85 protein-coding genes (1 of these 85 running past the window's edge) are annotated in these 95,487 nt (G+C 55.8%); 28 read left to right on the top strand and 57 right to left on the bottom strand.

Annotated elements, in window-relative coordinates; all coding sequences use genetic code 11:
- Both BUA39_RS15070 and BUA39_RS15065 read left to right on the top strand, forming a co-directional pair.
- Positions 1–363, top strand: a 363-nt coding sequence (locus tag BUA39_RS15070) for a GFA family protein (RefSeq protein WP_072789143.1), incomplete at its 5' end; no start/stop codon positions are given.
- Between the two features lie 281 nt (positions 364–644).
- Complete coding sequence (locus BUA39_RS15065) at positions 645–845, top strand: hypothetical protein (RefSeq protein WP_072794042.1); 201 nt, start codon at positions 645–647, stop codon at positions 843–845.
- A gap of 36 nt (positions 846–881) precedes the next feature.
- On the opposite strand, the gene fba is transcribed toward BUA39_RS15065, so the two are convergent.
- The 11 genes from fba to BUA39_RS15010 form a co-directional block, all read right to left on the bottom strand.
- Complete coding sequence (gene fba, locus BUA39_RS15060) at positions 882–1,946, bottom strand: class II fructose-bisphosphate aldolase (RefSeq protein WP_072794041.1); 1,065 nt, start codon at positions 1,944–1,946, stop codon at positions 882–884.
- A 65-nt stretch (positions 1,947–2,011) separates the two neighbouring features.
- Entirely contained in the window at positions 2,012–3,019 is a 1,008-nt protein-coding gene (locus BUA39_RS15055; protein WP_072794040.1) for a class 1 fructose-bisphosphatase, read from the bottom strand.
- Between the two features lie 292 nt (positions 3,020–3,311).
- Complete coding sequence (locus BUA39_RS15050) at positions 3,312–4,802, bottom strand: FGGY-family carbohydrate kinase (protein ID WP_165610536.1); 1,491 nt, start codon at positions 4,800–4,802, stop codon at positions 3,312–3,314.
- Between the two features lie 58 nt (positions 4,803–4,860).
- Positions 4,861–6,582, bottom strand: a complete 1,722-nt coding sequence (locus BUA39_RS15045) for an ABC transporter substrate-binding protein (protein WP_072794038.1) — start codon at positions 6,580–6,582, stop codon at positions 4,861–4,863.
- Between the two features lie 42 nt (positions 6,583–6,624).
- Entirely contained in the window at positions 6,625–6,900 is a 276-nt protein-coding gene (locus BUA39_RS15040) for a DUF2160 domain-containing protein (RefSeq protein WP_072794037.1), read from the bottom strand.
- Positions 6,901–6,911: 11 nt separating this feature from the next.
- A complete protein-coding gene (locus BUA39_RS15035) occupies positions 6,912–7,733 on the bottom strand; it encodes a carbohydrate ABC transporter permease (RefSeq protein WP_072794036.1) in 822 nt (273 codons plus the stop codon).
- Complete coding sequence (locus BUA39_RS15030) at positions 7,733–8,596, bottom strand: carbohydrate ABC transporter permease (protein ID WP_072794035.1); 864 nt, start codon at positions 8,594–8,596, stop codon at positions 7,733–7,735. The genes BUA39_RS15035 and BUA39_RS15030 overlap by 1 nt, the downstream gene beginning before the upstream one ends.
- Entirely contained in the window at positions 8,593–9,711 is a 1,119-nt protein-coding gene (locus BUA39_RS15025) for an ABC transporter ATP-binding protein (RefSeq protein WP_072794034.1), read from the bottom strand. The genes BUA39_RS15030 and BUA39_RS15025 overlap by 4 nt, the downstream gene beginning before the upstream one ends.
- Positions 9,704–10,798 (bottom strand): ABC transporter ATP-binding protein, encoded by a 1,095-nt coding sequence (locus BUA39_RS15020; RefSeq protein WP_072794033.1) that lies wholly within the window; start codon positions 10,796–10,798, stop codon positions 9,704–9,706. Before BUA39_RS15020 ends, BUA39_RS15025 begins: the two co-directional genes overlap by 8 nt.
- Positions 10,795–12,357, bottom strand: coding sequence for a glycerol-3-phosphate dehydrogenase (gene glpD / locus BUA39_RS15015; RefSeq protein WP_165610535.1), 1,563 nt, complete (start codon positions 12,355–12,357; stop codon positions 10,795–10,797). Before glpD ends, BUA39_RS15020 begins: the two co-directional genes overlap by 4 nt.
- A 58-nt stretch (positions 12,358–12,415) precedes the next feature.
- The gene (locus tag BUA39_RS15010) at positions 12,416–13,828 is read right to left on the bottom strand and encodes an FAD-binding oxidoreductase (RefSeq protein ID WP_072794054.1); all 1,413 of its coding nucleotides are present in this window, start codon (positions 13,826–13,828) and stop codon (positions 12,416–12,418) included.
- 120 nt (positions 13,829–13,948) lie between these two features.
- Here BUA39_RS15010 and BUA39_RS15005 point away from each other — a divergent pair, with 120 nt between their 5' ends.
- A complete protein-coding gene (locus BUA39_RS15005; RefSeq protein WP_072794032.1) occupies positions 13,949–14,815 on the top strand; it encodes a LysR substrate-binding domain-containing protein in 867 nt (288 codons plus the stop codon).
- Between the two features lie 450 nt (positions 14,816–15,265).
- On the opposite strand, the gene BUA39_RS15000 is transcribed toward BUA39_RS15005, so the two are convergent.
- The 5 genes from BUA39_RS15000 to BUA39_RS14980 form a co-directional block, all read right to left on the bottom strand.
- Positions 15,266–16,435, bottom strand: a complete 1,170-nt coding sequence (locus BUA39_RS15000; RefSeq protein ID WP_072794031.1) for a M20 aminoacylase family protein — start codon at positions 16,433–16,435, stop codon at positions 15,266–15,268.
- Positions 16,436–16,453: 18 nt separating this feature from the next.
- Complete coding sequence (gene argE, locus BUA39_RS14995) at positions 16,454–17,617, bottom strand: acetylornithine deacetylase (protein WP_072794030.1); 1,164 nt, start codon at positions 17,615–17,617, stop codon at positions 16,454–16,456.
- Between the two features lie 43 nt (positions 17,618–17,660).
- Positions 17,661–18,935, bottom strand: coding sequence for a DUF3422 family protein (locus BUA39_RS14990; RefSeq protein ID WP_072794029.1), 1,275 nt, complete (start codon positions 18,933–18,935; stop codon positions 17,661–17,663).
- 172 nt (positions 18,936–19,107) lie between these two features.
- A complete protein-coding gene (locus BUA39_RS14985; RefSeq protein WP_072794028.1) occupies positions 19,108–19,467 on the bottom strand; it encodes a VOC family protein in 360 nt (119 codons plus the stop codon).
- Between the two features lie 86 nt (positions 19,468–19,553).
- Positions 19,554–20,126, bottom strand: a complete 573-nt coding sequence (locus BUA39_RS14980; protein ID WP_072794027.1) for a flavodoxin family protein — start codon at positions 20,124–20,126, stop codon at positions 19,554–19,556.
- A gap of 100 nt (positions 20,127–20,226) precedes the next feature.
- Between BUA39_RS14980 and BUA39_RS14975 the strand changes: the two genes are divergently transcribed.
- The gene (locus BUA39_RS14975; RefSeq protein ID WP_072794026.1) at positions 20,227–20,595 is read left to right on the top strand and encodes a winged helix-turn-helix transcriptional regulator; all 369 of its coding nucleotides are present in this window, start codon (positions 20,227–20,229) and stop codon (positions 20,593–20,595) included.
- 50 nt (positions 20,596–20,645) lie between these two features.
- Here the strand turns inward: BUA39_RS14975 and BUA39_RS14970 are convergent, their stop codons facing one another.
- Positions 20,646–22,079 (bottom strand): NAD(P)(+) transhydrogenase (Re/Si-specific) subunit beta, encoded by a 1,434-nt coding sequence (locus tag BUA39_RS14970; RefSeq protein ID WP_072794025.1) that lies wholly within the window; start codon positions 22,077–22,079, stop codon positions 20,646–20,648.
- 15 nt (positions 22,080–22,094) lie between these two features.
- Positions 22,095–23,672: a Re/Si-specific NAD(P)(+) transhydrogenase subunit alpha gene (locus tag BUA39_RS14965; RefSeq protein ID WP_072794024.1), complete on the bottom strand. Its 1,578-nt coding sequence runs from the start codon at positions 23,670–23,672 to the stop codon at positions 22,095–22,097.
- A gap of 523 nt (positions 23,673–24,195) precedes the next feature.
- Here BUA39_RS14965 and BUA39_RS14960 point away from each other — a divergent pair.
- Positions 24,196–24,567, top strand: coding sequence for an MmcQ/YjbR family DNA-binding protein (locus BUA39_RS14960; RefSeq protein WP_072794023.1), 372 nt, complete (start codon positions 24,196–24,198; stop codon positions 24,565–24,567).
- A gap of 68 nt (positions 24,568–24,635) precedes the next feature.
- Here the strand turns inward: BUA39_RS14960 and BUA39_RS14955 are convergent, their stop codons facing one another.
- Positions 24,636–25,229, bottom strand: coding sequence for a TetR/AcrR family transcriptional regulator (locus BUA39_RS14955; RefSeq protein WP_072794022.1), 594 nt, complete (start codon positions 25,227–25,229; stop codon positions 24,636–24,638).
- A gap of 119 nt (positions 25,230–25,348) precedes the next feature.
- On the opposite strand from BUA39_RS14955, the gene BUA39_RS14950 reads away from it, so the two are divergent.
- Positions 25,349–26,131 carry an SDR family NAD(P)-dependent oxidoreductase gene (locus tag BUA39_RS14950; RefSeq protein WP_072794021.1) on the top strand — a complete coding sequence of 261 codons (783 nt, stop codon included), beginning with the start codon at positions 25,349–25,351 and terminating at the stop codon, positions 26,129–26,131.
- 1 nt (position 26,132) lies between these two features.
- Here the strand turns inward: BUA39_RS14950 and BUA39_RS14945 are convergent, their stop codons facing one another.
- Together BUA39_RS14945 and BUA39_RS14940 are read right to left on the bottom strand one after the other, a co-directional pair.
- Complete coding sequence (locus tag BUA39_RS14945) at positions 26,133–26,915, bottom strand: gamma-glutamyl-gamma-aminobutyrate hydrolase family protein (protein WP_072794020.1); 783 nt, start codon at positions 26,913–26,915, stop codon at positions 26,133–26,135.
- A 156-nt stretch (positions 26,916–27,071) separates the two neighbouring features.
- Positions 27,072–27,980, bottom strand: coding sequence for an aldo/keto reductase (locus BUA39_RS14940; RefSeq protein ID WP_072794019.1), 909 nt, complete (start codon positions 27,978–27,980; stop codon positions 27,072–27,074).
- Between the two features lie 158 nt (positions 27,981–28,138).
- On the opposite strand from BUA39_RS14940, the gene BUA39_RS14935 reads away from it, so the two are divergent.
- Positions 28,139–29,011 carry an AraC family transcriptional regulator gene (locus BUA39_RS14935; RefSeq protein WP_072794018.1) on the top strand — a complete coding sequence of 291 codons (873 nt, stop codon included), beginning with the start codon at positions 28,139–28,141 and terminating at the stop codon, positions 29,009–29,011.
- Here BUA39_RS14935 and BUA39_RS14930 read toward each other — a convergent pair.
- A complete protein-coding gene (locus BUA39_RS14930) occupies positions 29,008–31,167 on the bottom strand; it encodes a malate synthase G (RefSeq protein ID WP_072794017.1) in 2,160 nt (719 codons plus the stop codon). The genes BUA39_RS14935 and BUA39_RS14930 overlap by 4 nt on opposite strands.
- 293 nt (positions 31,168–31,460) lie before the next feature.
- On the opposite strand from BUA39_RS14930, the gene BUA39_RS16855 reads away from it, so the two are divergent.
- Complete coding sequence (locus BUA39_RS16855) at positions 31,461–31,616, top strand: hypothetical protein (protein ID WP_165610534.1); 156 nt, start codon at positions 31,461–31,463, stop codon at positions 31,614–31,616.
- Between the two features lie 39 nt (positions 31,617–31,655).
- On the opposite strand, the gene BUA39_RS14925 is transcribed toward BUA39_RS16855, so the two are convergent.
- Positions 31,656–32,426: a class I SAM-dependent methyltransferase gene (locus BUA39_RS14925; protein WP_072794016.1), complete on the bottom strand. Its 771-nt coding sequence runs from the start codon at positions 32,424–32,426 to the stop codon at positions 31,656–31,658.
- 134 nt (positions 32,427–32,560) lie between these two features.
- On the opposite strand from BUA39_RS14925, the gene pepN reads away from it, so the two are divergent.
- From pepN to gatB, 3 genes are all read left to right on the top strand, one after another.
- A complete protein-coding gene (pepN, locus tag BUA39_RS14920; protein WP_072794015.1) occupies positions 32,561–35,116 on the top strand; it encodes an aminopeptidase N in 2,556 nt (851 codons plus the stop codon).
- 365 nt (positions 35,117–35,481) lie between these two features.
- Complete coding sequence (locus BUA39_RS14915; protein WP_084605019.1) at positions 35,482–36,786, top strand: hypothetical protein; 1,305 nt, start codon at positions 35,482–35,484, stop codon at positions 36,784–36,786.
- A 149-nt stretch (positions 36,787–36,935) separates the two neighbouring features.
- Complete coding sequence (gene gatB / locus BUA39_RS14910; protein WP_072794014.1) at positions 36,936–38,447, top strand: Asp-tRNA(Asn)/Glu-tRNA(Gln) amidotransferase subunit GatB; 1,512 nt, start codon at positions 36,936–36,938, stop codon at positions 38,445–38,447.
- Positions 38,448–38,531: 84 nt separating this feature from the next.
- On the opposite strand, the gene BUA39_RS14905 is transcribed toward gatB, so the two are convergent.
- Complete coding sequence (locus BUA39_RS14905) at positions 38,532–38,798, bottom strand: BolA family protein (protein ID WP_072794013.1); 267 nt, start codon at positions 38,796–38,798, stop codon at positions 38,532–38,534.
- 73 nt (positions 38,799–38,871) lie between these two features.
- On the opposite strand from BUA39_RS14905, the gene BUA39_RS14900 reads away from it, so the two are divergent.
- A complete protein-coding gene (locus BUA39_RS14900; RefSeq protein ID WP_072794012.1) occupies positions 38,872–39,489 on the top strand; it encodes a J domain-containing protein in 618 nt (205 codons plus the stop codon).
- Positions 39,490–39,551: 62 nt separating this feature from the next.
- Here BUA39_RS14900 and BUA39_RS14895 read toward each other — a convergent pair whose 3' ends face one another.
- Together BUA39_RS14895 and msrB are read right to left on the bottom strand one after the other, a co-directional pair.
- Complete coding sequence (locus BUA39_RS14895; protein WP_072794011.1) at positions 39,552–40,115, bottom strand: fasciclin domain-containing protein; 564 nt, start codon at positions 40,113–40,115, stop codon at positions 39,552–39,554.
- A 238-nt stretch (positions 40,116–40,353) separates the two neighbouring features.
- Positions 40,354–40,836 (bottom strand): peptide-methionine (R)-S-oxide reductase MsrB, encoded by a 483-nt coding sequence (gene msrB / locus BUA39_RS14890; protein ID WP_072794052.1) that lies wholly within the window; start codon positions 40,834–40,836, stop codon positions 40,354–40,356.
- A 309-nt stretch (positions 40,837–41,145) separates the two neighbouring features.
- Between msrB and cobS the strand changes: the two genes are divergently transcribed.
- From cobS to BUA39_RS14850, 7 genes are all read left to right on the top strand, one after another.
- Positions 41,146–42,132, top strand: a complete 987-nt coding sequence (cobS, locus tag BUA39_RS14880) for a cobaltochelatase subunit CobS (RefSeq protein ID WP_072794009.1) — start codon at positions 41,146–41,148, stop codon at positions 42,130–42,132.
- Between the two features lie 20 nt (positions 42,133–42,152).
- Positions 42,153–42,587, top strand: coding sequence for a DUF4240 domain-containing protein (locus BUA39_RS14875; protein ID WP_072794008.1), 435 nt, complete (start codon positions 42,153–42,155; stop codon positions 42,585–42,587).
- Entirely contained in the window at positions 42,584–44,461 is a 1,878-nt protein-coding gene (gene cobT / locus BUA39_RS14870; protein WP_072794007.1) for a cobaltochelatase subunit CobT, read from the top strand. Before BUA39_RS14875 ends, cobT begins: the two co-directional genes overlap by 4 nt.
- Positions 44,462–44,531: 70 nt before the next feature.
- Positions 44,532–45,044, top strand: a complete 513-nt coding sequence (locus tag BUA39_RS14865; protein WP_072794006.1) for a class I SAM-dependent methyltransferase — start codon at positions 44,532–44,534, stop codon at positions 45,042–45,044.
- Positions 45,045–45,148: 104 nt separating this feature from the next.
- A complete protein-coding gene (locus BUA39_RS14860; protein WP_072794005.1) occupies positions 45,149–46,945 on the top strand; it encodes an aminopeptidase P family protein in 1,797 nt (598 codons plus the stop codon).
- Positions 46,946–47,009: 64 nt separating this feature from the next.
- On the top strand, positions 47,010–47,354 hold the full coding sequence (locus tag BUA39_RS14855; RefSeq protein ID WP_072794004.1) for a DUF427 domain-containing protein: 345 nt from the start codon (positions 47,010–47,012) through the stop codon (positions 47,352–47,354).
- 77 nt (positions 47,355–47,431) lie between these two features.
- Entirely contained in the window at positions 47,432–48,616 is a 1,185-nt protein-coding gene (locus BUA39_RS14850) for an MFS transporter (RefSeq protein WP_072794003.1), read from the top strand.
- Positions 48,617–48,621: 5 nt separating this feature from the next.
- On the opposite strand, the gene BUA39_RS14845 is transcribed toward BUA39_RS14850, so the two are convergent.
- The 14 genes from BUA39_RS14845 to ftsW form a co-directional block, all read right to left on the bottom strand.
- Positions 48,622–50,310, bottom strand: a complete 1,689-nt coding sequence (locus BUA39_RS14845; protein WP_072794002.1) for a chloride channel protein — start codon at positions 50,308–50,310, stop codon at positions 48,622–48,624.
- Positions 50,311–50,481: 171 nt separating this feature from the next.
- A complete protein-coding gene (recN, locus tag BUA39_RS14840) occupies positions 50,482–52,131 on the bottom strand; it encodes a DNA repair protein RecN (RefSeq protein ID WP_072794001.1) in 1,650 nt (549 codons plus the stop codon).
- 37 nt (positions 52,132–52,168) lie between these two features.
- Positions 52,169–53,023 (bottom strand): outer membrane protein assembly factor BamD, encoded by an 855-nt coding sequence (locus BUA39_RS14835; RefSeq protein WP_072794000.1) that lies wholly within the window; start codon positions 53,021–53,023, stop codon positions 52,169–52,171.
- 151 nt (positions 53,024–53,174) lie between these two features.
- Complete coding sequence (gene lpxC, locus BUA39_RS14830) at positions 53,175–54,098, bottom strand: UDP-3-O-acyl-N-acetylglucosamine deacetylase (RefSeq protein ID WP_072793999.1); 924 nt, start codon at positions 54,096–54,098, stop codon at positions 53,175–53,177.
- Between the two features lie 202 nt (positions 54,099–54,300).
- The gene (ftsZ, locus tag BUA39_RS14825) at positions 54,301–55,899 is read right to left on the bottom strand and encodes a cell division protein FtsZ (RefSeq protein ID WP_072793998.1); all 1,599 of its coding nucleotides are present in this window, start codon (positions 55,897–55,899) and stop codon (positions 54,301–54,303) included.
- A 375-nt stretch (positions 55,900–56,274) separates the two neighbouring features.
- A complete protein-coding gene (ftsA, locus tag BUA39_RS14820; RefSeq protein WP_207546239.1) occupies positions 56,275–57,609 on the bottom strand; it encodes a cell division protein FtsA in 1,335 nt (444 codons plus the stop codon).
- Entirely contained in the window at positions 57,609–58,478 is an 870-nt protein-coding gene (locus BUA39_RS14815) for a cell division protein FtsQ/DivIB (protein WP_072793997.1), read from the bottom strand. The genes ftsA and BUA39_RS14815 overlap by 1 nt, the downstream gene beginning before the upstream one ends.
- A complete protein-coding gene (locus BUA39_RS14810; RefSeq protein WP_242648611.1) occupies positions 58,466–59,344 on the bottom strand; it encodes a D-alanine--D-alanine ligase in 879 nt (292 codons plus the stop codon). Before BUA39_RS14810 ends, BUA39_RS14815 begins: the two co-directional genes overlap by 13 nt.
- A gap of 200 nt (positions 59,345–59,544) precedes the next feature.
- Complete coding sequence (gene murB / locus BUA39_RS14805; RefSeq protein WP_072793995.1) at positions 59,545–60,462, bottom strand: UDP-N-acetylmuramate dehydrogenase; 918 nt, start codon at positions 60,460–60,462, stop codon at positions 59,545–59,547.
- The gene (locus tag BUA39_RS14800; protein WP_072793994.1) at positions 60,462–60,839 is read right to left on the bottom strand and encodes a hypothetical protein; all 378 of its coding nucleotides are present in this window, start codon (positions 60,837–60,839) and stop codon (positions 60,462–60,464) included. The genes murB and BUA39_RS14800 overlap by 1 nt, the downstream gene beginning before the upstream one ends.
- On the bottom strand, positions 60,836–61,084 hold the full coding sequence (locus tag BUA39_RS14795; RefSeq protein WP_072793993.1) for a DUF2484 family protein: 249 nt from the start codon (positions 61,082–61,084) through the stop codon (positions 60,836–60,838). The genes BUA39_RS14800 and BUA39_RS14795 overlap by 4 nt, the downstream gene beginning before the upstream one ends.
- 42 nt (positions 61,085–61,126) lie before the next feature.
- Positions 61,127–62,524, bottom strand: coding sequence for a UDP-N-acetylmuramate--L-alanine ligase (gene murC / locus BUA39_RS14790; RefSeq protein WP_072793992.1), 1,398 nt, complete (start codon positions 62,522–62,524; stop codon positions 61,127–61,129).
- On the bottom strand, positions 62,521–63,621 hold the full coding sequence (locus BUA39_RS14785) for a UDP-N-acetylglucosamine--N-acetylmuramyl-(pentapeptide) pyrophosphoryl-undecaprenol N-acetylglucosamine transferase (protein WP_072793991.1): 1,101 nt from the start codon (positions 63,619–63,621) through the stop codon (positions 62,521–62,523). The genes murC and BUA39_RS14785 overlap by 4 nt, the downstream gene beginning before the upstream one ends.
- Positions 63,618–64,784, bottom strand: coding sequence for a putative lipid II flippase FtsW (gene ftsW, locus BUA39_RS14780; RefSeq protein ID WP_072793990.1), 1,167 nt, complete (start codon positions 64,782–64,784; stop codon positions 63,618–63,620). Before ftsW ends, BUA39_RS14785 begins: the two co-directional genes overlap by 4 nt.
- 153 nt (positions 64,785–64,937) lie before the next feature.
- On the opposite strand from ftsW, the gene BUA39_RS14775 reads away from it, so the two are divergent.
- Positions 64,938–66,119, top strand: a complete 1,182-nt coding sequence (locus BUA39_RS14775) for a BaiN/RdsA family NAD(P)/FAD-dependent oxidoreductase (protein ID WP_072793989.1) — start codon at positions 64,938–64,940, stop codon at positions 66,117–66,119.
- A 333-nt stretch (positions 66,120–66,452) separates the two neighbouring features.
- On the opposite strand, the gene fsa is transcribed toward BUA39_RS14775, so the two are convergent.
- The 6 genes from fsa to BUA39_RS14745 form a co-directional block, all read right to left on the bottom strand.
- Positions 66,453–67,118, bottom strand: coding sequence for a fructose-6-phosphate aldolase (gene fsa, locus BUA39_RS14770; protein WP_072793988.1), 666 nt, complete (start codon positions 67,116–67,118; stop codon positions 66,453–66,455).
- A 1-nt stretch (position 67,119) separates the two neighbouring features.
- Positions 67,120–68,745, bottom strand: a complete 1,626-nt coding sequence (locus BUA39_RS14765; RefSeq protein WP_072793987.1) for a fucose isomerase — start codon at positions 68,743–68,745, stop codon at positions 67,120–67,122.
- Between the two features lie 4 nt (positions 68,746–68,749).
- The gene (locus BUA39_RS14760) at positions 68,750–70,351 is read right to left on the bottom strand and encodes an FGGY-family carbohydrate kinase (RefSeq protein ID WP_084605025.1); all 1,602 of its coding nucleotides are present in this window, start codon (positions 70,349–70,351) and stop codon (positions 68,750–68,752) included.
- Between the two features lie 3 nt (positions 70,352–70,354).
- Positions 70,355–71,134, bottom strand: coding sequence for an ATP-binding cassette domain-containing protein (locus tag BUA39_RS14755; protein ID WP_072793985.1), 780 nt, complete (start codon positions 71,132–71,134; stop codon positions 70,355–70,357).
- 11 nt (positions 71,135–71,145) lie between these two features.
- Entirely contained in the window at positions 71,146–71,940 is a 795-nt protein-coding gene (locus BUA39_RS14750) for an ABC transporter permease (protein WP_242648613.1), read from the bottom strand.
- A 210-nt stretch (positions 71,941–72,150) separates the two neighbouring features.
- A complete protein-coding gene (locus BUA39_RS14745) occupies positions 72,151–73,131 on the bottom strand; it encodes a sugar ABC transporter substrate-binding protein (protein WP_072793983.1) in 981 nt (326 codons plus the stop codon).
- A 220-nt stretch (positions 73,132–73,351) separates the two neighbouring features.
- Here BUA39_RS14745 and BUA39_RS14740 point away from each other — a divergent pair, with 220 nt between their 5' ends.
- Positions 73,352–73,996: an SGNH/GDSL hydrolase family protein gene (locus BUA39_RS14740; RefSeq protein ID WP_072793982.1), complete on the top strand. Its 645-nt coding sequence runs from the start codon at positions 73,352–73,354 to the stop codon at positions 73,994–73,996.
- Positions 73,997–74,029: 33 nt separating this feature from the next.
- A complete protein-coding gene (locus BUA39_RS14735; RefSeq protein WP_131814605.1) occupies positions 74,030–75,064 on the top strand; it encodes an ROK family transcriptional regulator in 1,035 nt (344 codons plus the stop codon).
- A gap of 514 nt (positions 75,065–75,578) precedes the next feature.
- Here BUA39_RS14735 and murD read toward each other — a convergent pair.
- Positions 75,579–76,982, bottom strand: a complete 1,404-nt coding sequence (gene murD / locus BUA39_RS14730) for a UDP-N-acetylmuramoyl-L-alanine--D-glutamate ligase (RefSeq protein WP_072793980.1) — start codon at positions 76,980–76,982, stop codon at positions 75,579–75,581.
- A 147-nt stretch (positions 76,983–77,129) separates the two neighbouring features.
- On the opposite strand from murD, the gene BUA39_RS14725 reads away from it, so the two are divergent.
- A complete protein-coding gene (locus BUA39_RS14725) occupies positions 77,130–78,038 on the top strand; it encodes a glutaminase (protein ID WP_423219946.1) in 909 nt (302 codons plus the stop codon).
- Here the strand turns inward: BUA39_RS14725 and mraY are convergent.
- The 7 genes from mraY to mraZ form a co-directional block, all read right to left on the bottom strand.
- Complete coding sequence (mraY, locus tag BUA39_RS14720; RefSeq protein ID WP_072793978.1) at positions 78,035–79,117, bottom strand: phospho-N-acetylmuramoyl-pentapeptide-transferase; 1,083 nt, start codon at positions 79,115–79,117, stop codon at positions 78,035–78,037. The genes BUA39_RS14725 and mraY overlap by 4 nt on opposite strands.
- Positions 79,118–80,572, bottom strand: coding sequence for a UDP-N-acetylmuramoyl-tripeptide--D-alanyl-D-alanine ligase (locus BUA39_RS14715; protein WP_072793977.1), 1,455 nt, complete (start codon positions 80,570–80,572; stop codon positions 79,118–79,120).
- The gene (locus BUA39_RS14710; protein ID WP_072793976.1) at positions 80,572–82,053 is read right to left on the bottom strand and encodes a UDP-N-acetylmuramoyl-L-alanyl-D-glutamate--2,6-diaminopimelate ligase; all 1,482 of its coding nucleotides are present in this window, start codon (positions 82,051–82,053) and stop codon (positions 80,572–80,574) included. The genes BUA39_RS14715 and BUA39_RS14710 overlap by 1 nt, the downstream gene beginning before the upstream one ends.
- A gap of 122 nt (positions 82,054–82,175) precedes the next feature.
- Entirely contained in the window at positions 82,176–83,960 is a 1,785-nt protein-coding gene (locus tag BUA39_RS14705) for a peptidoglycan D,D-transpeptidase FtsI family protein (protein ID WP_072793975.1), read from the bottom strand.
- A complete protein-coding gene (gene ftsL, locus BUA39_RS14700) occupies positions 83,960–84,301 on the bottom strand; it encodes a cell division protein FtsL (protein WP_072793974.1) in 342 nt (113 codons plus the stop codon). Before ftsL ends, BUA39_RS14705 begins: the two co-directional genes overlap by 1 nt.
- Positions 84,301–85,308 carry a 16S rRNA (cytosine(1402)-N(4))-methyltransferase RsmH gene (rsmH, locus tag BUA39_RS14695; RefSeq protein ID WP_072793973.1) on the bottom strand — a complete coding sequence of 336 codons (1,008 nt, stop codon included), beginning with the start codon at positions 85,306–85,308 and terminating at the stop codon, positions 84,301–84,303. The genes ftsL and rsmH overlap by 1 nt, the downstream gene beginning before the upstream one ends.
- 3 nt (positions 85,309–85,311) lie before the next feature.
- Positions 85,312–85,815: a division/cell wall cluster transcriptional repressor MraZ gene (gene mraZ, locus BUA39_RS14690; protein WP_072793972.1), complete on the bottom strand. Its 504-nt coding sequence runs from the start codon at positions 85,813–85,815 to the stop codon at positions 85,312–85,314.
- A 784-nt stretch (positions 85,816–86,599) separates the two neighbouring features.
- Here mraZ and BUA39_RS14685 point away from each other — a divergent pair.
- From BUA39_RS14685 to ptsP, 5 genes are all read left to right on the top strand, one after another.
- Positions 86,600–87,061 carry an NUDIX hydrolase gene (locus BUA39_RS14685; RefSeq protein WP_072793971.1) on the top strand — a complete coding sequence of 154 codons (462 nt, stop codon included), beginning with the start codon at positions 86,600–86,602 and terminating at the stop codon, positions 87,059–87,061.
- Between the two features lie 113 nt (positions 87,062–87,174).
- Positions 87,175–87,636: a DUF1178 family protein gene (locus BUA39_RS14680; protein WP_072793970.1), complete on the top strand. Its 462-nt coding sequence runs from the start codon at positions 87,175–87,177 to the stop codon at positions 87,634–87,636.
- Between the two features lie 219 nt (positions 87,637–87,855).
- Complete coding sequence (locus tag BUA39_RS14675; protein ID WP_072793969.1) at positions 87,856–89,091, top strand: aspartate kinase; 1,236 nt, start codon at positions 87,856–87,858, stop codon at positions 89,089–89,091.
- Between the two features lie 145 nt (positions 89,092–89,236).
- Positions 89,237–90,328: an acyltransferase family protein gene (locus tag BUA39_RS14670; RefSeq protein ID WP_072793968.1), complete on the top strand. Its 1,092-nt coding sequence runs from the start codon at positions 89,237–89,239 to the stop codon at positions 90,326–90,328.
- 113 nt (positions 90,329–90,441) lie between these two features.
- Positions 90,442–92,694, top strand: a complete 2,253-nt coding sequence (gene ptsP, locus BUA39_RS14665; RefSeq protein WP_072793967.1) for a phosphoenolpyruvate--protein phosphotransferase — start codon at positions 90,442–90,444, stop codon at positions 92,692–92,694.
- Here ptsP and BUA39_RS14660 read toward each other — a convergent pair whose 3' ends face one another.
- The 3 genes from BUA39_RS14660 to BUA39_RS14650 form a co-directional block, all read right to left on the bottom strand.
- Positions 92,695–93,468: an EcsC family protein gene (locus tag BUA39_RS14660; RefSeq protein ID WP_242648612.1), complete on the bottom strand. Its 774-nt coding sequence runs from the start codon at positions 93,466–93,468 to the stop codon at positions 92,695–92,697.
- A gap of 31 nt (positions 93,469–93,499) precedes the next feature.
- A complete protein-coding gene (locus tag BUA39_RS14655) occupies positions 93,500–94,006 on the bottom strand; it encodes a GNAT family N-acetyltransferase (protein WP_072793966.1) in 507 nt (168 codons plus the stop codon).
- A gap of 225 nt (positions 94,007–94,231) precedes the next feature.
- Positions 94,232–95,487: the 3' portion of a SulP family inorganic anion transporter gene (locus BUA39_RS14650; protein WP_072793965.1), read on the bottom strand. 385 nt of this gene lie beyond the right edge of the window; only the last 1,256 of its 1,641 coding nucleotides appear in the window; its start codon lies off the right edge, out of view — the gene reads right to left on this strand; the stop codon is at positions 94,232–94,234.

Below are 95,487 nucleotides of genomic sequence, written 5' to 3'. Positions count from 1 at the left end.
GAAGGAATGGGATATTGCCACTGTGAAAGCTGCCGCTCCTGGTCGGCGTCTCCTGTGAACGGCTTTACGCTCTGGGATCCTCAAAACCTAGAGATCACGGAAGGCGAAGGCCATGTTGGCGAGTACCACAAGACTGAAAACAGCCATCGTAAATTCTGCACGAAATGTGGCGGGCACCTCATGACTGATCATCCGGGAATGGGTTTGGTGGACGTCTTTTCGGCAATGCTCCCAGAACTTGAATTCAAGCCCGGATTGCATGTCCACTATGGCGAAAAAGCCCTGTCCGTTCCCGATGGTCTGCCGAAATTTGCCGACCTGCCAAAGGAGCTTGGTGGCTCGGGTGCGCAGCTTGCAGAATGAAACCAATCTGTCTTCAGGGCCGAAGGTTACTGGCAGCGCTTAAACCGAACTGCTTACCGCCAAGATCGACCGCTCGTTGTGCTTGCAGCGGGCGGCTGTTTTCCGCGTTCCCCTTCAGAGCAGCGTGAAGTGATGCACATATTGCCGACATCGGAGCGCATGCAACGAATGCTCACTTCGTCCCGCGTTATGTATGTTCAAGCGCGATGCAGCGAACAGAACTTTTTCCTGAACCAGCCATTCATACTCAACGCGGCGAATGCGACCGGAGAGCCCAACCTGTGAATTTGATTTTCGCGCTGCGCGCGCTCGCAGAAACAGAAATGCCGCGTGAGCAAGAAATTCGGTGCCGCTTAACAGCGGATGGAACGGACATCCATACAAACCGCAGCGAGACTTTCCTTGGTTTTGGTCGGTTCATGATCCTTGAAACCGTTCCGATGAACGCCGCAGCTCAGGACTATGGCGAATTGTTCCGCTGAGCAGTAGCGGTCCGGCGTCAGTCACGAAAATGCCGATTAGGAAAACACTGGTCTCAGGCTTCCTGATTTGTACCGTTCTGCCATGTCCGAGAGCGGTATGGCCGAAATATTTGATGCCATCCCCCCGCAGCCGAAGCGTTCGAACCGATCGAGACAAACCTTCGACATGGCCTCAACGCCCGGCGCAAGATATTTTCGGGGATCGAACTGCCCTCTATCCTTTGCGAGGATTTTTCGGATCGCGCCGGTCAAGGCCATACGCAGGTCGGTGTCGATGTTCACCTTGCGCACCCCATACTTGATGCCCAGTTCTATCTCTTCCAAGGGCACGCCCCAGGTTGGGGCGATTTCACCGCCATGTTCGTTGATGATGTCCTGCAGTTCTTGCGGAATAGAGGAGGAGCCGTGCATTACAAGGTGCGTGTCCGGCAGTTTGGCGTGGATCGTCTTGAGCGCGTCCATGGCGAGGATATCGCCATCCGGTTTGCGAGTGAACTTGTAGGCTCCGTGGCTGGTTCCGATGGCGACGGCGAGGGCGTCGACCTCGGTGCGCCGAACAAATTCCGCAGCTTCATCTGCATCCGTCACGAGCTCGTCCCGACTCAATTCCCCATCAAATCCATGACTGTCTTCCGCCTCACCCTTGCCGGTTTCCAGGGAGCCGAGATGCCCGATCTCGCCCTCTACCGAAGCACCGACAAGGTGGGCCATTTCGCTGACCTTTGCTGTAACATTCGCGTTGTATTCGAAGTCCGAAGGCGTGGTGCCATCCTGAGTCAAAGACCCGTCCATCATGACCGAGGAAAAGCCGTTCACAAGTGCCGAAAGGCAAGTTTGCGGAGAATTTCCATGGTCCTGGTGCATGCAGATCGGCAAATGCGGATACATCTCAATCGCTGCACGAATAAGGTGTGCGAGAACGATGTCGTTGGCGAATGCCCGCGCCCCACGGCTGGCCTGCATGATGACCGGGCTGTTCGCTTTGTCGGCCGCTTTCATGATGGCTAGCATCTGTTCCATATTATTGACGTTAAACGCCGGGAGGCCGTAGTCATGCTCGGCGGCGTGATCAAGAAGTTGGCGAAGGGAAATCAGTGGCATTTCAAGCGCTCCATTGTGGCGCAACGCACCAGAAAAATTGAAGAAAGCGGCTCAGGGGACTGTGTTTAGCTCTCGCGGTGATATCGATCAAGAACGGTAACTTCCTCTTTCGAGCCGAGGATGACGGGAACACGCTGATGATGCGAAGTGGGTTGTACATCCAGAATGCGGTTGGTTCCGGTGGAGGCAGCACCACCCGCTTGCTCGATAACGAACGCCATCGGATTTGCCTCATACATCAGACGCAATTTGCCGCCGGACGAAATGTTTCCGGCATCACTCGGATAAAGGAACACGCCTCCGCGGATCAGGATCCGATGCACTTCGGCCACCATTGAAGCGGTCCAACGCATGTTGAAAGCTTTGTTCCGGGGGCCGTCTTTACCACGAATACACTCGTCGAAATATCGCCTCACCGGCGGATGCCAGAGCGAATAGCGAGAAGCGTTGATGGCGAATTCGGCGGTGGTCTCAGGGATCAGCATATCGGGGAAGGTCAGCCGGAACTCGCCGGTACCCTGTTGATGGGTGAAACCATTCACACCATTTCCAGTTGTGACAACAAGCGAGGTCGAGGGGCCGTAGACCGAGTATCCGGCGCTGATCTGTTCGGACCCGGCGCGCAGTATGGACCGGTCGTCGGTGGCGTCGATCGCAGTGGGCAGTTGCGATATCGAGAAGATAGATCCGACAGAAAGGTTCACATCGAGATTTGAGGATCCATCAAGCGGATCGAAATAGACTAGGTAATCACCGGCTTCAGGCTTATCCTTCAGCCAGTAAATTTCGTCGACCTCTTCCAAGACCAGCGCCGCGACACGCCCGCAGTTCGAACAGTGCCGCACAAAGACTTCGTTGGCGATCACGTCGAGTTGCTTTTGCGTCTCTCCTTGAACATTGGTCGATTTGGTGGCCCCCAACTTGCCAGCGAAAGCCCCGCCACGGATCTGGTGAGAGATGATACGACAGGAGGTTGCAATGTCTTCCAATAGGAAGATCAGATCCTTGTCCAGTTTGTGCTGACTTCTCTCGGACAACAGGAATTCGCTAAAGGTGATCTGAGTGACGTTCATGGCAGGTGCCTTTTCTTAGAGTTGACCGTTACAGGGTTTTCAAAACCAAGAGTTTTATAAGATAGGAGGGAGGTCCGCTTAACTGGTCGCGGTGATTGCATCCCCATGAGGCTAATCTGATCTGAGTTTTCGCCATCTCGACAAGAAATGCACCACTTTTGAATGTCATGTTCCAAGTAGAATGCTCCATCGCGATGCCCAGACAGGAATTTTTCTGCGCTATGTTTGCCCGCCCCCGGGGCTCTGCACTTGGTATTGTAAAAACGACCTACCCCCTCGGCGAGTGGTCCACTCAACGATAGAGCATATCGTATAGGTCGGAAAAGCGCGTCAGGCGCTCAGCGTATAGCGTCTTTCTATCTGGGTCCGGTGTGTAGCTTTCCTGCGTCCTGACCATTTGTCCAACGCCGTCGTCGATAGACGTAAAAATTCCTGCACCAAATGCGGCGAGGATTGCTGCGCCAAGAAGCCCGGCTTCATCTTCCTTCAATCGGTGCACGGGACGGCCGTAGATGTCAGCTTGAATCTGCGACCACAGCTTGGATTTTGCACCACCTCCGGTTAGGCGAATTTCCGACAGGCTGCGCCCGCTTTTTTCAAACTCTGAAAGAATCAGTGCGTTTTGAAAGGCGACACCCTCCATCACTGCGCGCGCCATTTCGCCCAGACCGTGGCCTTGCGTCAGGCCATGAAAGGTTCCGGTTGCATACCCATTCCATTGCGGCGCGCCCGCTCCGGCCAGGTACGGCAAGAACAACAAGCCATCTGATCCTGGAGTTGCCTGTACAGCCATCTCATTGAACATTTCGTATTCGACTTCAGCGCCCCGAGATGCGTCCTTAGCTACATTTCGAAGCCATTTCAGCGCGGCGCCTGCTGTCGTTTGCAACCCTTCACAAATGAACTTGCCCGGATAAGCGTGAATTTCGGCAGGGATTGCACCATTGGGGTCAAAGGGGGGCTCGTCAAATGAACAGATGACCACGCCAGCCGTGCCCAACGTCACCGATCCGATGCCGGATTTAATCACACCTGCACCAATTCCAGCGCTTTGTTGATCGCCACCACCTGCAACAAGCAATGTATCTGCTGTTAAACCGGTTCGTTCGGCGATCTCAGATGCCAGCGTTCCGACAACGGTGCCCGAAGTCACAAGATCAGGCAGCTTGGCTTTTTCAACGTTGGTGGTCGCAATGAAGTCATCATCCCAATCCCCCCGGGCAACTGAAACCAGACCATGCAGGGATGCATTTGACAGATCTTCAACGTAATTGTCGGCACCCATGCGCTTAAGAAGGAATCCGTGCGGGTTCAGAAATTTATGGGTTTTGGCATAGATCTCCGGCTCTTCATCTCGAATCCACATGATTGATGGCAGGGTCCAGACGTTTGCAATGGGCAAGCCGGTCGTTGCGTAAAAGGCTTTGTCTCCGATGGATTCGCGGATCACATCACATTGTTTTTCAGACCGATTGTCCTGCCATGATATTGCTGGACGCAATGGCGAACAGTTTTCATCCACCGCGATCAGTGTGCAGCGTTGGGTCGAAAACGACAGGGCCTTGATAGCGCTCACTTCAACGCCGCTTTTCCCTACGGCCTTTGCCAAGACATCAACGCAGGCCTCAAACAGGGCCTCGGCGTCCTGCTCAACACGATTGGGTGCAGGGAAATCACAGGGGTATTCCTGATAGGCAGTGCCGTGCCAGGTGCCGGTTGTGTCAAAGATGATCGCCTTTGCCCCGGTTGTTCCGCAATCGATTGCAGCGATAAAGTCAGCCATCATATTCTCCCCAATACGGACGAAGGGGGCGCGCAAGACGCCCCCTTCTGGTGTTACATTACTTCACGCGGCCTTCTGACCAAGCGGTCAAAAGTTGTGCGTAAGGGACGGTCATGCCTTGCGGCTTTTCGTTCTCGAGCGGTGCCTTGGGCGAACCGGGCTGCGCGAACCAGTATTCGGCATCACGCTCTTCGTTCAGCTTGGGCGCACAACGATCCATTCCAGCGCGTTCAAGGCGTTGCAGGATCCGGTCCATTTGGCTGGCCAGACGGTCCATCGCCTGCTGGCTGGTCATCTCGCCGGTAACGGCGGCGGCAACATTTTCCCACCACAGCTGCGCCAGTTTCGGATAGTCAGGCACATTGGTACCGGTCGGCGTCCAGGCAACCCGGGCGGGCGAACGATAGAATTCGATCAAACCACCCAGTTTCGGCGCCCATTCGGTCATCACATCACTGTTGATATCGCTTTCACGGATCGGCGTGAAGCCGTGCAAAGTGCGTTCAAGTGAAACCGTTTTCGATGTGACAAACTGCGAATACAACCATGCCGCAGCCTTACCTGCATCAGAGGAAGAGTTCATGATAGTGAAGGCAGCAACGTCTTGATAGCCTAGTTTCATGCCTTCTTCCCAATACGCGCCCGCAGGGGAAGGAGCCATACGCCACTTTGGCAGGCCTTCTTCGTCTGCAACAGGAACGCCAGGTTGGGCCGCGCTTTCAGCAAAAACAGTGTACCAGAAAATTTGCTGAGCAATCTGGCCTTGGTTCGGCACAGTGCCTGCTTCATAGAAGTTCACAGCCATAGCTTCTGGCGGGGCATAGTCCGCCATCCAGTCAATATATTTCTGCAAAGCATAAACCGCCGCCGGACCATTGGTAGCCCCGCCACGAGAGACGCTTGCACCAACTGGTGAACAGCCCTCAACCCGAATGCCCCATTCATCAACCGGCACACCGTTCGGAATACCTACGTCGCCCGCGCCAGCCATTGACAGCCACGCATCGGTGAAACGCCACCCCAAGCTTGGGTCTTTCTTGCCATAATCCATGTGGCCATAGACCTTGACGCCGTCAATCTCACCCACGTCATTGGTGAAAAAATTGGCAATATCTTCGTAGGCTGACCAGTTCACTGGAACGCCAAGCTCGTAGCCGTATTTCTCTTTGAATTGCGCTTTTAAGTCTTCGCGTTCGAACCAATCGGCCCGGAACCAGTAGAGGTTGGCGAATTGTTGCGCGGGCAGCTGGTAGATATCGCCATCCACATCCTTGACGAAGTCGATGCCGATGAAGTCGTCCAGATCGAGCATCGGGTTGGTGTAGCCAGCCCCGGCTCCGGCCATGTAATCGGACAGGTTCAGCACGGCGGAGTTGCGGAAATGGGTGCCGATCAGGTCACTGTCGTTGATATAGGCGTCATAGATGTTTTCGCCCGACTGCATCTGGGTCTGGATACGCTCGACCACCCCGGCCTCATCCACCACTTCGTGGGTGACTTCGATGCCGGTAATCTCGGAAAAGGCCTTGGCCAGAACTTCCGCATCATATTTGTGCACGGGAATACCGTCAGACAGCACGTTGATCGACACGCCCTGCAGATCAGACGCGGCGTTCACGAACCACTCCATCTCGGTCATTCGGTCCTCTTGGCTAAGGGTCGAGTCATCAAACTCGTCCATTACCCAGCGTTTGGCGGCATCCATGTCGGCGGCAGCCGTTGTGGCCCACATCGTGGCCGCAAAGGCCCCGGTTGCAAGCAGTTTTGTCTTCAATCCCATCAGTTTTCCTCCCTTTTGGGTTTCAGTTTTGAGCGGTTTTGCTCACCCCCGCGCCATGATCAGCGCGGAGACAGTCAGCCCGAGGGCAAGTGCGCCCCACTGGTTGAAATCGGTGAAGGCAATCCACAGGATGTTGATCCACCCGGTCGCCAGTAGTGCGATGAACAGACGTTCACCTCGAGTTGTTGAAATTTGCATGACACCCTGTCGCGGCACCGTCGGCTTGATCCGCTCAAGCACGGTCATGAACGCCAGAATTGAAGCGATGACGATAAAGAAAACGGCGGTGATCGGGGTCCAGGCCATCCATTCAAGCATTGATATTCTCCTTAGACGCGGCCCATGGCAAAGCCACGTGCAATATGATTGCGGACAAACCAGATGACCAAGATGCCGGGGATGAGCGTCAGAACACCAGCGGCGGCGATCAGCCCCCATTCGATGCCTGCTCCCGAATAAACCCGAGTCATAACGGCGACGATCGGTTTAGCGTCGGATGTGGTCAGAGTGCGGGCCAGGATCAATTCGACCCATGAGAACATGAAGCAGAAGAAGGCCGTGACACCGATGCCTGAACGGATAAGGGGCACCAAAATGGTCGCAAAGAATTTCGGGAAGGAATATCCGTCGATATAGGCGGTTTCATCGATGCTTTTGGGCACGCCTTTCAGGAAGCCTTCGAGGATCCAGACCGCCAGCGGCACGTTAAAGACACAGTGCGCGATGGCGACGGCGATATGTGTGTCGATCAGGTTGAAGGCGGAATAGAACTGAAAATACGGCAGCACGAACACAGCCGGGGGCGTCATCCGGTTGGTCAACAACCAAAAGAACAGGTGCTTGTCGCCAAGGAACCGATAGCGGCTAAAGGCATAGGCTGCCGGAAGTGCCACCGCGAGTGAGATGATTGTGTTCAGCGACACGTAAATCGCTGAGTTGATATAGCTGGACCACCAGCTTTTTGTGGTGAAAATGGTGGTATAGTTGGCGAAGGTGAAATCCTGCGGCCAAAGCGTCAGTCCGGTCACAATCTCTGTGTCGGTCTTAAAGCTCATTACGGTCAGCCAATAGATCGGTGCCAGTAGGAAGATGAAAAACAGCGTCAGAACAATCTTTTTCACAAGCGGTTTGTGGGATGTTTGCTGGGACATTATTCGCCCTCCTGTACGCGGGTGATTGAGCGGTAGAAGACAAAGCTGAGTGTCACGATGATCATAAAGTAGATGATCGAAAACGATGCCGCAGGGCCGAGATCGAATTGGCCAATAGCCTTCTTCACAAGGGTTTGGCTAAGGAAACTGGTCGAGCTTCCGGGGCCGCCACCGGTGATCACAAACAGTTCGGAATAAATCATCAGGCTGTCCATCAGACGCAGCATGATGCCGATGGTGAGAACGCCGGTCAGCTTGGGCAATTCGACATAGCGGAACACTTGCAGGCGGCTTGCCCCGTCAATTTGCGCAGCGCGGTAATAGGCCGGGTCGATGGCACGCAAGCCCGAGTAGCTGAGCAGAACGATCAGCGAGGTCCAGTGCCACACATCCATGGTCACAATCGTGAACCATGCATCTAAGACATCTCGGGAATAGTTGAAGTCAAAGCCAAGCGCGGTAATCGCGGCCCCCCCCAAACCGATGTCGGCGCGGGCAAAGATTTGCCACATCACACCCACAACGTTCCATGGCATTAACAATGGCAGACCCAAAATAATCAGGCAGAAGGGCACCCATCTTCCGGTCTTGGGTAGGGTCAGCGCGATCATGATGCCAAGTGGCACTTCGATCAGCAGCACCAATGTAGAAAAGGTGATCTGGCGGCGAAGGGCGTTACGCAATTCGTTATCGCCCAAAAGCTCCTGAAACCATTCACGCCCAACAAAATAGCGGTTTCCGGGGCCGAAAATATCCTGCACCGAATAGTTGACCATTGTCATCATCGGGATGATGGCGTTAAACGCCACGATCACCAGGACAGGCAGAACGAATAGCCAAGCGCGGTTGTTAAACTCGGTCATGATGAGCCTCCAAAGGTGGTTTGTGGCAAGGGAACGACATGCTGTCCGGCAAAGATTCGAATAGCTTCGCCGCTTGGAATGAGGTGGACGGCGTCGCCGACGTCGGCGCAAACAGAATCCTCAACCCGAGCCAGCATTTGAGACCCGCCGATATCAACGGCGATGATGTGCTCGTCGCCATGGTTTTCCATACGCACGACAGTTCCGGGGATCGAAAACCCCGGCTGTTCTGCACCCAGTGTCAGGAAATCAGGACGGATCCCGAAGGACAGACCACCGCTTTGCATCGCCAACTTCTTGGCGGTCACCGCGTCCAGCTTGTAGCGGGTTTGACCGACGATCAGCATGTCCTCTGCTAGTTGGCAATCGATAAAATTCATCCCCGGTGTACCGATGAAGTAGCCAACAAATTTGTGGGCTGGATTGGCGAACAATTCTTCGGGTGATCCAACCTGCACCACTTCGCCGTCGTCCATGACAACAACTCGGTCCGCCAATGTCATGGCTTCATGTTGGTCGTGGGTTACATAGATTAGCTTGACGCCCAAATGCAGCTGCACCGCCTTCAAAGTCCTGCGCAAGGCCATCTTCTCGGCCGGATCGATCACCGTCAGTGGCTCGTCCAACAGGATCGCGGCAACGTCTTCGCGCACCAAACCCCGACCCAGAGAAATCCGTTGCTTTTGCTCGGCTGACAAGCCACGCGCCTTACGTTTGAGCAACGACGTCAAACCAAGCTCGGCGGCAATGAAATGCACCCGTTCTTTGATCTGTGCGGTGGGAATTTTGCGAGTCTTTAGTGGGAAGGCGAGGTTTTCTTCTACTGTCATCGTTTCGTAGATCACCGGGAACTGAAATACCTGTGCGATATTGCGATCGCGCGCCTCAAGGGTGGTCACATCGCGCCCGTCAAACAAAACTTGCCCCTCGCTGGCCGACAACAGGCCCGACAGGATATTGAGCATTGTGGTTTTGCCAGATCCCGACGGTCCGAGAAGCGCGTAGGCGAGGCCTTCTTCCCAGACCAAATCGACCTCTTTGAGCGCGTAATCCGCATCGGTCTTGGGGTTGGGATAGTAAGAATGGCGAAGGTTTTTGAGTTGAATTTCAGCCATTGGCTTTGCCCCCTGCTGGGCCGGCAACCAGCCCGCCTTTTGTGTCAAAGACCAACGCATGCGCCAGATCGAAATTGATTTGCACCGTGTCGCCAATTGCGTGGTCGTGAATGCCTTTTTCCTTAACCGCCAGCATGTGGTCGCCAAGGCGCGTGTAGATGAATGAGTTCGAGCCCGAGACTTCAACAAAATCCACGACTGTATCCAGACCGGGACGCGTTTGATCTGTCGAAAGCTGATGCGGATAGACGCCCAATTGATAATCCCCATCAGGCAGCGATTCTGTCTGGGCCAGCTCAGCGCCAATCTCGGTCCCCGCCGCTGTCCAGAGCCGGGCCGCGCCGGATTTGACCAAACGTGCCGGGATAATCGACATCGGCGGATCGCTGATCTGGCGAGCCACGCTGACGCTTTCGGGCAGCGTATAGACATCGGCAGCGCGCCCTTGCTGGGTTACGCGGCCTTCGGTCAGAACCAGCACATCGCCGTTCAGGATCAACGCCTCATGCGGCTCGGAACTGGCGTAAACAGCGATTGTTTCGCTTTCTGAGAAAATACGACTGAATTCGCCGCGCAGGTGTTCGCGCAGTTTGTAATCAAGGTTCACCAACGGCTCATCCAGCAGAACCAAGCGACGCTTGCGGGCAATAGTACGGGCAATTGCGACGCGCTGTTGCTGCCCGCCCGACAATTCCAGCGGAAACCGATCCAGCAGTGGCGTTATGCCAACGATTTCGGCAACTTCGCCAACACGTTTCTTAATCGTGTCGGCGGGTTCTTTGGCGTTGCGTAGTGGGGCGGCGATGTTTTCAAACACCGTCTTGCCAGGGTAGTTTACGAATTCCTGATAAACCATGCCAACGCTGCGCTTGCGCACGTTGACTCCGGTCACATCCACGCCGTCGACAATCAATGCGCCTGTGGTAGGGCGCGCCAGCCCAGCCAAAACCCGCAAAAGCGATGTTTTGCCCGCACGAGTGGCTCCGATCAGAGTGGTGAAACTGCCGGTTTCCAGGGTTAGGTCGAAAGGATAAAGCCAATCTTCACCTTCGACCTGCAGGGATATGTTTTGGGCGACGACGCTCATGATGCGGCCTCCTTGGGCGCGGTGAGTGCACGCGCCTTTTCGATGTAATCAGACAGGGCTTTGGTCTCGTCCTCGGAAAACCGCAGCCCACATTTGGTGCGCCGCCAAAGAACGTCTTCGACACTGGCAGCCCATTCATTTTCGATCAGATAGTCGACCTCACGGCGTGTCATGTTGCCGCCAAAAACCGTTCCTAGGTCTTCTAGCTTTTCCACGCCCGCCAACATTTTTTCGACCCGCGATCCATAAGTTCGGGCCAAACGGATGCGTAGGGTATCGGGAAGCCAGGGGAACACTAGTTTCAGGGTTTCGGCATAGGCAAATGGCCCCTCCGATCCGATATCGGCCCCAGGCAAAATGGACGTGCCAGTGTGCGCGGGTCCGATATCGGGGGGGAGAAATGGTTTTAGTTTTTCGATCACGTGATCGGCCAAACGCCGATAAGTGGTCAGCTTGCCGCCCAGAACAGTCAGAAACGGTGCGCCCTTGCCGTCAGCGCCCTGGTCGATTTTGAAAGAATAGTCCCGCGTCACAGTGGTTGGGTTGTCATCGCGAGATTTCCCCTCTTCAAAAAGCGGCCGCACTCCGGAATAAGTCCAGTGAATGTCATCAGCGGTGATTTGGCGCGTAAAGAACTTGTTGGCGGCAGCCAGCAAATAGTCCTGTTCCTGATCCGTGATTTCTACTCGCCGCGGATCACCCGGATGGTTTTCATCTGTCGTGCCAACCAACGTGTAGTCGTTCTCGTACGGCATGGTGACAACGATGCGTCCATCACCAATTTGTAGCATTGTGGCGTTGTCGCCATCATAAAGGCTCGGTACGATGATATGGCTGCCACGCACCAGTTTGGCAGAATAATCTGTCGTCACCCCAGGGACCGATTGAGCAATTGGAACAGCCCATGGCCCTGCGGCGTTAACAATAACATTTGCTCTGAGTTTAAGAGTGCGACCGCTATCCTGATCGAGGGCCGTAACAAGCCAGTTGTCGCCATCACGCTCGGCGTTCTTGAAAGGCGTCCGGGCCAGAATATCGGCACCTTCAGCTTCCGCACCCTGCAGGTTCGCTACCACTAGGCGAGCGTCATCAACCCAGCAATCGGAATAAATGAACGCCTTGTCATAATGTTCTCGAAACCCCATTCGGTTTGTTTTTTTCGACAAGCGAACCGTTTCCGTACCCTGCAATGTCACACGAGGGGCGAGGTGATCATAAAAGAAAAGGCCTATGCGAACGATCCACGCCGGGCGGCTTTGTTTTACCACTGGCATTACAAAGCGCAGTGGCCAAACGATGTGGCGAGCCTTTTTCATCACCCGTTCGCGTTCTGAAAGCGATTCCCGAACCAGGCGGAAATCATAGTATTCAAGGTAGCGTAGTCCGCCGTGGACCAGCTTGGATGACCGCGAAGAGGTGCCGGAGGCAAAGTCCACGCTCTCTAGAAGCGCCACTTTCAGCCCACGGCCCGCCGCATCAACGGCAATACCTGCGCCGTTGATCCCGCCTCCGATGACGATCAGGTCATAGACCTTGCTTATGTCTTCGTGCTGAGACACAGCACCCCTCCCATTCTGGATTTCAATGCACACCTCCTCCAAGGTGCGTGACCCACACTTAGGGTCGTCGCAGGCCCAGCTTTCCGGGGTTCAACGTGTTGTTGGGATCCAGCGCGTCCTTGATCCGCTGCATGACGTCCAGACCGGAGCCAAGCGCACGTCCGACATAGGGGTTTCGGGCAAGCCCGGACCCGTGGTGGTGTGAGATAGAAGCACCGGTTTCCAGCGAGGCTTCCATCGCCACTTCCCACATCTTCTTGATCCGCGCTTCGGATTCTTCGCCGTTTTCGGCCTCACCAAGAAGGATCACGTAGAGCGACACACCGGTGGAGTAGACATGGCTGAAATGACCAAGAACTTCGTCCGCATAAGGGGCAAGTCGCTCGGTCATTAAATCATAAGTGTCCATGATCCGTTCCCAATTGTTGGAAATCTCGATGGTTTCGGCCACGCCTTCGGGGCGCATCACAAATCCTTCGATGGTCGAGAAATCATAGCGCCGTGTGATCCAGCCTTCGGTGCCTTTGGGTCCAATCGGCTTGCCGCCAAGTTTGGCGCAAACGTTACGCACGGCTTCCATTTCAGCCTTGGCAACGGCATCCATGCCTTCGGTGCCCACAAACATCACCGGTGAGGCGAAATCCTTGTCCTGCATGGCGTGTCTTGCTTCGGCGACATCGTAAAACCGCAAAAGCGCCGGGCGCAGATTTGCCGCCATGATGGCTCGCATCGCGTCCTTGCCGACCTCAACCGTTGGAAAGGTGATGGTTTCGTTGAGGCGGGTTTCGGGCAACGGGAAAATCTTCAGCGCAACTTCGGTGATAACCCCCATCGCTCCTTCGCAACCGATCATCAGGTGGCGAAGATCGGGGCCTACCGCCATGCGTGGCAAATCGACGGTTTCCAAAATCGTCCCATCCGCCAGGACAGCCGTAAACGAATAGGCCAGATCCTCGATCCCACCATACCGGCTGGATAATTGACCGGTGGCTCTAGTGGCGAACCAACCGCCGACAGTAGAGCGGTAAAGCGACTGTGGTGAATGGTTCAGCGTGTAGCCCAGAGTCTGCAGGTGATCTTCGAGATCGCCACCCATCACGCCAGCTTCGGCCCGCACGATTAGGTTTTCGACATCTACTTTAATGATCTTGTCCATGCGGGACAGATCCAGCGTGACACCGCCATATTCCGTGAGTGGCTGACCAGTAACAGATGAGCCAAGCCCCCAAGGCGTTACAGGGACGCTATTGTCGTTTGCCCAGGCAAGAACGCGCGAGACTTCATCCACATTTCCCGGATAAACCACCGCATCAGGCTTGCAGGGCATTTTGCCGTTCTGACGCCATTTTGCGGCAACGGGCCACCAATCGTAACTGTGATCGGCAATTCCTTGCGCAGTGACATCGACCTGGTCGGCACTGCCCACAAGGGCCTTTAGTTCCGCCAACAGATCAAGTGCTTCGTTCTTCATGATGTTCACCCCAAGTATCCTTTTAGAATCTGTGTTGTCGTTAACGGTGCGCTGAAAAATGTAATTGTAAAAATTCATTATCTACCCCATACATATAGAAAAAATCTATTGGAGTTGGTAATGAGCTTTACGGAACTAAAGGCATTCGACGCCGTTGCCCGGCATGGAAGTTTTGTGAAAGCCGCCCAAGAACTGGGCCGGTCACAACCCACATTGACGACCCAGGTCGCCCAGTTGGAAAAGGCCTACGATACTGAACTCATCATCAGAAGTAGAGGTAAGATCAAGGGACTAACGCCGCTCGGCGAAAGTCTGAGGGAGATAACGAGATCGCTGGTGGCGTTGGAACAGGACGCCAATAATCTGCTGCGGGACGCCGGTAACTTGAACAGCGGAGAGGTGCGAATTGCAGCGACAGCACCGGTCATGGTGGTTCGGTTGACAAAGGTGTTCAAAGAGCGTCATCCAAACGTCGATTGCCACCTGGAATTCGGAAATTCCGAGAGAATCCTGCAGAGCATTCTGCAATGTGATGCCGATTTCGGCATTCTTGGCGGTTCAGTCGATCATACCGACTGCGTCGCCATTCCGATCTCTAAACCAGAGATTGTCCTCGTAGGGAGTAATGACCACCCGGCTACTGAGAGCGGCGTCCTTAGCCGCAAGGCCTTTGCAAAAGAAACTCTTTTGATCCGCGAGCCAGGATCTGAAACCCGTGAACTAATGTTGACGAAGATCCAGCAATACCATTATGCGCCCGCGCGACTCGTTGAGATAGGAAGTCGCAGCGGAGCGATCGCAGCGGCTCGGGCGGGTATGGGGCTTGCCGCTGTTTCGGAACACGAGATTGAGGCGAGCGAGGGCCTCAGTATTGTCAGGCTGGAGAGCTTTCGTGTCTTCGGTGTGAACCACGCCGTTTTTCTGAAGAACCGCTCGCAAGCTAGGCTCCTTCAAGTGCTATTGGATTGCTGCAATTATCTCACGTAGAGGTGCTTGGAGTTCATTAACAGTGTAGGTGGGTGGCACCCGAGGGCGATGCACATCGCCGATATTGTGTGACGCACAATCGGCTTTGACCCATTTGAGAACGTTCGGGGCAACCAAGGTCCAGATTGCCCTCCTTCCGTTTCGGCATCCATTCATTGGATATCCCCATGCGTGAAAAGCAGTTGTTGGGGCATCTGCAGCGAATAGCGGAAAAGCCCGCATCTCGTTTGTCGGAGCAGACTGCTGCGAAGGTCAGTTTGGAATCGGCCCAGATTGGCATGTTCCAACGACCGCTTCGGTGAAATGCGCTGCACTGCCAGAAGGGCCGTGCTGCAGTTACGAGCATTTTCTGCGTCAGCGAAGGGGAAAAACCCAAGGTCGGTTTTGTCAGCTTAGCTGGCTTTCCTTCGATCTGGTTCGAAACGGTCGCAGCCAACCACCCCGACACGCTCACGCCCCCGTCAACGGCATCCGCTGCTCAGCGATCTCCGCCCACCAGCTACAGCCCGCCGGAATGATCTCATCGTTAAAATTGTATTTCGGATGGTGCACCATCGCGGTGTCGCCATTGCCGACCAGAATGTAGGCGCCGGGACGTTCTTCGAGCATATAGGCGAAGTCCTCCCCGCCCATGACAATCGGGGCTTCGTCACAATGGCCTGCCACCTTGCGCGCCACATCTGCTGCGAAGGTGGTTTCGACCTCATGGTTCACCATGACCGGATAGCCGCGCATATAGTTGATCTCTGCTGCGCCGCCAAAACTTTGCGCCTGCAGGGTGCAGATCGATTTGATGCGTACCTCCGCAAGGCCGCGCATGGCGTCGCTTAGGGTGCGCACAGTGCCTTTGATGGTCACAGACTGCGGGATCACGTTGAATGCTTTGGAGCTTGTTTCAAACGAAGTCACCGACACCACAAGCTGATCCACCGGGTCGGCGTTTCGGCTGGCGATTGTCTGCAGCGCCATGACGATGTGGCTGGCCATGACCGTCGGATCGATCCCGTCATGCGGTTTGGCCGCATGCGCGCCGCGGCCTTTCAAGGTGATTTCAAACAGGTCCGTGGCTGCAAAGAACGCGCCGGGACGAATGGCAAACTGCCCTGCAGGCACGCCGGGCCAATTGTGCATGCCATAGACCTCTTGGATGCCGAACCGCTCCATCAATCCGTCTTCGCACATCTCTCGGCCACCGCCGCCGCCCTCCTCAGCAGGCTGAAAGATCACCACAACCGTGCCGTCAAAATTGCGGGTCTCAGCCAGATATTGCGCCGCGCCCAGCAGCATCGCCGTATGCCCGTCATGCCCGCAGGCATGCATCGCGCCGGGGGTTTTTGAGGCATAATCCAGCCCGGTTTCTTCGTGAATGGGCAGCGCATCCATATCCGCACGCAGGCCAACCACCCTGCCCGACTGGTTTTTGCGCCCCTTGATCACCCCCACAACCCCGGTACGCCCGATTCCTGTGACGACCTCATCACAGCCAAAGGCCTGCAGTTTCTCCGCAACAAGGGCCGCCGTGCGGTGCGTTTCAAACAGAATTTCGGGGTGCGCATGGATATCCTGCCGCCACGCGGTGATTTCAGGCAGCAATTCAGCGAAACGGTTTTTGATGGGCATGTTGGGCTTTCAATTCGGCTAAGGACAAAGGTCTTTCAGCAAACCTCGCATGAAGGTCTGACCAGCTTCAAGCTGAGAAAGCGAGATATATTCATTCGGCTGATGTGCCTGCGCGATGTCGCCGGGGCCACACACCACGGTCGAATAGCCGCCTTCCTGAAACTGCCCCCCTTCGGTCGCGAATGACACCACGTTCTGGCTATTATCGCCGGTCAAGCGGCGCGCCAGTGTCTCTGCCGCGCCATTTTGTTCAGGCACCAAAGGTGGCACGTTGAAATCCAGCGACAGGTCAATGCCTGTCTCTGGCACCACCTCTTGCATCGCTGCCGCAACGCGCGCGACCTGCGCTTCAAACGCAGCGCGGCACGCCTCTGGGCTGTCACCGGGCACCACACGAAAATCGATGTCAAAGACGCAGTCCTTCGCCGTGATATTATGCGCTGTACCACCCTTGATCGTGCCCACATGGGTGGTGGTCCACGGCGGATCAAAGACAAGCGCCATATCAGATGGAGCCTCTGCCGCGCGGCGGGTATTTTCGGAATTCACCCAATCCAGCAGCTTGGCCCCATAGAGGATAGCGCTGACGCCCTTGTGCAAGATCGACGAATGCACCTCGTGCCCCTTCATGTGCACCGTATATCCAACGGTGCCCTTGTGGCCGGTCACGACCTTCATCATCGACGGCTCACCGACGATTGCGACGTCGGCCTTGGGCAGTGCCTGTTGCATGGCGCGGATCAGGTCCGGCGCGGCAAGGCAACCGATCTCTTCGTCGTAACTCAGCGCCAATTGCAGGGGGCGTTGCAGCGGCAGATCGCGTGCCTCGACCAAAGCCCAGACCGCCAGCGCGTCAAAACCTTTCATGTCGCAGGTGCCGCGCCCGTAAAGCCGACCGTCCTTTTCAGTCACCACAAATGGGTCTGTGTCCCACGCCTGCCCCTCGACCGGCACAACGTCGGTATGACCGGACAACACAACGCCGCCCTGCACATCCGGTCCAACTTGCGCAAACAGCGCGGCCTTCAGACCGGTCGCATCCGGCACGCGATAGGATTTGATCCCATGTTCATCCAGATAGGCAGCAACCCATTCAATCAAAGGCAGGTTGCTGTCATGGCTCACCGTTGGAAAGGCGACCAACTGTTCCAAGATGTCTCGCGCCGTCAATCGTTGCGGCATGGATCATTCCCTTGTTTGCAATCGCAGCGCAGGCACACTTGCGTCAGTGCATCCGCGCTTTGATCCGCCGGATCATCCACCACACCAGACCGACCACAGGCAAGGTCAGCGCCGCCGTCAACACACCTTTGCTGATGCCCAGCCCGATGGCCAGAGGGTAGAACAGATAGCCCGCCAGTGATACCGCGTAATAACTGATCGCGACAACGGACAAGCCTTCGACCGTTTCCTGCAGGCGCAGCGCCAAATCGGCGCGTCGATCCATGCTTTCCAATAGTTTCTGGTTCTGAGCAGAACGCGCCACATCCACTTTAGTCCGCAGCAATTCCCCAGCCCGCATCGCCCGATCCGCAAGGGATTGCAGCCGCACCTCGGTTGAGGCGACCGTGCGCATGGCCGGGTCATAGCGGCGCATCATGAACTCCGCAAAGGTCTGGCGCGAGTCATATCGCTCCTCGCGCAGGACTTCGATCCGTTGGGCCACAATCGCCTGATAAGCCCGCGTCGCGCCGAACCGGAATGATGCTTTGGCCGCCAAACCTTCCAGCTCTGCCGAAATGCCCAGAAGCTCATCCAGCGTTTCATCGGCCTGCGCATTGCTGATGTCCCCCATTAGGCTCGTCAATTGCGGCTCAATCCGCCCCATTTGCCGAGACATTTCCTTGGCGCGAGAAAAGCCCAGCATGGACATCGACTTATAGGTTTCTATTTCGCAAAGCCTTTGAACGACTCGTCCGATCCTTTGCCGGCCTGTTTCTTCGCCCGCAAAAACCGCAAAGCGCAGGTGTCCCGCGGAATCGATCCGAAAATCGCCTGCGATAATGGCGGAGTCATCCAACACCGAGCTCACCGCAAGGCTTTCAGGCACAAACCAATCATTCAGGTTTTCAAGGATCTTCGCTTTGTCCGGGCGCGGCAGAATGCGCACCAAAGCCGAGGTAAACCGATGCCCTGGGGCGGACATCAACCAATCATCTGGGAAGACTTCAAAATCTGCAGGGTCATAGGGCCGTGTCGACAGCCCTTCGGTAAAGACCGTGTAGGTGACAAATTCCGTGTGCTTTTCCCACTTAAGGTGGTGCCGCCCGATCTGCCCCTGATAATGCGTTGCATCCGGCTGCGGATGTGCAGCGCCGAACCGATCCAGAAGCTTGATCAGAAACGCCAGATCCTCATCATGGTCGCGTGCCGCAGCATTTGTGGCCTTCTTGATTGCCAGAAACACGGCCGTCGCCGGGGCCAGCAAAGATGGGAATGGCCGTGCGTGCAGCTCATTTGACAGCGCAAACCGTTGCGGATGATCAGAAATTGGCGTCATAGTCGTCCCCTTCAGATGGGCACCCTAACAACGCGCATTTTGATGTAAAGAAATTTCTTTTATCTTTCAACATATTACGGGAATACATTCGTATACAGTCAGACCGCACGACGCATAAGCCGCTACAACCGCGCCAGAATTCGGAAATTCATCGCCTTTGATGAAATAATGATCACCTGGCAGATGGCTCCCATAATTCGATGGGATTACCTTCCGGATCATGGATGCGGGCAAACTTGCCGTACTCCGCATCCCAATCCGGACGAGTCTCAACTGCGATTCCCGCCGCTTCAAGCTGCGTGATCATAGCTGACAGATCAGAGACCCGGAAATTGATCATCCACGGCTGGCTTTTGCGCCCGAAATAGTCGGTGTCCTTGGCGAAAGGTGCGAAAACCGTGTGCCCGGCTTCTGTCGACCAAGGCACTTCGGCAACTGGGTCAATCCCAAGGTGCTTTTCATACCACTCTGCCAAGGCTTGCGGGTTTTCGGACCGAAAGAAGAAACCACCGATACCGTTTACTTTTTGCATGTCTACTTTCCGCTACTGGTTCCACCTTACACCAAAAACGAAGCAAGAGGGGCGTCTCAAGACGCCCCTCAAATCCTGAATCCGCTTTAAGCAGCGATCTTTGTTTCTGCAATTACCGCAACCCTGCGGCCATATTCACGGGCCGAGGCGAGATCACCCGCATGAGGTGCCTGTTCAGCAGATGTATCTGACGGTGACTGAGCCAGAGCGCCACCGCTCCCGCCCAACCAGTTCCGATCAGTTGGTCCATGCGTCATCGCGTTCGACGGCATCTGACCCAAAGGAACCCATAGCATGCCTTGTTGACCTGCAAGGGTGCGGAAGTAATTGATGGTCTCTCCCTTGTCCCCAACCGGGCTTGCTGAATTGGTAAACCCTGCGGCAAATTTATTCTTCCAAGATTGCGCCATCCAACGCTCCGAACTTTCGTCTGCGAAACGCTTAAACTGCCAAGCAGGACCGCCCATGTAGGTCGGCGAGCCAAATATGATCGCATCTGCTGCGTCTAAAGCGCTCCAGGTGACTTCATTGATAGCACCGTCTTCTGGAATAACCGTCAGTCGCGCATCACCTGCTTCGCTCGCACCTTCAAACACCGCGTTTGCTTGATTTGTTGTGTGGCCATAGCCAGAGAAATAAACAATTTCGATACGTGCCATTACATGCTCCTGTCATTATGCGAGACAGAGATGCACCCTTTACTTTCAAAAAGTAAGTAATTACCTTTTTGTAACCAGTTACTGAAATGAAAGCTAGTTTATGTCGAGTAACGCCTGCCCTGTTGATCCGCTTCTGCGCACGATCACTGGTCGTTGGACGACCTATATCCTTTGGATGCTCTTCACAGAGGGTCCACTTCGGTTTGGGGAGCTGATGGGGCTCATGCCCGATATCTCGGCGAAAGTTTTGACCGAACGATTGCGCATGTTGGAACGCAATGGGATCGTGCTGAGAACGCAGCTACAAACCATTCCGCCTCAGGTAAGTTATGAATTGACCGAACAAGGAAGAGCCCTGAACGACGTGATACGGGCGTTGAATGCTGTTGCCGTGGAATGGCAGAGCATTGGCTGGGAACCTGACAAGGGCTTCCCTGAAAGTTTGTCAGCGGACACAGCCGCAGAATAAAAAAGCCCCACCAACTTGGCGGGGCTCTTTGATTTCATCTGTCCTAAGACTTAGCTGATCAGACCCAAAAGCGTGTCCAAAGATTGCTTTGCATCGCCATAGAACATGCGGGTGTTCTCTTTGTAGAACAGCGGGTTTTCGATGCCGGAGTACCCGGTGCCCTGACCACGCTTGGAGACAAACACCTGCTTGGCCTTCCAGCATTCCAGAACCGGCATGCCCGCGATTGGGGAGTTCGGATCTTCTTGTGCCGCTGGGTTCACGATGTCGTTGGAACCAATCACGATGGCAACGTCTGTATCCGGGAAGTCATCGTTGATCTCGTCCATTTCTAGCACGATGTCATAAGGCACCTTTGCTTCCGCCAGAAGAACGTTCATGTGGCCCGGCAGACGGCCTGCGACTGGGTGGATCGCAAAGCGCACCTCTTTGCCCTTCGCGCGCAGACGACGGGTCAGTTCCGCCACGTTCTGCTGCGCCTGAGCAACCGCCATGCCGTAGCCCGGAATGATCACGATGCTGTCTGCCTCGTCCAGAGCAGTGGCAACACCCTCTGCGTCGATGGCAATCTGCTCGCCTTCGACTTCCATCGCCGGACCCGCTGTGCCGCCAAATCCACCAAGGATAACGCTGACGAACGACCGGTTCATCGCCTTACACATGATGTAGGACAGGATCGCACCAGAGGAACCCACCAGCGCACCGACAACGATCAAAAGGTCATTGCCAAGGGAGAAACCAATCGCTGCCGCTGCCCAACCGGAATAGGAGTTCAGCATAGAGACAACAACCGGCATATCCGCGCCGCCGATGCCCATGATCAGGTGATAGCCAATGAACAGCGCTGCAGCGGTCAGGATCAACAGAGGCAGCATAGCGCCGGAATTCAAGTACCAGATCAGACAGATCAGCGACAAGGCCGCCGCCGCCGCATTCAGGATGTGACCACCCGGAAGCTTCTTGGCCGCAGAGTTCACCTTGCCCGCCAGCTTGCCGTAGGCAATGACGGAGCCGGTAAAGGTCACCGCACCAATCCAGATGCCCAACGAGAGTTCGATCTTCAGGATTGTGATCTCAATCGGTTCTTTCTTCGCCACCAACAGTGCAAACGCGCCTTCAACGCTTTCGCCTGCGGCTTTTGCTGCTTCGACCATGTTGATGGTCATCTCAGCGTTAAAGCCAACAAAGACTGCTGCCAGACCGACCAGCGAGTGCATCGCAGCGACCAGCTGGGGCATTTCGGTCATCTGCACTTTCTGTGCAACGTAGTAACCGATCAGACCACCGCCAGCGATCAATGGGATCGACAGCCACCATAGGCCAGCACCCGGCCCCACCAGCGTAGCAAAAACCGCAATCGCCATGCCGACGATGCCATACCACACCGCGCGTTTTGCGCTTTCTTGTCCAGACAACCCACCCAAAGACAGGATGAACAGAACGCCTGCGACCACGTAGGCCGCCATTGTGAATGAATTTTCCATGTGTCCTGCCCCTCTTTAAGATTTCTGGAACATGGCAAGCATGCGCCGGGTGACGAGGAAGCCACCGAAGATGTTGATACCGGCCATAAAGACCGAAAGCGCCGCAAGGAGGATCACAAGGAACCCACCCGATCCGATCTGGATCAATGCGCCCAAGATGATGATCGAGGAGATCGCGTTGGTCACAGCCATCAAAGGCGTGTGCAGTGAATGCGCCACGTTCCAGATGACCTGGAAGCCGATGAAGACCGCCAAAACAAACACAATAAAGTGCTGCATAAAGCTGGCTGGCATGTTCGGGATCAGACCCACGCCCATGATCAGACCTGCGCCAATGGCAAGCAGTGTAACCTGCTGTTTTGTCTGCGCTTTAAAGGCCGCAACCTCTTTTGCTCTTTTCTCTTCCGGAGTCAGTTCTTTGACTTCGGCCTTTGGCTTGGCCGCGATGGCCTGAACCTTTGGCGGTGGCGGTGGGAAGGTAATATCACCCTCAAAGGTCACCGTCGCGCCGCGGATCACGTCGTCTTCCATGTTGTGGTTGATCTGACCGTCTTTCTCAGGGGTCAGGTCTGTCATCATGTGACGGATGTTTGTCGCATAAAGGCTCGACGACTGCGCTGCCATACGGGATGGGAAGTCGGTGTAGCCGATGATGGTCACGCCATTCTCGGTCACGACTTTCTCATCCGCCACAGTGCCTTCGGCGTTACCGCCGCGCTCCGCCGCGAGGTCGACAATCACAGAACCTGGCTTCATCGCCTTGATCATATCCTCAAGCCACAGCTTCGGCGCTGGACGGTTCGGGATCAGAGCGGTGGTGATGACGATGTCCATCTCTGGCGCCAGTTCACGGAACTTCGCCAACTGCGCTTCGCGGAACTCAGGAGACGACACAGAGGCGTAGCCGCCAGTCGCGGCCCCATCTTGCTGTTCTTCTTCAAAGTCCAGATAGACGAATTCAGCGCCCATGGATTCGACTTGCTCCGCCACTTCCGGGCGCACGTCAAACGCATAGGTGATCGCGCCCAGAGATGTGGAGGTACCGATGGCCGCCAGACCAGCCACACCCGCGCCGACAACCAGAACCTTTGCAGGAGGCACCTTGCCCGCTGCGGTGATCTGACCGGTAAAGAAGCGACCAAAGTTGTTACCCGCTTCGATGACAGCACGGTAGCCCGCGATATTGGCCATAGACGACAGTGCATCCATTTTCTGAGCGCGAGAGATACGCGGCACCATTTCCATGGCAATCACGTTTGCGCCTTTGGCTTTGGCCGCTTCCATGCCTTCTTCGTTCCCGGCTGGGTTGAAGAAGGAGATCAACGTCTTGCCTTTGCTCAGGCGCTTCAGCTCGGTCTCATTTGGTTGCCGAACCTTGGCAATAATATCGACTTCTTTCCAAAGCGCTGCCGGTGTTTTGATAATTTCCACACCCGCCGCTTCATAAAGCGCGTCGGAAAACCCTGCGGCCTCACCAGCGCCTTTTTCGATCGCACATTCGTACCCTAGCTTTTGCAATTGCTGGGCGGAGTCCGGGGTCATCGCGACACGCGCTTCCCCTTCAAAGACTTCCTTTGGCGTTCCGATTTTCACGTTTCCAGTCCCCCTATACAGAACTATGGTCTTCCCCTGACGGTCTTCGCCGTTCCGATGTTCGTTTACTAAGTCAGTCGTGTTTTCACAAGCGAATGTCGCTTACACGCGATTCTGTGTCACATTCGCGCAATCGCTGCGCAGGATTTGGGCAACACTCAGCGCGCTCAAAAACTGACCTCACTAATATTTTGATTGCACACGCCTTGGTGCAACGGAATGACGCAACGCCTCATCGCGGACCAAAACGCAGGTCAATATTGCTGCACTGCAGAGGCAAAGCCCGAGCAAGAATGGTGTCATCTGTTCCTCCCTAAGCACCGTGTCACATTTGAATGTAACTTAGCGGAAACCCCTATCGGCCGCGCGTCGCAAAAATTCCGCCGCGAACAAAGATTTCAATTCTACCGCCACTATGCGACATTTTATTACGAGCGCAAGTGCTTTCTTGCTGCAATGCAGCGCAATGGCTATTCAGATGGATTAGAATTGCATTCCCACCCCCAACGCCTAGGATCAGGCCATGACACGGGACGAATTTAACGCCTTTTGCGCGAGTAAAGCCGCGACCTCGCATGTGGTTCAATGGGGCGATGCAGATGTATGGAAAGTGGGCGGTAAGGTCTTTGCCATCTGCGGATGGGCTGACGGGCGCGACGCCTTCACCTTCAAAGTCACCCCTTTGGCCTTTGAAGTGCTGCAGGATCAACCGGGGATTCGCCCGGCGCCCTACTTAGCCTCGCGCGGTTTGAAATGGCTGCAGCACTATGACGAACCGGGGCTTTCAGACGCCGAACTCAAGACGCATATCGATGTGTCTTATGATTTGGTGGCGTCGGGACTGTCTAAGAAAAAGCGGTTGGAATTGGGTATTCCTGAGCCAAAGAACATTTGACTATGTAGGGTGGGGTTTCACCCCACTATCCTACATTCGGCTCAATTCTGCTGGGGTGAAACCCCACCCTACGCCGACAATGCCTGCCCGAACACCTTCGCCAAGAGCTCACATCTCTCGACATAGTCGTCATAGGTTGGCACATCGGATTTTAGCCCCTCTAAAGCCTTTAGCATCACGCTAGCCACCCGCGCCGGATCATCTGAAATGACTTGAAAGTTCACCCGTCCACACTCTGCCTGAACCGAAAGCCAATCTGCGTAGACACGTTTTAGAGCCAAATTGCCCTCTTCCACCACATCCCGCGCAGCAGATTTCACGTCGATGATCTCGGCTCCATGCGGTGAATCAAGCAGCGCTTTAAACGCTTCACCGGACTGCGCAAAGAATCCAGCCTTAAGCTGATCGCCAATTGCGCCGCCTCGACTCAAAGCCTCTGCCACGTCCGCGCAGGCCTGTGCGTAATAGGCCTCTATCATCGACTGGAATATATCGTTCTTGTTCTTGAAATGCATGTAAAGCGCAGGCCGAGAGATGCCCGCGCCATCGGCGATATCGGCCATCGATGTGCGTTTGAAGCCGTATTTTGCGAAGGCATCAAAGGCCGCATACAAAATATTTCTCAGCTTAGGGTCTTGGTATTGCTCGATTTTCTTATCCATAAGTAACTTTCTGACAGTTTTTTCATATTTTGTCAATTGACACACTGACACTTTACACTAAATATGTCAGTAAGTCAGAAACACAACCGCACTGCCATGCGGAACTTAGGAGACTTACTATGACAAATCTTGCTCTGATCACCGGTGCGTCCTCAGGTATCGGTAAAGAATTCGCCCGCTATCACGCGAAAAAAGGTGGTGACCTGATCATCACCGCGCGTCGAGAAGCGGCGCTGACCGAATTGAAAGAAGAACTGGAGCGCACACATAGCGTTACTGTGCACACCATTGCGCTGGATCTGGCGGCCGAAGGTGGGGCGCGGAAACTGATTGATGAGGTCGCTGCGCGCGGCTTGAACGTTGACATCCTGATCAACAACGCAGGGTTCGGCGGTCACGGGCTGCATACAGAGCGCGATTGGGCAGCCGAGAAGGCGATGATTGACCTGAACGTCAAGGCGCTTGTTGAACTGTCCCATGCCTTTGGCAAGCAGATGGTCGAACGTGGTGGCGGTAAAATCCTCAACGTGGCCTCCACCGCCGCGATGATGCCCGGCCCGATGCAGGCCAACTACTTTGCGACAAAGGCTTATGTGATGTCCTATTCACAGGCCTTGGATGAAGAATTGCGCGAATTCGGCGTCACTGTGTCCTCGTTGAATCCGGGTCTGGTCAACACTGAATTCGTCGCAACCGCTGATCTGGGCGATACAGGCCTGTCCAACCAAAAAGGCGCGACGCCCGAAAGCGTGGCGCGGATTGGTTATGAAGGCATGCTGAAAGGCAAGCTGGTAATCATCAACGAAAGCCGCCTGTCCTTCCTGCTTAACTGGGTCACGCCCCTCTTGCCACGCCGCACGGTCCTAAAAATGGTGCGCGGCATGCAGACCAAGGCGGCCTAAATCAGGCAGAAAGTCGCGTCACATCAAAAGGCTGGGCAGCCCCTGCCCAGTCTCGAACCGCATCCCCAAAGGCCGAAAACAAAGGTCGACTGACCGGGTCATGCGCGGCATTCCACTCTGGGTGCCACTGCACGGCTAAGGTAAAGCCAGAGGCCCCTTTGACATACGTCGCTTCTGGCGTGCCATCGGGCGCGTGGCCGTCAATTTCGATTGTGTGCCCTGCCCGCTTGATGCCCTGCCCGTGCAGCGTATTGGTCATCACTTTCTCCGCGCCCATCAGCCCGTGAAAAACACCACCCTTGGTAAAGGTGACCTCATGGCGGAGTTCAAACTTTTCCTCAAGCGTGCCATCGGGCGGCATGCGGTGGTTCATGCGCCCCGGCAAGTCCCGAATTTCAGGGTATAGCGAGCCGCCCATGGCCACGTTGACCTCTTGAAACCCGCGACAAATCGCCAAAAACGGCTGACCGCGATCAACACAGGCGCGCACCAGCGGCAGAACAATTGCATCCCGCGCCTGATCAAACTCGCCATGCGCCTCGGTGACGTCCTCGCCATATTCGCTTGGGTGCACATTCGGACGCCCGCCGGTCAGCAGGAACCCGTCGCAAAGCTCCAGCAATTCGGGGACAGATACAAACCTTGGGTCCGCCGGGATCAGCATCGGCATGCAGCCTGACACGTCGGAAATGGCTTCGGAATTCATCCGACCGCCGGCGTGGGCCGGATACTGATCATTGATCAGGTACTGATTGCCAATAATCCCAACGACTGGTCGACTCATGCGCGCGAACCCCTTCTCTGCTCTACAGACTATGCGGAGTTTCGGCGCACGCAAGATACATCGCGACAGTCCGCCTGTGCATGAACGCACGGACAAAAGCGCGATGTGTGTGTTTTGCACAGTGACCGCGCGCTTCGCCGGGGCGACAAGCAATCCCTATTTGCTGGGGTCACCCGTTGCCCAAGCCACACCGTCTCCGCGATCCATCTTTGCCATTGCGGCCATATCGGCGTCGTCAATCGCGAAGAAAAAGAGATCAATGTTTTGGCGCATACGCTCTGGGTTCAGGCTTTTGGGAAGAACTGCATATCCGTTTTGTACGCCCCACCGCAGCAAAAGCTGCGCTTCGGACACGCCGTATTTTGCGGCCATTTCGTGGAAGACGACGCCGTCGGCCTTCATCGCCTCTGTTTTTGAACTGTCTTGGCTTTCCTCAACACGCCAGGTCGAAAGCGGAACCAGACTGCTATAGGCAATCGGAGTGATGTTATGTTGCGCCATATAGGCCAGCAGTGCCGGTTTTTGTGACCAAGGGTGCAGTTCGATTTGGTTGGCGTCGGGCATTGGAAGGCCAGCAGCAACGATTTCTTCTAAGTGACTTTCATTAAAGTTGCTCACCCCAACAGACTTGGCTTTGCCGCTTGCTTGCAGTTCCAGCAAAGCCTGCCATTGCTCGATCCGCTTTTCGCCTCCGAACGGGGCGTGGATCAGATACAGATCCACGTAATCCAGTCCCAGTCTGGAAAGGCTGGCCTCGCATTCTTCAATCGTTTGCGCACCTGTCTTTGGGGGGTCACCCCACGCTGGGTTACCGGGCCAAAGTTTTGCCGTTACGAACATCTCTGACCGCGAAATCCCGGAGTTGTTTTGCCCTGCCCTGATCCCAGCCCCAACCGTTTCTTCGTTGCCATAACCTGACGCCGTGTCGATGTGGCGATACCCCGCCTCAATCGCAGCGCGGACAGCCGATTCCGCGTCGTCGTTAGAAATGAGGTAGGTCCCAAACCCCACGGCAGGAACGGCGGTTGTCGCGTTTAAGGCAAATGATTTCTGTGCATCGGTCATCGGTGTCTCCGTTCAAGTGTTGCTTGAAGAATACCTAGGCGCAGAACAACTGCGCGTCCTGCCCGATCCTCCGATAGACTTATCAATTCCTCCGAAGCACCGGCAATTTGCGTGATTCAATGTGTCAGATAGGCTATGCTGTTCGCAAGGAGACCAAGATGTCATTTTCAAGCTTTCAAACCCTATGCAAAGTGTTTTCAACGCGAGATGCTCAGGAAATGCGTGCAATTCTTCCTGCGGCGCATATTTTTCAGAGGAATGAAACCTCTACCTTTGAGGCCGTTGTCTATAACCCCGTGATCTGCCTAATCTTACAGGGAAAGAAAGAAATGAGAGTCGGCGATCAGGTCATCGGACTGTCAGAAGGCACCGCGCTATTGGTCAGTCACGATTTGCCCGTGACCTCAAAGATCACCGAAGCCAGTCCTGAAAACCCCTACCTTGCTTTGATACTCTCAATCGATTTGGGCATTCTGCGCAGCCTGTATGAGCAGGTCGGCGATGCCCTGACTGACACGCAATTGGCCAAATCACTATCGGTCAGTGAGGCCGATCCTGCGTGGCTTGACCCGATGGCACGCTACATTGGGCTGATGGATACACTGTTAGACGCACAGGTTCTGGGTCCGATGATCCTAAAAGAAATCCATTTTCGCCTGCTGATGTCCCCCATCGGGGGCATGTTGCGAAATCTGCTGGCAGTGGACAGCCACGCAAGCCGCATTTCAAAATCCATACAGCGGATAAGAACGGATTTCCGTAGACCTCTGGTGGTGGGCGAGTTGGCGCAGGTTGCAGGGATGAGCCAGTCTTCGTTTCACGAACACTTTAAGTCCGTCACTGGGACGACGCCGCTGCAGTATCAAAAAGACCTGCGGATGATCGAAGCGCGCGCCCTGCTTGAGCGCGGCGTGCCCTCGGTTTCGGTCGCAGGCTTTGAGGTGGGATATGAAAGCCCAACGCATTTCAGCCGGGACTATAGCCGCAAATTCGGGTGTTCACCCAGAAACCACCTTGCGCGCGCGTCTTAGCCTGTTTGCTTTGCAAGTCGTTGTTTTTTCTCTATCCGGCGCGCGTGCAGGACGGGTTCGGTATAGCCAGACGGCTGTTCGCGCCCTTTGAAGACCAGATCACAGGCGGCTTGAAAGGCGATGCCTTCAAATTCCGGTCCCATAGGACGGTAGGCTGGGTCATCAGCGTTTTGGCGATCCACCACGGCGGCCATTTTGCGCATGGCGGCCATGACGTCGGCACTGCTGATCACATCGTGATGCAGCCAGTTGGCGATGTGCTGAGCGCTGATCCGGCAGGTGGCGCGGTCCTCCATCAGGCCGACGTCATTGATATCCGGCACTTTTGAGCAGCCAATACCCATGTCGATCCAGCGCACCACATAGCCAAGGATGCCCTGCGCGTTGTTCTCGACCTCGCGCTGGATATCTTCGGCGGACCAGTTTGCACCGGAGGCGAGCGGAATTGTCAGAATGCCATCGACCGAAGCCCGGCGTCCCTTGGCTTTCAGCTCGTCCTGAACGCCCAACACATCTACCTTGTGATAATGCAGCGCGTGCAGGGTCGCTGCCGTCGGGCTAGGCACCCAAGCGCAGGTTGCCCCGGCTTGGGGGTGGCTGATCTTTTGCTCCAGCATGTCTGCCATCCGGTCGGGTGCTGCCCACATGCCCTTGCCGATCTGTGCCCTGCCTTTCAGGCCGCATTCTAGGCCGATATCGACATTCAAGTCTTCGTAGGCCTTGATCCACTCTTGTTCTTTGATCTCATCTTTGCGCAGGAAAGCCCTGGCTTCCATCGAGGTATGGATTTCGTCGCCCGTGCGGTCCAAAAAGCCCGTGTTGATAAAGGCCACGCGCGATTTGGCGGCGCGGATGCACTCCATCAAGTTCACCGAAGTGCGGCGCTCTTCGTCCATGATGCCGATTTTCACGGTATGGCGCGGCAGGTCGAGAATATCTTCGACCTTGGCGAAAACGCGATCTGCAAAGGCCACTTCCTTTGGGCCATGCATTTTGGGCTTCACCACATAGACCGAGCCATGGACCGAGTTGCCGCTGTCGCGGGCGAGGTCATGTTTGGCGATCAAAACCGTGGTCAGCGCGTCCAGCAGACCCTCAAATATCTCGTTTCCATCGCGATCCAGCACGGTCGGGTTGGTCATCAAATGGCCGACGTTTCTGATCCACAGCAGCGCGCGGCCTTTCAGTTGGACTGCCGAGCCATCAGGCGCGTTGAATTTCAGATCATCATTCAGGCGGCGGGTGACCTCTTTGCCACCCTTTAAGAAGCTGGCGCTGAGGTCGCCTTTCATCAGCCCGAGCCAATTGGAATAGGCAAGGATCTTGTCTTCGGCGTCCACACAGGCGACGGAATCCTCGCAGTCCATGATCGCGGACACGGCGCTTTCGATGATGACATCGGCGATCCCCGCCGGGTCGGTTTTGCCAATTGGGTGTTTCGGGTTGATCAGCACCCGCAGGTGCAACCCGTGTTTTGCAAAGAGCAGCTCTGACAGGTCTTCTTTGATGCCGACGAACTGCGACTGATCCTTCAACGGCGCTGTCTTGTTGGCGGACACACCAACAAAAACGCTGTCGCGGTAGTCAAATCCGGTGACATCCGCCCAAGAGAGGCCCTCTTCAAACGGCACAGCCTCATCCAAATGCGCTTTGGCGGCGGCAATGACCGCTGCGCCACGGTCGGCGTCATAGCCTTTGCCCTCGGGCGCGGTGCCCAGCGCATCTGTGCCATAAAGCGCGTCATAGAGCGACCCCCAGCGGGCATTGGCCGCGTTCAGCGCGTAGCGGGCGTTGGTGATCGGCACCACAAGCTGCGGACCGGGCAAAGTGGCGATTTCGGGATCAACATTCTGCGTGTCAATTTCAAATGGGGCGCCTTCTGGAAGCAGATACCCAATGTCCTGCAGGAAGGCCTTGTAGGCCGCCGGTTCATGGGGTTGGCCCTGGCGTTTGACATGCCAGGCGTCGATCTGTTGCTGCAGGTCTTCGCGTTCTTCCAGCAACGCGCTGTTTTCCGGGCCAAAATCATGAGCAAGACTTGCCAGACCGGCCCAAAATGTCTCTGACGACACGCCTGTACCCGGAAGCGCCTTGGCCTCCACAAAAGCCGCAAATTTGGCATCCACTTGCATTTCGTGAATTGTAACGCGCGCCATGTGTTCCCCCAGTCTGTCTGAAACAGCCCTTTGCCTAAGGCAGAACGGGTCCAAGAGCAACAAATTGGTTTTCAAAAATTACCAGCAGATGCGTCAATTCAACCAGAAATTACGTCTGTCGCTGGTCATAGGCGTCGCGGTTCTCTCGGACCTTGGGGGGGTTGCGATTGGCCTAAATCACCATGGTTTTCTGCAATTCCATGAGCTCTTTACCCAGTGCGGTCAACTCATAATGAACTTCAATCGGAGGGCCTGCCACGACTTACCGTGTCATCCCCGAAGGGAATCGGGTCGTGACCCACAACACGATCAACAATACGCAGTTGATGGCTGCGGACGCGCGGGGCTCGTTTGATCCGTTCCGCGTTGAGGGCAGCAAGATCGACGAACATTGGGACACCGCTGCAGAATTTCCCTCTCAGGTGGCCCAAAACAACGGCAAGTTTTGACATCTGCGCAAGAGAGCCCACATGGCTGAACTGCAATCGCTATTCAGGTTTTCGAAGCTTCCAAACCTGCTCGACTGGGTAATCTTTCGCCCAATCCGCTGGAATGGCCCCACGCGTGTCTTGCGCCCAGTCGGGGGCATATATTTCGTGGTATTTTTCGACCTCAAATCCGATCTCTTGAAAGAGATCCATCCAGCCAGACATGGTCAGGTTGAAACAGACGCCAGTAGGTTCAAATTCAACTTTGGTCCAATCGGCCCCCCACATATTTCGGTATGGTCGATGCAGCACACGTTCCGCTGGTAGGCCATTCAAAGGCGACGCAATAAGGGAAAGCGGATGGTTGCCCAAGAACACCAGGCGGCCTCCTGCACGCAGGAGCCGATACGCTTCGGTCAACCATGCCTTGGGCCGACACCAGATCGATGCGCCATATTCAGATATCGCGAAGTCAAAACTCTGATCGGGAAGCCCGGTATCTTCGGCGTTTCCTTCGATGAAGGTAATGTTTGCTTTGTGCTTTTCGTCCAGCCTTCGCGCAGTGCTCAACTGTTCCTTGGACAGGTCAATCGCCGTGACCGTCGCGCCGCGATTGACCATCCAGTAGGACACGTAGCCCGTTCCGCAGCCCAACTCGATGGCTTTCAGACCGGCCATATCTTTGGGCAACATGCTCAACTCTGACTCAGGCTTGCTCCAATTGCCCCACTCAGGAACGTCTAAAGCCCAGCGCTCCTGCGCGAAGGTCACCCAATTGGCCGCGTCGTTGTTCCAAATGTCTTTGTTGATGTTCAAATAGTCATCGGTCATGCGCTTGTGCCTCGAATACTATGTACGCGCTTTAGCATAGAATTTAGCTGGGCACACCAGCGACCCTGAAATCCGCTTGCAGGTCGCGCCTCACCTATTACATCTGTGGGCAAGACATTTTGAGGGAGCCACAGATGCGCGACGCTGCACCACAGACTATTTACCTGAAAGACTACACCCCCTTTGGCTACCTGATTGACAGCGTGCACTTGACTTTCAAGCTGCACCCGACGACCACGCGAGTTCTGTCGCGCATTGCCTTCCGCCCCAATCCTGACGCCACCGATAAAACGTTCTTTCTGCATGGCGAGCAGCTTACGTTGATCTCTGCCAAGATCGACGGGGCGGAAATCACACCTGAAGTGACTGATGAAGGCCTGATTGCAAATGTGCCCGACGCGCCGTTTGTGTGGGAGGCAGAAGTCGAAATTTCACCATCCACCAACACGGCGCTTGAGGGGCTTTATATGTCAAACGGCATGTATTGCACCCAATGCGAGGCCGAAGGGTTCCGCAAGATCACCTATTACCCGGACCGCCCTGACGTGATGGCCACCTTTGATGTGCGCATTGAAGGCGACGAGAAGGTGCTGCTGTCAAATGGCAACCCCGGCGCCTCCGGTGATGGATTTGCAGAATGGTCGGACCCTTGGAAGAAACCGGCCTACCTTTTTGCTTTGGTGGCTGGTGATCTGGTCAACCATCCGGGGCAATTCACCACGAAATCCGGCAAGGACGTTGAATTGAACATCTGGGTGCGTCCCGGAGACGATGGCAAATGCGCCTTTGGCATGCAGGCTTTGAAAGATTCAATGAAGTGGGACGAGGATGTCTATGGCCGGGAATATGACCTTGATATCTTCAACATCGTGGCTGTGGATGACTTCAACATGGGCGCGATGGAGAACAAGGGGCTGAATATCTTCAACTCCTCTTGTGTTCTCGCCTCTCAGGCGACCTCGACCGATGCGGATTTCGAACGGATCGAAGCGATTATCGCCCATGAGTATTTCCACAACTGGACGGGCAACCGCATCACTTGTCGCGATTGGTTTCAGCTTTGCCTGAAAGAGGGTCTGACTGTGTTCCGTGATGCCCAGTTCACAGCGGACATGCGGTCGGAACCTGTGAAGCGGATTGATGACGTCATTGCCCTGCGCGCGCGCCAATTCCCCGAAGACCAAGGCCCCCTGTCCCACCCTGTGCGGCCAGAGGAATTCCAAGAGATCAATAATTTCTATACCGCCACGGTCTATGAAAAGGGGGCCGAGGTCATTGGCATGCTCAAGACATTGGTCGGGGACGAAGCCTATTACCAAGCGCTGGACCTCTATTTTGAGCGCCACGATGGGGATGCCGCCACGATTGAGGACTGGATCAAGGTTTTCGAAGACTGCACCGGGCGTGATTTGACCCAATTCAAGCGCTGGTACAGCCAATCAGGCACGCCGAAAGTGTCTGTGCGGGAAGAATGGCAGGCCGAGAGCGGGACGTTCACCCTGCATTTCAGCCAATCCACAGCGCCAACACCAGGACAGGATGTCAAAGATCCCCGCGTGATCCCGATTGCATTGGGTCTGCTTAACCCCAACGGAGATGAGACCCACCCGACGCGGATCTTTGAAATGATGGAAGCAGAGCAAAGCTTGACCTTCACGGGGCTTGGCGCGCGCCCAATCCCTTCCATCCTGCGCGGTTTTTCGGCCCCCGTCATGTTGGAGCAAGACATCGATAATGCGCGCCGGGCCTTCCTGCTGGCGCATGACACCGATGAATTCAACCGCTGGGAAGCAGGCCGCGATCTGGCGCGGGACAGTTTGATCAACATGATCCTGAAAGATGCGGCACCCGACCCGGCCTACTTGGATGGATTGAAACGCGTTGTCACCGACACTTCGCTTGATGCGGCCTATCGGGCACTAATGTTGGCGCAGCCAACAGAAACCGAACTTGCTGGCGCGCTGGCCGCTTTGGGGGAAACCCCTGACCCCGACAAAATTTATGCCGCAACCAAGGCGCTATCAAAGGCCAAGGCCGGGATTTTGGCCGATGACCTGCACGCACTATATTCTGACAACCAGCCGCAGGGGCCATATACGCCCGATGCCGAGGGTTCTGGCAAACGGGCGCTTGCGAATATGGCAATGGCCCTGCTTGGTCGATTGGGGCAGCTTGACCCCGCGAAGGCGCAGTTTGCGACTGCGGACAATATGACCCAGCAGATTGCGGCATTGGCGACGCTGGTGCGCGAAGGCGCTGGCACCGAGGCCGTGCAAGATTTCTATGATCAGTGGAAATCTGACCGTCTGGTCATCGATAAATGGTTTGGGTTGCAGGCGGGCATGGCGGACCCAGATCAAGCTGCCGAAGTTGCAAAAGCGCTCACCCAACACGCCGATTTTGACATGAAGAACCCAAACCGCTTCCGCGCCACGCTTGGGGCTTTTGCGGGCAACCACGCTGGGTTCCATCACGCAACTGGGGCGGGCTACAAGCTGCTGGCCGATTGGCTGATCAAGCTTGACCCGGTGAACCCGCAGACCACTGCCCGCATGTGCACGGCCTTCCAAACCTGGAAGCGTTATGACAGCCAACGGCAATCCCTGATCCGCGCAGAATTAGAGCGCATATTGGCGACCGAAGGCCTGAGCCGCGACACCCATGAAATGGTGACGCGGATATTGGGATAAAGTCACACGCGAAGAAAACCAGTAAACCAAACGCGGTGACCTAGCGATCGCCGCGCTATTGGTTGTCAAGATGTGGACTGCCTCTACCTTGGTCCACACAGATATTGTGGCGACACAGACGGATATGTCCGAACAACAAGCCGAAGCACTGCAAGACATCAAGCGGGCGTTTCGGATAAACTGAAATTAAGAACCGGTTAACTGTCACCTTATTGGCGACAATCAACCTGAGACCTAGGGCATTTGTATTTGGTTGACCGCAAATGCCCAATTTTCACACGTAAAGGTCCGCTTCTTACCCCCCGGCTGCCCATTTCCCGCCCAATTTTCCGGTGACAAAGGCTCTGACTGATACGGAGCCGCAGATGAAATTTGACTTCCCCCTCTCGGACATGCCGCGCCCCAGATTGCCTGAACCGCTGAAGGCCGTGATGCGCAAATTCTCCGCCCCGAGAGACGCGGCCCCCTTGGCTTTCCTGCCCGAGATGGAAGCGGACTCCGAGACCCTGATTGACCGGATCAAAATCCCTGTAAACACCTCATCCCTTGGTTTGAAGGGCGACAATGAAGTGCGGGAAAACGCGCAGTTCCTTGCCCGACAGGACCGTTGGGATTGTCTGAGTGAACGCATCCGCATGGCGGACCGTACACGAGACGTGACCGTCAAAGGCACGCCGATTGTTGACCTGATGCTCTTTGGCGCGCGGGCGGATGTGGTGAGTGCGGCAGAACACGCCCTGCTGCATGGTAAACCGGCAAAGGACTCCAACTTTTTTGACGGCATCGAAGATTTCGAATTGGTGCTGACCGAATACCCCGATGACTATGCCGTCGCGCTGGTCGTAGCCCATATGCATATCGATATTGGTTGGGCGTGGCGTGGCACCGTGCCGGTCGCCGATCTGAAAGACGCAAACCGCGAGGCGTTCTTGGCGCATTTCGCTCGGGCCGAGGAGATCCTTGATCAGTTTTGCCCGCATGAACTGAATTCCGCCGCGCTGTCGGCAGCCCGTTGTGCGCTACTGCCGGGCAGTGAGCATCCCGGCGACCGCGTTGCCGATGATTTCGAAGACCTGATCGATCTGGACCCGGATAACCCCCGCCACATGCGCGCGCTTGGCACCTATATGCTGCCGCAATGGTACGGCGATCACGCAAATCTTGATTTGCAAGCCCGCCGCACCGCCGCACGCACCTATGACCTTTGGGGCGCAGGTGCCTATGCTTGGGTGTGGTTTGACGCGCTGCTGATCGACCCAACCGGGCTTGCGCATATCGACACCGATTATTTCATCGACGGCATCCACGACATTCTGGACCGCCATACCGATCAGGCGACCGCCAATCTGGTCGCCGCGCAGCTTTACTGCGCATGGCAGGCTGCCCGTCAGCACTATCGCGAAACTGGAACTGGCACCGAACAACAAGCCGCCTTGCGCGCCGCCTTTGAAGATGTGGTGCACAACGCCCTGCGTGAAGTGCACCCGTTGATCTGGGGCCACGCGGAACTGGGTTTTGACAACGGCGTGCGCAGCGTGTCGATGGACCGGCTGGCCCAAAAGGGCCGCGACTTCGCAATGAACGCCGTTGCGCAGCCGTTTATGAAGAACCTTGAGGCGGGTTTGACCATCCACTTTGGCCCGGATGGGATCACTGAAATTCAGCCGTGACGCTGTAGGGTGGGGTTTTACCCCACCGTTTCATCGCCTACTTGCAGAATGGTGGGGTAAAACCCCACCCTACGCTGTTCACTCCTCTTGCCCCTGCCCCCACCCTGCCCTAGAACGCCATCTGTACCTTTAAGATGGAGCGACGGCAGATGCTGGACCTGACTTTTGAAACCCCGAAACCCAAAGTGATCGCTGGCGCGAAACATGATTGGGAACTTGTAATCGGGATGGAAGTGCATGCGCAGGTCAGCAGCAATGCAAAACTCTTTTCCGGGGCTTCCACCAAATTCGGAGCAGAACCGAACGCCAACGTGTCTTTCGTGGATGCAGCGATGCCGGGCATGTTGCCAGTGATCAACGAATATTGCGTCGAACAGGCTGTTCGTACAGGTCTGGGCCTGAAGGCGGACATCAACCTGTGGTCGGCCTTTGACCGTAAGAATTATTTCTACCCGGACCTGCCGCAAGGCTATCAGATTTCCCAGCTGTACCACCCGATTGTCGGCGAAGGTGAGATCATCGTTGATATGGGACCGGGCGTTGCGCGCAAGGTGCGGATTGAACGCATCCACCTGGAACAGGACGCTGGTAAATCCGTGCATGACATGGACCCAAATATGTCGTTCGTCGACCTGAACCGGACCGGCGTTGCGCTGATGGAAATCGTGAGCCGCCCGGACATCCGCGGCCCCGAAGAGGCCGCCGCCTATGTAACCAAACTGCGCCAGATCCTGCGCTATCTGGGCACTTGTGATGGCAACATGCAAAACGGTAACCTGCGCGCGGACGTGAACGTGTCGATCTGCCGTCCGGGCCAGTATGAAAAATACCAAGAGACGCAGGACTTCTCTCACCTCGGCACCCGGTGTGAGATCAAGAACATGAACTCCATGCGGTTCATCCAGATGGCCATCGAATACGAAGCGCGTCGTCAGATCGCGATTGTCGAGGCTGGTGGCACCGTGGATCAGGAAACCCGTCTTTACGATGCGGACAAGAACGAAACGCGTTCCATGCGGTCCAAAGAAGAAGCGCATGATTATCGCTACTTCCCTGACCCAGACCTGCTGCCGCTGGAGATTGAACAGGGTTGGGTCGATGACATTGCAGCGTCTTTGCCAGAACTTCCTGACGAGAAAAAAGCGCGTTTTGTCAATGACTTCGGCCTGTCCGAATATGACGCATCCGTGCTGACGGCAGAGGCTGAAAACGCGACCTTCTTTGAAGAGGTCGCCAATGGGCGCAACGGTAAATTGGCTGCAAACTGGGTTATCAACGAACTTTTTGGTCGCCTGAAAAAGGACGACAAAGGCATCACCGACAGCCCGATTTCCCCGGCGCAACTGGGTGGGATCATTGACCTGATCAGCTCTGATGCGATCTCTGGCAAGATTGCCAAGGATCTGTTTGAGATCGTCTATACCGAAGGTGGTGATCCGGCGCAGATCGTTGAAGAGCGTGGCATGAAACAGGTGACCGACACTGGGGCCATCGAGGCTGCGTTGGATGAGATCATTGCCGCCAACCCAGAGCAGGTTGAAAAGGCCAAAGTGAACCCGAAACTGGCAGGCTGGTTTGTCGGTCAAGTGATGAAGGCGACCGGCGGTAAGGCCAATCCGAAAGCCGTGAACCAACTGGTGGCGCAAAAGCTGAACGGCTAAGTCGCCACCCCGGCTGACCGATAGAAATGCAGACAGAAGGCCTCTTGGTCTGCTGTTTTGCTTATTTTCTGCGCGGATTGCCCGTCAGTCTTCAGGTGCACCAATGTCCAAGGCAAGCGCATGGATACGCCCAACAAGCTCTGCCCCAAGCGCTTTATGCACCGACCGGTGACGGGCAATTCTTGACATACCTTCAAAGGCTTGCGCGCGGATGTGAACGTTGAAATGGCTCTCGCCGCCTTCTTGATATTCGGCATGGCCGCGATGGCTTTCACTGTCATCCACCACCACCAGTTCTGCCGGTTCAAAAGCAGCGGACAACCGCGCATGAATTTCGTCTTTTACGCTCATTTTTTTGACCTGCCCTCTTCAATCTTGCGTCCAATAGACTAAACTTTCCGCTCCGAGTCGAAAAGGTGAGAGAATGCCGAAACCAGATCCCTTCGGATTCGATATGTCCGTGTCTTCTGCAAAGAAGAAAAACCCGCGTGGCCGCCGGGGCATGTCTGGTGAATCCACAACTTCTACACGCGTGTGCGAAATGGATGGCTGTGAGGAGCCGGGTAAGTTCCGTGCGCCCAAAGCACCGGATGTGCTGGATGAATTCCGCTGGTTCTGCAAAGACCATGTGCGTGAATATAACGCGAAGTGGAGCTTTTTTGACGGCAAGACCGAAGCCGAGATGAACGCTCAGAACTCGAAAGACAAAGTTTGGGAGCGGGAAACCAAGAAGTTCACTGATCCAGAAGCGCGCGCTTGGGCACGGCTTGGCATTGAAGACCCGCATCAGGTCTTGGGTGGAAACGCGACGCAGAACCCGGGTCGTTCGACCGGGCGACGCCTGCCCCCGACGGAACAGCGCGCGATTGATATTCTTGAGGCGGAATCGACATGGTCAAAGGCCGATATCCGTAAGGCTTATAAGAAGCTGATCAAAGTGCTGCACCCGGATATGAATGGCGGGGACCGGAGCCAAGAGGAACAGCTGCAGGAAGTTGTCTGGGCCTGGGATCAGATCAAGGACTCAAACAGTTTTAAATAAAGCACTGTGAAAAAAGCAAAAAAGGCCACTCGACAGAGTGGCCTTTTGCAGTGATGGTGACTTTAGTTTGCAGGCAAAAGCACCTTATCGATCACGTGGATTACACCGTTTGATTGCACGACGTCGGCGATGGTCACGGTCGCGATACCGCCCTGTTCGTCTTTCAGTTTGACCATGTCACCGTCCAGCATTGCAGTCAGCGTGCAACCACCTACGGTTTCAACCGCGTGCATACCGCCATCGTCGTTGATCATGCCAACAATCGCGTCTGACATCGCATTCGCAGCCACCACGTGGCAGGTCAGCACTTTGGTCAGCGCGTCTTTGTTTTCAGGTTTCAGCAGCGACTCCACCGTGCCCTCTGGCAGCGCATCAAACGCAGCGTTGACAGGAGCGAACACGGTGAATGGACCTTCGCTTTGCAAGGTTTCGACCAGTCCAGCGGCCTGAACGGCTGCGACCAGCGTTGTGTGGTCTGCAGAGTTCACCGCATTTTCAACGATGTTCATATCCGCCATCATCGGTGCACCGCCCACCATTGGGTTTTCTTTCGCGGCATGGCTGCCAGCAACAGCAGCGCCAGCAGCAAGAGTGAAGCCAAGGGTAACGGTTTTAAGAAAAGTCATTTTCGTCTCCAGTTTCTATCAATCCAACATCTTGTTGGTTGTGCATCGAATACGGAGTAAAGCGGCGGGTGGTTCACTCTTTTTCCTGATTTTCACATCACAAAGAGTTTTGGGTTAAATATTTGACTTCATTTATTTTTGCGCTATCCCGCGTGGCGTGACAGGTAGCCCACATGAAAAATGGCGCCCCCGAAGGAACGCCATTGCGCAGAGATTGGATTGTCGCGATTTTGCCGTTTTAGGCAGCCTTGAACACCAACGACGCGCCATTCAAACAATGGCGTTTGCCGGTCGGGCGTGGACCATCATCAAAGATATGGCCAAGATGGCTTCCGCAGCGGCGGCAGTGCACTTCGGTGCGCACGCGCAGCAGAATGCGGTCTGGTTGGGTGCCAACAGCATTGCGCAGGGATTTGTAAAAACTCGGCCAGCCAGTGCCGCTGTCATATTTGTGCTCTGACGAATAGAGTTCCAGATCACAGCCCCGGCAATGATAGAGGCCCTCGGCATAGTTTTTGTCCAGTGGCGAAGTAAAGGCCCGTTCGGTTCCATGTTCGCGCATAACTTTGTATTGCAGCGGCGTCAGCATGGCGCGCCATTCTGCCTCTGTCCGGGTGACTTCGAAATCTCCAGCCGCAGCGATGGCAGGCATGGCCATGCCCCCTAATGCGCCTGTAAAACCAAATGCAGCGCTGGTGCGCAAAATGTCGCGACGGTTCATATCCACGTCCTTTCTTGTTGTCTGAAAGGTTGTTTCAACGCCCCGCCATTGCAAGAAAACAACGCTCAATTCCGCGTGAGGCCTCTGCGGCGCGCCCATCAATGCTTATTTTTGAGACCATAAGTACCATTCTCGACAATCCACTCAAGTTTGCTTATGAGTCCACGCAGCGGAAAAAGCCGTTTTTTCGTCTGATCAAAGGTGGTTTCGGCGCTTTTGCCCTTTCCCTCCGGCAGGCCAACGATATTGTGGCCCGCGAAACGCATAGACACGACGCGCGATACGCAGCGAACAGAAGGATTCCGCGCCATGGCAGACGGCATGACCGACATCAACGCAAAACCGACCGAAGAAATCTCGGTTCGTGAAGTCTTTGGAATTGATACGGATATGAAGGTCAAAGGGTTTGCCGAGGCCACCGATCGTGTGCCCGCGCTGGACCCGACCTATAAGTTTGACCCCGATACCACACTGGCGATCCTCGCGGGCTTTTCCCATAACCGGCGCGTGATGATCCAAGGGTATCACGGTACAGGTAAATCGACCCACATCGAACAGGTTGCAGCGCGCCTGAACTGGCCGTCCGTGCGGGTGAACCTTGATAGCCACATCAGCCGGATCGACCTGATCGGTAAGGACGCGATCAAGCTAAAAGATGGCAAGCAGGTCACTGAATTCCACGAGGGCATCCTGCCTTGGGCACTGCGCAACCCGGTTGCGATTGTGTTTGATGAATATGATGCGGGCCGCGCGGACGTGATGTTTGTGATCCAGCGGGTACTGGAACACGACGGTAAGCTGACGCTGCTGGACCAGAATGAAATCATCACCCCGCACAAACACTTCCGCCTGTTTGCGACGGCGAACACCGTGGGTCTGGGCGACACGACAGGGCTTTACCACGGCACGCAGCAGATCAACCAAGCGCAGATGGACCGTTGGTCCTTGGTCAGCACGCTGAACTACCTGAGTATTGATGCGGAAACCAATATCGTTCTATCCAAAGCGCCCCATTACAACACCGAGGCGGGCCGCAAGAAGGTGCGCCAGATGGTGACTGTGGCCGACCTGACCCGGACGGCCTTTATGAACGGGGACCTGTCTACCGTTATGTCGCCTCGGACGGTGATCAACTGGGCGCAGAACTCTGAAATTTTCCGCGATGTGGGCTACGCGTTCCGTCTGACCTTCCTCAACAAATGTGATGAGTTGGAACGCCAGACCGTGGCAGAGTTCTATCAGCGTCTGTTTGACGAAGAACTGCCGGAAAGCGCGGCGAGCATGAGCATCGGGTGACGACCTAGGGCATTGTTAGAATGGATCGAGCATCTTTTTGGTCACTTATCGAACTCATTGAAGGTGACGGGAAAGATGACTCTTCTACAAACCTAGAGCCACTTATCTCGGAACTTTCTAAGAAATCAGGTGAGCAAATCGCTGACTTCTATGAAATGCTCGCTCAAGTTACACATGCGCTAGATACGAGTCAGCACTACAGGCGCTTCAGTTGGTTTAGAGGACACTCGGACACCTTTTTGTACACAAGATTGTCTGTTGTTGCGCAAGGTTCAAGTTTTTATCACCAAGTCCTAGAAAACCCTAAAATGTTTCCCAAAAGGTCATCTCGCTGGCTGGAAGAATTACTCTATGTTGCTGATGAAGCGTTTAGAAAATCGACGGGTGGCGAATTTGACAGAGACTCGACTGTCTGTATTGAATCGTTTTCTAACGAAAAAGGGTGGGCCAAATGAGCAAACCGTCTGACAACCCGGCCGATCCGTTTAAGAAAGCGCTGGCCGAAGCGACCAAGGTCATGGCGCATGACCCTGATCTGGCGGTGACCTATACCGTCGATCCGTCTGGTCTGTCTGGCGATCAGATGCGTCTGCCGCAAATCTCTCGTCGGATGACCCGCGATGAGGTCATGTTGGCACGCGGCACTGCAGATAGCCTTGCCCTGCACCGCCGCTATCACAATGACAGCACGTTCAATAAATACGCCCCTCCGGGTGGCAGCATGGCGCGGCAATTGTTTGAGGCGATGGAAATTGCCCGCTGCGAGGCCATGGGCGCACGCGAGATGCCGGGCACGGCTGTCAACATCGACGCCAAGATCGAAAACGAAGCGCTGGGGCGAAGGTTTGACAAGATCACCACGCCCTCTGACGCACCGCTAGATATGGCGGCGAATTACCTGATCCGCCATTTGGCGACCGGACGCGATCTGCCGCCTGCAGCGGCCAATGTGATGAACCTCTGGCGCGGTTTTATCGAACAGAACGCAGGTGGCACGCTGGATGATCTGCAAGACATGCTGTCAGACCAGGCTAAATTCGCTAAATTCGCGCGGCAGATCATTGATGACCTCGGCTATGGCGACCAGTTGGGCGATGACCCAGACGACATCGAAGACGAACAGCAGGACGAAGCCGAGGAACAGCCGGACGACGAAAACGACCCGGACAGCACAGGTCAGGACGACAACGAACAAGACGAAAGCGACGCCACGCCTGAGAGTTCGCAGGAAGAACAGCAGGACAGTTCCGAAGCGCAGGTGACGATGGACGATATGTCCGACGAAGAGATGGCCGACGACGCGGAAATGCCGGATGGCGAAGCCCCGCTTGAGCCACCTGCCCCGCAGCCGATTTCCGATGCCGACCCGGATTATCAGGTGTTCAACACCGAATTCGACGAAGAGATCATGGCCGAAGAACTGGCCGAGGTCGCTGAACTCGAACGCCTGCGGGCCTATCTTGACCAGCAGTTGGAGCCTTTGAAAGGCGCGGTCAGCCGTTTGGCCAATAAGCTGCAGCGCCGCCTGCAGGCACAGCAGAACCGCAGTTGGTCCTTTGACCAAGAGGAAGGCATCTTGGATGCGGGTCGTCTGGCACGGGTGGTCGCCAACCCGACGACGCCTTTGTCGTTCAAGGTCGAGCAGGACACCGAGTTCCGCGACACCGTGGTGACTCTGCTGCTGGACAACTCTGGGTCCATGCGCGGCCGCCCGATTTCCATTGCGGCGATCTGTGCTGATGTTCTGGCCCGCACGCTGGAGCGCTGCTCTGTTAAGGTCGAAATTCTGGGCTTTACGACGCGCGCTTGGAAAGGTGGGCAAAGCCGCGAACAATGGTTGGCCGACGGGCGTCCTCAACAGCCTGGTCGCCTGAATGACCTGCGCCATATCGTCTATAAATCGGCCGACGCCCCGTGGCGACGGACGCGGCCCAATTTGGGTCTGATGATGAAAGAGGGCCTGCTGAAAGAAAACATCGACGGTGAGGCGCTGGAATGGGCGCACCGCCGCATGGTCAGCCGCCGTGAGGCACGCAAGATCCTGATGGTGATTTCAGATGGCGCGCCGGTGGATGATTCCACGCTGTCCGTGAACCCGGCGAACTATCTGGAAAAACACCTGCGGGATGTGATCGCCATGGTGGAAAAACGCAAACAGGTGGAATTGCTGGCGATCGGGATCGGGCACGATGTGACCCGCTATTACGAGCGCGCTGTCACGATCACCGATGTCGAACAATTGGCGGGTGCAATGACCGAACAATTGGCAAGCCTGTTTGACACCGACCCACGCGCGCGCGCACGTGTGATGGGGATGCGCAGGGTCTAAGGCTGGGTTCGCTCCGCTCACGAAATATTACACTTAGCCATTGGCGGCGATATCTACTATCGCCGTTTCCATGGCTTACAACTACGATAAACTATACCGCGATACGCCTAACGCATTGGGTAGTCCGACGCCAATTTTCGTCGACTTCTTCAACACGATCAATCGCGCGCCCCAGCGCGTTTTGGATGTCGGCTGCGGCCAAGGTCGTGACGCGCTGTTCTTTGCCCGTTTAGGGCATCGTGTGGTGGGCGTTGACCTCTCCGCTAACGGCATTCGTGACCTAAGGGCGGCCGCAAAGGCTGAAAACCTACCGATTTCCGGGCTTGTGGCGGATATCACCAAGTATACCCCAGACGGCAATTTTGAGATCATCTTGATCGACCGCACGCTGCACATGCTTGACCAAACTGCGCAGCGGCATGTGCTTACAACTTTGCTGGATCACGTCACACCAAAGGGCTGGGTTCTGATTGCCGATGAAACATCCAACATCGCTGGGTTTCGACAGACTATTGCGGCACATCATTCGACCTGTTCGATACAATATGCCAAGCGCGGCTATCTTTTCCTTCAGCGACACTGATGTCAGATGCGCCGCATCTCTTTCCGCCACGTCGTGCTTTGGCGCGGGCTGGACCTGCCTCGTGCAACCAGCTAGCAATTGCCGAGCAGCAGGAGGTGTGCGCTATGTTTCAATCATATGAAAACCCGTCCGATCCCGCCCATGGGCCAGCGCGCCTAAAAGCGCTGCGCGCGGCGATGGCCGACGCGGGTGTGGACGGTTTTCTTGTCCCCCGCGCTGATGCTCATCAGGGGGAATATGTTGCGCCTCGCGATGATCGACTGGCGTGGCTGACGGGTTTTACGGGGTCTGCGGGCTTTGCCTGTGTCTTGGCGGATCAGGCGGGTGTCTTTGTCGATGGCCGCTATCGCCTGCAGGTGCGTGATCAGGTCGCAAACGTCTTCACGCCGGTTGACTGGCCAGAGGTACAATTGGCCGATTGGCTGATCGAAAATCTTCCGGGTGGAAAGGTGGCCTTTGATCCATGGCTGCACACAGTTGAACAGATCGAAAAGTTATCGCAACCCCTTGCGACCAAAGGGATCACATTGGTGCCAAGCGCCAATCTGGTGGACAGCATCTGGGACGATCAACCCGCGCCTCCGCAAGCCAAGGCCTTTGAACAACCAATTGAATTTGCGGGTGAAAGCCACAATAGCAAACGTAAGCGACTGGCTGAGGCAATCCAATCACTAGGCATGTCGGCCTTTGTTATTACCCTGCCCGACAGCCTCTGTTGGCTTTTGAACATTCGTGGTGCGGACGTTCCGAAAAACCCAGTGGTGCAGGGTTTCGCAATTCTAAAAGCCGACGCCACCGTTGCGCTTTTCATGCCACCCGAAAAATGCGCCGATCTGGGCGATCATTTGGGTGCGGACGTCACAGTGTCGCCGCCAGACGCCTTCGTTGCAGCATTGCAAGCGCTGACAGGCCCGGTCGGGCTTGAAAAGTCCTCTGCCCCGATGGCAGTGGATTCGGTCTTAGCTTCTGCGGGCACAGAAATCATCTATGCCCCCGACCCCTGTGCGCTGCCCAAAGCCTGCAAAAATACGCAGGAGCTGGCTGGCACAACAGAAGCGCATCTGCGTGATGGTGCAGCAGTTGCTGATTTTCTGGCGTGGTTTGACGACCATGCCGAAAGCGGGATCACTGAAATCGACGTGGCGCAAAAGCTGGAAGAGTGCCGGCGTGGCACCAATATGCTGCGCGATATCAGTTTTGACACCATCTCTGGAACTGGCCCCAACGGCGCTGTCATCCACTACCGTGTGACCCATGACACCAACCGCACCCTGCAAAAGAGTGAGATCATGGTGCTGGACAGCGGCGGGCAATATTCGGACGGCACCACGGATATCACCCGAACCCTGCCAATCGGTGACGTTGGCGACGCTGAAAAACGCGCCTTCACGCTGGTTTTGAAGGGCATGATCAATGTCTCGCAACTGCGTTGGCCCAAGGGCCTTGCCGGGCGTGACTTAGAAGCGTTTGGCCGCCGCCCACTGTGGCTGGCGGGCATGGATTTTGACCACGGCTTGGGCCATGGCGTTGGCGTTTACCTGAGCGTCCATGAAGGCCCCCAGCGCCTGAGCAAGATCAGCCATGTACCGCTGGAACAGGGTATGATCCTGTCCAACGAACCGGGCTACTATAAGCCGGGGCAATTTGGCATTCGCATTGAGAACCTTGTTGTGGTAGAGGATGCCCCAGCATTGGAAGGTGGCGATGATCATCGTCAGATGTTGCGGTTCCGCACATTGACCTATGCGCCAATTGACCGGCGTTTGATCCTGCCTGACATGCTGACCCCGGATGAACGGGATTGGCTGAATGCCTACCATCAGGAGTGTCTGAACCGGCTGTCGCCGCGCGTCAAACCGCAAACACGGGATTGGCTGACGCAGGCAACACACCCGATTTGACATATTCCTGTAACAGTTTGCCCGTCATAGGGCGTGACGTACTTTGAGGACCGAGGAGATCGACATGAGCAGCTATATCACAATCCGTAAGGCGCCAGGAAAATGGTCCGTGCGCGCTGGCGGGGCCGTTCTTGGCGAGACAGCCAATGCGCTGGAATTGACCGAGGGGGATTACCCATCAGTGATCTATTTCCCACGTGAAGACATCGCCATGGCTTTCTTGGACGAAAGCGATCACACCACGACCTGCCCACATAAGGGTGACGCGAGCTACTTTTCCATCGTGACCAAAAGCACGACATTGCAAAATGCCGCCTGGAGCTATGAGAACCCCAAAGAAGAGGTCGCGCGCATCAAGGGCTATCTGGCGTTCTATGTGAACGACAAGCTGGCGGTAGAGCAGCTCTGATCCCAAGGCATAGGCCAAAGCATTGACGAAAGGGGCCTTTGTGACCCCTTTTTAGTTGACGGTAAGTGAAAGTTGCTATGAAGGCGCAGGTACCAAAGACATCCAAGGTGCAGGCTTCAACTCTGTTGATCCTCGCGCTTTGGTTTGCCGGGCTGGGCGCGGCAGGACAGTTTGCCAAGATTTCCGTCTCATTCCCGGAATTGACCGCTGTATATGACGTTTCCGAAACAAAACTTGGGTTGATTGTCTCGGTTGTCAGCCTGACGGGCGTGCTCTTTGGCATGACCGCGGCGCAGCTTGTGGCCAATATCGGATTTCGCCGCATGCTTTTGTGGGCGATGGTTGGCGGCGCGGCGATGTCAGTGCTGCAGGCGGCGCTGCCCGCTTACCCTGTCATGCTGACGAGCCGGATCCTTGAGGGCCTCACGCATCTGGCAATAACGGTCTGCGCGCCAACCCTGATCGGCATTCTCAGCTCGGACCGCATGCGCCCAATCTATATGGCCTTGTGGAGCACATTTTTCAGCGTGTCTTACGCGGTTATTGCGTGGATTGGACCAAGCCTGATCGCGAACCAAGGCGCGGGCGCGCTTTATGCGGGGCACGCGGCTTATATGGCGGTGATGGCGCTGGTGCTTTATCGGTTGGTGCCTGCCGGCGTAGTGCCCAAGCGACCTATTCCCAGCGCTGCTGAAATTCTTAGGCGGCACCTTCGTGCCTATGGTTCTGCACATGAATTTGCGCCAGCGCTCGGCTGGCTTTTTTACACGCTGACATTTGTGTCGGTCCTAACCTTGATCCCACAATTCATTCCGCCTGAACACCGGACCACGCTTGTTCCGCTGCTGCCGATGGCGAGCATAGCAACCTCGTTGACACTGGGTGCAATCTTGCTGCGTGTCATGCCAGCGGCCACGCTGGTGCAGATCGGTTTTGCCAGCAGCGCCGTCTGCGCCGTTCTTTTACAGGTCCTGCCCTATTTGCCGCTGACCTATGTGGCGATGTTTGCCTGTCTGGGGCTGGTGCAATCGGCGAGTTTCTCGGCCATCCCTCAGATCAACCCGACGCCTGACAGCCAAGCTATTGCCCACGGCGGCATGTCGCAGATGGGCAATCTGGGCAACCTTTTGGGCACGCCTGTGATGCTGCTGTCCACCGGGGCATTTGGCACGCGAGGGGCAATGGTGATGCTGATTTTGTGCTATGTCGCAGGCTTCACGGCTCATGCGCTGCTGGCGATGAAACGCCGCGCAGCCGTCTGAGGCGATCAGGAATGTTCCTCGGCAGCGGTCTCTGCAAGGGCTTTGTTATAGGCCTTAAGCGCATCAACGTGATGCACCGCGCCAAGCAGTTCGGGGCCTTCGCCCTCGCCCCGCAGCTTCACCACCGGTACAAACGGGGCGGAGGCTGTATCGAACATAGGCATAACCCCCTCTAGCGTCGTATGCGGGTGGGTGTAGATGCCTCGCTCAACCAGCTCCCAACAGGCGGCTTCCGTTGCGCCCTTTTCTTCATCGACGTTCCGCATGATCGACGAAATCATGCAGGTCCCCAGAAGATAGGCCTGCGGCCCAGCGGCAATATGAATGCCGCGCCGTTCAAGCTGCGTCAGGAAGAATGACCGATCCACAAGCCGTGACCCAAGGGCTGTAGAAATCGACACTGTGACCATCACTGCCAGCCCGGTCTGCCAGTCGCCGGTCAGTTCAAAGACAATCAGCGTGGTGGAAATCGGCGCGCCCAGAACAGCCGCCGCGACGCCTCCCATGCCCGCCAAAGCATACAGTGTGATGGAGCCTGAAACGTCGGGGAAAATAGAGGTGGCGATCAGGCCAAAGGCCAGCCCGGTCAGCGCACCGATCATCAAAGCGGGTGAAAACACACCGCCGCCCATGCGCCCGGCCATTGTCACCGCCACAGCGATGATCTTGAGTACAACAAAAACAATCGCCTCATGCATCAACAACTCGCCCGTCAGCGCGGCAGAGGTCGTTTCGTAGCCCACGCCAATGATATGCGGGAACCAGATCGCCAGCGCCCCGAGCATAGCGCCAGAGACCACAGGCCGCATCCAACGCTTGAGCGGTGTGTAGGTCATGATCTGGTTGCCAATATCCTCGGCCCAAAAAATCGTCCACATTAGGGCAACAGCAACGAAGCCACAGAGGCCGCCCAGCAGAAGAAAGGCAGGGAGTTCTTGATAGAAGGCGAGTGCTGAACCGGTGGGCAGCACAAATTCGGTCACATTGCCGAACTCTAACCGGTTGATGACCGTGCCTGCGACAGAGGCAATGACGATTGGCGCAAAGGCATGCACAGCAAAATGGCGCAGAACAACCTCAAGCGCAAACAACGCGCCAGCAATGGGCGCATTGAACGAAGCAGAGACCGCCGCAGCGACAGCGCAACCCAGCAAGTCGCGGCCCGTTATCCCGTTGGCGTGGATCTTTTCGCTGACCCAAGTGGAAATCACGGCCGCCATATGCACCACTGGCCCTTCCCGTCCGGTGGAGCCGCCAGAACTGAGCGTAATCAGGGACGCGACGGCAGACACCAACCCTTCACGTATGCTGACACGGCCTTCGTGGATGGCCGCGCCTTCGATCACATCGGCAGGGCCTTGGGCACGGGCATCTTGTGAAAAGCGATCCAGCAGCAGCCCAACCACAAGCCCACCCGCGATCGGAACAAAGAAGATCCAATACCATGGCAGGGTTTCCGCGAAAGAATGCAGGCGGTTGATATTCTCGGTGCCATAAATCGTGCTTTGCAGCCATTCGATGGCCTTGCGAAACAACAGTGCAGCAAAGCCCGAGGCCAGCCCGATCAACAGCGCAATCAGCCAGAATTGGAATTTGCTCGGCCCGTTTTTGCGCAGCACCTGCCAGCCGCCACGACATGTCCGGCCAGCTTGCCGAGCGCTGTCTACCAGAAATGATCCGAGTGGATGGGCCATCTCACCCCAAGTCGCAGATTAGACCTCAGCTTTAGGCGCTTGTTTCAGAAAGGGAAAGCCCTTGTGGGTCAAACGCGTGTCACATCTTATTGCGCGTTGCAAAATTGGGCGATTATGAAGTGACAAGAAGTATTGCAATGCCGGGCTGAAGCCCGACCTACGTCAACCCATTTATCCAGCCAAAAGGGCTTCGGCGGCACTGCGGGCTTGCTCCGTGACTTTGTCGCCTGAAATCATCCGCGCGATCTCGTCGACACGGTCCACGTCGTCCAAGGGCGTGACGGTCGACAGCGTTGTTTCACCGTTCACCCGTTTCTCGACGCGCCAATGGTGTGCGCCCAGGGCTGCGACCTGCGGGCTGTGCGTGACAACCAACACCTGCCCGTTTTCAGATAGCGCCGACAACCGCCGCCCGACAGCATCCGCCGTGGCCCCGCCGACACCACGGTCGATCTCATCAAAGATCATGGTTGTGTTGCGGTCATCCGACGTCAGGCAGACTTTCAACGCCAAAAGAAAGCGGCTGAGTTCACCACCAGAGGCAATCTTGGCCAAAGGCCCAGAGGGCGCGCCGGGGTTGGTTGCAACCGTAAAGGACACCGCGTCCTTGCCTTCCGGACCGGCGCTTTCGACGTCGATCTGCGTGGAAAAAACTGCGCGCTCCATCTTGAGTGGCGCGAGTTCGGCCATCACTGCCTTATCCAATGATTTGGCAGCCTTTTGGCGCGCCTTGGTCAGCTTGTCCGCCAAGGCATCAAAATCCGCTTCGGCCTTTGTAACCGCCGTCGTCAGCGCGCTGATCTCACCTTCTCCCGCGTCCAGCGCGGCCATCTTGGCGCGCAGGTCTTCGGCAAAAGCATTCAATGCATCCGGCGCAACACCGTGTTTGCGTGCCAACCCGCGAATGGCAAAGAGGCGCTCCTCGGTCTGTTCCAGCTCAAAAGGGTCAAAATCAAGCGCATCCATGCAGCGTTCGACCCCGGCGACCGCGTCCCCCAGTTCAGACAAGGCCCGCCCTAGCGCGGCGAGCGGTTCATCCAACTGGGTCTCAACCGAAGACGCCGCGCCTTCGAGCCAGCGCAGGGCGTCACCCATCGCGCCTTCTGCGCCTTCGTAGCCCAAGGCAACATGGGCGCGGCTGACGTCCTCTTTAATCTTCTCCGACGCCTGCATCAGGCGACGGCGACTATCCAATTCGCCTTCTTCGCCGGGCTGCGGATCAAGCGCATCAAGTTCGGCAACGGAGTGGCGCAGGAACTCTTCTTCGTCTTGCACAGATTTCAACGCGGCTTGAGCCGTTCGCAAAGACTTGCGCGCGGCACTGAGCGCAGACCAAGCAGCACGGGTTTCCGCCAACAAAGGCGCGAGGTCGCCGAATTGATCCAGCAAGGCGCGGTGCCCGCGACTGTCCAGCAGACCTCTGTCGTCATGCTGCCCGTGCAGTTCCACAAGTGTTTCAGAAAGCGCCCGCAGCACCTCACCCGAACAGCGCCGGTCATTGACCCAAGCCGTCTTGCGCCCGTCTTTGCGGTTGATCCGTCGCAGGATCAGCTCTTCACCGCTTGGCAATCCTGCCTCATCAAGAATGGCATGCGCCGGGTGGCCCTCTGGCAGGTGAAATTCAGCAACAACCTCGCCCTGTTCTGCGCCCGACCGCACCAGTTCAGCGCGACCCCGCCACCCAAGAACAAAGCCAAGCGAATCCAAAAGGATCGACTTGCCCGCCCCGGTTTCCCCGGTCAGCACGTTCAGACCTGGCTGAAAATTCAGCTCTAGGTGGTCAATAATCAGCAGATCCCGGATTTCCAGCGCACGCAGCATCAGAGCACCAACATGTTACGGGTTTTCAACGCAGCACTTACAGCCATTTGCCCTTGATGGTCTGTCGGTAAATCGACGCCAGCCACCCGTCGCCTTTGGCGCGTGGTTGCAAACCATTGTTGGTCAGCAGTTGATAGCTGTCTTCATACCATTCGGTAGAGCGGAAGTTGTGGCCTAGGATCGCGCCTGCGGTTTGCGCTTCGTCCGTTAGGCCCAGCGATAGGTAAGCCTCGACCAAGCGATGCAACGCTTCTGGCGTATGGGTTGTGGTGTGGAAATCTTCGACCACGGCACGGAAACGGTTCACGGACGCCGCAAATTGATCTCGTTTCAAATAGTAACGACCGATTTCCATTTCCTTGGCGGCCAAATGATCAAAGGCCAGATCAAATTTCAGCACAGAAGAGCGCGCATATTCGCTGTCTGGATAGGTCTCAATCACGCGTCGCAGCGATTGCAGCGCGAGGAATGTTAGACCCTGATCGCGACCAACTTCGTCAATTTGGTCATAGTAGCTGAGCGCCAGAAGATACTGCGCGTAGGCGGCGTCGTCATCCAGCGGATAAAAATCAATATAGCGCTGCGCAGCTGAACGGCTGTTTTCGTAGTCTTTGTCCTGATGATAAGCATAGGCCTGCATGATCAGCGCGCGTTTGGCCCATTCGGAATAGGGATAAAGGCGTTCAACCTCTGCAAAATAGAAGGCAGCGTCATCGGCTTTGCTGCGTTCCAATTCGAACTCACCGCGGCCATAGATTTGCTCTGCCGTGAAATTCTCAAGCGGGACTTCGCCGCCAAAAAACGTGCTATTTCCACCGCCGCCGCATCCGGCCAGCATCAAAGTGCCCAGTAGAGCTGCAACTGCTATCTTACGAGAGTCGCGACGCGCCATTCTGCTCAACCTTCTTGACTGTCTTTCTTAGGCCGTGCCCGTTCCATCTGCTGTTAACACAGTTTTTGGCGGGGCAAAATGACTTTGGTGGGATTTCGGGAAATGCGTCAACGGTTTGGCTTGTCAGGGCCGATCTGGGCACAGGCAAACCTTAGGCCACTGCAGGCATTTCTGACATGCTCGCGCCAACGCCGGGCAAACGCGCGGCCATGTCGGCAGAGCATTCCACAAAGCAATAGGCATCTGGGTCTGTCAGCAAAGCGCGCAAGAGTTTGTTGGTCATCGCGTGGCCTGACCGGTGACCGACATAGCGCCCAAGGATTGGTGCGCCTGCGGTGTAAAGGTCGCCCAAAGCATCCAGCATCTTGTGGCGCACAGGTTCGTCCACGCGGCGCAGGCCACGGCCAGACTGCACATAGGTGCCGTCAAAGACCACAGCGTTTTCACCGGGAACGCCGCCAAGGGCAAGGCCATTGGCCCGCATCCAATCAACGTCCGCCTGACGGCAGAAGGTGCGGCAATCACAAAGTTCGCGCACGAAGGTCCCATTTGCCATGTTCAGCGTCTGGTGCTGTGTCCCAATGGCGGCATCGGCAAACTCGATGTGAAAATCGATCTCAAGGTTGTCGCTCGGGTGCAATTCGGCCCAGGCGTCTTCACGCTCCACCCGGATGGGTTTCAGCACCTTCAATGCGCGGATTGTCGGCGATTGTGTGATCAGCCCGCGCGCAAGGATCGCACGCACAAAAGCCGCGCTGCTGCCATCCATGATCGGCACTTCGGGCCCGTCAATTTTGATCAGCGCATTGTGCACGCCACAGCCCGCCAGAGCGGCCATAATATGCTCAATAGTGGAAACCGATACGTCATCGCTATTCTTGATCTTGGTGCAAAGCGGAGATTGCTCAACCACGTCCCAGCGCGCCGGAATCATCTGATCGCCGCTTAGAACATCGGTGCGTTGAAACCAGATGCCATATCCGGCTGACGCGGGTTCAATCTCCATCCGAACGGGTTTGCCCGTGTGAAGACCAATACCGCTGAAACGGATCGCTGATTTGAGTGTTTTCTGCAAAGATGAACCCCACTTCTGCGCCTTATCTCAGCGCAGGTTAGACCTATGCGGAGGCATCCAAATCCTCAACTCAAAGATTGTGACGGGCTGAAACATGGCTGAAACATTTCGGCAAAACACCGCGCAGACGTAAATAAAATATTGATTTAAAACGAAAAAGAGCCGCCCCAAGGGACGGCTCTGACAATATATTTTGTAGTGATTAGTTCGCTTGCCGACGCAGGAATGCAGGGATTTCGATCTTCTCCTGCTCTGGGTCTTCTGCGGGCGCTGGGGCTGCTTTCAGGTTTGGCTGGTGCCGGGCTGCCTGAGGTTGCGCCGCTTCTTGGCCGTGACCGGTCATGCGGTTGATCAAAGAGTTGATCCCAAAGCGTGGGCGTTCCTCGGCCATTGGCTGAGGTGCAACCACTGGCTGGCGAGGCTGCGGCGCAGACGGTGTTTTGTTGACCGCTGTGCGCAGACGCGCGAGGGCTTCTGGCGATGGTGTACCCGGTGCTGCCGCGCGAGGCGCAACATATGCAGCTTCGGCTTCTTCTTCGTATTCATCAACGCGAGGCTGGAATTCTGCGACGCGTGGCTGGTACGCTGGCGGTGGCAGGTCATCTTGTGCGGCCACGGGCGCAGCTGGCTCCTCGAAAAGGTCATGCGCTTCTTCTGTGGCCGGTGCGTCCATGTCCTCAAACAAGCTTGGTTCTGCAACCGCTGCGGCAGGCGCTTGGCGTGGCGCAGGGGCCGGCGCTGGTTCAGCCGCTGCAACCGGCTCTTCTTCGATCATGGTCGGCTTCAGAGGCTCTTTCAAAGAGCGACGCGGCACAGGCATCTCGGTCTGGACATCGGTTGCATCGATACCCGTCGCAACAACAGAGACGCGCATCGCTCCTTCGAGTTCGGTGTCCAGCGTGGAGCCAACGATGATGTTCGCATCTGGGTCGACTTCTTCGCGGATGCGGTTCGCCGCTTCGTCCAGTTCGAACAGTGTCAGGTCGTGTCCACCGGTGATGTTGATCAGAACGCCATTTGCACCGCGCAGGCTGATTTCGTCCAAGAGCGGGTTGGCAATTGCCTTTTCTGCCGCTTGGATCGCACGATCTTCGCCGGTCGCTTCGCCGGTGCCCATCATGGCTTTGCCCATTTCGTCCATGACGGCGCGAACGTCTGCAAAGTCGAGGTTGATCAGGCCCGGACGCACCATCAAGTCCGTCACGCCCTTCACACCTTGATAAAGAACGTCGTCGGCCATGGCGAAGGCTTCGGTAAAGGTGGTCTTTTCATTCGCCAGACGGAACAGGTTCTGGTTAGGAATGATGATCAGCGTGTCCACGACCTTTTGCAGGGCTTCAACGCCCGCTTCAGCCTGGCGCATCCGCTTTGCACCTTCGAATTGGAATGGTTTGGTCACAACGCCGACAGTCAGGACACCCAGCTCACGTGCGGCCTGCGCGATGATCGGCGCAGCGCCCGTCCCCGTGCCGCCGCCCATACCTGCAGTGATAAAGCACATGTGTGCGCCCGCAAGGTGATCGACAATTTGTTCGATGCTTTCCTCTGCCGCTGCGGCCCCCACCGCAGGACGTGCACCTGCGCCCAGACCTTCGGTGACTTTCACACCAAGCTGGACGCGAGATTTTGATTGGTTCTGCTGCAGCGCTTGCGCATCTGTATTGGCGACGACGAATTCAACGCCCTCAAGCTGGTTGGCGATCATATTGTTGACCGCGTTGCCGCCTGCACCACCTACACCAAAAACCGTAATACGGGGTTTCAAATCTTCCTGTTCAGGGAAGGTCAAATTCAAAGCCATAAGAGCGTCCGCCTGTCAATTTTCCGCACCATTCGGCGCGTGTTTTTCGTCTACTCACCGACAATACTAACGTTTGACACGGCCATCGTCACGCCAAAAAGCGTCACGAGCTACAAAATATAGCCTAAATCTGACCATAATTCGCGGCATTTCGCCGACGAGGATAGATATTGGGGTGACTACAGGGCTTCAACACAACAAACCACCCTGCCCCGCAGGAATCTTCCGTGCGGACAGGCGACTCATTGAACTGATGGCAAACTGCTCGTCTGCCGTCGCATCTGTTTCGATGCTTGCGCCCAAGTTATACGAAAAATTTCAAGCTGTCGACGTCTCCTGTTTTTGAGAGGGCGATTTGATAACCGGCTGTTAATCCTACCAATTGGCCTTGAACCACCGCACGGCCTTGCGGATGGACTTTACGCCATGGCGTTCCACAGGCAGATCAAAGTCCCAACATTCATCCTGTGGGCTGGTGGCAAAAAGGCACATCCCGACCGCTGCGCTAAAGCCCGGACCTGTCGTGGCTTGGGGCAACCCGTGCACTCGCATCGGACGACCAAGACGAACCTGTTGGCCAAGAATGCGGCTGGCAAGAGTATCCAGCCCTGGTATCTGGCTTGCGGCGCCGGTCAGCACGATCTTCTGGCTCGGCAAGTGTTCAAACCCGGCGGCGTCCAGACGGGCACGGGTTTCTTCCAGGATTTCTTCGACACGTGGACGAATGATGCCGATCAACTCTGCACGGCTGACGGTGCGGCGGTCATGCTCCCAATCGCCGGTGTCGCCGCCGATATCAATCATCTCGCGGTCATCCATGCCCGTGGCGTGCACGCCGCCATAGAATGTCTTGATCCGCTCTGCATTGGCCATGGGCACCTGCAGTGCCATCGAAATGTCACCGGTCACGTGATCCCCGCCCATGCGCACACTGTCGGCATATATCATGTGTTTCTTCATAAAGATCGACAAAGAGGTCGAGCCGCCACCCATATCGATACAGGCCGCGCCCAGTTCCTGTTCGTCTTCGACAAGGGCCGACAGGCCAGAAACATAGGCCGAATTCGCAATGCCTGCGAGTTCCAGATCACAGCGTTTCACACAATGCGCAACATTGGCAACGACAGCACCATCCACCGTCAGCATATGCATGTCGCAGGCAAGGTGTTGACCTATCTGCCCGCGCGGGTCCGCAAGACCAGAGCGCGCATCAAGCGCAAAGTTTACCGGATGCGCATGCAGAACCTCTCGACCTTCGCCATAGGCTGGGACATCGCAACTTGCCAATACGCGCGCGACATCCTGTTCAGTGACGATATTGCTGTCGAGTTCGATCTGGCCATCGAGACCATATGACCGGGGTTGCGCGCCAGAGAAGCAGGCAATCACGTGATCCACCCGGATCTGGGCCATTTTCTGTGCGGCCTGCACGGCAGTACGTATCGCGCGTTCGGTTTCCTGCATGGCAGAGATTTCGCCAAACTTCACCCCACGAGACCGGGTCGAGGCTGCGCCAATCACCCGAAAGCCGCTTTGCCCCGCGAGGGAGCCTATGCCCTCGGCCTCTGCCAGATGGTCCACGCCATCAAACCGCAAGACCAGACAGGCGATTTTAGAGGTTCCCACATCCAGAACCGCGACGACCCCGCGTTGCATGGCCGCCTTGCGCATCGCGCGCATTGCGCGCTGGGATTGATACACTTCAAACATTACTCTTGCCCCACTCGAAGTTCGCGCAGACGCCACCAGGCCTCTACCGATCGTTCTGCTATTCTTATTGTTGGTCTGCTGCCCAGACGCATATCCACAACGCTTAGGTCGCGTTGCAGCATCTCTTGCACGTCACTCAGCGCAACGACGCGTTCCAATGCCTGAACGGCACCGCGTTCCGGCAACATGATCCTTTGGTCGCGATCCAGTACCAGATCCCAGCGGCGTTCACCGACCCGCACAAGCCCGCGCAAACGGCTGGCCAGCGGACCTGCGGCCTTGATGAGTTGCAGCGCTTCGCCCGTGCGCAGATCAGCGCCCTCGCCCGCCATAACTGGCAGATTTGGATGCAGGGCACGGCGCGTGGATTCAGCCACAACAAATCCTTCGGCATCCACAAGGTGCAGCCCATCAGGCATCCGCCACAGGACAACCGGCGTGCGTTCGGCCACTGTGACTTGCAACACCCCACCCGGCTTCACACGCAGGGTTGCGGATTTGACCGGTGACAGCCCGTCGACCGTCTTTTTCATTTCTGGCAGATCAAGGTCAAAGCTGCTGACTGGAAAATCCAGCGGCAGAATTTCCCGGATATCATCGGCAACGCCAGCGCTTGCGCCTTCGATCACCATGGCCTGAACCATGAATTCCGGACGCTCAACAATGCTGGTGCGAATGTCGTCGATCACCATATTGACGTTGTCGCGCCGGTCTTGATCCGAGAACCAGACCGTGGTTGCCAGCGCGGCCGCGCTGAACGGCAAAACCACCCGCAGGCCAAACCGAAAGAGCGGCGTCAGCATCAACCGCTCAAAGCGGTATGACAGCCGCGATGGCGCCGGATCAGAACGTTGGTTTAGCGATTGCATGACGCATCCTCCACCAACCAGCGACAAAGATTGGGAAACAACATCCCGCAGGCGGCCGCCTGTTCCGGGCTAAGCGATGTTGGGGTCATGCCGGGTTGCGTGTTGGTTTCCAGCAAAATCAGTCCCGCAAGACCTTTGCTTTCGTCCCAGCGGAAGTCCGTTCGGCTTAGGCCGCGGCACCCCAACACCTTATGGGCGCGCAAGGCGTAGTCCATACAAGCGTCAAAAATTTCGGCAGGGATATCGGCAGGCACCTCATGGCGAGACCCGCCCACAGCGTATTTGGCGTGATAATCATACCAGCCATCCGTGATGATATCCGTTACAGTCAAAGCCTTGTCACCCAGCACGCTTGCGGTCAGTTCGCGCCCGGCGACGTAATCCTCGACCATCAACTGATCGGGCATGTCATCTGCCAGTTTAGGCGGGCGATTGGCTGCCTTTTGCACAATATAAATGCCAACAGAGGAGCCTTCATTATAAGGCTTCACCACATAGGGGGGCTCCATCACATGGGCGGCTTCGATGTCATCTCGAGAAGCAATCAGGCTTTCGGCAATCGGCAAGCCAGCGGAACGATAGGCGGCCTTGGTGCGTTCTTTATCCATAGCAAGAGACGAGGCCAAAACGCCGGAATGCGTATAGGGAATGCCAAGCCATTCAAGCATACCTTGAACACAGCCGTCTTCACCCCAACGGCCATGCAGGGCGTTGAACACGACATCCGGTTTGATCGTTTGCAATTGGGACGCCAAATCGCGGTCTGCGACCACTTCGACGACGTCAAATCCACTTTCCCTCAACGCAGCGGCACATTCGTGCCCTGAGGACATGGACACCTCGCGTTCGGCCGAGAGTCCACCCATCAGTACCGCTACTTTCGGGGTTGCCCTGCTCGACATACCCACTCCAGCGCCTCAATTTACGGGCCGTTCTCAGCCCTTGTTATTGTGCCCCTTTTGGGGCTTTGAAAGACGGTTTAATAGTTCGGTTCTCCGAAACCTGCCGCCCATTTCTTTTTGTTATTTCAACCCACAGTCGTTGCTGCGCGCTGCTTTGGGGTGACTTAAAATTCGCCAACCCGTTTGATTTCCCATTCTAGCGTTATTCCGCTCTGTTCGAAAACCTTTTTTCGCACCAATTCGCCGAGGTTTTCCAAATCTGCGGCGGTTGCGTCACCGGTGTTGATCATAAAGTTAGAGTGCATTTCAGACATCTGAGCACCGCCCACACGCGCGCCGCGTAATCCGGCGTTATCTATGACTTTCCAAGCCTTTAGATCGTGAACATCATCTGCTTTTCCGGTCGAAGAAAAACCTGCTGGATTGCGGAATGTGCTCCCGGCGGATCGGTCTTTTGTGGGCTGCGTGGCGTCGCGTTTTTCCAACTGGTGTTGCATCCGTGCCGCCAATTCCTCTGGGTCTCCTTTTGGGCCTTCAAATGTCGCCTCAACCAGAACCCAGCCTGCGGGCAAATCTGACTGCCGGTATTGAAAATTCAGGTCCTTGGCAGTCATTTCAACAAGCTTTCCATCCCGCGTTACAGCTTTGGCAGAGACAAAAACATCAGCAATATAAGAGCCATAGCAGCCGGCATTCATGCAAACCGCACCACCGATTGCGCCGGGGATCGTGCGCAGAAACGTCAGGTCTACGCCCGCCTCGGCGGCCTTGCGCGCGACATGCCCGTCAAGCGCCGCAACACCAGCTTTGACACGGGTGCCGTCGACTTGGATGTGATTGAAGCCTCGCCCCATGCGGATCACCACCGCGCGCAGCCCGCCATCGCGCACGATCAGGTTGCTGCCCAGGCCCATCGGGAAGATTTCTACCGAAGGATCAAGCGCTGCGAGAAACTGCTGTAAATCTTCGACATCTGCGGGCTGGAACAGCCAATCCGCAGGGCCGCCCACCCGCAACCAAGTCAGATCAGACAGCGCTTTATTCGGTGTCAGTTTGCCACGCACTTCTGGCAGGTCAGTCATTAGTCGATGATCCTTGGCTTCTGCGTCTGTTTCTTTGAGGGCTTTGGCGCGCGCGGTTGTCGGGGTGCGCGCGTTTTATGTGTCGGCTTAATCTTGGATATCCGCCAGTTCACGAACGCCCCAATGGCTGCCCCAATACCCAGACCAATCAACGGAGGCAACAGCGCGGCAATCCAGAAAAGATATAGGCGGAAGCTCATCCAGCGATCGACAAGCAGTTCAGACCAAAGGAAAACGCCAATGTTTAAGCCGCCAAACAATGCCACGAGGATCAGGATTACCTTCCATGCATTGCGCTGAGTCAGGACAAACCCGGCCACCGCCAGCAAGAGCGCCATCGTGCCCCCGATCAGTAGCAACTGGTCCGGGTTGTTCATTGCCCCACCTTGCGACGTATCCAGCGACTAAGATAAATCACCGGCCAGCGCATGACCCACATCGCGCCAAGCAGCAGCACGGCCGCCAAGATTAGACCGTGATCAAGATAGACCCAAATCAGGATCGGCACCCCAAGGGCGATCATGGCATATGCAAATTTCCAGTGGTTATCCTTGCTGGGAAACATCGCGCGGATGTTCACAATAAGCATCCAGATCAAAGCGGCGACAATGGAAAGGCTCATTTTGGTCCCTCGCTATTATGTTCCCTAGCGCAGCTGCCGCGCCTATTTCACCAACCGAGCGGGCAATCCGTTTGCCCATGTGCTGATTGTACCCGCGCCAAGGCAAACCACAATATCACCTGCCGTCGTCTGCTCGCGCACAAGCCGTTCCAGATCGTCTTCTGACACGATTGCCCGTGCGTGACGGTGCCCCTGCGCGATCAGGCCTGCCACCAGATCATCCCGACCTGCGCCAGGAATAGGGTCTTCGCCTGCGGCAAAGACCTCGGCGATGGCGACGACATCCGCCTCGTTGAAACAAGAACAGAAATCGTCAAATAGGCTGGACAACCGCGTATAGCGGTGCGGCTGGTGCACAGCGATCACGCGGCCTTCGCTGGCTTGACGCGCCGCTTTCAGAACCGCTGCGATTTCAACCGGGTGATGGCCATAGTCGTCAATGATGGTAACGCCATTGACTTCGCCGACCTTGGTGAAACGACGGTTTACCCCGCCAAAGGCCGCCAAAGCCTCTCGGATTTCATCGCCCTTCATGCCCAAATGGCGGGCAACAGCCACAGCGCTAAGAGCATTGGACACGTTGTGATCACCCGGCATCGGCAATGAGCAGCCTTCGATAATTGTACCCTCGGCCTGTAGTGCAACGTCAAAATGCGCAACGCCGGCTTTGTAGGTCAGATTGACGGCACGCACATCGGCCTGCGTGTTAAACCCAAAGGTCACAACGCGGCGATCTGTGATCTTGCCGACCAGCTTTTGCACCTCTGGATGGTCGGTGCAGCAGACGGCGAGGCCATAGAATGGGATATTAGACACAAACTCCTGAAAGCCAGCGCGCAGCGTGTCAAAATCGCCCCAATGCTCCATATGTTCAGGGTCGATATTGGTCACAATCGCAATGGTCGCTGGCAAACGGTTGAATGTGCCGTCGGATTCATCGGCCTCAACCACCATCCACTCGCCCTCGCCCACGCGCGCGTTAGAGCCATAGGCATGGATAATACCGCCATTGATCACGGTCGGGTCGATATTGCCATGATCCAGAACCGCAGCGACCATGGTGGTCGTCGTGGTTTTTCCATGGGTCCCGGCGACGGCAATATTGGATTTCAGACGCATGAGTTCGGCCAACATCTCTGCCCGGCGCACCACCGGCAGGCCCTGACGGCGCGCTTCGTCCAGTTCGGCATTGCCAGGCTTGATGGCCGAGGAAATCACAACAACTTCGGCGTTTTCTAGGTTCTCGGCCTCTTGCCCGATAAAGATCGTCGCCCCCATCCCGGCCAGACGTTGAGTGATTTTGCTGTCCTTCAGATCAGACCCCTGCACGGTGTAGCCGTGGTTGATCAGAACCTCAGCAATACCAGACATACCAATCCCGCCGATCCCAACGAAATGGATCGGGCCAACGTCAGTGGGGAGTTTGGTTGCTGCGTTCATGTTGCGTCTTTCTGTGAAAGCTGTTCGACCAGCGCTACCAAGCGCTCTGTCGCATCGGGGATTCCAGCGGCAATCGCCGCGAGGGACATATTCAGAGCACCCTCTGGGTTTGAAAGGATCGTGACCATCTGCTCGGTCAGCGCGTCCACCTCAAACAGGCTTTCGGGGATGATGATGGCTGCCCCAAGATCGGCAAGACCCCGCGCATTGGCGGTCTGGTGATCACCCGTCGCTGCCCCAAAGGGCACCAGAATCGCGGGGCGACCGATGACAGAGATATCCGCCACAGACGATGCGCCAGAGCGGGAAATCACCAATTGTGCCTCGCTCATACGCTCGGGGATATCGGTAAAGAATTCCTGCACATCGGCCACGATGCCCTGGTCCGCGTAGAATTTTGAGACACGCTCAAAATCTTCGCCACGCGCCTGGTGGCTGACACGCACATGTTTGCGAATGTCGCTTGGCAAGGCGTCAATCGCAGGCGGCACCACGTCCGACAGAATGCGCGCGCCTTGAGAGCCGCCCATCACAAGGATCGACATCGGGTAGTCACCGGGTGGGATATATCCTGCCCCGGCCCGCGCCAGAACGGCGCCGCGCACAGGATTGCCGGTGTGATGCCCTTCGACGCCCTCTGGCAAATTGGTCGGCCATGTGCCACAGGCGACCAAATCGACGCGCTTGGCAAAGAGTTCATTGACCCGGCCAAGCACCCCGTTTTGCTCATGAATCATGCGTGGCAGGCCCAGCAGAAGCGCAGCCCCCATTGCCGGGATCGTCGGATAGCCGCCAAAGCCCACAACGACAGACGGCTTGTCTTTGCGCAGCTTCATTACCGCGCCCATAACGCCACCCAAAATGCGCAAGGGCACCATGGCTTTGGCAGCCAGACCCCCACGTGCAAAGGTGGCTGAACTGACCTCTTCTATTTCGACCTGTTCTGGAAAACCGCCCGTGTAACGCGCACCACGTGCGTCGGTCGACAGCTTCACACGCCAGCCCTTCGCCAACATCGCTTCGGCCAGCGCTTGCGCCGGGAACATATGTCCGCCTGTTCCCCCGGCTGCAATCACCAGAAGCGGTTGTTTTGTCATCTGAAGTGGCCTCGCAGAATATCCCCAATTTCACCCTGCGGACGGCTGCGGGTAAATGCCAAAAGCATCCCCACGGCGATCCCGCCGGCAATCAAGGAACTACCGCCATAGCTGACAAAGGGCAATGTCATGCCTTTCGCCGGTAGGAGGCGAACCGCCACTCCCATGTTGATCATCGCCTGAACGCCAAACATCGCAACCAGCCCAGTGCCCGCCAGCCGGATGAACGTATCACGCTCCCGCATCAGGCGCAGGAAACTGCGGATCACAATCGTTGCATAAAGCGCGATGATAAATAGCACCAAGATCAGCCCGTATTCTTCGGCCGCCACCGCGATGATGAAATCGGTATGCGCATCCGGCAGGCTCCACTTCACCTGCCCCTCACCAACGCCGACGCCGAAAAAGCCGCCTTCGCGGATCGCATTTGTGGCATAGCCAAGCTGCGTTGTCGGGTCGACATCCGCACTGAGAAAACCGTCGATCCGACGCGCGAAGTGTTCAGAAGCGTTATAGGCAATCATGCCGCCAAAGATCACAAGGCACATCATGGCGACCAACAGCGTCATCGGTGCGCCTGCGATGAAATACATAACCCCCCAGCCAAAAAGGATCAGACAGGCCTGCCCGAAATCGGGCTGCATCACCAAGACGAGCGCTATCGTCACCGTCAGCATAAAAGACCAAAGCTTGCCCGGAGGGCCATTGATCTCTTGGCTCGCCGCCATCAGCCACGCTGCAACAACGATAAATCCGGGTTTAAGGAACTCTGATGGCTGCAACGACGCAAAGCCCAGCGAATACCAGCGCACCGCCCCTTTACCAAAGTCCGTGCCAAAAATAGGTAACAAAAGCAGCGCGACAAAAGCCACCAGAAAGCCAATAACGGCGAGGCGACGCACCAATTTTGGGCTCATCATCGAGGTCACAAACATCGCGATCAGCGCAGCGCCGCCAAACACGCCCTGACGGGTGACATAGTGAAAATGCGCAAATCCGTTCTTTTCAGCCAAAGGCGGGCTAGCCGCGAGACCCAGCAAAATGCCGACGCCAAACAACATCAGGATGCAGGACATCGTCCATTTATCCAGCGTGCGCCACCATTTGGGAAGAATCGGCTCTACATCGCGCACCGGAAGCGCGCCATACACCATCTCTGTCATCGTAACCTGCCAACAATCTGCCTCAACGCCCGGTTCTCCGGGTCATTGGGGTGATTCTATCAGCAGTTGCGACTCTTGGGAAGCGTTTGCTGGACTTTCTGCGGCGTTGGGCAATGACTTGACGATCCGACGCAGGTCAGGCAGGTGCGCAGTATGACGTGGCAAACGATTATTCTGGGCGCCGGCGCCGCTGGCATGATGTGTGCTGCCCATAGCGGCCCGCAAACGCTGTTGCTAGATCACGCCAAAGCCCCCGGCGAAAAAATCCGCATATCGGGCGGCGGTCGCTGCAATTTCACCAATCTTTATGCCGGGCCAGAGAACTTCCTGTCGCAGAACCCTCATTTCTGCAAAAGCGCGCTCAGCCGCTATTCGCAGTGGGATTTCATCGAGTTGGTGCAAAAGCACCGCATCGCCTACCACGAAAAGACCCTCGGCCAGTTGTTCTGCGATCACTCAGCGAAGGACATCATCCAGATGCTTCTGGCAGAGATGCATGACGCGGGTGCCGAGCTTTGGTTGAACACGTCGATTGACAGTGTGCGCAAAACCGAAAGCGGGTTTGAGGTGAAGGTATCGCGCGATGGCAAGGCACAAACCCTATCCTGCCAGAACCTTGTTCTGGCGACCGGCGGCAAATCCATTCCAAAGATGGGCGCAACGGGTTTGGCCTATGACATCGCAACCCAGTTTGACCTGAGCATCATCCCAACACATGCTGGTCTTGTGCCCTTCACCTTTCCCGAGGGGCGTTTCAAACCCCTCGCCGGACTAGCCCACGCGATCCGTGCAACAACTGATGATGTCAGCTTTGATGAGGCCCTGCTCTTTACCCATCGCGGTCTTTCCGGCCCAGCGATGCTGCAGATTTCCAACTACTGGCAGGAAAGCCAACCAATCCGCCTGAACCTTTTCCCTGACGTGCCTCTGTTGGAAACCCTAAAGGCCCGCCGCAAAACCGATGGCCGTAAGCAGATTGGCACGGTGCTGGCGCAATTGATGCCCGCGCGATTGGCAGAGTTTCTGTTGGATGGCCTGGATGTCAAAGGCAATCTCGCTGATCAATCCGATGCGGCGCTGCAAAGCCTTTGTGAGGCGCTGTTGAGTTGGCAGGTGACGCCATCGGGCACCGAAGGATACAGGACGGCCGAAGTCACACTCGGCGGAATTGACACCGATGCGCTGTCCTCAAAAACCATGGAGGCGAAAACCGTCTCCGGGCTGTATGCGATAGGCGAAGCCGTCGACGTCACCGGTTGGCTGGGCGGCTATAACTTCCAATGGGCCTGGAGTTCCGGCCACGCCGCAGGCACCGCCATTCGGGCGAAACGCTAATCCCCTTCAACTTTGCAGAAATTCTCTGGGGTGAAAGCGCATCGCGCTGAGGGGCAAGGCCCTTTTCCCATGCATGTATTTTCGATGCGCTATCAAAACGAGTTCAGCTTTTGATACTAAGCCTGTTTTTAGCTACGGCACCGTTTTCTTAGTCCCTTGGTTTAAGGATGCTCTTGACTTTCACCAGCTCTGACCTTGTGCCCAACGCTGCGCTTACGCCTAGCACCGGCTGGATATTCTAAATGCACACTATTTGATCGTGACTGACCCAAGGTGGGCCTTGATCATGCCCATATTGCGAAGCTCGCACCTCGAAATCACACAAGGTGAAATTTATTGCATGGATAAGATGGATTGCCCCGTGCTTTCCCAGTCTCGGATAAATCCCGCCAAACCTTTGTCGGTCAACGGATGGTCCGCCAACCCTTCGATCAAAGCTGGGGGTGCGGTCACCGCATCTGCCCCTATGATTGCAGACTGAGATATATGGCTTGCTGTTCGCGCCGACGCGACCAATATTTCAGTGGATAGCCCATCGTAATTAGCAAACACTACGCGGATGTCGCGAACGAGCTGCGTGCCATCTAAGCCGATGTCGTCTAACCGACCGACGAACGGTGAGACAAAAGTAGCACCCGCCTTGGCCGCCAACAATGCCTGGTTTACAGTGAAACACAGCGTCACATTTGTCTTCACGCCTTGCTCAGACAGGGCACGGCAGGTTTGGAGGCCATCAAGGGTCATGGGCAATTTGATGCAAACATTCGAAGCTATCTGTTTCAGAACGTTTGCTTCTGCCATCATGGTCTTGTGATCCAGCGCCGTCACTTCAGCGGAAACCGGACCATCGACTACCTCGCAAATCTCGCGTGTGACCTCCAGAATATCTCGGCCACTTTTCGCAATCAGTGAGGGGTTGGTTGTAACCCCTTCAATAAGCCCCAAAGTAGAAAGCTTTTTGATCGCCAAAATATCCGCAGTATCGGCAAAAAACTTCATGCTAGTGGACCTCTCCATTGGTGCTAATACTGCCAACAATGTTCACGCTTATTCCGAGTTTCTGTGCGAACTGTGCGCGGCAAACCATCGCTTCTTTTGCGTGCTCAGGGCTCGTCGCATAAACCACTTGGACATGATTAGATTTATGGCTCGCCATAAGCTGGTTCTGACTGACGCCCTGCAAAATCGCGTGCATGATCGGCCATTCCGCGGTGGTGGCGTTCCTGCGGCGGCGCGTCTCTTCTTCGGAAAGTTCGACACATTCGCCAAGGCCGATGTCCATATGAAGCGCATTATTCGCCACATAAACTCGCGACCAAATAAGCGAGCCAGGCTTAGCGACACCACTTAGCGTGCCACCGCCGAACGGAAAATACATCGCGGGCTGGCGAAGCGAGGTTGAACCAGCCCAGCCACCAATGTGATGTTCAGGAGGCGCCGCACCAGAAATTTCGAAAACCCACACAAAGTCGTCGCAGCAACCGGAAGCGTCGTAATCCCCCCAGCGAATATCGTGCAACGTGGTTTCGAGCGGCTGGCCCAACGCCCTGTGCGTGCGGTTGATCAACAGAGCATCCAAGCCCGCGCATTCATCAACTTCATTGAAATGCACAATCGGCAGCCCTTCACGGATTACACTACCTTCGGCACGCGTCACCGGAGGGCGATCAGAATTGTTTAGCATCCCCTCAACCAAATCTGAAGCAGGCAGCAGATCTTTCAGACCTTGCTGGTACTGAATACCGATGGTTTCACAATCAAATTGGTCAGCCACTCTTACGGCAGCGATATACATCTTGCACTGCAACATGGTCTGATCTCGTGTAAGATCAACCGCCCCGTCGGTGCCGAAATCGAAACGAATGCCTTTTTGAACGAGCCATTGGAAAACGGCTTCAGCCTCATCGTCAGAGACAGTTAGAACTTCGGCATACAAAGCAGACTGAGAAAGGCGCTCTTTGAATACCCCCAGCCTTGCGAGCAGATCGTCAGGGATGATTGCATTATACATGCCCATGCATCCCTCATCGAAAACACCCATGATAGATTTGTGTTGAATTAGATCGGAAACGAGAGCGTCAGCGATTTTAGCGGTATTTGTCGCGTTCGGTGCCCCGTCAAAAGGCGCGACATGAGAGAGATCATGGTTGATCGTCCCGGTGGTGAGCCACTCAGCGAGACCATTCAAAAAGAAGTCATCTTCGAACTTCTCACTCCAGAGAGTCGCATAGTCGATGCCAGCTTTGGTCAGTGATCCATTTAGGTTGAGCATCCCCACTAAACCGGGCCATTGCCCCGACCAGTTGGCGACCGTCAGGATCGGACCTTTGTGAAAATGTAGTGCTGGCAATACGTGGTGTGAATATTGCCACACCGCCTCGGCAATCACAATCTTGGCACCCGTTGGAATTTTGGAAACCGCATCAAGTCCTGCGCGTTGGGAATCAAGAAACCCGTGCCCCTTTTCAGGGTCAACGGAATGCGCACGGATCACTTCGTATCCATTCTGTTTTAGAATCCGGGTAAGGTCGGCTTCCATCGCTTCTTGAGCTGGCCAACAGATCGTGTTCGCGGAAACCCGGCTATCGCCGCTCGCTAAAAGATAAATTGCGCTAGGTTGGCTCATCGCCTTACTCCGATTTCATAAGTGATGCGAGATGTTGAAAATGATCCTGCATCGCGAGGAAACAGGCATATTTTTTGGCGTGGTACTCTCGATGTAATTTGTTTGGCGATAGCCAGATCCCCGCGCCGCACATGGATGAAGCAGCGTCCTCTAAGGATTCATACGCGCCAGCCGCTGTTGCGCCCAACATTGCAGAGCCAACGAGCACAGGTTCTGTTTGATCAGGAATGATAACTGTGCAACCCGTCACATCAGCGTGCGTCTGGCAATATAGGGCGTTCTTGGCCAAACCTCCGCTGAGCACAATTTCTGAGGTGCAAACACCCTGAGTTTCTAATCGCTCTAGAATTTGCTTTGTGCCGTAGGCCAGACTTTGAATCACCGCCAAATAGTCCAAAGCTAGGTCTTCGTCGTCCGCTACGGCTCTCTGCCCACTTGTGACCCCCCGGCGATGCGGGTCAGCCAAAGGGGATCTGTTACCATTGAAATCAGGCACGATATGACGGTCTTTGCTCAGCAAGGTCACATCGTCTGCGCCAGACATCTTATGTAGTATCTGCTCCAGAATTTCATATGGGCTTTGCCCGGACGCCTGCGCGCGGGCGCAAATGACCTTCCATTTGGAATGGCGTTTTAGAACCGTATCAATGGCCGCCCCGGCCATTGATTGACCAGCCTCATTTGCCCACAATGTCGGGAAAACCACACCTTTGTAGGGTCCCCAAACGCCGGGAACAAAGGCCGCTTCGGGACCGACAACAATATGACAAGCAGATGTGCCTGCAACCAATGCCAGTTTGGAAGCCCCCCGCCCGATCCCGAGCGTCCCTAATGCTCCGGCATGCGCATCAATCATGCTGACCCCAACCATTGTCGAGGACTTCAGTCCCAATTCTTGCGCAGCCTCATCAGACAACGGACCAAGGCATTCACCGGGCAACGACACCGCAGTGCCAATACGAGCGAAACCCTCGCTCACCAGGTCTTGCAAGCCAATTTGTTCGAAAAGCGAACTGTCCCAGCCCTCGCCGGTTCCACGGTAGGTCCATTTACACACGACTGAACACTGAGAACGCGTGAGCGATCCTGTTGCTCGCCACGTCAGCCAATCGGGTAAATCGAAGAAATGCTTGGTCTGTCTCCAGCTGTCTGGCAGATTGCGCTGAAGCCAGCAGAGTTTCGGAAGTTGCATTTCCGGCGAAATTGTTCCCCCGGATATCTGGAGAAGATCATGACCTGTCTGATCAATTTCTGCGGCAATATCAGTCGCACGATGATCGGCCCACAGAATAACGTCTTGCTCTGGTTCCCCATTTGGCGAAACGGTAACACCAGTTCCGTCTTCATCGACCAGAACTAGTGAACAGGTGGCGTCAAAGCCAATCCCGATCACGTTTTTTGGGTCGACGCTAGAAGCCGCCAATGCACTTTTGACCGTCGCGCAGATTGCAGTCCAAATCTGGCCAGAAGATTGTTGTGCGAAGCCAGTCCTAGGACGCCATATGTCTAGGGCAACCGAATGTGACGACAGGAGTTGACCCGTCGCGTCAAAGACGCCAGCACGTGCGCTCTGCGTGCCGACATCTACACCTATGAAATAGCCCATCATTCAATCAATCTGTTCTAGATCTTCTTCAAGCGCGGTCATATCCTCCCCGCCCGCCATCAGATTAAGAACTTCCTCGCGGGTCTTTTCATCCCGTTTAAAGCTTGCGGCGACCTCGCCTTGGATCAAAACGCAGAAGTCGTCCCCGACGCTCATCGCGTGACGTGCATTGTGCGTGATAAACACGATCCCAACGCCGTTTTGACGCGCAACACGCATCATTTTCAAAACCATCGATGCTTCTTTGACGCCAAGCGCCGAAGTCGGCTCGTCCAAGATCAACATCTTGGCTCCGAAATACATCGCACGACCAATTGCCAGGACCTGACGCTCACCACCAGACATTGTGCCCACAAGCTGATCACCGTTTTCAACACGCGTCAGACCGAACTTACGCATCTGTTCCACGGCAATTGTGTTGGCTTTCTTTGTATCGATACTGCGGAAAGGCCATTTGCCTTTGATCGGCTCCGCACCAAGAAAGAAATTCCGACCAACGCTCATAAGGGGGATGGAGCCAACGTTCTGGTGAACAGTCGCAATCCCGCGCTGCCTTGCGTCGCGAGGCCCAGCAAACTTCGTCTCGTCACCCTCAAGCATCACCGCGCCATTTGTCGGATTGTGATACCCCGATAGCACCTTTATTAGAGTGGATTTCCCAGCACCATTGTCCCCCAGAAGACAGAGGATTTTGCCGGGATGCACCTGCATGGATACGTGCTTTAGGGCCTTTGTCGAACCGAAAAACTTATCGACATTCCTTAGTTCCATCAGCGGAGACATCTTGCCACCCCCTATTTTGACGTCAACGCCAAGCGGCGTACGTAGTTATTGGCCAAAACCGCGAGTGCAAGCAGCAAACCTAAGAAAAGTTGGATCCAATCGGTGTTCCAGCCTGTATAGAAAATCCCGCTTGAAATCACACCAAAGAGGGCGGTGCCGAAAACGATGCCCGCAACAGAGCCATATCCACCGGTCAACAAAACACCGCCAATCACAACGACAATCGGGGCCTGGAACACATACCCCATGCCATAGGTGGAGTTGCCGGAATTCCACTGAATGCCTTGCAAAATGCCTACCAAGGCCGCCGCAACACCTGTGGCAACAAAAAGCGTCACCTTTACCCGCTCGACTGGTACACCTGCTGCACGCGCAGAGTCCTCATTGCCACCTGTGGCATAGATCCAGTTGCCAAACGCAGTACGGGACAAAACGCGATATCCAATGAAAGCAACCAAGAGCCACCACAAAATCGAGATATTGGCTTGCCCCCAGCGAAAAGCGAATACCATTTTTGCACTCTCAGAGGCAAAAATGGACGAAGACGTCACATTTGCGATCAACCGCGAAACGCCCATTGTTGCCCCAATCACGATGAAGTTCGTTGCCAAGGTCACAATGAAGGAAGGCAGTTTGGTCTTTACGACTGCCAATCCGTTGCAAAGGCCAATCAGCCCTCCTGCCATCAAAGCCATCGCAATCATCGGCCAGGTTGGGCCACCAAACTGATTTGTGCCTAAGGCCAAAATCATAGAAGCGGCACCAACTGTAGAACCAATTGAAAGATCAAACTCACCCGAGATCATAAGCAGACCGACAGGAACTGCGACGATGCCCAGTTCAGCGGCGAGGTTAAGCCAGCCCGCGGTACCATTGACTGAAACAAAGCCCGTCCCGGGCGTCGCCATCGCGAAGAAAATGTAAGTTAGGAGAAAGGCGGCGAATGCGCCTGTCTCCGGTCTTTTTAGGTATTTGTTCACTGTTTTAGACTTTCAAAGTAAGCGGAAGTTGGGGGCTCAAGAAGCCCCGCGCACTCCTGCGTGCTTCTTGTTAACTTCGATAGTTGTCTCGACATTTGAGCTGTCGATCACCAGCGGACCGGTTTTGACGTGGCCAATCGGCTGCAGGCCGTAGTTCAGGTACTGGAATGCCACCTGCATGGACATGAACCCCTGAAGATAGGGCTGTTGGTCCATGGCAAAGGCCAGATCGCCATTCTGAATGGCAAGCAGAGCTTCATTTGACAGGTCGGCAGTACCGATCATGACTTCGCCCTTACGCCCGACTTCTTCAACCGCGCGTAGCGCTGACATGGCTGGTACCGCGTTCAGAGTATAGATCCCGTCGATGCCCGGATTTGCCTGCAAAGTACCTTTGATTGCTTGGGTCATTGCTTGTGGGTTGGTCGCATCGCCTGTGCCAATTGTCTGGTAGATGGTCTCGACTCCGGCCTCTTCCATCGCTGCGACATATCCATTGCAGCGCTCTTCAACGGTTGGGTTGCCAGGCACTTGGTTAAAGCATAGGCCTTTCGTAACACCGGCTTCAGCCTGTAGTTCTCCGGCCTTGTAACCCATTTGAAATGGGTCCTCGCCAATGAAGCCAATGGAGCCGTTATCTTCCCACAGAGTTTGACCGGAGTTGTGGATCAGAACGGGAATACCAGCGGCTGTGGCTTCGCGGATCAAGGGGTCCATCCCGTCTGGGAAAAACTCGCCGACCAGTAACATGCTTGGCTTGCGGCTAATTGCTTGTTGTAGCAGCCGGGGATAGTCGCTCGTCATATTGGACGTGTCAGTGACCGCAATGTACTGGTAGTCGATACCAAATGTTTCCGCCCCGTCGTCGAACCCTTGCTTCACTGCTGCGAAAAATGGCCACGACAACGGACCGCTAACGACAAGTATTGGACCCTCGTCGGCTGCAAACACTGGAGCGGTGAGTGACATCGCAACCGATGCACCAATCGCAAACGATTTGATCAATTTTGAGAACATTTCTTTACCTCCTTGTTCGTCGCAAAACCCCACAACGGACTCCTCCTGAGTCTTACTGACGCCTTTTATCAATCACCAATTCCGAATACCTGTCAATAATTATTCAGAATGAATTACTATTGACGTTTACCAAAAATCACCTTTACTTTCAGCTCGAAAAAGCAATGAGCTGTGAAATTTTTAAGATTGGCTTGCACCGCACAGACAGGAGGAACTGGCTTTGAGAACAGTATTATGTTACGGAGATTCAAACACTTATGGTCAGACGACAGCCAACAAACCGGATGACCGATATCCCCCCGATATTCGCTGGCCGGGTGTATTGCGCAAACTACTCGGGCCAAATTGGCTGGTCATCGAAGAAGGATTAAGCGGTAGAACCACCGTCAGTGATGACCCGATTGAAGGACCGGAAAAAAATGGCCGCACTTATTTGCGCCCTTGTATCATGAGCCACAAGCCGCTCGATCTGATCATCATTATGCTTGGAACCAATGACCTCAAAATTCGCTTCAACAAAACGCCTAGCGAAATCGCAATGGGCGTCGGTGCATTGATCTCTGACATCAAATCAATGCCTGCTGGCGTCGAAGGCCGGACTCCTGAGATATTGGTTGTCTCCCCGCCCCCAACAGCGTCAGACCTAAAAGAATGGGCATCTGTATTTGAAGGCGCCTACGAAAAATCTCAGGCCTTCGCACATCATTTCGAACGCATCGCCAATGCGCACGAAGCACATTTTTTTGATTCTGCGATTGTTGTAAAATCTTCCGACGAAGATGGATTTCATTTGGATGCGCAAGCACATAGTGATTTAGGATATGCAATCGCAGAAGAAGTGGCATCAATCGGTTGGATAGAGTGACGCAATTTCAACTCAAGAAAAAAGAGGCGTGTCATGCCTGATATGAGATTTTCTCCACCGCCCCCGGTACGGCGCTCAAGCGAAGTTAGCGGCATGAACCAGGTTGTAGCGCGCAGCTTGAACGAACGTCTGATCATATCGCTGCTGCTACAACGTGACGGCATGACCCGAATGGAACTCGTTCAGGCAAGCGGCTTATCCGCTCAGACCATTTCTGTGATTGTCCGCGCACTTGAGGCAGACAAACTTATTGTCAAAGGAAACGCAGTCAAAGGTCGTGTTGGGCCGCCAAGCAGGCCGATTAATCTGAACGATAAAGGCGCCTACTCGATAGGTCTAAATATACGAAAGACAGGGATCACAGCCGTCGTCGTCAACTTGCTCGGACAAAAGGTTGCTTATGCAAGCGTTAACCTGTCAGACTGTTCGGCAGATAACGTTCAACAGAATATCAAACAGGTTTTAGACGCACTAAAGGCAGATTGCGGCAAAAAAAGTTGGGATCGGCTTATTGGCATTGGACTCACGCTACCAAGATCTAAGGCACCTATTGCGATCTCAGAATCCCAACTCGATATAGAGAAACTTGAAAAATTCATCACCGAATATGTTGGGCAAGACGTACACATTCAAGATGAAATGACTGCGCTTGTAAGTGCCGAAGCGATTTTTGGTGCCGCGCGCGAAGGCACTGATTATATTCAATTCTTTGTTGACGGCGATCTTCACACGCGAATTTGTTTGGATGGGAAAATTTACTCTGGAGAAGATCATGCGTGTGATTCCCCTAGGTCCTCTGCAGCACCTCATGAAACGCTCGAGTGGCTAACGCAATCGGTCAGCTCACTAGTCGATCGCATTGAAATGATTTCCAAATTTGTTTCGACTTCGACTGTCATTATCTCGACGCCCTATTCTTCTGAACAGACACTTGAGCTTGTTAGCAATGTCGGGAAAGAATTGAGGACCCTACACAAAATTCGGCCTAGCAATTTAGGACCTCATGCACTCGCGACGGGGGCAGCGGCACTGCCATTCCAAGTGAGATTTGTCGGACAACACGTTTAGAAACGACCTGCTTGAGACCTGCGGACAGATCGCGGTCATAGTCGCCAAAGTACGCAGTGGTGTCTAATATAGCTGCTGAATTCACGCCGTTCATCAGTACCCAAGGGCAGCGAAGGAGCGTGAAGTGATGCAATCTCCAAATTTACTGTTTCAAACGCAGATATTGCGCATGATGGATCCGCTGAAGTTTGCCCCTGTATGTCGTCGGATTTATTGGATCTGATGGCGGCTTAAAGTTCGGCTCACAGTCTGTCCGATCGAATCAAGACGCCCCTTTGGCTCATAAGTAAATCTACTTGTCGCGGCTTAGATACAATCTTTTCGGTCTTAGGTCTCGTGTTTTACAGCTTAGGTCCTCGGGTTCCTAAACATAGCGATGGAGCACTTCAGAAGAGAGACCAAGTAGAATACGGTCAAACTACTAACGCCAACTTTGCAAAGGTTTAAGTTCGTCAGTTAGCAACATAGAAGAAACAAACCCGCGCGAACTGTAAACGATACACGGGCAAGGCCCCTACTCTTGCAGTGCGGTTTGCACCAATGACGCAAAGTGTTCGCCGCGTTTTTCGAAACTGTCGTATTGATCAAAACTCGCCGCCGCCGGGGCAAGCAGGACCGTGTCACCATCCTGCGCGTCGTCCATTGCGCGCGCGACGGCCTGTTCCATCGTGGTGCAGACCTCAGACGGGACAGTCCCTAGCCGCATGGCAAATGCCGCTGCCTCGCGCCCGATCACATAGGCCTGCACGACGTTACCTGCAGCCGCCGCCAAAGCGTCAAGCCCGCCTTCTTTTTCCAAGCCTCCGCAGATCCAACGAATGTTTTTGAACGCGCTTAGCGCCTTGATCGCAGCGTCAACATTGGTGGCTTTGCTGTCATTCACAAAGGTCACACCCTTGGCTTTGGCAATGATCTGCGACCGATGCGGCAAACCGCCAAAGCTGGCAAAACCCGCTCCGATCACCTTCGGGGCCAGCCCCAATGTCCGGCAGACCGCATAGGCGGCACAGGCGTTTTGATGGTTGTGCGCGCCGGGCAAGCCTTTGATTGGCCGCAGGTCAACGGAACCGACCTGACGCCCTTTGCGATACTCTGAAAGGAACCCTTTGCGCGCAAAAACCTGCCAGCCGGGCCCGGTGAGTTTGCGTTCAACAGACAGGCGGATCACGCGATCATCGGCGGCGGATTGCGACAGCTGCCCCGCCAGATACAAACCCTCGTCTTCATCAATGCCAATTATGGCCCGGTCCGGCCCACCTTCGGCAAAGAGCCTGCGTTTGGCGGCAAAATATCCGCCCATGCCGCCGTGGCGATCCAGATGATCTGGCGACAGATTGGTAAAGACCGCCACATCCGGCGTCAGGTTTCGCGCAAGATCGGTCTGGTAGCTGGACAGTTCCAAAACCACGACATCCCCGTCAGCAGCCGGGTCAATATCCAGCACGCCACGGCCAATGTTGCCTGCCAATTGCGTATTGCGCCCCGCCTGCTGCAAAACATGGTGGATCAAGGCTGATGTGGTCGACTTTCCGTTTGACCCGGTCACCGCGACGACTTTGGGCATCACGTCGAAATTGTCCCAATCCTTCGTGGCAAAGGACCCAAAGAACAGGCTGATATCATTGTCCACAGGCACGCCCGCCACCAATGCCGCGCGGATTATTGGATTTGGTTCTGGGTAAAGATGTGGAATGCCGGGCGACACAATCAGGCACGCCAAATCATCCATCGCGCCCGGCTTGCCCAACTCTGTGATCTCGAAACCTTCAGCCTCAGCAGCCTCACGCGTCGCAGGGTTGTCGTCCCAACACACCGGCGTCGCGCCACCAGCTTGTAACGCCCGCGCTGCCGTCAGGCCAGATCGGCCCAGGCCAAGAACGCCAACACGTTTACCGGAAAACCCTTGCACAGGAATCATACTGCTGCCTCCACGCCTTTGCGGCTGTCTTATTGGCTTATAGGCCAGACGGTCGCCCACTCGCCAGTGATTTCCACGCCGTGGCTGGTGGTTGACACCGCCTGTTTTGCTCGGCACTGCTCTGCTTAGACGGAGTACAATATGCCCATGGATATCCAAAGCACCTTGGATGAGATCACCGAAATGATGGACGCGCGCGCAGAGCGCGGCCACGTGGCGAACTATGTTCCGGAATTGGCGCAGGTTGATCCAAACCAATTCGCGATCTCAGTTGTCACGGCGGCTGGGGCACAGTTCAACGCGGGCGCCTGCAACGTCGGTTTCTCGGCGCAGAGCATCACAAAGGTCTTCACATTGGCGATTGCCTTGGGCCGCAGCGGCGACCAAATTTGGCAGCGCGTTGGGCGCGAACCTTCTGGCAATGCCTTTAATTCTATCGTTCAGCTGGAACAGGAAAACGGTATCCCCCGAAACCCTTTTGTGAATGCGGGCGCGATTGTGACAACCGACGAAGTGCTGGCAGGCCGCGCCCCAAAACAGGCGCTGGCAGAGATTGTTGGCTTTGTGCGCGCCGCTGCCGAAGATGCCGACATTCACATCAACGAAGCGGTTGCCAAATCAGAACAGGCACATGGCCATCGCAACTTTGCGCTCGCTCATTTTCTTGCAGATCACGGCAACCTGCGCAACGCGCCGGAATTGACCTTGGGCACCTACTTCCACCAATGCGCCATAGAACTGACGACCGCCCAATTGGCGCTGGCGGGGCGTTTTTTGATGGGCGCTGACGCGGGCCCGCGCATGGTCGCGCAATCGCGCGTGCGGCGGATGAATGCGCTGATGTTGACCTGTGGGCATTACGACGGCTCTGGCGATTTCGCCTACCGCGTCGGTCTGCCCGCCAAAAGTGGTGTGGGTGGTGGTATTCTGGCAATTGTACCGGGCGCTGCCTCAATTGCGGTCTGGTCGCCCGGTCTTGATCGCAACGGCAATTCAAAACTGGGAACCGAGGCGCTGGAACGCCTCGCGCATCACATGGATTGGTCGATCTTTTAACGCACTTTCAGCGTCGCCAGACCAATCATGGCAAGGATCAAAGAGATGATCCAAAACCGGATCACAATCTGCGGTTCTGCCCAGCCCTTTTTCTCATAATGGTGGTGGATCGGGGCCATGAGGAACACACGTTTTCCGGTGCGTTTAAAATAAAGCACCTGAATGATCACCGAGAGCGCCTCGACCACAAAGACACCACCCACGATACCCAGCACCAACTCGTGTTTGGTTGCCACGGCAATTGCACCCAGCGCTCCGCCGAGAGCCAGCGAACCTGTGTCACCCATAAAGACCGCCGCAGGCGGCGCGTTGTACCACAAAAAGCCTAAGCCGCCGCCGATGAGGCTGGCCGTAAAGATCAGAATTTCACCAGTGCCGGGCACATAGTGCACGTCCAGATATTCGGTGAAGTCAACGCGGCCAACGGCATAGGCGATGATGCCCAAAGCGCCCGCCGCGATCATGGAGGGCATAATCGCCAGACCGTCCAGACCATCGGTCAGGTTCACGGCGTTTGCCGCGCCGACGATGACAAACATCGCAAAAGGAATAAAAAAGACGCCGAAGTTCAGCAGCAAGTCTTTGAAAACGGGTAAAGCTACGCGGAATTGCAATGCTTCCGGATGCAGAATTGTTGCCCAGTAGCTGGCGATAGCGGCGATCAAGAAACCCAGCAAAAGCCGTATCTTACTGGACACACCTTTGGTGTTTTGCTTGCTGACCTTGGCAAAATCATCGGCAAAACCAATTGCCGCGTAGGCCAGCGTCACAAACAGCACGAGCCAGACAAAGCCATTTTCCCACCGTGCCCAAAGCAGCGTCGCCGTCGACACCGCGCCGACAATCAGCAGCCCACCCATGGTCGGCGTTCCGGCCTTTTCAAAATGGCTTTCCGGGCCATCATCGCGGATCGGCTGGCCTTTGCCCTGCTTGCGGCGCAAAACATTGATCAAGGGACGACCAAAGATAAAGCCGAAAAACAGCGCCGTCATAAATGCGCCACCAGCGCGGAAAGTGATGTACCGGAACAGGTTGAAAACGTCGCCCCCGTCCGAAAGCGCTGTCAGCCAATATAGCATTTATGAATTATCCTCGTTCGCCTTCGCTGCGGGATGGCCCAATTTTCGGATCGCGTCAACCACGCGGCCAACCCCAGTGTAGTTAGAGCCCTTCGCCAAAACGACGTCGCCCGCGTCTAAATCCTTGGCAATACCGTCAACCATCGTCGCAGCGTCCGGCGCCCAGCGACCCCGTTTTTGGGCGGGCAAAGCGTCATGCAGATTGCGCATTAATGGTCCAATGCAATGCACGCGGTCGATTTTCTCCATCGACGGAAGTGTTGCGAGATCCCGGTGAATGTCAGCTTCTGTCGGGCCAAGCTCGCCCATGTCACCAAGGTAGGCAATGCGGCGACCCCGGCTGATCCGGCCTACGTCATTGGTGACCTCGGCGGCCGCAAGAACCTCTAGCGATGCCGCCATGGACGCCGGATTAGCGTTATAGGCATCGTCAATCAACTCGATCGTTGGGCGCGGGTCGACACGGTCAAGCGAGATCACCTCTCGCTGCCCCCGTCCCGCACCTGGCGCCCATTGGCCCAGATCAGAAACGGCAATTGCCATATCAAGTTTCAACGCCTTCACCGTGCCCAGCACACTTAGCGCGTTCATGGCATAGTGGCGTCCGGGGACGGCCACCTTGAACAGCACCGGCTTCCCCGCGACCTGAACCGACGCCACGGTACAGCTGTCATTCACCGTGGCGGATTTCAGGTGCAACGTCGCGCCTTCGGCCTCACCGAAAGTGATTTGCTTGGATGAGTGTTGCTCGGCGATCTCTGACAGGATCGGCGTTACGTCTAAATCAGCGTTGTAAATCGCGACGCCACTGCGCTCCAACCCGCTGAAAATAGAAGCCTTTTCGCGGGCGATGCCTTCGACATTTTCAAAGGCCGCCAAATGGGCGGGTGCAACGGTCGTGACAATTGCCACATGCGGCCGCGCCATGCGCACCAAAGGCGCGATTTCACCGGGATGGTTCATCCCGATCTCGATCACCGCAAAGTCGGTCTCTTGCGGCATGCGCGCCAATGTCAGCGGGACGCCCCAATGGTTGTTATAGCTTGCCACCGACGCATGTGTTTGGCCCTGCCCGGTCAGGACAGTGCGCAGCATCTCTTTGGTCGAGGTCTTCCCGACTGACCCGGTGACAGCCACAACTTTGCCATTCATCCGGGCCCGTGCCGCACGGCCAAGGCTTTCAAGAGCGACCTGCACGTCGGGCACAATCAACAATGGCGCATCTTCGGCCACGCCTTCGGGGCGATGACTGACCAGCGCCGCTGCTGCGCCCGCGTCCAAGGCTTGCGCAACAAAGTCATGCCCATCGCGGGCGGCTTTCAGTGCCACAAACAAATCACCGGGTTCCAGCGTGCGCGTGTCGATGGAAATGCCGGTGCATTCCCAATCGGTTGTGGCCACACCGGCTGTTGCAGCGGCGGCTTCAATCGCGGTCCAAAGCGGAAGGCCGGTCATCACGCAAGTCCCCCATCCAGCGCCATCACGGCGACGCTTGCCTGTTCAGCATCATCAAAAGGCAAAATGTCATCGCCGACGATCTGTCCGGTTTCATGCCCTTTGCCTGCAATCAGCAACGCGTCACCCGGCCCAAGCGCATCAACGCCGCGCAATATCGCTTCGGCCCGATCACCAACTTCAATCGCCTCAGGCGCGCCTTCCAAGACCATGGTGCGGATATCAGCAGGGTCTTCAGAACGCGGGTTATCGTCGGTCACGAACACGATATCCGCATTCTGTGCCGCAGCAGCCCCCATCAGGGGCCTTTTGCCCGGGTCGCGATCTCCGCCTGCGCCAACGATGGCCACCAAACGGCCCATAACATGCGGGCGCATCGCCTTTAGCGCGGTCGCGACGGCATCTGGCGTATGGGCATAGTCCACAAAGACCGCCGCCCCGTTCAAACGCGTTGCTGCAAGCTGCATGCGGCCCCGAACTGTGGTCAATTCGTGCAATACCTCAAACACCCGTCGCGGATCAGCCCCACAGGCGATGGCCAAGCCAGCGGCCAGCAGCACGTTTTCTGCCTGAAAACCGCCAATGAGATTGAGCCGCGTCTGGTAGATCTCTCCGCCAAAGGAAAACCGGATATCTTGCCCTGTCGCGTCAAACCGTTGGGCCAGAAGTTCCAGATCGGCACCATGGCGTCCCACGGTGATCACATGCTGTCCGCGCCCCTTGGCGATCGCGGCCATATCCGTGCCGCGCATGTCATCGATATTGATCACAGCGGTGCCGTCTTCGGGCAAAACGCGCGCAAACAGCCCTGCTTTGGCGTCAAAATAATCATCAAAGGTGGCGTGGTAATCCAGATGGTCCTGCGTGAAATTCGTAAAACCTGCCGCCGTCAATTGCACCCCATCCAAACGCCGCTGTTCCAGCCCGTGCGAACTGGCTTCCATTGCGACACATTCAACCCCGGCTTGGGTTGCATCCCGCAGGGTGCGATGCAGGGTGATCGGCTCTGGCGTCGTGTGCTTCAGGGGGGCCTCAAAATCGCCTTCTACGCCGGTTGTGCCAAGGTTGGCGGCTGGCAGGCCAAGTTCTTGCCAGATCATACGCAGAAATGTGGCGACAGAGGTCTTCCCATTGGTCCCAGTCACAGCAGCGACAACGGTTGGCTGCTGCTCAAACCAAAGCGCTGCTGTATAGGCCAGCGCTTGGCGTGCGTCTTCGCAAATGACCAGCGCGACATCGGCGGCGTTTAGCTCATTTGCTGCAATGCGCGCGCCCTCGGAGTCGGTTAAAACGGCTGCAGCCCCCATACGGATCGCAAATTGGATAAATGTCGCGCCATGCACCCGCGTGCCCGGCAAGGCCGCAAATAGAAAACCGTCTTTGATTTCACGGCTATCCACCGCGATGCCTGTGATCTGAGGATTGCGCCCGCCCATTGCGGTCAACCCCAGTTCAGAAAGTGCTTTTGACTGCGCTGACATAGACGGCCCTTGCTGCGTGGCCCACGACAGGCAGACGCGGCGGAGGCGCCGTTTCTCTGCCCATTTTGGACCTATTGTTATGAGACACGTTTCTTGCCCGAGTCACCCGGACAAAAGACGCATTAATGCGATGCCAGCGTTATATCAGTCAGCGCCAAGGGTTCAACGTGCGGACGCAGCCCCAGAAGTGGCGCGACCCGTTCAATAATTTCCGCGGCCACCGGCACTGCTGTCCAGCCCGCCGTGCGGCGCGGTTCGTCGCCTGAGGTTTCGACCGGTTCATCTAGCGTGACGACCAGCACATATTTCGGATCATGCGCCGGGAAGAGCGACGCGAAAGTGTTGATGACCTTGTCATCATAGTAACCACCAGTTGGTTTCGGCTTATCCGCAGTCCCAGTTTTCCCAGCCACAGCATAACCCGTCACCTCGCCAAAGCTAGCGGTGCCTTCGGTCACAACTTTGCGCAACATGCGAGCGCTTTCAGCAGCAACACCGGCGCTCATCACCCGGGGGCCGAGCCTTGGCCCGTCTTGTTTCAGGATCGTTGGTTTGATCAAATAACCGCCATTGGCGATGGCGGCATAGGCCGTGGCCAAGTGCAAAGGTGTGCTGGAAAGCCCGTGACCGTAAGACACTGTCACCGCTGACAAATCTGTCCAACGCGCAGGCAACAGAGGTTTGCCGCCTGACGCTTCGACAATCTCAATCGGTGTCGGTTCAAACAAACCAAGTGACTTCAGAAATTCTTGCTGACGCTCTGGCCCAATTTCCAGCGCCATGCGCCCGGTGCCCCGGTTCGAGCTTTTGACGATAATGTCAGTCACAGAAAGTTTGCCGTAGTTCTTATTCTGGAATTCGCCAATCCGGTGACCGCCCACTTTCATCGGCCCTTTGGTGTCGATGATGGTTTCGGCATTCACAAGCCCCAGTTCCATCGCCTGCGCGGCGGTGAAAATCTTATAGGTCGACCCAAGTTCATAGACGCCTTGCAGGGCACGGTTAAATAGCGGGCTGTCCGCCGCATCACCCTTGGTCAACGGACGCGGACGCTCGTTCGGATCAAAATCCGGCAGGCTAACCAGCGAGATCACCTCGCCCGTGTGCACATCCATCAGAACTGCCGCCGCACCCTTGGCGTTCAAGAGCTTCATGCCGCCATAAAGCACGCGCTCTGTTGCGGTCTGGATGGTCAGGTCGAGCGACAGAGTCAGCGCACGCCCCCCGTTCGCCGGATCGCGCAGCACATCGTCAAAGGTTTTTTCGACACCGGCGACACCAATCACCTCCGCCGCGTTCACGCCCTCGCGCCCAAACCCCGCGCCGCCAAGAACATGCGCTGCCAGCTTACCATTCGGATAAAGTCGCATCTCTCGTGGGCCAAACAGCAGACCCGGATCGCCGATATCGTGCACAAGTTGCTTTTGTTCTGGTGAGAGTTTCTTTTTGACCCACAGGAACTTACGCTTGCCCGTGAAATCCTTCATTAGGCGTGTTTTGTTCAGGTCCGGGAAGATTTCAACCAGACGATCGGCGACGCGCTCCTTGTCGATCATCTGCATTGGTTGGGCATACAGGCTGAAGGTTTCAAGGTTCGTCGCCAGAATGCGCCCTTTGCGATCCACGATGTCAGCCCGTTGCGCCAAAATGCTGGCCCCGCTTGCGCTGGCGCGTGGTTCGGCCGCTTCGCTGCCAGCCAATGCGCCCATGCGTAGGCCGATCACGGAAAACGCAGCCAAAAAGGCCACGCCCAGTACCAACAACCGCCCCTCAGCGCGCACCCGCGCCTTGTCGCGCATCTCTTCATGGCGTTTGCGGATGTTTTCGCGCTCGATCAGCTCTGGGTTTTCACCCTGCGCACGCGCGCGCATGATCGTGGCGAGGGGGCGAAGCGGGGTGCGGATCATCACAGCCCCTCCTGATTGGAAACTTCGATGATGCCATCGATTATGGCCCCGTCGAGCGGTGGATAGGCCACTTGTTCAATGCGACCAAACTGGTCCGGGCGCAGCGGCAAAAGCTGCAGCCGTTCAAAATTCAGGTCCGCCAGATCGCGTAGCCGGTCCGGGCGGTTCAAATAGGCCCATTCGGCCCGCAAAACGGCCAGACGGTTACGCGCCTCGCCAATCTGGCGCTGCAATGTCTGAGCGTCATCCAACGCCGTCTGCGTTGTGTAATTTTCGCGATAGGCCCAGAAGGCCAGGCCAATGACAGTCATCACCGTCAGAACATACATCAGGCCACGCATCACCGCCGTCCCCCTGACTTGCGCGCCGATAACATCGGCATACCAATCTTTTTACCGTCCACACCGCCCGCAGGCGCATCCGTGCGCCGCGCAATCCGCAGTTTTGCAGAGCGAGAGCGCGGGTTTTCTTCCAGCTCCTGTTCGTCCGGGCCGACCGCTTTGCGGGTCAGCAACTCAAACGCGGGCACTTCTTGCTGCACCTCTGGCGCATAACGCGAGCCGCCACCGGTGCGCCCGGCGCGGGCTTGCAGGTACTTCTTGACCATCCGGTCTTCGATGGAATGAAAAGTCACTACAGCCAACAAGCCACCGGGTTTCAGTGCGCGTTCGGCGGCCATCAGCCCACGGAACAATTCGCCATATTCGTCATTCACCGCGATGCGCAGCCCCTGAAAGCTGCGTGTGGCCGCATGGCTTTGGCCGGGCTTGGTGCGAGGCAGGTTTTTCTCAATCAAGTCAGCGAGTTGCAATGTGGACTTAAACGACTCCACCTCGCGCGCCTTGACGATGGCGCGGGCAATCCGACGGCTCGCGCGTTCTTCGCCATAGTGGTACAAGATGTCGGCGATTTCGGCTTCCTCGGCGTTGTTCACGATGTCTGCCGCAGATGGGCCATCCTGGCTCATCCGCATGTCGAGCGGGCCGTCTTTCATAAAGGAAAAGCCGCGTTCAGCCTGATCCAACTGCATGGAGCTGACGCCAAGATCCAAGACAACCCCGTCAAGGTTCTGGGCGTATTCGTCCATTTTGGAGAAGACGCCAGCGACAAGCTCAATCCGACCATCAAAAGCACTGATCCAATCCGCTGCCATCTGAAACGCCAACGGGTCGCGATCCACCCCAATCACCTTGTCTGCCCCTGCTTCCAGCAGCCCTTTTGTATAGCCACCCGCCCCAAAGGTTCCGTCAAGCCACGTGCCCGAAACAGGCGAAACGCCCGCCAGAAGCGGACGCAGCAAAACGGGGATATGTGGGGCACCAGAGCTGTTTGATGCGGTGTCGCTCATGCTTCAGCTCTCCGATTTCTGATCAAGGAAGATCAGAGGATCAAAATCTTCGGGCAGATCATCCAACCACTCTTCTGTGGCGGAAAGTTCTTCGGCCTCGTAGGTCTCTGGTTTCCAAATCTGGAAGGTGTCGCCTGCGGCAATAAAGAAGGCTTCTTTGTCTAGATCGATCTTTTGACGCAATTTTGCAGGCAAGACCAGCCGGCCTGTCTCATCAACCGATGTCGGGAAAGACTGACCGTGGAACAGTCGTTGCAGCATCTTACGTTCCATCGACCCACGTGGTAGCGCGTCGATCTTTTCATCGACCTCTTCAATGGCTTCGATGGTGTAACATTCTAGATAGTTGCGGCGATGGTCGCCATAGACAATCACAAGCTCGGGTGTTTCGCCGGATTTCCAGTTTGGGTCAGACGCCTCAAGCACACGGCGAAAAGAGGCCGGGATCGAGACCCTGCCTTTTGTATCCACCTTGTGGTGGCTTTCACCTCTGAACCTGCGTGCCACTGTCCTGACCCGCCCTTCTGTTGTGCCCCGTCATTGTTTCGACCCGCTTGAAACGAAACGGCGAATTGAGCTGCTGCCACTGCCCAATTCGCCGCCCTCGTCCCGCTATTGCGGGGTATGTCCAGCTGCGCGCGCCACCTGGGGGGATGTCTGCTCGCTCGCGCGCCGGATCTCTTGGTTCGATGAAAGCGGGGCCTGTATGAAACCTGACTTGGGATTTTTTTATTTGGGGTCTTTAGCGCCCCTTAACTCCCGTCCTCATCTTGTTTAAAGGGATGCCATGGGAATTCATGGAAAGCAACAAAAAAATCGGGATTTCATGGGAAAAAATCGCCACAGAACGGCACAATATTTTGATTTTCAGGCGTAAAATCGAACATCAGCACTATATATAGACTAAATACCTCCAATAGAACACCACATACTGTGCATCCTTGCCGGCACTAATACCTCCCCTAAAATCCCATAAATTTTCATCTTCCGGGTACAAATACACATATTAAGAGCCAAACACTTCGCAAATACGCTCAAACAGAGGAATGCCACGAAACCAATCCCTAAATATTCCACATGCTGCCCATAATTTCCCATGAAGCCACCGCACGGCCTGTTTTCTGGCCACCTGCACCGAATTTGTACAACGTTGGGTGCTTACTGCTTGTGGCGTTGCAGGTAATTCGTGCTATGCATGATCAACGCGAACAAAAGATGATCCCTCTATCGACAGACCCTTACCGCGGATAGAAATTGCGGAAGCCATCTGCAGATGGGCAGGCATAAAACAATGGCAGCAGAGCAACTCCCGATCAAACTAAAGCGCGCCGCTAAACGTGACATCCGCACGCAGTTCGGTGCATTGATCTATCGGCGCAAGGAAGGCAAGATTCAGATCCTTCTGATCTCGAGCCGTGGCACCGGACGATGGATCATCCCAAAAGGCTGGCCAATGTTGGGCAAACGCCCTGCCGAGGCAGCCGCCCAAGAAGCCTGGGAAGAGGCTGGCGTGAAGGGTGAAGTTTCTGACCAAAGCGTCGGCGTTTACACCTATATGAAAACCGGCACGAAATTCGGCACGCTGCCCTGCTTGGTCAATGTCTATCCGGTCAAAGCGCGCAAATTGCTCAAAAGCTTTCCCGAGGCATCGCAACGCAAACGCAAATGGGTCTCGCAAAAGAAAGCGGCCAAACTGGTGAAAGAGAGGGAACTCTCTAGACTGATCTCATCCTTTGACCCGCGGCATTATTGAATTGCCAGCCTTGCCTTATATCGGTGCCAAATCGGAATTTCTGGGTTTGGCGCCGCCCTTGATCCTGCCTCGCGCTGAGAATATGTATAAAAGATCAATATGGCCTTGAAAAGATGATCCAATACGCCCTGAAATGCCCGGACGGGCACCAATTTGATAGCTGGTTCCAAAATGCCGCCGCCTTTGACAAGTTGCGTCAGGCGGGCATGGTGACCTGTGCGGTCTGCGGGTCAGTCGATATTGAAAAGGCGATCATGGCCCCACGAGTGCACCCAGCGCGGTCTGCAGCGTCCCCCGCACAAGAACCGGAACCGGTTGCCGCCCCAAAAGAGCGCCCTTTGTCTGCTCCGGCGAGCGCCGCGGAACAGGCGCTTGCCGAGATCAAGAAACACATCGAGGCCAATTCAGACTACGTCGGAAAGAATTTCGCCAAAGAAGCGCGTGCCATTCATACAGGTGATGCGCCGGAGCGCGCGATCTATGGTGAAGCCAACGCCGATGAAGCCAAAAGCCTGATCGAAGATGGCGTGCCGGTCGCACCACTTCCTTTCCGCCCGGGGCGCAAGTCGAACTAAGCGATTCTCGGGCAACGCACGTCTAAGGCGCTGCCCAGCGCCTATTTCCGCAAAACTGGAAGTTTTCCGATAAGCACATGCCATAGCGGATTGCGATGCGCACTTTTTTCAGCGTCAGGCCCGGATTGGCCGCCTTCGCCCCCTGCCCGTCCTTGTCACCCCTGACCCGAAAGCGTAAACCGCGCAGACGATTTGAAGACAAGGGGCTGGACCAAATACATGCCTACATTGGTGATGAAATTCGGCGGCACGTCCGTCGCCAACCTTGACCGCATCCGCCGCGCTGCAAAACGCGTCGGTGTCGAAGTGGCCAAGGGTTATGATGTGATCGTGATCGTGTCGGCCATGTCTGGCAAGACCAACGAACTGGTCGGTTGGGTCGATGAGACCTCTCCGCTCTATGACGCGCGCGAGTATGATGCCGTTGTCAGCTCTGGCGAAAACGTCACCGCTGGCCTGATGGCGCTGACCCTGCAAGAGATGGATATCCCCGCGCGCAGCTGGCAGGGCTGGCAAGTGCCGCTGAAAACCAACTCTGCCCACAGCCAAGCCCGGATCGAAGAGATCCCTACGCACAATATCAACACCAAGTTTGGTGAAGGTATGAAAGTGGCGGTGGTCGCGGGATTCCAAGGTATCAGCCCCGAAGGTCGTATCACGACGCTGGGTCGCGGCGGTTCGGACACAACCGCTGTTGCCTTTGCGGCCGCCTTTGATGCAGAGCGTTGTGATATCTACACTGACGTTGACGGCGTCTATACGACCGACCCGCGTATTTGTGCGAAGGCGCGCAAGCTGGACCGGATAGCATTTGAAGAAATGTTGGAACTTGCTTCGCTCGGGGCGAAGGTGCTGCAAACCCGTTCGGTCGAACTGGCCATGCGCTATAACGTCAAACTGCGCGTGCTCAGCTCTTTTGAAGAACAATCTGACGAGGCCGGTACGCTCGTCTGCGATGAGGAAGAAATCATGGAATCCAATGTTGTGGCCGGTGTGGCCTATTCCCGCGACGAAGTTCAAATGACCCTGCGGTCCGTGGCTGACCGCCCTGGTGTCGCCGCTACGATCTTTGGCACGCTGTCAAACGCCGGTGTGAACGTCGACATGATTGTTCAGGATATCTCTGAAGAAGGCCGTACCAATATGACCTTCAGCCTGCCCGCAGATCAGGTCAGCCGCGCGGAAAAAGCGATGGCCTCCATCAAGGGCACAGAGATCAACTACCAGAACCTTGTGACCGACACCGAGGTCGCCAAAGTGTCTGTTGTCGGCATTGGCATGCGGTCTCAGTCCGGTGTGGCCGCAAAGATGTTTAAAGTGCTGTCCAACGAAGGTATCAACATCAAAGTCATCACGACCTCAGAGATCAAGATCTCTGTGCTTGTGGATCGCAAGTACATGGAATTGGCGGTTCAGGCGCTGCACGACGCCTTTGATCTGGACAAAGCGGCCTAAGGCCGACGCAATCGAAGCAACAAAAACCGCTCTCATCATTGATGGGCGGTTTTTTTGTGCCTGCTCCGAAGCAAGCAGGCCTCCATTAACCATATCTTTGTTCCTCATCGATTGACTGCCCTTGGGCAATCAATGGAGAGGCACTATGGCGGATCGAGGCGGACGGTTGGCCCATGTGGACACCCTGCGCTTTGTTGCAGCAGCAGCGGTCGTAGCGCAGCATTACGTCGAGCGCGCAGCCCAAGGCGGCGCAGATTGGTTCTTGCGCCTTGGGCCCGGTGTTTTTGGGGTCGCGCTGTTTTTTATGATCAGCGGCTTTGTGATCCCTCTTGCTGTGCAGAAAACGCTCTCATGGCGAACCTATTGGCTGCAGCGCCTTTTTCGCATTATGCCGATGTATTTGGTGACCTTCGCCTTGGTTATCATGTTGGGCTGGATTGGCGTGCCCGCCTATTTCCATGTCAGTGACTTCGGCGTTGCGTCCTATATTTCCAATGCGTTGCTGGTCTTTGAATATGTCGGCCATCCGGCGGCTCTTGGTGTGGCGTGGTCGCTTTCGCTTGAATATGTCTGGTACGCGTTCTTCGCTTTTGTCTTCATCGTGAGCAAACCGAAACATGCGACGCATGTCTGCATTGGGTTTGCCATTTGCCTCATCGCAGCCGCGCTATGGTCAATGTGGTCTGCGACACGGCTGCCTTTCGAACGCATCGCGATGTTGAACGCAGCCCTTTGGGGCTATGCGGTCTGGAGTTGGTCGGCAGGGCATGTTTCCGGGCGCGCCTTGCGGTGGTGCGGAGCCATCTCCGCGGTCGTGCTCATCTTCTCGCAATGGGTTGGGTTCAAACATTTCCAGCACCCGTCCGTGCGGTTTGAGACCGGGTTGATCGCTTGGGGCGCCGCAAGTGTTGTGTTCACATCGGCGATGACGATCAAGTCCTTACAAAGGTCGCTGGTCTTGAGTTCGCAGTCATGTCAGAAACTCGGAACCATCAGTTTCTCGGTCTATCTACTGCATGAACCCGTCAACCACTGTCTGGGCATGTGGATGAGCGGATGGAGCCAAGCGGCGGTGGCCGTACTTGCGACAGTCGCGCTTTCTTTCGTGAGTTATCGGTTTGTCGAAATGCCAAGCCTAAAATTGGCACGTATTATTGCAGCGTCGCGCAAAGCGCCTCATGCTCCCGGCCTTTTGATGACTCCGATTGGCACCCACCAATCAACCGCTAATAAATAGGCACATTACATCGGACTGCGCTGCATATATTTGATGCGAACCGAACTAAGTATTTTCATCATCCGGCGACCTCGCCTATAACTTGTTTCCGGAACATCGGGAAAAAAACTTACATGGCCAAAAATTTCGAAAGCGAAAGCCGCAAGCTGCTCCTGCGCTTACGCGAAGCCATGGCAGAGCATAGCGCCGGTCAGGCGCGTCTGGATAAGATCACGCGATTGATCGCTTCCTCTATGGGGACCGAGGTGTGTTCGATCTATTTGTTCCGCGACCCCGAGACGCTAGAGCTCTGTGCCACAGAAGGCCTTAAGCCAGAGTCCGTCCACCAAACACGCCTGCGGATCGGTGAGGGCCTTGTGGGCCGCGTCGCCAAGAAAGGCCGCGTGGTAAACAGTGCGGACGCGCCATCCGAAAGCGGTTTCCGCTATATGCCGGAAACCGGCGAAGAGATTTACAGCTCTTTCTGCGGCATTCCGATCCAGCGCCTTGGCGAAAACCTCGGTGTTTTGGTGGTTCAATCCAAAGAAGCCCGCAACTATTCCTCTGATGAGGTCTACGCGCTTGAGGTCGTGGCGATGGTGATTGCCGAAATGACCGAATTGGGTGCCTTTGTCGGCGAAGGCGCTGCCCTGTCGCCACTGCACCAGCAGTCTGTTTTGATCCGTGGCGGTACGGCCCAGGAGGGCGCCGCCGAAGGTAAGGTCTGGCTGCACGAACCGCGTGTTGTGATCTCTAACCCAATCGCTGATGACCCAGAAACAGAGGTCCAAAGACTTGAGGCCGCGATTGAAGAGTTGCGCGTCGGTGTGGACCGTATGCTGGAGGGTGCGCTTGGCGGCGACAAAGATCAGCTACAGGTGATGGAAGCCTACCGCATGTTTGCCAACTCTAAGGGTTGGCTTAAGCGGATGAAGCAAGACATCGGACAGGGACTTTCGGCAGAGGCTGCTGTGGAAAAAGAGCAGTCCATTGCCCGTGCGCGCATGGGGCAAGCGACGGACGCCTACCTGCGTGACCGGTTGCACGACCTTGACGACCTCTCGAACCGGCTGCTGCGAATCTTGACAGGTCAAGGCCGCGACACCGGGGCGGAAATGCCAGAAAACCCGATCCTTGTGGCACGCAATATCGGACCAGCGGAACTGCTGGAATACGATCGCAAGCTGAAGGGCGTCGTGCTGGAAGAAGGTTCTGTCGGCTCACATGCTGCCATTGTCGCGCGCGCCCTCGCGATCCCACTGATTGTGCATGCCGAGCGGATTACGACCGAGGCGCTGAACGGTGACACCATCATGGTTGATGGCGACGAAGGTGTCGTGCACCTGCGCCCCGATGAAACCGTCGCTACAGCATTCCGCGATAAGATGGCGATGCAGACTGATGCGCAAACGCGTTATGCGTCGATCCGCGACAAGCCTGCCGAAACGCTGGATGGGACGACCATTCAACTGATGATGAACGCAGGGTTGATGGCCGACTTACCGTCGCTTGCAGGCTCTGGTGCTGAAGGCGTAGGGTTGTTTCGCACCGAACTGCAGTTCCTCATTCGCAACCAGATGCCGCGCCGAACGGAATTGGCTGAACTTTATTCTCGGGTGATGGACTCCGCCAAGGGCAAGCGCGTGGTGTTCCGTACGCTTGATATCGGGTCAGACAAGGTGCTTCCTTACATGGCCCCGCAGGACGAGCCCAACCCGGCGCTTGGTTGGCGCGCGATCCGTGTCGGCCTCGATAAACCCGGTGTGCTGCGCATGCAGCTTCAGGCGCTCTTACGGGCAGCGGCGGGGCGGCCACTGACGGTGATGTTCCCATTCATTGCACAATACGAAGAGTTCACTGCCGCCAAAGCCGAGATGGACAAGGCTGTCGCGCGCGAAAAAATCCTAGGCCACCCCCTGCCCTCAGAACTGCGCGTCGGCGCAATGCTGGAAACGCCGTCGCTGGGTTTCGCGCCGCAGAAGTTCTTTGAAGAAGTTGACTTTATCTCAATCGGTGGCAATGACCTGAAACAGTTCTTCTTTGCCGCCGACCGGGAAAACGAACGCGTGCGCCGGCGGTATGACACTTTGAACGTTAGCTTCCTGACCTTCATCGAAGGCATTGTGAATCGGTGTCGCAGCACGCAGACCCCGCTGAGTTTCTGCGGCGAAGATGCGGGTCGCCCGCTTGAGGCACTTTGCCTTGCGGCCATGGGCCTGCGCGTTCTGTCGATGCGCCCTGCCTCGATCGGGCCGGTCAAAAGCCTGTTGCGACGGACCAACTTGGAAGAGGTGCGTGCCATCATTCACGAAGCGCGCGAGCGTGGAGATCAATCTGTACGCAATGCGGTCAAAGAGTACCTGCGCACTGCCAATCCGGACGCGTGATCACCTAATCTTTGGGTGCAGTGCTAGGGCACGGAACCGGTCAACAAGTTCTGCGTCGCCGATATTGGCATCAATCGCCAAGCGGCGCAGGCCGAAGTGCACATGCGCCATCTCACGGTAATAGTTGATGAACGTATAGTTCGTGGCCGCGCCCGCTGCCGCCCCCAAAACAGGCACCGCCTGCGCAGCCAGTTTCTGTCCAAACACAGTCGCTAGACGCGGTGCCACCCAAGACAGCAGTTTTTTCGTGCCACCACTTGAAAGCGCCATACGCGCACCGAGAAATCCAAGGTCAGCACCGTCATCCTGAGACAGGGGCCCTGCCGCCGCAAAGACCTGTATGCAATCAAACTGAACATTGTCTGATGCCGGATCAAACCCGCGTCCTTCGGCGACATCTTGGATCGTGCGCAGCAACACGGTTGTAGTGAGAGGCAGTTCTGCAAGCGCCGTTCCCACGCCACCAATGCCGCCCGCTGCCCCCATTGAGGTCGCCACGGCCGTTTGCAACCAGTTCGGCTGCCCCGAGCGGATTACCTTGCGAGAGCCAGTGGCGGCCTTCATCGCCTGCACCAACGCTGCTTCAGTTGCCGAGTGTAGCCGGTCTTTGACAGCGCGCGGTAGGCTTTCAACCAAACCATCGGCCTGCGCTCCGAGCATGTTCAACAACTCAATCCCAACGCCTCCGGCTTCGCGATAGCGCTTCGCCAGCGCCTCAAGCTTGGGTGTCGGGTCAATCACCATGGCGGTTGTCTCTAGCGTTTTCTGTTCCATACCCTTCAAGGTGGGAAGACCTCGCCGGGTTTCAACCCATGGACTTTGGCGTGTCAGAAAGCCGGATCACCTGTCCGGCAACGTTCGTCCATGCGCCATCTACCAGCGCGACGCCCAAAACGCGCTCCGGGTTGGTTGGTGGCGGCATGACAACATCGTCAAGCTTTACAAAGCCGAAACGGGAATAATACGGCGCGTCCCCGACAAGGATCACCCTGTCCCAACCTAGGTCCTTGGCAATGCTTAGGCTTTCACGGATCAAAAAGGCGCCCAACCCTTCGCCCTGCCGGGTCGGGTGCACCGCGACCGGGCCAAGAAGCAAAGCGGTATTGTCTCCAACTTTGACCGGCCAAAACCGGATCGCACCTGCCAAGATTTGATCGCCATCGCGGGCCACGAGGGACAGATCGGCCACAGGATCGACCCCATCACGCAGACGGTAGGATGACAGGGCTTCTCGTCCGGGTGCGAAACAAAGGTCATAGAGGGCCTCGACCTCCCACCAATCATCTTCACTTTCCTGAGACAGGTGAAACACCAGTGTCTGCCCTCTTTCTTTGCAAACCTATCGCCGGATCTGTCGCCGCGTTTCAATGCATAGAGCATGCAGCACGCAGCGCTGCAAGCCCTTCGGGTATTGCGAACTACCTTCTGAGTCATTCGCCCGCGCGTCTCTCACACTGAAAATTCAGCCGAGGCAAGAAACGAAAGACCCCGAAGCGGATGCTCCAGGGTCTCAGGTAATCAAGCCATATAATTGGATCTAGTGACCGCCCAAAATACCTGTGCGCACGCTATAGTCGACCGCGACGCCATATTCCGGGTCGTCGTCGCTATCGACCATCAAGTGGCCCGCCTTGGTCAGCAGTTGGTGACAATCACGGCTGAGGTGGCGCAGGATCAATTCTTTTCCTGAGTCCTCGTACTTCCCGGCCACGGCCTCAATGGCTTGTAGGGCGGATTGGTCCACCACACGGCTATATTTAAAATCGACGATCACAGTTTTTGGATCCTGATCGATCTTGAAGAGTTCAACAAACCCGTCTGTCGAACCAAAAAACAACGGCCCCTGTATTTCATAAACCTTCGCGCCCTTGTCAGTCACCGACTCGCGTTCAATCGCGTGAATACGGCGCGCGTTGTTCCACGCGTAGGCCAGCGCCGAGACGATCACGCCGACAACAACGGCAATCGCAAGGTCGGTTGCGACGGTCACGACGGTGACTAGGACGATCACAAAGGCATCTGTGAAGGGCACTTTGGTCATGATCTTGATCGAGTTCCACGCAAAGGTGCCGATCACAACCATGAACATCACACCAACCAATGCGGCCAGCGGGATTTGCTCGATCAGCGGGCTTGCCGCCACAATGAACAAGAGCAAAAACAGTGCTGCCACGATCCCGGCAATCCGGGTACGGCCACCCGATTTCACGTTGATCATCGACTGGCCAATCATTGCGCAGCCACCCATGCCACCGAAGAACCCGGTCACGATATTCGCGCCGCCCTGCGCGATACATTCCTGCGAGGCACCACCACGTTTGCCCGTGATCTCCCCAACAAGGTTCAAGGTCAGCAGGCTTTCGATCAGGCCGATGGCCGCGAGGATCACAGCATAGGGCAGAATGATTTGCAGAGTTTCCAAATTGAACGGTGCAAGCGGCGTACCATAGAGGCCGACACCTTCGCCAAAAGGCAGGTGGAAGCTTGGAAAATCGCCTTTGATCGAGGCCATATCGCCAACAGTTGGCACATCAATCCCCAGTCCAATCACAAGCAAGGCCACAACACCGATCCCCGCCAACGGCGCCGGAATAAAGTTGGTGATCTTAGGCAAACCCCAAATGATCAGCATCGTCAGGCCTACAAGACCCAGCATGCTTATCAATTGAGCACCCTGAAGCCATTGGGTCGTGTCGTCTGGGTCTTTGAACTGCGTCAGCTGCGCAAGGAAGATCACAATCGCCAGGCCGTTTACAAAGCCCAGCATCACGGGATGCGGCACGAGGCGAATGA

It is taken from the genome of Cognatishimia maritima (assembly GCF_900129685.1).
GTDB lineage: Bacteria > Pseudomonadota > Alphaproteobacteria > Rhodobacterales > Rhodobacteraceae > Cognatishimia > Cognatishimia maritima.
This window is presented reverse-complemented; position numbering and strand designations above follow the sequence as displayed.

Coding starts and splice junctions, on each gene's coding strand:
- fba (WP_072794041.1), bottom strand. CDS start 1,946: ATGCCACTGATTTCCCTTCGCCAACTTCTTGATCACGCCGCCGAGCAT.
- BUA39_RS15055 (WP_072794040.1), bottom strand. CDS start 3,019: ATGAACGTCACTCAGATCACCTTTAGCGAATTCCTGTTGTCCGAGAGA.
- BUA39_RS15050 (WP_165610536.1), bottom strand. CDS start 4,802: ATGGCTGACTTTATCGCTGCAATCGATTGCGGAACAACCGGGGCAAAG.
- BUA39_RS15045 (WP_072794038.1), bottom strand. CDS start 6,582: ATGGGATTGAAGACAAAACTGCTTGCAACCGGGGCCTTTGCGGCCACG.
- BUA39_RS15040 (WP_072794037.1), bottom strand. CDS start 6,900: ATGCTTGAATGGATGGCCTGGACCCCGATCACCGCCGTTTTCTTTATC.
- BUA39_RS15035 (WP_072794036.1), bottom strand. CDS start 7,733: ATGTCCCAGCAAACATCCCACAAACCGCTTGTGAAAAAGATTGTTCTG.
- BUA39_RS15030 (WP_072794035.1), bottom strand. CDS start 8,596: ATGACCGAGTTTAACAACCGCGCTTGGCTATTCGTTCTGCCTGTCCTG.
- BUA39_RS15025 (WP_072794034.1), bottom strand. CDS start 9,711: ATGGCTGAAATTCAACTCAAAAACCTTCGCCATTCTTACTATCCCAAC.
- BUA39_RS15020 (WP_072794033.1), bottom strand. CDS start 10,798: ATGAGCGTCGTCGCCCAAAACATATCCCTGCAGGTCGAAGGTGAAGAT.
- BUA39_RS15010 (WP_072794054.1), bottom strand. CDS start 13,828: ATGAAGAACGAAGCACTTGATCTGTTGGCGGAACTAAAGGCCCTTGTG.
- BUA39_RS15005 (WP_072794032.1), top strand. CDS start 13,949: ATGAGCTTTACGGAACTAAAGGCATTCGACGCCGTTGCCCGGCATGGA.
- BUA39_RS15000 (WP_072794031.1), bottom strand. CDS start 16,435: ATGCCCATCAAAAACCGTTTCGCTGAATTGCTGCCTGAAATCACCGCG.
- argE (WP_072794030.1), bottom strand. CDS start 17,617: ATGCCGCAACGATTGACGGCGCGAGACATCTTGGAACAGTTGGTCGCC.
- BUA39_RS14990 (WP_072794029.1), bottom strand. CDS start 18,935: ATGACGCCAATTTCTGATCATCCGCAACGGTTTGCGCTGTCAAATGAG.
- BUA39_RS14985 (WP_072794028.1), bottom strand. CDS start 19,467: ATGCAAAAAGTAAACGGTATCGGTGGTTTCTTCTTTCGGTCCGAAAAC.
- BUA39_RS14980 (WP_072794027.1), bottom strand. CDS start 20,126: ATGGCACGTATCGAAATTGTTTATTTCTCTGGCTATGGCCACACAACA.
- BUA39_RS14975 (WP_072794026.1), top strand. CDS start 20,227: ATGTCGAGTAACGCCTGCCCTGTTGATCCGCTTCTGCGCACGATCACT.
- BUA39_RS14970 (WP_072794025.1), bottom strand. CDS start 22,079: ATGGAAAATTCATTCACAATGGCGGCCTACGTGGTCGCAGGCGTTCTG.
- BUA39_RS14960 (WP_072794023.1), top strand. CDS start 24,196: ATGACACGGGACGAATTTAACGCCTTTTGCGCGAGTAAAGCCGCGACC.
- BUA39_RS14955 (WP_072794022.1), bottom strand. CDS start 25,229: ATGGATAAGAAAATCGAGCAATACCAAGACCCTAAGCTGAGAAATATT.
- BUA39_RS14950 (WP_072794021.1), top strand. CDS start 25,349: ATGACAAATCTTGCTCTGATCACCGGTGCGTCCTCAGGTATCGGTAAA.
- BUA39_RS14945 (WP_072794020.1), bottom strand. CDS start 26,915: ATGAGTCGACCAGTCGTTGGGATTATTGGCAATCAGTACCTGATCAAT.
- BUA39_RS14940 (WP_072794019.1), bottom strand. CDS start 27,980: ATGACCGATGCACAGAAATCATTTGCCTTAAACGCGACAACCGCCGTT.
- BUA39_RS14935 (WP_072794018.1), top strand. CDS start 28,139: ATGTCATTTTCAAGCTTTCAAACCCTATGCAAAGTGTTTTCAACGCGA.
- BUA39_RS14930 (WP_072794017.1), bottom strand. CDS start 31,167: ATGGCGCGCGTTACAATTCACGAAATGCAAGTGGATGCCAAATTTGCG.
- BUA39_RS14925 (WP_072794016.1), bottom strand. CDS start 32,426: ATGACCGATGACTATTTGAACATCAACAAAGACATTTGGAACAACGAC.
- pepN (WP_072794015.1), top strand. CDS start 32,561: ATGCGCGACGCTGCACCACAGACTATTTACCTGAAAGACTACACCCCC.
- BUA39_RS14915 (WP_084605019.1), top strand. CDS start 35,482: ATGAAATTTGACTTCCCCCTCTCGGACATGCCGCGCCCCAGATTGCCT.
- gatB (WP_072794014.1), top strand. CDS start 36,936: ATGCTGGACCTGACTTTTGAAACCCCGAAACCCAAAGTGATCGCTGGC.
- BUA39_RS14905 (WP_072794013.1), bottom strand. CDS start 38,798: ATGAGCGTAAAAGACGAAATTCATGCGCGGTTGTCCGCTGCTTTTGAA.
- BUA39_RS14900 (WP_072794012.1), top strand. CDS start 38,872: ATGCCGAAACCAGATCCCTTCGGATTCGATATGTCCGTGTCTTCTGCA.
- BUA39_RS14895 (WP_072794011.1), bottom strand. CDS start 40,115: ATGACTTTTCTTAAAACCGTTACCCTTGGCTTCACTCTTGCTGCTGGC.
- msrB (WP_072794052.1), bottom strand. CDS start 40,836: ATGAACCGTCGCGACATTTTGCGCACCAGCGCTGCATTTGGTTTTACA.
- cobS (WP_072794009.1), top strand. CDS start 41,146: ATGGCAGACGGCATGACCGACATCAACGCAAAACCGACCGAAGAAATC.
- BUA39_RS14875 (WP_072794008.1), top strand. CDS start 42,153: ATGGATCGAGCATCTTTTTGGTCACTTATCGAACTCATTGAAGGTGAC.
- cobT (WP_072794007.1), top strand. CDS start 42,584: ATGAGCAAACCGTCTGACAACCCGGCCGATCCGTTTAAGAAAGCGCTG.
- BUA39_RS14865 (WP_072794006.1), top strand. CDS start 44,532: ATGGCTTACAACTACGATAAACTATACCGCGATACGCCTAACGCATTG.
- BUA39_RS14860 (WP_072794005.1), top strand. CDS start 45,149: ATGTTTCAATCATATGAAAACCCGTCCGATCCCGCCCATGGGCCAGCG.
- BUA39_RS14855 (WP_072794004.1), top strand. CDS start 47,010: ATGAGCAGCTATATCACAATCCGTAAGGCGCCAGGAAAATGGTCCGTG.
- BUA39_RS14850 (WP_072794003.1), top strand. CDS start 47,432: ATGAAGGCGCAGGTACCAAAGACATCCAAGGTGCAGGCTTCAACTCTG.
- BUA39_RS14845 (WP_072794002.1), bottom strand. CDS start 50,310: ATGGCCCATCCACTCGGATCATTTCTGGTAGACAGCGCTCGGCAAGCT.
- recN (WP_072794001.1), bottom strand. CDS start 52,131: ATGCTGCGTGCGCTGGAAATCCGGGATCTGCTGATTATTGACCACCTA.
- BUA39_RS14835 (WP_072794000.1), bottom strand. CDS start 53,023: ATGGCGCGTCGCGACTCTCGTAAGATAGCAGTTGCAGCTCTACTGGGC.
- ftsZ (WP_072793998.1), bottom strand. CDS start 55,899: ATGGCTTTGAATTTGACCTTCCCTGAACAGGAAGATTTGAAACCCCGT.
- ftsA (WP_207546239.1), bottom strand. CDS start 57,609: ATGTTTGAAGTGTATCAATCCCAGCGCGCAATGCGCGCGATGCGCAAG.
- BUA39_RS14815 (WP_072793997.1), bottom strand. CDS start 58,478: ATGCAATCGCTAAACCAACGTTCTGATCCGGCGCCATCGCGGCTGTCA.
- BUA39_RS14810 (WP_242648611.1), bottom strand. CDS start 59,344: ATGGGTGGACTCTCGGCCGAACGCGAGGTGTCCATGTCCTCAGGGCAC.
- murB (WP_072793995.1), bottom strand. CDS start 60,462: ATGACTGACCTGCCAGAAGTGCGTGGCAAACTGACACCGAATAAAGCG.
- BUA39_RS14800 (WP_072793994.1), bottom strand. CDS start 60,839: ATGAACAACCCGGACCAGTTGCTACTGATCGGGGGCACGATGGCGCTC.
- BUA39_RS14795 (WP_072793993.1), bottom strand. CDS start 61,084: ATGAGCCTTTCCATTGTCGCCGCTTTGATCTGGATGCTTATTGTGAAC.
- murC (WP_072793992.1), bottom strand. CDS start 62,524: ATGAACGCAGCAACCAAACTCCCCACTGACGTTGGCCCGATCCATTTC.
- BUA39_RS14785 (WP_072793991.1), bottom strand. CDS start 63,621: ATGACAAAACAACCGCTTCTGGTGATTGCAGCCGGGGGAACAGGCGGA.
- ftsW (WP_072793990.1), bottom strand. CDS start 64,784: ATGACAGAGATGGTGTATGGCGCGCTTCCGGTGCGCGATGTAGAGCCG.
- BUA39_RS14775 (WP_072793989.1), top strand. CDS start 64,938: ATGACGTGGCAAACGATTATTCTGGGCGCCGGCGCCGCTGGCATGATG.
- fsa (WP_072793988.1), bottom strand. CDS start 67,118: ATGAAGTTTTTTGCCGATACTGCGGATATTTTGGCGATCAAAAAGCTT.
- BUA39_RS14765 (WP_072793987.1), bottom strand. CDS start 68,745: ATGAGCCAACCTAGCGCAATTTATCTTTTAGCGAGCGGCGATAGCCGG.
- BUA39_RS14760 (WP_084605025.1), bottom strand. CDS start 70,351: ATGGGCTATTTCATAGGTGTAGATGTCGGCACGCAGAGCGCACGTGCT.
- BUA39_RS14755 (WP_072793985.1), bottom strand. CDS start 71,134: ATGTCTCCGCTGATGGAACTAAGGAATGTCGATAAGTTTTTCGGTTCG.
- BUA39_RS14750 (WP_242648613.1), bottom strand. CDS start 71,940: ATGATCTCGGGTGAGTTTGATCTTTCAATTGGTTCTACAGTTGGTGCC.
- BUA39_RS14745 (WP_072793983.1), bottom strand. CDS start 73,131: ATGTTCTCAAAATTGATCAAATCGTTTGCGATTGGTGCATCGGTTGCG.
- BUA39_RS14735 (WP_131814605.1), top strand. CDS start 74,030: ATGCCTGATATGAGATTTTCTCCACCGCCCCCGGTACGGCGCTCAAGC.
- murD (WP_072793980.1), bottom strand. CDS start 76,982: ATGATTCCTGTGCAAGGGTTTTCCGGTAAACGTGTTGGCGTTCTTGGC.
- BUA39_RS14725 (WP_423219946.1), top strand. CDS start 77,130: ATGGATATCCAAAGCACCTTGGATGAGATCACCGAAATGATGGACGCG.
- mraY (WP_072793978.1), bottom strand. CDS start 79,117: ATGCTATATTGGCTGACAGCGCTTTCGGACGGGGGCGACGTTTTCAAC.
- BUA39_RS14715 (WP_072793977.1), bottom strand. CDS start 80,572: ATGACCGGCCTTCCGCTTTGGACCGCGATTGAAGCCGCCGCTGCAACA.
- BUA39_RS14710 (WP_072793976.1), bottom strand. CDS start 82,053: ATGTCAGCGCAGTCAAAAGCACTTTCTGAACTGGGGTTGACCGCAATG.
- BUA39_RS14705 (WP_072793975.1), bottom strand. CDS start 83,960: ATGATCCGCACCCCGCTTCGCCCCCTCGCCACGATCATGCGCGCGCGT.
- ftsL (WP_072793974.1), bottom strand. CDS start 84,301: ATGCGTGGCCTGATGTATGTTCTGACGGTGATGACTGTCATTGGCCTG.
- rsmH (WP_072793973.1), bottom strand. CDS start 85,308: ATGAGCGACACCGCATCAAACAGCTCTGGTGCCCCACATATCCCCGTT.
- BUA39_RS14685 (WP_072793971.1), top strand. CDS start 86,600: ATGGCAGCAGAGCAACTCCCGATCAAACTAAAGCGCGCCGCTAAACGT.
- BUA39_RS14680 (WP_072793970.1), top strand. CDS start 87,175: ATGATCCAATACGCCCTGAAATGCCCGGACGGGCACCAATTTGATAGC.
- BUA39_RS14675 (WP_072793969.1), top strand. CDS start 87,856: ATGCCTACATTGGTGATGAAATTCGGCGGCACGTCCGTCGCCAACCTT.
- BUA39_RS14670 (WP_072793968.1), top strand. CDS start 89,237: ATGGCGGATCGAGGCGGACGGTTGGCCCATGTGGACACCCTGCGCTTT.
- ptsP (WP_072793967.1), top strand. CDS start 90,442: ATGGCCAAAAATTTCGAAAGCGAAAGCCGCAAGCTGCTCCTGCGCTTA.
- BUA39_RS14660 (WP_242648612.1), bottom strand. CDS start 93,468: ATGGAACAGAAAACGCTAGAGACAACCGCCATGGTGATTGACCCGACA.